At 72.8% G+C, this 109,205-nt stretch carries 108 protein-coding genes (2 of these 108 only partly in view); 58 read left to right on the forward strand and 50 right to left on the reverse strand.

From position 1 onward, the window contains the following. Positions 1–5,331: the 5' portion of an apolipoprotein A-IV repeat region-like domain-containing protein gene (locus ACX9MN_RS15370; protein ID WP_489724851.1), read on the reverse strand. 2,073 nt of this gene lie to the left of the window's left edge; 5,331 of the gene's 7,404 nt are visible here — the first part of the coding sequence; it begins with the start codon at positions 5,329–5,331; the stop codon falls past the left edge of the window. 288 nt (positions 5,332–5,619) lie between these two features. On the opposite strand from ACX9MN_RS15370, the gene ACX9MN_RS15375 reads away from it, so the two are divergent. Both ACX9MN_RS15375 and ACX9MN_RS15380 read left to right on the forward strand, forming a co-directional pair. Then, positions 5,620–5,940 (forward strand): Hpt domain-containing protein, encoded by a 321-nt coding sequence (locus ACX9MN_RS15375; protein WP_091680223.1) that lies wholly within the window; start codon positions 5,620–5,622, stop codon positions 5,938–5,940. Positions 5,941–6,073: 133 nt separating this feature from the next. Further along, positions 6,074–6,394 (forward strand): 2Fe-2S iron-sulfur cluster-binding protein, encoded by a 321-nt coding sequence (locus tag ACX9MN_RS15380; RefSeq protein WP_020092346.1) that lies wholly within the window; start codon positions 6,074–6,076, stop codon positions 6,392–6,394. Between the two features lie 169 nt (positions 6,395–6,563). On the opposite strand, the gene ACX9MN_RS15385 is transcribed toward ACX9MN_RS15380, so the two are convergent. Then, complete coding sequence (locus tag ACX9MN_RS15385; RefSeq protein WP_489724852.1) at positions 6,564–7,739, reverse strand: vWA domain-containing protein; 1,176 nt, start codon at positions 7,737–7,739, stop codon at positions 6,564–6,566. 335 nt (positions 7,740–8,074) lie between these two features. On the opposite strand from ACX9MN_RS15385, the gene ACX9MN_RS15390 reads away from it, so the two are divergent. Beyond that, on the forward strand, positions 8,075–8,482 hold the full coding sequence (locus ACX9MN_RS15390) for a hypothetical protein (protein WP_020092348.1): 408 nt from the start codon (positions 8,075–8,077) through the stop codon (positions 8,480–8,482). Positions 8,483–8,544: 62 nt separating this feature from the next. Here ACX9MN_RS15390 and ACX9MN_RS15395 read toward each other — a convergent pair whose 3' ends face one another. Continuing rightward, the gene (locus ACX9MN_RS15395; RefSeq protein ID WP_091680219.1) at positions 8,545–10,389 is read right to left on the reverse strand and encodes a cation:proton antiporter domain-containing protein; all 1,845 of its coding nucleotides are present in this window, start codon (positions 10,387–10,389) and stop codon (positions 8,545–8,547) included. A 310-nt stretch (positions 10,390–10,699) separates the two neighbouring features. Between ACX9MN_RS15395 and ACX9MN_RS15400 the strand changes: the two genes are divergently transcribed. The 7 genes from ACX9MN_RS15400 to ACX9MN_RS15430 all read left to right on the forward strand — a co-directional run bounded on the left by ACX9MN_RS15400 (position 10,700) and on the right by ACX9MN_RS15430 (position 17,849). Beyond that, the gene (locus ACX9MN_RS15400) at positions 10,700–11,959 is read left to right on the forward strand and encodes a hypothetical protein (RefSeq protein ID WP_020092350.1); all 1,260 of its coding nucleotides are present in this window, start codon (positions 10,700–10,702) and stop codon (positions 11,957–11,959) included. Further along, positions 11,956–12,597: a hypothetical protein gene (locus ACX9MN_RS15405; protein ID WP_020092351.1), complete on the forward strand. Its 642-nt coding sequence runs from the start codon at positions 11,956–11,958 to the stop codon at positions 12,595–12,597. Before ACX9MN_RS15400 ends, ACX9MN_RS15405 begins: the two co-directional genes overlap by 4 nt. Before the next feature lie 233 nt (positions 12,598–12,830). Continuing rightward, positions 12,831–13,682, forward strand: coding sequence for an AAA family ATPase (locus tag ACX9MN_RS15410; protein ID WP_091925922.1), 852 nt, complete (start codon positions 12,831–12,833; stop codon positions 13,680–13,682). 64 nt (positions 13,683–13,746) lie between these two features. After that, positions 13,747–14,697: a 3-hydroxyacyl-CoA dehydrogenase family protein gene (locus tag ACX9MN_RS15415; RefSeq protein ID WP_489724853.1), complete on the forward strand. Its 951-nt coding sequence runs from the start codon at positions 13,747–13,749 to the stop codon at positions 14,695–14,697. Beyond that, complete coding sequence (locus ACX9MN_RS15420) at positions 14,694–15,452, forward strand: SDR family NAD(P)-dependent oxidoreductase (protein WP_100251987.1); 759 nt, start codon at positions 14,694–14,696, stop codon at positions 15,450–15,452. The genes ACX9MN_RS15415 and ACX9MN_RS15420 overlap by 4 nt, the downstream gene beginning before the upstream one ends. An 18-nt stretch (positions 15,453–15,470) precedes the next feature. After that, positions 15,471–16,358: a beta-keto acid cleavage family enzyme gene (locus ACX9MN_RS15425; RefSeq protein WP_091977169.1), complete on the forward strand. Its 888-nt coding sequence runs from the start codon at positions 15,471–15,473 to the stop codon at positions 16,356–16,358. Positions 16,359–16,619: 261 nt separating this feature from the next. After that, complete coding sequence (locus ACX9MN_RS15430) at positions 16,620–17,849, forward strand: ABC transporter substrate-binding protein (RefSeq protein ID WP_489724854.1); 1,230 nt, start codon at positions 16,620–16,622, stop codon at positions 17,847–17,849. Between the two features lie 158 nt (positions 17,850–18,007). Here ACX9MN_RS15430 and ACX9MN_RS15435 read toward each other — a convergent pair whose 3' ends face one another. Further along, positions 18,008–18,898 (reverse strand): aldo/keto reductase family oxidoreductase, encoded by an 891-nt coding sequence (locus tag ACX9MN_RS15435; RefSeq protein WP_489724855.1) that lies wholly within the window; start codon positions 18,896–18,898, stop codon positions 18,008–18,010. 92 nt (positions 18,899–18,990) lie between these two features. On the opposite strand from ACX9MN_RS15435, the gene ACX9MN_RS15440 reads away from it, so the two are divergent. Further along, positions 18,991–19,911 (forward strand): LysR family transcriptional regulator, encoded by a 921-nt coding sequence (locus tag ACX9MN_RS15440; RefSeq protein ID WP_489724856.1) that lies wholly within the window; start codon positions 18,991–18,993, stop codon positions 19,909–19,911. Here the strand turns inward: ACX9MN_RS15440 and ACX9MN_RS15445 are convergent. The 3 genes from ACX9MN_RS15445 to ACX9MN_RS15455 form a co-directional block, all read right to left on the reverse strand. Continuing rightward, complete coding sequence (locus ACX9MN_RS15445) at positions 19,895–23,056, reverse strand: autotransporter domain-containing protein (RefSeq protein WP_489724857.1); 3,162 nt, start codon at positions 23,054–23,056, stop codon at positions 19,895–19,897. The two genes, ACX9MN_RS15440 and ACX9MN_RS15445, sit on opposite strands and share 17 nt — an antisense overlap. 412 nt (positions 23,057–23,468) lie before the next feature. Continuing rightward, entirely contained in the window at positions 23,469–25,235 is a 1,767-nt protein-coding gene (locus tag ACX9MN_RS15450; protein ID WP_489724858.1) for a methanol/ethanol family PQQ-dependent dehydrogenase, read from the reverse strand. A gap of 46 nt (positions 25,236–25,281) precedes the next feature. Beyond that, complete coding sequence (locus tag ACX9MN_RS15455) at positions 25,282–25,878, reverse strand: LOG family protein (RefSeq protein WP_489724859.1); 597 nt, start codon at positions 25,876–25,878, stop codon at positions 25,282–25,284. A 227-nt stretch (positions 25,879–26,105) separates the two neighbouring features. On the opposite strand from ACX9MN_RS15455, the gene ACX9MN_RS15460 reads away from it, so the two are divergent. Next, on the forward strand, positions 26,106–27,584 hold the full coding sequence (locus ACX9MN_RS15460) for a LysM peptidoglycan-binding domain-containing protein (RefSeq protein ID WP_489725230.1): 1,479 nt from the start codon (positions 26,106–26,108) through the stop codon (positions 27,582–27,584). Between the two features lie 10 nt (positions 27,585–27,594). Here ACX9MN_RS15460 and ACX9MN_RS15465 read toward each other — a convergent pair whose 3' ends face one another. Then, positions 27,595–28,929 carry an aminotransferase-like domain-containing protein gene (locus ACX9MN_RS15465; protein WP_482960619.1) on the reverse strand — a complete coding sequence of 445 codons (1,335 nt, stop codon included), beginning with the start codon at positions 28,927–28,929 and terminating at the stop codon, positions 27,595–27,597. Positions 28,930–29,033: 104 nt separating this feature from the next. Between ACX9MN_RS15465 and ACX9MN_RS15470 the strand changes: the two genes are divergently transcribed. From ACX9MN_RS15470 to ACX9MN_RS15480, 3 genes are all read left to right on the forward strand, one after another. Then, positions 29,034–29,228 (forward strand): DUF1127 domain-containing protein, encoded by a 195-nt coding sequence (locus ACX9MN_RS15470; protein ID WP_020092364.1) that lies wholly within the window; start codon positions 29,034–29,036, stop codon positions 29,226–29,228. Between the two features lie 87 nt (positions 29,229–29,315). Continuing rightward, complete coding sequence (locus ACX9MN_RS15475) at positions 29,316–31,238, forward strand: ABCB family ABC transporter ATP-binding protein/permease (protein WP_489724860.1); 1,923 nt, start codon at positions 29,316–29,318, stop codon at positions 31,236–31,238. Between the two features lie 72 nt (positions 31,239–31,310). Beyond that, positions 31,311–31,547, forward strand: coding sequence for a DUF6894 family protein (locus ACX9MN_RS15480; RefSeq protein WP_020092366.1), 237 nt, complete (start codon positions 31,311–31,313; stop codon positions 31,545–31,547). Between the two features lie 60 nt (positions 31,548–31,607). Here the strand turns inward: ACX9MN_RS15480 and ACX9MN_RS15485 are convergent, their stop codons facing one another. Next, positions 31,608–32,513, reverse strand: coding sequence for an NAD(P)-dependent oxidoreductase (locus ACX9MN_RS15485; protein WP_056532754.1), 906 nt, complete (start codon positions 32,511–32,513; stop codon positions 31,608–31,610). Between the two features lie 1,002 nt (positions 32,514–33,515). On the opposite strand from ACX9MN_RS15485, the gene thrS reads away from it, so the two are divergent. Both thrS and ACX9MN_RS15495 read left to right on the forward strand, forming a co-directional pair. Then, positions 33,516–35,543, forward strand: a complete 2,028-nt coding sequence (gene thrS / locus ACX9MN_RS15490) for a threonine--tRNA ligase (RefSeq protein WP_489724861.1) — start codon at positions 33,516–33,518, stop codon at positions 35,541–35,543. A gap of 279 nt (positions 35,544–35,822) precedes the next feature. Then, entirely contained in the window at positions 35,823–36,833 is a 1,011-nt protein-coding gene (locus tag ACX9MN_RS15495) for a sensor domain-containing diguanylate cyclase (protein WP_100251997.1), read from the forward strand. Between the two features lie 16 nt (positions 36,834–36,849). Here the strand turns inward: ACX9MN_RS15495 and ACX9MN_RS15500 are convergent, their stop codons facing one another. The 5 genes from ACX9MN_RS15500 to ACX9MN_RS15520 form a co-directional block, all read right to left on the reverse strand. Beyond that, a complete protein-coding gene (locus ACX9MN_RS15500) occupies positions 36,850–37,275 on the reverse strand; it encodes a hypothetical protein (RefSeq protein ID WP_100251998.1) in 426 nt (141 codons plus the stop codon). 39 nt (positions 37,276–37,314) lie between these two features. Beyond that, positions 37,315–37,548: a DUF6894 family protein gene (locus tag ACX9MN_RS15505; RefSeq protein WP_026605249.1), complete on the reverse strand. Its 234-nt coding sequence runs from the start codon at positions 37,546–37,548 to the stop codon at positions 37,315–37,317. Positions 37,549–37,689: 141 nt separating this feature from the next. Continuing rightward, the gene (locus ACX9MN_RS15510; protein ID WP_020095183.1) at positions 37,690–37,944 is read right to left on the reverse strand and encodes a hypothetical protein; all 255 of its coding nucleotides are present in this window, start codon (positions 37,942–37,944) and stop codon (positions 37,690–37,692) included. A gap of 52 nt (positions 37,945–37,996) precedes the next feature. Beyond that, positions 37,997–38,182: a hypothetical protein gene (locus ACX9MN_RS15515; RefSeq protein ID WP_012318898.1), complete on the reverse strand. Its 186-nt coding sequence runs from the start codon at positions 38,180–38,182 to the stop codon at positions 37,997–37,999. Positions 38,183–38,215: 33 nt separating this feature from the next. Continuing rightward, the gene (locus ACX9MN_RS15520; RefSeq protein ID WP_348273189.1) at positions 38,216–38,482 is read right to left on the reverse strand and encodes a hypothetical protein; all 267 of its coding nucleotides are present in this window, start codon (positions 38,480–38,482) and stop codon (positions 38,216–38,218) included. A 258-nt stretch (positions 38,483–38,740) separates the two neighbouring features. Here ACX9MN_RS15520 and ACX9MN_RS15525 point away from each other — a divergent pair, with 258 nt between their 5' ends. From ACX9MN_RS15525 to ACX9MN_RS15545, 5 genes are all read left to right on the forward strand, one after another. Beyond that, complete coding sequence (locus ACX9MN_RS15525) at positions 38,741–39,208, forward strand: Ros/MucR family transcriptional regulator (protein ID WP_020095185.1); 468 nt, start codon at positions 38,741–38,743, stop codon at positions 39,206–39,208. A gap of 223 nt (positions 39,209–39,431) precedes the next feature. After that, positions 39,432–39,707: a hypothetical protein gene (locus ACX9MN_RS15530; protein ID WP_026605251.1), complete on the forward strand. Its 276-nt coding sequence runs from the start codon at positions 39,432–39,434 to the stop codon at positions 39,705–39,707. 86 nt (positions 39,708–39,793) lie between these two features. After that, the gene (locus ACX9MN_RS15535) at positions 39,794–40,168 is read left to right on the forward strand and encodes a hypothetical protein (protein WP_132367544.1); all 375 of its coding nucleotides are present in this window, start codon (positions 39,794–39,796) and stop codon (positions 40,166–40,168) included. A 281-nt stretch (positions 40,169–40,449) separates the two neighbouring features. Next, on the forward strand, positions 40,450–40,632 hold the full coding sequence (locus ACX9MN_RS15540) for a hypothetical protein (protein WP_020095188.1): 183 nt from the start codon (positions 40,450–40,452) through the stop codon (positions 40,630–40,632). Positions 40,633–40,760: 128 nt separating this feature from the next. Continuing rightward, entirely contained in the window at positions 40,761–41,174 is a 414-nt protein-coding gene (locus tag ACX9MN_RS15545; protein ID WP_244540003.1) for a PilZ domain-containing protein, read from the forward strand. Positions 41,175–41,269: 95 nt separating this feature from the next. Here ACX9MN_RS15545 and ACX9MN_RS15550 read toward each other — a convergent pair whose 3' ends face one another. Then, on the reverse strand, positions 41,270–41,488 hold the full coding sequence (locus ACX9MN_RS15550; protein WP_210383195.1) for a hypothetical protein: 219 nt from the start codon (positions 41,486–41,488) through the stop codon (positions 41,270–41,272). Positions 41,489–41,585: 97 nt separating this feature from the next. Between ACX9MN_RS15550 and ACX9MN_RS15555 the strand changes: the two genes are divergently transcribed. The 3 genes from ACX9MN_RS15555 (at position 41,586) to ACX9MN_RS15565 (ending at position 42,411) form a co-directional block, all read left to right on the forward strand. Further along, positions 41,586–41,765 (forward strand): hypothetical protein, encoded by a 180-nt coding sequence (locus ACX9MN_RS15555; RefSeq protein WP_020095191.1) that lies wholly within the window; start codon positions 41,586–41,588, stop codon positions 41,763–41,765. Between the two features lie 99 nt (positions 41,766–41,864). Further along, complete coding sequence (locus ACX9MN_RS15560) at positions 41,865–42,086, forward strand: hypothetical protein (protein WP_489724862.1); 222 nt, start codon at positions 41,865–41,867, stop codon at positions 42,084–42,086. 82 nt (positions 42,087–42,168) lie between these two features. Next, positions 42,169–42,411, forward strand: coding sequence for a hypothetical protein (locus ACX9MN_RS15565; RefSeq protein ID WP_020095193.1), 243 nt, complete (start codon positions 42,169–42,171; stop codon positions 42,409–42,411). A gap of 51 nt (positions 42,412–42,462) precedes the next feature. On the opposite strand, the gene ACX9MN_RS15570 is transcribed toward ACX9MN_RS15565, so the two are convergent. Next, positions 42,463–42,714 (reverse strand): hypothetical protein, encoded by a 252-nt coding sequence (locus tag ACX9MN_RS15570; RefSeq protein ID WP_056523875.1) that lies wholly within the window; start codon positions 42,712–42,714, stop codon positions 42,463–42,465. A gap of 436 nt (positions 42,715–43,150) precedes the next feature. Between ACX9MN_RS15570 and ACX9MN_RS15575 the strand changes: the two genes are divergently transcribed. Next, positions 43,151–43,378 (forward strand): hypothetical protein, encoded by a 228-nt coding sequence (locus tag ACX9MN_RS15575; RefSeq protein ID WP_091925947.1) that lies wholly within the window; start codon positions 43,151–43,153, stop codon positions 43,376–43,378. A 28-nt stretch (positions 43,379–43,406) separates the two neighbouring features. On the opposite strand, the gene ACX9MN_RS15580 is transcribed toward ACX9MN_RS15575, so the two are convergent. The 3 genes from ACX9MN_RS15580 to ACX9MN_RS15590 form a co-directional block, all read right to left on the reverse strand. After that, complete coding sequence (locus ACX9MN_RS15580) at positions 43,407–43,763, reverse strand: hypothetical protein (protein WP_489724863.1); 357 nt, start codon at positions 43,761–43,763, stop codon at positions 43,407–43,409. 162 nt (positions 43,764–43,925) lie between these two features. Then, positions 43,926–44,174, reverse strand: coding sequence for a hypothetical protein (locus ACX9MN_RS15585; RefSeq protein WP_020095196.1), 249 nt, complete (start codon positions 44,172–44,174; stop codon positions 43,926–43,928). A gap of 79 nt (positions 44,175–44,253) precedes the next feature. Then, the gene (locus ACX9MN_RS15590) at positions 44,254–45,264 is read right to left on the reverse strand and encodes a hypothetical protein (RefSeq protein WP_489724864.1); all 1,011 of its coding nucleotides are present in this window, start codon (positions 45,262–45,264) and stop codon (positions 44,254–44,256) included. Positions 45,265–45,463: 199 nt separating this feature from the next. Here ACX9MN_RS15590 and ACX9MN_RS15595 point away from each other — a divergent pair, with 199 nt between their 5' ends. The 6 genes from ACX9MN_RS15595 to ACX9MN_RS15620 all read left to right on the forward strand — a co-directional run bounded on the left by ACX9MN_RS15595 (position 45,464) and on the right by ACX9MN_RS15620 (position 50,549). Then, complete coding sequence (locus ACX9MN_RS15595; protein ID WP_489724865.1) at positions 45,464–47,479, forward strand: OmpA family protein; 2,016 nt, start codon at positions 45,464–45,466, stop codon at positions 47,477–47,479. Positions 47,480–47,576: 97 nt separating this feature from the next. Continuing rightward, the gene (locus ACX9MN_RS15600; RefSeq protein WP_091682552.1) at positions 47,577–47,846 is read left to right on the forward strand and encodes a hypothetical protein; all 270 of its coding nucleotides are present in this window, start codon (positions 47,577–47,579) and stop codon (positions 47,844–47,846) included. An 84-nt stretch (positions 47,847–47,930) separates the two neighbouring features. Beyond that, entirely contained in the window at positions 47,931–48,131 is a 201-nt protein-coding gene (locus tag ACX9MN_RS15605; protein ID WP_020095200.1) for a hypothetical protein, read from the forward strand. 75 nt (positions 48,132–48,206) lie between these two features. Beyond that, positions 48,207–48,920 (forward strand): YidB family protein, encoded by a 714-nt coding sequence (locus ACX9MN_RS15610; protein WP_489724866.1) that lies wholly within the window; start codon positions 48,207–48,209, stop codon positions 48,918–48,920. A gap of 58 nt (positions 48,921–48,978) precedes the next feature. Beyond that, on the forward strand, positions 48,979–49,932 hold the full coding sequence (locus tag ACX9MN_RS15615; protein ID WP_489724867.1) for a hypothetical protein: 954 nt from the start codon (positions 48,979–48,981) through the stop codon (positions 49,930–49,932). Beyond that, positions 49,929–50,549: a pentapeptide repeat-containing protein gene (locus tag ACX9MN_RS15620; RefSeq protein ID WP_489724868.1), complete on the forward strand. Its 621-nt coding sequence runs from the start codon at positions 49,929–49,931 to the stop codon at positions 50,547–50,549. Before ACX9MN_RS15615 ends, ACX9MN_RS15620 begins: the two co-directional genes overlap by 4 nt. Here the strand turns inward: ACX9MN_RS15620 and fabF are convergent. The 4 genes from fabF to fabD form a co-directional block, all read right to left on the reverse strand. After that, positions 50,546–51,811: a beta-ketoacyl-ACP synthase II gene (gene fabF / locus ACX9MN_RS15625; RefSeq protein WP_489724869.1), complete on the reverse strand. Its 1,266-nt coding sequence runs from the start codon at positions 51,809–51,811 to the stop codon at positions 50,546–50,548. The two genes, ACX9MN_RS15620 and fabF, sit on opposite strands and share 4 nt — an antisense overlap. A 182-nt stretch (positions 51,812–51,993) precedes the next feature. Continuing rightward, positions 51,994–52,233 carry an acyl carrier protein gene (locus ACX9MN_RS15630; RefSeq protein ID WP_007559070.1) on the reverse strand — a complete coding sequence of 80 codons (240 nt, stop codon included), beginning with the start codon at positions 52,231–52,233 and terminating at the stop codon, positions 51,994–51,996. Between the two features lie 332 nt (positions 52,234–52,565). Beyond that, positions 52,566–53,303 carry a 3-oxoacyl-[acyl-carrier-protein] reductase gene (gene fabG / locus ACX9MN_RS15635; protein ID WP_056523896.1) on the reverse strand — a complete coding sequence of 246 codons (738 nt, stop codon included), beginning with the start codon at positions 53,301–53,303 and terminating at the stop codon, positions 52,566–52,568. A gap of 30 nt (positions 53,304–53,333) precedes the next feature. Then, positions 53,334–54,278 (reverse strand): ACP S-malonyltransferase, encoded by a 945-nt coding sequence (gene fabD, locus ACX9MN_RS15640; protein WP_489724870.1) that lies wholly within the window; start codon positions 54,276–54,278, stop codon positions 53,334–53,336. Positions 54,279–54,607: 329 nt separating this feature from the next. On the opposite strand from fabD, the gene rpoZ reads away from it, so the two are divergent. The 3 genes from rpoZ (at position 54,608) to ACX9MN_RS15655 (ending at position 58,500) form a co-directional block, all read left to right on the forward strand. Further along, positions 54,608–55,018: a DNA-directed RNA polymerase subunit omega gene (rpoZ, locus tag ACX9MN_RS15645; RefSeq protein WP_010685409.1), complete on the forward strand. Its 411-nt coding sequence runs from the start codon at positions 54,608–54,610 to the stop codon at positions 55,016–55,018. 205 nt (positions 55,019–55,223) lie between these two features. Then, positions 55,224–57,497, forward strand: a complete 2,274-nt coding sequence (locus ACX9MN_RS15650) for a RelA/SpoT family protein (RefSeq protein WP_091682570.1) — start codon at positions 55,224–55,226, stop codon at positions 57,495–57,497. Positions 57,498–57,858: 361 nt separating this feature from the next. Continuing rightward, positions 57,859–58,500: a LabA-like NYN domain-containing protein gene (locus tag ACX9MN_RS15655; protein ID WP_020095206.1), complete on the forward strand. Its 642-nt coding sequence runs from the start codon at positions 57,859–57,861 to the stop codon at positions 58,498–58,500. Positions 58,501–58,504: 4 nt separating this feature from the next. On the opposite strand, the gene ACX9MN_RS15660 is transcribed toward ACX9MN_RS15655, so the two are convergent. The 3 genes from ACX9MN_RS15660 to dapA all read right to left on the reverse strand — a co-directional run bounded on the left by ACX9MN_RS15660 (position 58,505) and on the right by dapA (position 60,685). After that, entirely contained in the window at positions 58,505–59,074 is a 570-nt protein-coding gene (locus tag ACX9MN_RS15660) for a peroxiredoxin (protein ID WP_020095207.1), read from the reverse strand. A gap of 222 nt (positions 59,075–59,296) precedes the next feature. Next, positions 59,297–59,770 carry an SsrA-binding protein SmpB gene (gene smpB / locus ACX9MN_RS15665; protein WP_020095208.1) on the reverse strand — a complete coding sequence of 158 codons (474 nt, stop codon included), beginning with the start codon at positions 59,768–59,770 and terminating at the stop codon, positions 59,297–59,299. A 15-nt stretch (positions 59,771–59,785) separates the two neighbouring features. Continuing rightward, entirely contained in the window at positions 59,786–60,685 is a 900-nt protein-coding gene (dapA, locus tag ACX9MN_RS15670; protein ID WP_331316547.1) for a 4-hydroxy-tetrahydrodipicolinate synthase, read from the reverse strand. A 200-nt stretch (positions 60,686–60,885) separates the two neighbouring features. On the opposite strand from dapA, the gene ACX9MN_RS15675 reads away from it, so the two are divergent. Beyond that, the gene (locus ACX9MN_RS15675; protein WP_489724871.1) at positions 60,886–63,234 is read left to right on the forward strand and encodes a transglycosylase SLT domain-containing protein; all 2,349 of its coding nucleotides are present in this window, start codon (positions 60,886–60,888) and stop codon (positions 63,232–63,234) included. Between the two features lie 197 nt (positions 63,235–63,431). Then, positions 63,432–64,418 (forward strand): catalase family peroxidase, encoded by a 987-nt coding sequence (locus ACX9MN_RS15680; protein ID WP_489724872.1) that lies wholly within the window; start codon positions 63,432–63,434, stop codon positions 64,416–64,418. 58 nt (positions 64,419–64,476) lie between these two features. On the opposite strand, the gene ACX9MN_RS15685 is transcribed toward ACX9MN_RS15680, so the two are convergent. Together ACX9MN_RS15685 and ACX9MN_RS15690 are read right to left on the reverse strand one after the other, a co-directional pair. Next, positions 64,477–64,728 carry a hypothetical protein gene (locus ACX9MN_RS15685; RefSeq protein ID WP_489724873.1) on the reverse strand — a complete coding sequence of 84 codons (252 nt, stop codon included), beginning with the start codon at positions 64,726–64,728 and terminating at the stop codon, positions 64,477–64,479. An 85-nt stretch (positions 64,729–64,813) separates the two neighbouring features. Beyond that, a complete protein-coding gene (locus ACX9MN_RS15690; RefSeq protein ID WP_489724874.1) occupies positions 64,814–65,392 on the reverse strand; it encodes a thermonuclease family protein in 579 nt (192 codons plus the stop codon). A 112-nt stretch (positions 65,393–65,504) separates the two neighbouring features. On the opposite strand from ACX9MN_RS15690, the gene ACX9MN_RS15695 reads away from it, so the two are divergent. Genes ACX9MN_RS15695 through ACX9MN_RS15705 form a run of 3 tightly spaced genes read left to right on the forward strand, consistent with a single transcriptional unit; the run spans position 65,505 to position 67,852 of the window. After that, on the forward strand, positions 65,505–65,819 hold the full coding sequence (locus ACX9MN_RS15695) for a PepSY domain-containing protein (protein ID WP_489724875.1): 315 nt from the start codon (positions 65,505–65,507) through the stop codon (positions 65,817–65,819). Between the two features lie 12 nt (positions 65,820–65,831). Next, positions 65,832–66,500 carry a response regulator transcription factor gene (locus tag ACX9MN_RS15700; protein ID WP_489724876.1) on the forward strand — a complete coding sequence of 223 codons (669 nt, stop codon included), beginning with the start codon at positions 65,832–65,834 and terminating at the stop codon, positions 66,498–66,500. Then, a complete protein-coding gene (locus tag ACX9MN_RS15705) occupies positions 66,497–67,852 on the forward strand; it encodes an ATP-binding protein (RefSeq protein WP_489724877.1) in 1,356 nt (451 codons plus the stop codon). The genes ACX9MN_RS15700 and ACX9MN_RS15705 overlap by 4 nt, the downstream gene beginning before the upstream one ends. A 196-nt stretch (positions 67,853–68,048) precedes the next feature. Here the strand turns inward: ACX9MN_RS15705 and cysC are convergent, their stop codons facing one another. The 7 genes from cysC to ACX9MN_RS15740 form a co-directional block, all read right to left on the reverse strand. Beyond that, positions 68,049–68,708, reverse strand: a complete 660-nt coding sequence (gene cysC, locus ACX9MN_RS15710) for an adenylyl-sulfate kinase (RefSeq protein ID WP_489725231.1) — start codon at positions 68,706–68,708, stop codon at positions 68,049–68,051. A 91-nt stretch (positions 68,709–68,799) separates the two neighbouring features. Beyond that, the gene (locus ACX9MN_RS15715) at positions 68,800–69,921 is read right to left on the reverse strand and encodes a hypothetical protein (RefSeq protein WP_165923119.1); all 1,122 of its coding nucleotides are present in this window, start codon (positions 69,919–69,921) and stop codon (positions 68,800–68,802) included. 551 nt (positions 69,922–70,472) lie between these two features. Beyond that, a complete protein-coding gene (gene metW / locus ACX9MN_RS15720; RefSeq protein WP_244527037.1) occupies positions 70,473–71,231 on the reverse strand; it encodes a methionine biosynthesis protein MetW in 759 nt (252 codons plus the stop codon). A 5-nt stretch (positions 71,232–71,236) separates the two neighbouring features. Then, the gene (gene metX / locus ACX9MN_RS15725) at positions 71,237–72,442 is read right to left on the reverse strand and encodes a homoserine O-acetyltransferase MetX (RefSeq protein WP_020095220.1); all 1,206 of its coding nucleotides are present in this window, start codon (positions 72,440–72,442) and stop codon (positions 71,237–71,239) included. 162 nt (positions 72,443–72,604) lie between these two features. Next, positions 72,605–72,784, reverse strand: coding sequence for a hypothetical protein (locus ACX9MN_RS15730; RefSeq protein ID WP_020095221.1), 180 nt, complete (start codon positions 72,782–72,784; stop codon positions 72,605–72,607). A 157-nt stretch (positions 72,785–72,941) separates the two neighbouring features. After that, entirely contained in the window at positions 72,942–73,109 is a 168-nt protein-coding gene (locus ACX9MN_RS15735) for a hypothetical protein (protein WP_020095222.1), read from the reverse strand. A gap of 170 nt (positions 73,110–73,279) precedes the next feature. Next, positions 73,280–73,573, reverse strand: coding sequence for a hypothetical protein (locus ACX9MN_RS15740; RefSeq protein WP_026605255.1), 294 nt, complete (start codon positions 73,571–73,573; stop codon positions 73,280–73,282). 191 nt (positions 73,574–73,764) lie between these two features. Here ACX9MN_RS15740 and ACX9MN_RS15745 point away from each other — a divergent pair, with 191 nt between their 5' ends. After that, complete coding sequence (locus ACX9MN_RS15745) at positions 73,765–74,880, forward strand: pyridoxal phosphate-dependent aminotransferase (RefSeq protein ID WP_091682520.1); 1,116 nt, start codon at positions 73,765–73,767, stop codon at positions 74,878–74,880. Beyond that, on the forward strand, positions 74,873–75,832 hold the full coding sequence (locus tag ACX9MN_RS15750; protein WP_042673722.1) for a prephenate/arogenate dehydrogenase family protein: 960 nt from the start codon (positions 74,873–74,875) through the stop codon (positions 75,830–75,832). The genes ACX9MN_RS15745 and ACX9MN_RS15750 overlap by 8 nt, the downstream gene beginning before the upstream one ends. A gap of 147 nt (positions 75,833–75,979) precedes the next feature. Here the strand turns inward: ACX9MN_RS15750 and msrA are convergent, their stop codons facing one another. Next, the gene (gene msrA, locus ACX9MN_RS15755; protein ID WP_489724878.1) at positions 75,980–76,708 is read right to left on the reverse strand and encodes a peptide-methionine (S)-S-oxide reductase MsrA; all 729 of its coding nucleotides are present in this window, start codon (positions 76,706–76,708) and stop codon (positions 75,980–75,982) included. A 142-nt stretch (positions 76,709–76,850) separates the two neighbouring features. On the opposite strand from msrA, the gene trpB reads away from it, so the two are divergent. Next, positions 76,851–78,092, forward strand: a complete 1,242-nt coding sequence (trpB, locus tag ACX9MN_RS15760; RefSeq protein ID WP_020095227.1) for a tryptophan synthase subunit beta — start codon at positions 76,851–76,853, stop codon at positions 78,090–78,092. A 63-nt stretch (positions 78,093–78,155) separates the two neighbouring features. Here the strand turns inward: trpB and ACX9MN_RS15765 are convergent, their stop codons facing one another. From ACX9MN_RS15765 to ACX9MN_RS15775, 3 genes are all read right to left on the reverse strand, one after another. Beyond that, positions 78,156–78,551: a type II toxin-antitoxin system VapC family toxin gene (locus ACX9MN_RS15765; protein ID WP_489724879.1), complete on the reverse strand. Its 396-nt coding sequence runs from the start codon at positions 78,549–78,551 to the stop codon at positions 78,156–78,158. 11 nt (positions 78,552–78,562) lie between these two features. Next, the gene (locus tag ACX9MN_RS15770) at positions 78,563–78,805 is read right to left on the reverse strand and encodes a type II toxin-antitoxin system VapB family antitoxin (RefSeq protein WP_020095229.1); all 243 of its coding nucleotides are present in this window, start codon (positions 78,803–78,805) and stop codon (positions 78,563–78,565) included. A gap of 117 nt (positions 78,806–78,922) precedes the next feature. Then, positions 78,923–79,234, reverse strand: coding sequence for a helix-hairpin-helix domain-containing protein (locus ACX9MN_RS15775; protein ID WP_489724880.1), 312 nt, complete (start codon positions 79,232–79,234; stop codon positions 78,923–78,925). Between the two features lie 410 nt (positions 79,235–79,644). Here ACX9MN_RS15775 and ACX9MN_RS15780 point away from each other — a divergent pair, with 410 nt between their 5' ends. Both ACX9MN_RS15780 and ACX9MN_RS15785 read left to right on the forward strand, forming a co-directional pair. Further along, positions 79,645–81,537, forward strand: coding sequence for an ABC transporter ATP-binding protein (locus ACX9MN_RS15780; RefSeq protein WP_489724881.1), 1,893 nt, complete (start codon positions 79,645–79,647; stop codon positions 81,535–81,537). A gap of 119 nt (positions 81,538–81,656) precedes the next feature. Further along, on the forward strand, positions 81,657–82,556 hold the full coding sequence (locus ACX9MN_RS15785; RefSeq protein WP_489724882.1) for a cell envelope integrity EipB family protein: 900 nt from the start codon (positions 81,657–81,659) through the stop codon (positions 82,554–82,556). A gap of 9 nt (positions 82,557–82,565) precedes the next feature. On the opposite strand, the gene ACX9MN_RS15790 is transcribed toward ACX9MN_RS15785, so the two are convergent. Continuing rightward, positions 82,566–82,868, reverse strand: a complete 303-nt coding sequence (locus ACX9MN_RS15790; RefSeq protein ID WP_307188484.1) for a DUF3572 domain-containing protein — start codon at positions 82,866–82,868, stop codon at positions 82,566–82,568. Between the two features lie 74 nt (positions 82,869–82,942). On the opposite strand from ACX9MN_RS15790, the gene ACX9MN_RS15795 reads away from it, so the two are divergent. The 5 genes from ACX9MN_RS15795 (at position 82,943) to ACX9MN_RS15815 (ending at position 88,025) form a co-directional block, all read left to right on the forward strand. Beyond that, complete coding sequence (locus tag ACX9MN_RS15795) at positions 82,943–83,314, forward strand: response regulator (RefSeq protein WP_007560977.1); 372 nt, start codon at positions 82,943–82,945, stop codon at positions 83,312–83,314. A gap of 170 nt (positions 83,315–83,484) precedes the next feature. Then, the gene (locus ACX9MN_RS15800) at positions 83,485–84,858 is read left to right on the forward strand and encodes a PleD family two-component system response regulator (protein ID WP_091682506.1); all 1,374 of its coding nucleotides are present in this window, start codon (positions 83,485–83,487) and stop codon (positions 84,856–84,858) included. A 130-nt stretch (positions 84,859–84,988) separates the two neighbouring features. Further along, the gene (locus tag ACX9MN_RS15805) at positions 84,989–86,197 is read left to right on the forward strand and encodes a DUF2252 family protein (protein WP_489724883.1); all 1,209 of its coding nucleotides are present in this window, start codon (positions 84,989–84,991) and stop codon (positions 86,195–86,197) included. Positions 86,198–86,334: 137 nt separating this feature from the next. After that, entirely contained in the window at positions 86,335–87,297 is a 963-nt protein-coding gene (locus ACX9MN_RS15810; protein WP_020095236.1) for an acetyl-CoA carboxylase carboxyltransferase subunit alpha, read from the forward strand. Next, positions 87,294–88,025 carry a DUF1796 family putative cysteine peptidase gene (locus ACX9MN_RS15815; RefSeq protein WP_489724884.1) on the forward strand — a complete coding sequence of 244 codons (732 nt, stop codon included), beginning with the start codon at positions 87,294–87,296 and terminating at the stop codon, positions 88,023–88,025. The genes ACX9MN_RS15810 and ACX9MN_RS15815 overlap by 4 nt, the downstream gene beginning before the upstream one ends. A gap of 57 nt (positions 88,026–88,082) precedes the next feature. Here ACX9MN_RS15815 and ACX9MN_RS15820 read toward each other — a convergent pair whose 3' ends face one another. After that, on the reverse strand, positions 88,083–88,334 hold the full coding sequence (locus ACX9MN_RS15820) for a CCDC90 family protein (RefSeq protein ID WP_020095238.1): 252 nt from the start codon (positions 88,332–88,334) through the stop codon (positions 88,083–88,085). Positions 88,335–88,775: 441 nt separating this feature from the next. Between ACX9MN_RS15820 and ACX9MN_RS15825 the strand changes: the two genes are divergently transcribed. Further along, positions 88,776–90,293: a L,D-transpeptidase family protein gene (locus ACX9MN_RS15825; protein WP_489724885.1), complete on the forward strand. Its 1,518-nt coding sequence runs from the start codon at positions 88,776–88,778 to the stop codon at positions 90,291–90,293. A 4-nt stretch (positions 90,294–90,297) separates the two neighbouring features. Here ACX9MN_RS15825 and ACX9MN_RS15830 read toward each other — a convergent pair whose 3' ends face one another. The 9 genes from ACX9MN_RS15830 to ACX9MN_RS15870 all read right to left on the reverse strand — a co-directional run bounded on the left by ACX9MN_RS15830 (position 90,298) and on the right by ACX9MN_RS15870 (position 99,268). Beyond that, positions 90,298–90,471, reverse strand: coding sequence for a YqaE/Pmp3 family membrane protein (locus ACX9MN_RS15830; protein WP_012318839.1), 174 nt, complete (start codon positions 90,469–90,471; stop codon positions 90,298–90,300). 124 nt (positions 90,472–90,595) lie between these two features. Continuing rightward, positions 90,596–92,212 (reverse strand): cytochrome c, encoded by a 1,617-nt coding sequence (locus tag ACX9MN_RS15835; protein ID WP_482961134.1) that lies wholly within the window; start codon positions 92,210–92,212, stop codon positions 90,596–90,598. Positions 92,213–92,233: 21 nt separating this feature from the next. Beyond that, the gene (locus tag ACX9MN_RS15840) at positions 92,234–92,617 is read right to left on the reverse strand and encodes a hypothetical protein (RefSeq protein ID WP_489724886.1); all 384 of its coding nucleotides are present in this window, start codon (positions 92,615–92,617) and stop codon (positions 92,234–92,236) included. Then, a complete protein-coding gene (locus ACX9MN_RS15845) occupies positions 92,617–93,114 on the reverse strand; it encodes a TspO/MBR family protein (protein ID WP_020095242.1) in 498 nt (165 codons plus the stop codon). Before ACX9MN_RS15845 ends, ACX9MN_RS15840 begins: the two co-directional genes overlap by 1 nt. Next, positions 93,111–94,337, reverse strand: coding sequence for a geranylgeranyl diphosphate reductase (locus ACX9MN_RS15850; protein WP_489724887.1), 1,227 nt, complete (start codon positions 94,335–94,337; stop codon positions 93,111–93,113). The genes ACX9MN_RS15845 and ACX9MN_RS15850 overlap by 4 nt, the downstream gene beginning before the upstream one ends. Positions 94,338–94,341: 4 nt before the next feature. Further along, the gene (locus ACX9MN_RS15855; RefSeq protein WP_091682497.1) at positions 94,342–95,673 is read right to left on the reverse strand and encodes a BCD family MFS transporter; all 1,332 of its coding nucleotides are present in this window, start codon (positions 95,671–95,673) and stop codon (positions 94,342–94,344) included. Then, on the reverse strand, positions 95,673–96,557 hold the full coding sequence (gene chlG, locus ACX9MN_RS15860) for a chlorophyll synthase ChlG (RefSeq protein WP_091682495.1): 885 nt from the start codon (positions 96,555–96,557) through the stop codon (positions 95,673–95,675). The genes ACX9MN_RS15855 and chlG overlap by 1 nt, the downstream gene beginning before the upstream one ends. A gap of 345 nt (positions 96,558–96,902) precedes the next feature. Beyond that, positions 96,903–98,348 (reverse strand): transcriptional regulator PpsR, encoded by a 1,446-nt coding sequence (gene ppsR / locus ACX9MN_RS15865; protein WP_020095246.1) that lies wholly within the window; start codon positions 98,346–98,348, stop codon positions 96,903–96,905. A 29-nt stretch (positions 98,349–98,377) separates the two neighbouring features. Beyond that, entirely contained in the window at positions 98,378–99,268 is an 891-nt protein-coding gene (locus ACX9MN_RS15870) for a cobalamin B12-binding domain-containing protein (protein WP_091925998.1), read from the reverse strand. Positions 99,269–99,585: 317 nt separating this feature from the next. On the opposite strand from ACX9MN_RS15870, the gene bchF reads away from it, so the two are divergent. The 7 genes in view from bchF to ACX9MN_RS15905 are tightly spaced (at most 16 nt apart) and all read left to right on the forward strand, a layout consistent with a single transcriptional unit that may run on beyond the window. Further along, positions 99,586–100,092: a 2-vinyl bacteriochlorophyllide hydratase gene (gene bchF, locus ACX9MN_RS15875; RefSeq protein WP_489724888.1), complete on the forward strand. Its 507-nt coding sequence runs from the start codon at positions 99,586–99,588 to the stop codon at positions 100,090–100,092. Then, positions 100,089–101,363, forward strand: coding sequence for a ferredoxin:protochlorophyllide reductase (ATP-dependent) subunit N (locus tag ACX9MN_RS15880; protein ID WP_489724889.1), 1,275 nt, complete (start codon positions 100,089–100,091; stop codon positions 101,361–101,363). Before bchF ends, ACX9MN_RS15880 begins: the two co-directional genes overlap by 4 nt. A 4-nt stretch (positions 101,364–101,367) precedes the next feature. Continuing rightward, positions 101,368–102,960: a ferredoxin:protochlorophyllide reductase (ATP-dependent) subunit B gene (gene bchB, locus ACX9MN_RS15885; protein WP_100252030.1), complete on the forward strand. Its 1,593-nt coding sequence runs from the start codon at positions 101,368–101,370 to the stop codon at positions 102,958–102,960. Next, on the forward strand, positions 102,935–106,639 hold the full coding sequence (locus ACX9MN_RS15890; RefSeq protein ID WP_489724890.1) for a magnesium chelatase subunit H: 3,705 nt from the start codon (positions 102,935–102,937) through the stop codon (positions 106,637–106,639). The genes bchB and ACX9MN_RS15890 overlap by 26 nt, the downstream gene beginning before the upstream one ends. Beyond that, positions 106,636–107,529, forward strand: a complete 894-nt coding sequence (gene bchL, locus ACX9MN_RS15895) for a ferredoxin:protochlorophyllide reductase (ATP-dependent) iron-sulfur ATP-binding protein (protein ID WP_091926007.1) — start codon at positions 106,636–106,638, stop codon at positions 107,527–107,529. The genes ACX9MN_RS15890 and bchL overlap by 4 nt, the downstream gene beginning before the upstream one ends. A gap of 16 nt (positions 107,530–107,545) precedes the next feature. Next, on the forward strand, positions 107,546–108,295 hold the full coding sequence (gene bchM / locus ACX9MN_RS15900) for a magnesium protoporphyrin IX methyltransferase (protein WP_020095253.1): 750 nt from the start codon (positions 107,546–107,548) through the stop codon (positions 108,293–108,295). Continuing rightward, positions 108,292–109,205, forward strand: partial view of a BCD family MFS transporter gene (locus ACX9MN_RS15905; RefSeq protein ID WP_020095254.1) — the 5' portion only. It continues 514 nt past the right edge of the window; only the first 914 of its 1,428 coding nucleotides appear in the window; the start codon lies at positions 108,292–108,294; its stop codon lies off the right edge, out of view. Before bchM ends, ACX9MN_RS15905 begins: the two co-directional genes overlap by 4 nt.

Consider the following 109,205-nt stretch of genomic DNA (forward strand, 5'->3'; position numbering starts at 1 on the left):
GCTGAGCGTCTCGGCCAGGGCCGCGTTGTGGGCCTCGACCTGCTCGGCATGGGCGCGGGCCCGCTCGTCGAGGGCGGCGACCAGGGACGCCGTGCGCTCGTCCATGAGGCCCGCGAAGGCCTCGTGGCGGTCGTCGAAGGCGGTGGCCAAGGTGTCGGCGCGCTGCGCCACCAGGGTCGCGAACAGCCGCATGCGGCTGTCGATGCGCTGCGTGAAGGCGTCGGCGCGGGCGTCGACGCCGCGGGCCAGGGCCTCGCTCTGCGCCTCGACGGCCTGCGCCAGGGCCGCGGTGCGGCCCTCGACCACGCCGTCCAGCTCCCGCAGCCGGGCATCGAAGGTCTCCACGAGGGCGCCGGTCCGCCCCTCGACGGCGCCGTCCAGGGCGCGCAGGCGGGCGTCGAAGGTCTCGACCAGGGCGCCGGTCCGGCCCTCGACGGCACCGTCGAGGGCGCGCAGGCGGGCGTCGAACACCTCCACCAGGGCGCCGGTCCGGCCCTCGGCGGCCGCTACCAGGGCTTGGCCGCGGTCCTCCAGCAGGCCCTCGATCGCGGCGCGCGCCTGCTCGAAGGTCGCCCGCAGGGTCTCGACGCGCGCGTCGACCCGCTCGGACACGTCGCGGCCGGTGCCCTCGACCAGGGCGCTGAGGCGGTTCTGCACCCGGTCGAACAGGGTCTGCAGCTCGCCCGTCCGCTCCTTGAGGGTCTCGGCGAGGCGGTTCTCGCGCTCCTCGAGCAGGCCGGCGATCGCCGGGTTCACGCCCTCGATCGTGGTCTGGAGCGCCTGGGTGCGGTGCTCGATGGTGCCGGCGATCTGGCGGCCGCGGGTGTCCACGAGGCGGTCGATCTCGCCCTGCGCCCGCTCGAACAGGCCCTGGAGGTCGGACAGGCGGGTGTCCAGCAGGTCCGCCATCTGGGCGGGCGCCGCGTCGAGGGTCGTGCGCAGACCCTCGGTCCGGGCCGCGATGGCGTCGGCGACCTCCTGGCCGCGCCCGTCCACGAGGTCGCGCAGGCCGGCCTGGGCCTCCTCGAACAGGGTGTGGAGGCGCTGCGTGCGGGCGTCGAGGGTGGCGGCGAGCTGGCGCTCGCGGGTCTCCACCAGCGCCGAGACGGCGGCGGGCGCCTCCTCCAGCACCGCGCGGAGGGACTGGATGCGGGCGTCGACCGCGGCGGCGAAGCGGCCGCCGCCGCCCTCGACCACGCCGTCGAGGGCCGACTGGGCCTCCTCGAACAGGGTGCGCAGGGCCTGGGCCCGGGCGGTGAGGGTGTCGGCGAGGCGGGTGCCGCGGCCGTCGACCAGGCTCTCGAGGTGGCCCAGCCGCTCGTCGAACAGGCTGCCGAGCTGGCGGGTGCGGTCGTCCAGGGCGCCGGTGGCGGAGCCGAACGCGCCCTCCAGGGCGGCGACCATCGCCTGCCCGCGGCCGTCCAGCGCCTCGTGGATCGGGCCCATCCGGCCGTCCAGGGTGGCGGCCAGTGTGCCGGCATGGTCGTCCAGCAGGACGCGGATCTGGTTGGTGCGGTCGTCCAGCAGGGTGTGGACCGAGCGGACGCCCTCGTCGAGGAGGCCGCTGATGTCGGCCGTGCGGCTCGACAGGGTGTGGCCCAGGCGGCCCTCGCCGGCATCGAGCATCCGCTCGGCGTCCGCGATGGTCTGCTGGAGCTTGGCGAGCACGCTCTCGCCGCGCTGGTCGATGAGCTCGGCCAGCGAGGTGCCGCCGCGGTCGAGCAGGCGGGCGAGCTCGGTGATCCGGCCGCCGATCGCCCCGAACACGGCGCGGCCCTTCTCGTCGAGCTCGCCCGACATGGCGGCGATGCGCTCGTCGATCAGGCGGCCGATGAGCTCGGCGCGCTCCGCGAAGGCCGCGTGCACGGCCTCGGTGCGGGCCGCCAGCGCCGCGTCGGCGTTCTCGGTACGCTCGTCCACCAGGCGGATCATCGAATCCGCGCGGTTCGCCAGCGCGGCCTCGAGGCCGCGGGTGGCCTCCTCGATGGTGCCGGTGAGGGCGCGGACGCGCTCGGCCATGGCGCCGTCGAGGCCGCCGGTCCGGTCGGCGATCATCGCCACGAGGTCGCGGGTCCGGCCGGCCAGCTCCTCGTCCACCGCCCGGGTGCGCGCCTCGATCAGGCGGATCGCCTCGAAGGCCTGCACGCCGAAGCTCTCGTCCACGAGGCGGGCGCGCTGGTCCAGGGTCTCGGCGATCGCCTGCAGGCGGCCGATGACGCCGGTGTCGAAATGGCCGGCGCTCTCCTCGATCCGCCGGGCGATCTCGCCCGTGTGGCGGGCGATGTCCTGGCCGAGCCCGGAGGTGCGGCCCTCCAGCATCTCCATCAGGCCGCGATGGCCCTCGGCCATGACGCGGGCCATCTCGTCGGTCCGGGCGCGCAACGCGTCGTCCACGGCGTTCGCGCGGCTGCCGAGGTGGTCGTCGATCTGGCCGACCAGCGCCGCCACGGCGGCCGCGATGGCGGCGGCCCGCTCGGCCGAGCGCGTCTCCAGGCCGCCGAGATGGGTCTCGATCAGGCTGCCGGCCTCGCGGGCCCGGGTGGCGATCGTCTCGGCGACGGCCTCGCCCTTGCCGGTGAGGAGGCGGTCCATCTCCTCCAGCCGGGCGCCGACGGTCTCGCCCAGCGCGGCGGTGTCGCGGTTGATCCGGTCGGCCAGGATGTCGCCGCGGGCGATGGTCTCCTGCAGGGCGGCGAGGCGGCTGCCCAGCGTCTCGTCGATCGCCCGGACCCGGCCGTCGGCGGTCTCGGCGAAGCTCGCGCCGGTCTGGCTGAGGGTGTCGGCGATGCGGGCGCCCTGGCTCGCCACGGCGAGCACGATGTCGCGGCCGGTGCCGCTGATCCGGGCCTGGGTCTCGTCGGCGTGGCCGGCGAGCAGCTCGGCGACGCTCCGGCCGTGCTCGCCGAAGGCCGCCTCCATCTCGCCGATCCGGGCGGCGAGGTCGGCCGAGATCGCGCGGGCGGCCTCGGCGAGGCTGCCGGTGGCGTCGCCGGTCCGGGCGGCGAGCTCGCGGTTGAGATCGTCCAGGGCGGCGCGGACCGCCGCGACGGCGTCCGTGCCGCGGGCGCCGAGCTCGGTGCCGGCCCGGTCGGCGGCGTCGCGGAACCGGGCGGTGAGGATCGCGGTCTCGGCCTCGACCGCGCCGGTGACCTCGCCGGAGGCGTTGCGCAGGGTGTCCAGGGCCGCGGCGAGCCGGGCGGCGGCGTCCCGCGTCTGCGTCTCGGCGGCCTGGCTCGCCTGATCGGCGGCGGCCCGCAGCGCGGCGGCCGCCTCCTCGGTCCGCGCCGACAGGGCGGCGGCGGAATCCGCGACCCGGCGCTCGAACACCCGCACGGCCTCGAGGGTCCGCGCCTCGACCGCGCCGGTGGCGTCCTCGGCCGTGCCGCGCAGGGCATCGGTGGCCGCCTCGGCCCCGCGCCGGAGCGCCGCGACCGCCTCGGCGGTGCGGCCGTCGATCTCGCCCGACAGGCCCTCGACGGTGCCCCGCAGCGACTGGACCGCGGAGGAGGCCCCCGTCTCGAAGCCCCGGCCCAGGGCCGCGAAGGCGGCCTCGAGGTTGGCCGCGACCGTCTCGGTCCGGTGCGCGATGCTGCCGCCGGCTTGCTCGGCCGCCGCCGCGACCCGGTGCTCCAGGTCCGCGGCCCGGACCGTCACGGTCTCGTCGAGGCGCGCCGCGATGCCGTCCATCCGCTCGGCGAGGGCGCCGCCGCGCTCCGACAGGGCCTCGGCGATCCGCTCGGCGGTGCCGACGAGGTCGTCGCGCACGGCGCCCGCGCGGGCCGCCAGGGTCTCGCCGGCGCCGCTGGCGGCGAGCGCCAGGGCGGCCTGGGCGTCGCGCCCGCGGCCCTCGATCGTCTCGGCGACCGACAGGCCGGCGCTCTCGATCTCGGCGCGCAGCGCGAGGCCGCGGCCGGCGATGTCCTGGGTCAGGGCCGAGCCGGTCTCGGCGAAGCGGGCGGTGATCTCGGCGCCCATGGCGCCGAAGCGCTCGGTCAGCTCCGAGCCGCGCGACAGGAAGGCGGATTCGAGCCCCGTCACGGAGCGCTCGAAGGTCTCGCGCACCGTGCCGGCCTGGCGCTCCAGCGCGTCGCTCACGCGGCTGCCGGTCTCCTCCAGGGTCCGGGTGAGGGCGCCGGCATTCTCCGACAGGCGCTCGGCCAGGGCGGTGCCGGCGGCCTGGAAGGCGCCGGTCGCCGTGCCGGCGCGGTCCTCGAAGCTGCGGGTCAGGGTCTCGCCGACCTCCTGGAAGCTGCCGCGCACCTCCTGGCTGGTGGCCGCCAGCGTGTCGATCAGGTCGCTGCCGCGGGCGGTCATCAGGTTGACCACCCGGTCGCCGGCCTCGCCCAGGGAGGCGGTGATCGCGGCGCCGCGGGTCTCCAGCGCGCCGGTCACGCGCTCGCCCGCGCCGGTCACCGCGGAGACGATCCGGTCGGAGGCGCCCTCCAGGTCCTGGCTCAGGCTCTGGTGCGACCCGGTGATGGCGCTGCGCACCCGCTCGGCGTTGGTGACGATCGCCTCGCGCTGGGCCACCAGCTCGTCCACGAGGGAGCGGATCCGGATCTCGTTGTCGGAATAGGCCCGCTCCAGGGTGGCGATCTCGCCGCGCACCAGGGTCTCCAGCTCGCCGGCCCGGGCGAGCGCCCGCTCGACGCCGTCGCCCACCGCCGCCACCTCGCGGCGCACGGTCTGCGACATGGTCAGGACCGCGTCGGTGGAGAAGCTCTCGGGCTCGGCCAGGCGCACCGCGACCTCGCCGACCGCGCGGGCGACGAGGCGCATCTCCTGGGCGCGCACCGCCAGCATGGCGGCGATCACGAACAGCACCACCGGGCCGAACAGGGCCGCGGCGCCGACGCTCGCCTGGAGGGCCGAGAGGCCCGACAGGACGGCGCGCAGGTCGCCGTCGGACTTCGACCACGCGATCAGCACCAGGGCGCCGATCCAGACGGCGCCGGCCGCGAGGGCGAGCAGGTAGGGCTTGGGCGAGGAGCGCACCCGCAGGGTCTGCTGCAGGATGCCGATGTTGCGCCGGTCGTCGTTGGCCACGAGCGAGCGGTCGGGGGGCAGGAGGCCGCCCTCGCGGCGGGGGCGGTCCAGGCCCGGCGGCGGCAGGTCGGAGGCGAGCGGCGGGTCGAGGTCGAGGCGCGGCGGCATGGTCCGGCCGGCGTCGAGACCGCCGTCGCGCAGCGGGTCGGCGTCACTGACATCGGGCAGGCGCGGCTCGGCGCGACCGTCGGTGCCGTTCGGCGTCAGGGCGTCGAGGTTCAGCGCCTGCTCGATCGCAGAGAGCGCGGCCTCGGCCGGGTCCTTCAGCTTCTTCTCGGTCGCCATACAACGCCTCGTTACACGGGTTCACCGGCGCCTGGAGAGGCTTGAGCCGGAGACGCAACGCCCCGTTTACCATTACAAGACTAAACTCGGGCAGCGACTGCCGATACCCGAGCCCTCGACCGGCCCCAGAAAAGGTTAACCGAATGGTTACCGGGCCCGTCGCTCGCCGCCTCCACCATCCTGCCGCAGGGGAAGGGTCGGGCGCGATCCCCACCCGGCGAATCAGGGGGTGAATTGTGTGGATCAGATCCGCAATCCCCGACGAATCCGGATGCCGGGAGCCCGAACATGCAGGCCATCGACCCCGCGGAACTCGAGGCCCAGACCGGCGGCGACGCCGACCTGGCCCGTGAGGTCCTGGAGCTGTTCGCCGGCCAGTGCCGGTCGATCCTGCCGCGCCTCGCCGACCCGGCCCTGCCGCGGGCGCAGCGCGCCGACCTCGCCCACACCCTGAAGGGCTCGGCCGCGGGCGTCGGGGCGATCCACGTGCGGGCGCTCGCGGACGCCGCGGAGACGCGCCTGCGCGCCGGCGCCGGGGCGGTGCCGGTCGACGACCTCGCGGCCGCGGTCGCGCGGGCGCTGGCGGAGATCGCGGAGGCGCGCGCCTGACGGTGTCGCCCAATGCGGCGATCGATCCGGGACCGGTGTCTAATGCCGCGCTTGCATTCCGCGTTTCCAGCCGCCAAGCAGGCACGCCGCCCGTCGGACAGATTGCGCTCGACGCGAGCCCGGAGCCCCCAGCATGCCCAAGATCACCTACGTCGACCACGCCGGGACGGAACGGACCGTCGAAGGCAGCGTCGGCGCGACCGTGATGGAGACGGCTATGCGCAACAACGTCCCGGGCATCGACGCGGAGTGCGGGGGCGCCTGCGCCTGCGCCACCTGCCACGTCTACGTGGCCGACGCCTGGATCGACACGGTCGGCAAGGCGCAGGACATGGAGCAGGACATGCTGGATTTCGCCAGCGACGTCCGCGAGAATTCCCGCCTCTCCTGCCAGATCAAGATCACGCCGGCGATGGACGGCCTCGTGGTGACGACGCCGTCCCAGCAGGGCTGAGACGGAAGCCGTCTCGGTCGCGCGATCCCCGCCCGTCCTCGCGAGCGCAGCGAAGCGACCCAGGGTGGCACGACATCCGCGTATGCGGCGCTGCTGGATCGCTTCGCTGCGCTCGCGAGGACGGCATCGCCTCCGGTCGCATCGCGCTGTGAGGCCGTAAAGGCACCTGTCATCGCACCAGCGCCCGCGCCGCCGCGTCGAGCCCCTCCAGCGTGAGGGGGAACATCCGGCCGGCGACCAGCCGCTGCATCATGCCGATCGACTGGGTGTAGCCCCAGTGCGTCTCGGGCACCGGGTTCAGCCACGCCGCCTTCGGGAAATGGTCGAGGAGCCGCTGCATCCAGGTGGCACCCGCCTCCTCGTTCCAGTGCTCCACGGAGCCGCCGGGCGTCGCGATCTCGTAGGGGCTCATCGAGGCGTCGCCCACGAAGACGAGCCGGTAGTCGCTGCAGTAGGTGCGGATCACGTCGAGGAGCGGCGTCTTGGCCTCGTGGCGCCGCCGGTTCTCGGTCCAGACCGCCTCGTAGGGGCAGTTGTGGAAGTAGTAGTGCGCGAGGTGCTTGAACTCCGAGCGCGCCGCCGAGAACAGCGCCTCCGCCTGCTCGATGTGCCAGTCCATCGAGCCTCCGACGTCCAGGAACAGCAGCACCTTCACGGCGTTGCGCCGCTCCGGCCGCAGCTTCACGTCGATGTAGCCCTGGCGGGCGCTCGCGCGGATCGTGCCGTCGAGGTCGAGCTCCTCCGCCGCGCCGGTCCGGGCGAAGCGGCGCAGGCGCCGCAGCGCCAGGCGCATGTTGCGCGCGCCGATCTCCCGGTCGTCGTCGAGGTCCTTGAACTCGCGCTTGTCCCAGACCTTCACCGCCCGGAAGTTGCGGTTCCCGTCCTGGCCGATGCGGATGCCCTCGGGATTGTAGCCGTAGGCGCCGAAGGGCGAGGTGCCGCCGGTCCCGATCCATTTCGAGCCGCCCTGGTGGCGCCCCTTCTGCTCGGCGAGGCGCTGCTTCAGGGTCTCGAACAGCTTGTCCCAGCCGAGCGCCTTCAGCTCCGCCCTCTCGGCCTCGGTCAGGTACTTCTCGGCGAGCTTCCTGAGCCATTCCTCCGGGATCGCGGCGGGCTCGACCGCCTCGCCCAGGGTCTCCAGCCCCTTGAACACCGTGCCGAACACCCGGTCGAACCGGTCGAGATGCGCCTCGTCCTTCACCAGCGCGGTGCGCGACAGGAAGTAGAACGCCTCGACGTCATGCTCCGCGAGGCCCCGGTCCAGGGCGCCGAGCAGGGTCAGGTACTCCTTCAGCGAGACGGGGACCTTGGCGTCCCGGAGGGCCGTGAAGAACTGCAGCAGCATGCCGGGAGAACGCGCCAGCCGGGCGTCCGGGTCAAGCCCGCGCGAATCGGTCGGCGCGCCGCCGAGCGTGGCAGGACTTTTCCGAAGGACTTCCGAGTCTTCGCCGATGGTCGACAAGATTCAGCCCCGTCGGCAGCGCCGATTCCGGCGCCCAAACGAGTCTCTCCGACCCGATGGGACTCATAACCTGGGCATAAGTCGTCGAATCTGTTGATATGTGACCGGACAAGCCTCGCCCAGTCACTCAATCGGTCATGGGAATCGCTCAACTCGGGACATCGAGTGTGTGCGGACGCGGCAGCGCGGCCGACACGGAGCTAGCGAGGAGACCTGCGATGGCGGTCATCCTGCGGAATCTGACGGAATTCAAGCGGTTTCTCGGGAAGCCGGGGGCGACGATTCAGCTGGTGCGCAACACCTTCATGGACCGTCAGCCGGAGGCGACACGAGACGCCTACCGCGACAAGGGCATGTACGCCCCGCGGGCGGTGCAGGCCCTGTCGCGCAAGGCCGCGGTGTTCACCCTGCGGGGCTATCCCGGGACGGTCTGGCTCTACTGGGACAAGGGCGCCCGCGGCTGGCGCTTCTCCGGCGACACCGTGACGGTCCCCCTGGTCACCGGCCTCGGGCCGGCGGACGAGCTGGTCTACCGGTGCAGCTTCGCCGACGGGTTCGAGCCGGCGCCGCGCAGCCGCGCGGCGCGGCGGGCCAAGCACGAGGACGCGCACCCGGTCCTGATCTGAGCGGGGCCCCCGGGACCTCCGCTCGGATCTCCCGCCTCAGGCCGCCCCCTCAGGCCGCCCCCTCAGGCCTCCTGGCCGGCCGCCTCCTGGCGCTCGGGCTCCCGCTTGACCGGGGCCTTGCCGAGTGCCTTCCCGACGGTCCGGCGGGCCCGGAAGATCGGCTTCGACTCGCCCTCGCGCTTCTTCAGCAGGGCGCGGTACTCGTCCCGCCGCTCGTGGATCGACGCGATCACCAGCCCCATCGGCACGCCGACATCGACCAGCACGGCCTCCGACAGCTGCAGCGAGGCCTCGATCGTCTCCGGCACCGCGTCGTCGACGCCGAGCTCGTAGAGTGAGGAGGCGTGGCGGGCGTCGCGGGCCCGGGCCACGATGGTCAGGTCCGGCCGCTCGGCGCGGGCCGCCGCCACCGCCGCCTCGACGGCGCGGGGATTGTCGAGGGTGACGACCAGCGCCCGGGCCGTGGCGATGTCGCAGCGGCGCAGCATCTCGGTGTTGCCGCTGTCGCCGAAATAGACCGGCGCCCCGGCGCGGCGCTGCTCGGCCACCCGCGCGGCGTCGGAATCGAGGGCGATGTACGGGATCTTGTGCCGCTCCAGCATCTCGCCGACCTGCCGGCCAACGCGGCCGAACCCCGCGACGATCACCCGGTTCCCCACGCGCTCCGGCACCGGCTCCGCCTTGGCGGTGGCCTGGGCGCTGGCGGTCGCCCGCAGCTTGAGCCGGCGGCCGACGGCGGCGAGCGCCGGGATCATGATCATCGTGACCGTGGTCACCACGAGGGCCGCCGCGCCGACCTCCTCCGGCACCAGGCCGGTGGCCATGGCGCCGCCGATCAGCACGTAGGCGAACTCGCCGCCCGGGCCGAGGAGGAGCGCCGTCTCCAGCGCCACCGGCCGGGGGATCTTCAGCACGGGGGCCGCCATCATCACCACGGCGGCCTTGATCAGGACCAGCGCCAGCGACAGGCCGATGATCGCCCCCGGCGTCGCCATCAGCTGCGCCGGGTCGAGGTTCATGCCCACCGAGACGAAGAACACGCCGAGCAGCAGGCCCTTGAACGGGTCGATCGTCGCCTCGATGGCCCGGCGGTACTCGGTCTCGGCCAGCAGCAGGCCGGCCACGAAGGCGCCGAGCGTCATCGACAGGCCGCTCGCCGCCGCGGTCAGCGCCGTGCCGACGATGACCAGCAGGCAGGCGGCCATGAACAGCTCGGTGGAGCGCGTGCGCGCCACGAGCTGGAACAGCGGGCGCAGGGCGAGGCGGCCCGCCACCACGATCAGGGCCAGCGCGACGGCGGCTTGGCCCAGCGCCAGGGCGAGGGCCCAGCCCTTGTCGCCGCCGTCGTCGCGGCCGAGCACCGCGATCGCGAACAGGGCCGGGGCCACCGCCAGGTCCTGGAACAGCAGCACCGCGAAGCTCGTGCGCCCGGTCGGCGCGTTCAGCCGCTTCTGCTCTGCGAGGACCGGCAGGACCACCGCGGTCGACGACAGCGCGAGGCCGATGCCGACGATCACCGCGCCGGTGAGCGGCACGTTGAGCCCGTAGAGGATCGCCCCGAGGATCAGCGCGGAGCAGCCCACCTGCAGGGAGCCGAGGCCGAAGACCAGCCGGCGCAGCACCCGCAGGCGCTCCCACGACAGCTCGATCCCGATCATGAACATCAGGAAGATCACGCCGAACTCGGCGAGGTGCGAGATCTCGGCCCGGTTGCCGATGGTGAAGAGGTGCACGGAGGGATAGGTGTCGGCCAGCCGGCCGAGGCCGAAGGGTCCGAGCAGGGCCCCGGCACCGATGAAGCCGAGCACCGGCGAGATCCGCAGGCGGTGGAACAGCGGCACCACGATGCCCGCTGTGACGAGAAACAGGATCGCTTCCTTGTAGGAGCCGGCGTGGACCTCTGGCATCGGCGGCGGATCGAACCTCGTCTCTCGGGGGTGGGGAGCGCCGCTCACGGCCGCGCGATCATGGGTCGGCGGCGCCCTCGGAGCAACCGGATTCGGCCCGCGACCGGTCCCGCGGACGTGCGTTCCGACACAAGCCGGATACAGGCGCGGGTGAGACATTTCGGTCACCGGCACGCGGGATGCGGACGGCATCCAAAGGAGGCATGCGGTGAAGGCGTGCAACGCGGCCCAAAATCGGCACAATGCGCGCATACACGCCTGAGTTAACCGGGGGTTAAGCTCGGCCGGGCTCGGCCCGGAACTGGACCGGATGGATGCGACGAGGCCGATGATCTCCATCAAATCGATATTTGCCGGTCCGGCAGCGCCCCCCAGCCGCGACCTCGAGCGCGAGAAGCGCGAGTGGAAGCTCGAGTCGGACCGCTGGCGGCACCAGCGCCACGTCGAGAAGGGCTACCGCATCAAGTGGGGCTACGTGGCGATCGCGTACCTCGTCGAGTTCATGGTGATCGGCGCCTCGCTCTGGGGCGCGTGGCTGTTCGCGGGCGTCTACAGCGACGGCGACTGGCACGCCTTCTACTTCATGCTGCTGGCGCCGCTGGTCTACGCCGCGGTGGAGCTGTGCCGCGTGCCGCTCGGCATCCTGGCCCGGACCCAGCGCTCCTACTTCGTGCGCGGCCTCGCCGTGCTGGGCATCATCTTCGCGGCGGGCGTGACCACCAAGTCGGTGTCGCAGCTCGGCGAGATGATGTTCCATCCCCGCCTGATGGAGGCGGCCCGGACCAAGACCGCCCTGAAGGACGCCCAGGCCGACCGCGCCACGATCGGCGACCGGATCAAGGCGGCCGACGAGCGCGTGGCGCAGTACACGGCCGAGCTCGACCAGATCGAGAAGCGCTCCGCCGACAACGCCCAGCAGCTCGCCGGCCTCCCGGCCCAGCGCTGCGAGCGGGTCTTCGGCACCAACAGCAAGGGCCGGAAGTACCAGAACCTGAAATGCGTGGCCGATCCCCGCGTCGCCGCCCTGTCGCAGGGCGTCGCCAAGGCGTCCGCCGACCGCGCCGGGATGATCAAGGACCTGGAGGAGGCCCGCAAGGCGCGCGCCGCCCTCGATCCGGGCGCCGCCGACCGGCGCGTGGCCGACGCCGAGCAGGGCTACCGGAACGCGGTCAACCGCTCGCAGCTCCACTCCTTCACCGCCATGGTCTACGGCGTCGACCCGATCGACGTGACCGAGAGCCAGGTCCACGCCTTCCTGCGGATCTTCGTGTTCCTGCCCGCGGTCTGCGCCGCCTTCGCGTCGACGATCCTGGCGCTCTGCGCGGTCTCGACCCGCCGGACCTTCATGGACGAGGACGATCTCGGCGCCGCCGTGAACCCGGAGGCGGCCCCCTACATGCTCGACGCGATCGCCGACGCCCTGCGCTCGCACCCCGAGCCGATCCTGCCGCGCGCCGCCAACGCGTCGGGCGCGGTGATCCCGATGAACCGGCCGGCCCAGGGCCAGCAGGCGCTGCCGAACCAGACCCATCCGGGCCCGACCCTCCCTGCCGCTGGAGCCGGCGCATGAACTACGTCGCGAGCGGGACCCCCGAGAACATCGCCCTCGCCCAGCAGGTGAATTCCCGCCTGCGGGCGGATTCGAGCTACGTCGCGGCCCGGGCCTTCCTGTTCCGGGCGCTGGGCTTCGGCGCCTTCGCGTGCCTCGCGGGCATCGGCGTCGGCGCGGCGGCCTACGGCTGGGCGACGCTGAACCAGTTCGACACCGCCGCCGAGAAGATCGCCGCCGCCATGCAGGCGGCGCTCTCGGACGTGACCCTGAAGACCAAGGGCGAGGTCACGCTCACCGACAACACCCTCAAGCTCGAGGGCCTGCCCAAGGCGCCGGCGACGCCGACGCCCACCAAGGCGCAGCTCGGCAACGACGCCGCCCCGGCCTCCAAGGCCGCGGTGAACACGACCTTCACGGTGTTCAAGCAGGTGCCCTACCTCGACGGGCAGATCGTGACCGGCTGGAACTTCAAGGACAGCGCCGAGCAGCCCTACCAGCAGTACTGCTACTTCTCCCGCCGCTCCAACGAGGCGAAGGGCCAGGTCGAGATCAAGATCGACCTCGCCATGGACGGCAAGACCCTGCCGCAGCCGCAGAAGTCGGACGTCAACCTCGAGATCCTCGCCCGGAACTGCGTCTGGCACGAGAAGGGCTGAGATCGCTCGCGGCGCCACCGTCCTTGCGAGCGAAGCGAAGCAATCCAGGGTAGCGCCACGCCTCCGGACGTCCCGCTGCTCTGGGTCACTTCGCTTCGCTCGTGATGACGGCGTGGACCGTTCGGAGGGCGCATCAGCCGGCACCGACTGGGACGGCCGGGAGGGCTCGGCGCTTGCGGCCCGGCGGCGCGGCGCGCTACCCCTTGGCCCGAGCCCCTCTCTCCGAGACCGCGATGCGCTTTTCCGGAACCGAGACCTACGTCGCGACCCCCGACCTCACCGCGGCGGTCAACGCCGCCGTAGTCCTGGAGCGGCCGCTCCTCGTGAAGGGCGAGCCCGGGACCGGCAAGACCGTGCTGGCCGAGGAGATCGCCAAGGGCTTGGGCGCGCCGCTGATCGTCTGGAACATCAAGTCGACCACCAAGGCGCAGCAGGGGCTCTACGAGTACGACGCGGTCTCGCGCCTGCGCGACTCCCAGCTCGGCGACCCCCGGGTCTCGGACATCTCCAACTACATCCGGCGCGGCAAGCTCTGGGAGGCGTTCACCGCGCCCGAGCGCCCGGTCCTGCTCATCGACGAGATCGACAAGGCCGATATCGAGTTCCCCAACGACCTGCTGACCGAACTCGACCGGATGGAGTTCCACGTCTACGAGACCGGCGAGACCGTGAAGGCCGTGCGCCGGCCGATCGTGATCATCACGTCGAACAACGAGAAGGAGCTGCCGGACGCGTTCCTGCGCCGCTGCTTCTTCCACTACATCAAGTTCCCCGATGCCGAGACGCTGCAGCGCATCGTCGACGTCCACTATCCGGGCATCAAGCACCGCCTCGTCGAGGAGGCCCTGCGGACCTTCCTGGCGATGCGCGAGGTCCCGGGCCTCAAGAAGAAGCCCTCGACCTCGGAGCTGCTCGACTGGCTGAAGCTCCTCGTCTCCGAGGACATCGCCCCCGAGACCCTGCGCGAGCAGGACGGCCGCAAGCTGATCCCGCCGCTGCACGGGGCGCTCCTGAAGAACGAGCAGGATGTCAGCCTGTTCGAGAAGCTGGCCTTCATGATGCGCCGGGACCAGCGCGGCGGCTGAGGCCGGACGGACGACCCGAGGATTCCCGCGAGAGGAGTCCGGGGCAGGGACAGGAGCGTGCGGCATGGGCGAGATCGCGATCGTCGGCGGCGGCGTGATGGGGCACGGCATCGCCCTGGTGCTGGCGCTCGCCGGCCACGGCGTGCGGATCACCGACACGCGGCCCGAGACCCGGGCGCGGATCCCCGGCCTGATGGAATCCGCCCTCGCGACCCTGCGGGAGGCCGGCGCCGCCCCGGAGGGCTGGGATGCCGCGCGGCTGGCCCGGGCCGTCCGGGTCGAGGCGGCGCTCGACGCGGCGGTCTCGGGCGCCGGCCTCGTGATCGAGGCGATCACCGAGAACCCGGAGGCCAAGCGCGCGCTCTTCTCCGAGCTGGACCGGCTCTGCCCGGCCGACGCGATCCTCGCCAGCAACACCAGCTACCTCGACGTCTTCCCGCTGCTCCCGGAAGCCCGGCAGGCGCGGGCGCTGATCCTGCACTGGTACACGCCGCCCTACATCGTTGACCTCGTCGACGTGGTGCCGGGGCCCGGCACGGACCCGGCGGTCGCCGTCGCCATGGCCGAGTTCGTGCGCGGCCTGGGCCAAGTCCCGATCATGCTGAAGCGGTTCATCCCCGGCTACGTCGCCAACCGCATCCAGCAGGCGATCAGCGCCGAGGTGTTCCGGCTCCTCGACGAGGACGTCGCCGCGCCGAAGGACATCGACGACGCGATCGTCCACGGGCTCGCCTTGCGCATCCCGATCCTCGGCCACCTCGCCAAGGCCGACTTCACCGGCCTGGAGTTGACGCAGCGGGCGCTGGCCAACGGCAGCTACGCGCCGCCGCCGCCCCGCACCCGCTCCGAGACCCTCGACGCCCTGTGCGCCGCCGGCCGGACCGGGGTGATGGCCGGCAAGGGCTACTTCGACTGGGGCGGGCGGCCGCCGGAAGAGCTGTTCCGCGAGCGCGACCGCAAGCTCCTGGCGCTCAAGGCGGCGATGGCCGGGATCGGCCGGATGGAGGGATCATGATCGGAGCGGACCTGTCCGGGCGGCGCGTCCTCGTCACCGGAGCCTCGTCGGGGATCGGGCTCGCGACCGTCGCGATCTTCGCCCGCAACGGCGCCACCGTGGCGCTGAACCACCTGCCGGACGATCCCCGCGGCCCCGAAGAGGCCGCCCGGCTCGCCGGCGCCGGATTCTCGGTGATCGCGCTGCCCGGCGACGTGTCGCGGGCGGGCGAGGCCGAGGCGATGGTTTCGGCCGGTATCGACCGGCTCGGTGGCCTCGACGTGCTCGTCAACAATGCCGGCACGTCGGGCACGACCACGCCCATCGCCTTCGAGGACCTCGACGCGATGACCGAGGATTTCTGGGCCACGATCCTGGCGACCAACCTGCTCGGGCCGTTCCGCTGCGCGAAGGCCGCGGCCGCGACCCTCAAGGCGAGCCGCGGCGCCATCGTCAACACCGCGTCGGTGGCCGGCCTCGGGCGGCGCGGCTCGTCGGTCGCCTACTCGGCGAGCAAGGCCGGACTGATCAACCTGACCCGGAGCCTCGCCCGGGCGCTGGCGCCGGACGTGCGCGTCAACGCGGTGGCGCCCGGCCTCGTCGCCACGCCCTGGACCGAGCCCTGGTCGGAGGAGCGCAAGGCCTCGACCGTGGGGCGCACCATGCTCGGCCGCATGGCCCGCCCGGAGGACATCGCCGAGACGATCTTCTTCCTGGGCGCGGGCGCGGCCTACATCACGGGCGAGACCATCACGGTCGACGGCGGAGCGATCTGACGCGCGGGGAGCACACACATGGCGAGCACCACCGTCATCACCTGCGCCCTCACGGGCTCCTTCGACACGCCGCGGAAGAACCCGGCCGTGCCGGTGAGCCCGGAGGCGATCGCCCGGTCAGCCCTCGAGGCCGCCGCCGCCGGGGCGGCCGTGGTCCACATCCACGTCCGCGACCCCGAGACGGCCGCGCCGAGCATGGAGCTCGCCCATTACCGCGAGGTGGTGGAGCGGATCCGCGAGAAGAACGACGCCGTGATCCTCAACCTGACCACGGGGGCGGGGGGCCGGTTCGTGCCGGGCGACCCCGACCCGTCGGTCGCCGGCCCGGGCACGACCTTCGTGGGACCGGAGGCCCGCACCCGGCATGTCGGCGCGCTGCGGCCGGAGATCTGCACCCTCGACATCGCCACGATGAATTTCGGCGAGCACCTGTTCCTCAACACCCCCGGCCACCTGCGGGCGATGGCGGGCCACATCCGCGACGCGGGCGTGAAGCCCGAGATCGAGGTGTTCGATCTCGGCCAGATCGAGCTGGCCCGGCACCTGATCGCCGAGGGGCATCTGGCGCGCCCGCCGCTGTTCCAGATCTGCCTCGGCATCCCCTGGGGGGCGCCCGCGACGCCGGAGGCCCTCGTGGCGATGCGCGCCCGGCTGCCGGAGGACGCGGTCTGGTCGGCCTTCGGCATCGGCCGGGAGGAGTTCCCGATCCTCGCGGTCGCCGCCGGAATGGGCGGCAACGTCCGCGTCGGGCTGGAGGACAACCTGTACCTGTCCCGGGGCACGCTCGCGCCGAGCAACGCCGCCCTGGTGGAGAAGGCCGTGAGCCTGCTGGCCCACATCGACCGGGAGCCGGCCACGCCCGATCAGGCGCGGGCGATTTTTGGATTGACGCCGCGGGGCGGTTGAGAGGCCGATCGCCGCCGCTCACCCGTCATCGCGCGCGCAGCGAAGCGACCCAGGGCAGCGCGACCTCGGCGAGCGTGGTGCTGCTGGATTGCTTCTCTCCGCTCGCAAAGACGGGGGCAGCACCTCGAAGGCTGCCCCTGACGGATCGCCGGCATCCTCACGCGCACCCGTTCCAGCCGCGGACCGCCACGGATACTCTGCCTTCGGAAACATTCCGAGCGGCGATCAACGCCGCCGGGTGGACACGACAGGGAGAGAGACATGACGCTCCGCCACCGCGCCGCGGCGCTGCTCGGGAGCTTGTGCGCGTTCGGCGCCGGCGCGGCGCTCGCGGCCGACCTCGTGCTGGTGAAGATCGGCGTGCTGAACGACCGCTCCGGCGTCTACTTCGACTCCACCGGCGAGGGCTCGGTGGTGGCCGCCCGCATGGCGGTCGAGGATTTCAAGCCGGAGGAACACGGGCTGAAGGTCGAGGTCGTCGCCGCCGACCACCAGAACAAGCCCGATGTCGGCGCCTCGATCACCCGGCAATGGTACGACCGCGACGGCGTCGACGCGGTGTTCGACGTGCCGACCTCCTCGGTGGCGCTCGCCATCGCGCAGATCACCAAGGAGAAGAACAAGGCGTTCATCAACTCGGGCGGCGGCACCGCCGACCTCACCGGCCCGGCCTGCACGCCCAACACCGTGCACTGGACCTACGACACCGCGGCGCTGGCCAACGGCACCGGCAAGGCCATCCTCAAGCGCGGCGGCAAGTCCTGGTACTTCATCACCGCCGACTACGCCTTCGGCCTCGCCCTGGAGCGCGACACCAAGGCGGTGGTGGAGAAGAACGGCGGCAAGGTCGTCGGCGGCGTGCGCACGCCGTTCCCGAACCCGGACTTCTCCTCGTTCCTGCTCCAGGCCCAGGCCTCGGGCGCGCAGGTGATCGGGCTCGCCGATGCCGGGCTCGACGCCGCCAACGCCATCAAGCAGGCGCACGAGTTCGGCATCCGCCAGGGCGGCCAGACGCTCGCCGCCCTGCTGATCGCCATCACCGACATCCACTCGCTGGGCCTGGACGTGGCGCAGGGCCTCGCCTTCACCGCCTCATTCTACTGGGACCTCAACGACGGCACCCGAGCCTTCGCGGAGCGGTTCGAGAAGCGCATGCCCGGCAAGAAGCCGACCTCGTACCAGGCGGGCGTCTACGCCAGCACGCTGCACTACCTGAAGGCGGTGGCGGCCCTGCACTCGGCCAAGGACGGCGCCGCCGTGGTCGCCAAGATGAAGGAGATGCCGACCGACGACCCGCTGTTCGGCAAGGGCACGATCCGGCCGGACGGGCGCAAGATCCACCCGATGTACCTGTTCGAGGCCAAGGCGCCGTCCGAGTCGAAGGGCGCGTGGGATCTCTACAAGGTGCTGGAGACGATCCCGGCCGAGCAGGCCTTCCGCCCGATGAGCGAGGGCGGCTGCCCGATGGTGGCCGGCATGACGGCGAAGTAGGCCTCGGGTCGCTCCTTTCCGCACCGCCCTCCTTGCGAGCGGAGCGAAGCGATCCAGACGGCGCGACGCCGACCGTCGTCGCGCTGCCCTGGGTCACGTCGCTGCGCTCGTGATGACGGTGAGGGAGACCGCAACCGAGGCGTCCGGACGGGAACCGTTCACGCCGCCCCGATCCGATCCAGCGCCGCCATCGCCTCATCCGGGAGCGCGAGCGTGGCCGCCGCGAGGTTCTCGCGGAGGTGGCCGAGGGACGACGTCCCCGGGATCAGCAGGATGTTGGGCGACCGGCGCAGCAGCCACGCCAGCGCCACCTGCATGGGCGTCGCGCCCAGCCCGGCCGCCACCGCCGACAGGGTGTCCGACTGCAGCGGGCTGAACCCGCCCAGGGGGAAGAACGGCACGTAGGCGATCCCGGCCGCCGCCAGATCGTCGACGAAGGCGTCGTCGCCCCGATGGGCGAGATTGTACTGGTTCTGCACGCAGACGATGTCGGTGATCCGCCGCCCGTCCGCGACCTGCCGGGGCGTCGCGTTGCTCAGGCCGATCCGGCGGATCAGCCCCTGGCGTTGGAGATCCGCCAGCACCGTCAGCGGCGCCTCGATCGAGCCTTCCGCGGGGCCGTGGACGTCGAACATCAGGCGCAGGTTGACCACGTCGAGGGCGTCGACGCCGAGGTTGCGCAGGTTGTCGTGGACCGCCCGGGTGAGGTCCGCGGCCGAGAAGGCCGGGTTCCACGAGGCGTCGGCCCCGCGCGTGGCGCCGACCTTGGTGACGATCACGAGCCCGTCCGGGTAGGGGTGCAGCGCCTCGCGGATGATCTGGTTGGTGACGTGCGGCCCGTAGAAGTCGCTCGTGTCGATGTGGTCGACCCCCGCCGCCACGGCCGCCCGCAGCACCGCGACCGCCGCCGCGCGGTCCTTCGGCGGTCCGAACACGCCGGGCCCGGCGAGCTGCATGGCCCCGTAGCCGAGCCGCTTCACTTTCCGACCACCGAGGGGGAAGGTCCCGGCCTGCGCGATGTCGGCGGTGATGGCGGTGATGGCGGTCATGACGGATCTCCTGTTGGCGCTCCGGATGTAGACGCCACGCTTTGCGCCGATAAGTCGTGACAATCGGCACGGGCCGTGCGGATTCTCGAACGATGACCCAGGATCTCACGGACCTCGCCGCCTTCGTGACCGTGGCGCGGGCCGGCGGTTTCCGCGAAGGCGCCCGCGCCGGCGGCGGCAGCGCGTCGCGCCTCAGCGAGGCGGTGCGCCGGCTGGAGGCGGGCTTGGGGGTGCGCCTCCTGAACCGCACCACCCGCAGCGTCGCGCCGACCGAGGCGGGGGCCCGCCTGCTGGAGCGGCTCGGGCCGGCCCTCGCCGAGGTGGAATCCGCCCTCGACGTGGTGAACGGGTTCCGCGACCGTCCCGCGGGCACGCTCCGGCTCAACGTGCCGCTGAGCGCTGCCCGGCTGGTGCTGCCGGCGCTCGTGCCGCCCTTCCTGGCGGCCTACCCGGAGATCCGCCTGGAAGTGGTGGTCGAGGACGGGTTCGTGGACGTGCTGGCGGCGGGCTGCGACGCCGGCATCCGCTACGACGAGCGGCTGGAGCAGGACATGATCGCCGTGCCGATCGGCCCGCGGCGGCAGCGCTTCGCCACCGCGGCGGCGCCCGCCTATCTCGAGAAGCGCGGCCGGCCGGAGCACCCGCGGGATCTCCTGGGCCATGCCTGCCTGCTCGGGCGCTTCCCCAGCGGCGCGCTGACGGCGCCGTGGGAGTTCGAGCGCGACGGCACCATCGTCCGGGTGGACCCGTCCGGCCCGCTGATCGTGCGGGTCGGCGCCAGCGACCTCGCGGTCGAGGCGGCGGTCGCCGGCACCGGGATCGTCCACCTGTTCGAGGACTGGCTGCGGCCGCATCTCGACAGCGGCGCCCTGGAGCCGGTGCTGGAGCCCTGGTGGCAGGTCTTCTCCGGCCCGTTCCTCTACTATCCCGGCCGGCGGCACCTGCCGGCGCCGCTGCGCGCCTTCGTGGACTTCGTCGGCGCGCAGGCGTCGCGCGCTAGAACCGCAGGGTGAAGCGGCCCGTCATGGCCTGATCCTGGGCGCGGGCTCCGGTCTGGCCCGTGTAGGCCACGCCCAGGCTCGCGTCCGGCGCCACCGCCAGGTCCAGGCCCACCTGCGCCACCAGCGCGTCCCGGGCGATCGGCACGCCCGCGCTCAGGAAGGCCGGGCCGCCCGCCCCGAAGGCCAGCAGAGCCGTCGGCACGACGTCGCCGAACGCGCGCCGGTAGCCGACGAGACCCCGCAGCGTCACCGGCAGGCCGAGACCCAGGTCCAGGCGCGCCTGCGCCCGCACGCCCACCGTCGCCGCGCCGAGGTCGTAGTCCCGCGCGAAGCTCGCCAGCGCCGCCGGGCCCCCGGCCTCCGCGAAGGCGCCGCGCCGGATGCCGACATAGGCCCCGCCCGCGAACGGCTCGACGAAGCGCGCCGCCGGCGTGCCCAGCGCGATCCTCCAGCCGATCTCGCCGAAGCCCTGCACCGTGGAGCCGCCGCCGTGCCCGCTCAGCGTGTCGGACAGGCCGTACAGCACCGCCCGGCGGGTGCGCGCGTCCGTGTCGGCGTAGAGCGCGCCGATCCGCAGCGACAGCGGGCCGAGCTCGTAGCCGCCGTACAGGCCGCCGAACCCGCTCCTGAGCGTCGCGCTCTCCGCCCGGCTCGCGCCGCCCGCCCGGCCGGCGCTGTCGAGGAAGGCCTCCGTGTAGCCCCCGGCCGCGCCGAAGCGCAGCCCGCTGGGGAGCCGCACGTCCGCGCCGGCCGCGAAGCCGGCGATCTGCCGGTCGAGGTCGAACGCGTTGCCGCCGCCATCGGCCGTGCCGAGGGCGCCGAAGCCCTGGCCCCAGAGCCCGAACACCTGCGGGTCGAGGGTGCGCACCGGCACGGTCGCCACCACCGCAGCCCGGCCGGGCAGGTCGGCCGCGTCGGCGGCCGGCAGGGCGCCGGCGTCGAGCCCGGCACCGGGATCGCCCCAGCGCAGCCGGTCGAGCACCGCCTCGCGCACGAAGAAGGCGGTCTCGTAGGCGGTGGACACGGTGCCGGCGTGGATGTCGCCGGCCAGCGCCCGGAAGCCGCTGCCGGCCTCGTTGGCCGTGAAGGCGACCGCCGCGTCGTAGAGCCGGCCGGCGCCGATCGCCTGGATCGCGTTGGCGGCGGCCGCGCCGTTGCGCGAGGTAGCGCTGGCGGCGAAGGGCACGTCGTTGCGGGTGAGCGTCAGGTCGACCGCGTCGGTCCGGTAGCGCAGGCCCGGGGTGAGGAAGGCGAGGTTCGCGGTCACGCCGGCGAACCGGCCGGAGACGCCGCCGGCGGCGGAGAGGATCGTGTAGGTGGTGCGCGGGTTGTAGGCGCCGGAGGCGGCGCGCACCTGGACGGTGCCGCCCGACAGGGTGGCGGTGCCGGTGGCGGCGATCCGGTCGGCCCGGCCGGCGGCGTCGGCCTCGACCCGGTAGGTCGACCCCGGCGCCAAGCCGACGTTGCCGGCGACCGTGAGCGTGCCGATGGAATTGCCCGGCGCCACCGTGGCGCCCGCGAGCGCGACGATCCCGCCCAGCGTGCCCGAGCCGCCGAGCTCGGCCCCCGGCAGCACCGACACGACCGAGTGGGCGAGGCCGCCGTTCACGACGAGCCGACCGGCCTGCACCGCGGTGGCGCCCGTCAGCGTGCTGAGCCCGGTGAGCGTGAGGGTGCCCGCCCCGGTCTTGGTGAGGGTCCCGGAGCCCGAGACGGCGTTGGCCAGCGTCCCGTCGGCCGATTGATCCACGACGAGCGCCGCGTCGTCGACGATGGCGCCCGTGCCGAAGGCGCCGGCATGGCCGACGAGCGTCCCGCCGCCGATCGTCGTACCGCCCGCGTAGGTGTTGGCGCCGGTCAGGACCAGCGTCCCGCTGCCGAGCTTCGCGAGGCCGCCCGCGCCGCCGATGTCGTTGCGCCAGACGTCGTAGGCCGAGAACCCGCCCCGGGCCGCGTCCATCGTGACGGTGACCGTGCCGTTGAAGGCGCCGTAGCCGTCGGCGGCGGCGAACAGGTTGATGCGGTCGTAGCCCAGCCCGTTGTCGAGGAAGCCGCCGGAGGGCAGCTCCGTGGTCGCGATCACGTCGCGGCGCTGCGCCGCCGTGAGGTAGGGAAAGCGGGTCGCGAGCAGCGCCTCGGCACCCGCCGGGACCACCGGCGGACGGTCCGTTGGCCCGACCGGTGGCAGGCCGTAGGTCAGGCGCGCCGTGTAGGCGGCCTTGTTGCGCGCGTAGTCGGAGAACCGGTCGGTGGCCGGATCCACGGGCGCGTGGGCGCACTGCTCCAGCGGGCCGCCGCAGGCCTGGCTCAGGTAGCTCTGCGCCTGCGCGAAGGCCTCGCCCAGCAGGGCCGCATTCGCCGGGTCGTTGAGCGCCCGGATGGCGAAGTAGGTCGCCAGCACGCGGCCGCCGATCACGTCGGTGGGCGAGTGCATGCCCGCCTCGATCCGGTTGTCGCCGAGCTCGCTCGCGCGGGTGAGCAGTTCCTGGAACCGCTGCGGGACCGCGTAGGCCAGGGCCAGGGCCGACAGGTAGGCGGCGTTGGTGTGGCCGCTCGGGAAGCCGCCATCCGTCGCGGGGGTCGGGCTCTTCTCCGGCCCAAGGGAGGGCGGCACGACGAGGCCGAGGCTCTGGCCGTTCAGGCTCTGCCGCCAGGGGCGCGGATAGCTGTAGGCGTCCTTGGCCGGGCCGGTGGAGGCGTTGGTCCGGAACGCGTTGACCAGCTGCACGACCTTCCCGAGGGGCGACGTCGTCACGCCGGCACCGGTCCCCTGGTCGACGTACTGCACGCGCGACGTGGTCGCGTCGAAGGCCGGGATCGTGGTGGTCGCCCCCGATCCCGCTAGATAGGCCTGGGTCAGCGGCCCGAGGCCGTCGATGACGCTGTAGCTCTGGTTGCGGCGGTCGTCGTAATAGGCGGCGATCTCCTGCGCGCCGGTCCGCTCCCGCGCCCGCTCGGCGACGATCTGGATGTTGCGCAGCAGGAGGGGCGCCCCGAGGACCGTGGGCAATCCGGTGTCGTAGGTCCGTCCGGGGATCCAGATCCGCCGGAAACCCGACAGGATGTCGACGCCGTTGCCGGCCGTCTGCGCCTGGGCGCCCGGACCGAGCAGCACGACCGCCAGCGCGGCGAGTGAGACCCCATATCCTCGTGTCATGACGCGCTCCCCGACACCGCCCCATCCGGCCGGTCGCGCGCCCCATACCCAAGATCATCGAAGGCAAATCGTCATAGTTCGTTCAAAATCGGACGCACTTTCGATTCGTATCCTCTGAGCAACACTCTGTGAGGCGGCTTATTTTTTATAGCTATATTTGAGAATTTGGAATTTTTACTTCTGAATTTGCCCGGCCAGCACTTCTGACCGGTCATCGATCGCCGTGAGCGGCGCGGCCGCATCTGGATAGGCCCGCCCGAGGCCGGCCACCGGCGCCGGTGACGGGGTCATGCGGGACAGGAGAGGCGGCGCGGGATGCGTCCAGCCAGACCCGGCGCGGGAGCGCCTCGGAAGGTCAGGGAGATGCCGTGCGAATCGCCCGGCGGCGCGTGTGGACGCCGCCGGGGGCGACTCACTGCGGCAGTTCGAACACCGTGAGCTGCCCGCCCGGCGCCGTGTACTGCGACAGGGCCGCGTAGCCCCCCACCGCCCCCGAACCGTCCGCGGGGTCGGTCAGCCCGGCCGCGAGGCCGATCCCGGCCCAGCCGCCGACCCCGGACAGCACCGCGACGTACTGCTTGCCGCCGTGCAGGTAGGTGGTGACGTTGCCGACGATCCCGGACGGGGTCTTGAACCGGTACAGCTCGTGCCCGTCCCGGGCGTCGACCGCCTTCAGGTAGCCCTCCAGCGTGCCGTAGAAGACCACGTTGCCCGCCGTGGCGAGCGCCCCCGACCAGACCGAGAACGGCTCCGGGATCGTCCAGGCGATCCGGCCCTTCGCGCCGTCCCAGGCGATGAACGCCCCGGTCCGGTCCGAGCCCTCGGGCGGGTGCAGGGTGAGCGTCGCGCCGACATAGGGCTGGCCGGGCGTGTAGGTGACCCGGAACGCCTCGTAATCCATGCACATGTGGTTGGTCGGCACGTAGAACAGCCGCGTCTTGGCCGAGTAGGCGGCCGGCTGCTGGTTCTTGGCACCGAGCGACCCGGGACAGATATTTTTGGTTGCTTCGTCCTCGTCGGCCTCGCCGGGGGCGTAGCGCTTGTCGACCACCGGCTTTCCGTGATCGGGCGCGGCGGGATCCACGCTGATCCGGCTGGCCCAGTTCACCGTGGGGTCGAACTTCTCCGCCACCAGCAGCGCGCCGGTGGCCCGGTCCAGCGTGTAGCCGAAGCCGTTGCGGTCGAAATGAGTCAGCACCTTCCGGCCGCGGCCGTCGATCACCTGCTCGGTGAGGATCATCTCGTTGACGCCGTCGTAGTCCCACTGGTCGTGGGGGGTCATCTGGTAGACCCAGCGGGCGATGCCCGTATCGGCGTCGCGGGCGATGATCGCCTGCGCCCACCGGTTGTCGCCCGGGCGCTGGTTCGGGTTCCAGGTCGAGGGATTGCCGGTGCCGTAATAGACGAGGTTCAGGTCCGGATCGTAGGAGAACCAGCCCCAGCTGCAGGCGCCGCCCGTCCGCCACTGGTCGCCCTCCCAGCTGTTGAGCGAGGAATCGCGGCCGACCGGGCGCCCGAGCTCGGTCGTCGTCTCCGGATCGACCAGCATGTCGGCGTCCGGCCCGGTGGCGTAGGCGCGCCAGAGCCGCCGGCCCGTCGCCTGGTCGTAGGCCGTGACGTGGCAGCGCGCCCCGTACTCGCCGCCCGCGAGCCCGACGATGAGCTTGCCGCGCACCGGCAGGACCGTGGCGGTGTTGGTCTCGCCCCGGCCCGGGTCGCCGTTCCTCACCGACCACAGCACCCGGCCGGTCTCGGGGTCGAGCGCCACCACGGTGGTGTCGGCCTGCTGGAGGAACAACCGCCCGTCCGCGTAGGCGAGCCCCCGGGAGACCGTGTCGCAGCACATCACGGCGATGACGCTCGCGTCCTGCCGCGGCGCGTAGCGCCACAGGATCCTCCCGCCCCGGTCGAGGTCGAGGGCGTAGACCACGTTGGGGAACGGCGTGTGCACGAACATCAGGTGTCCGACCACGATCGGCGCACCCTCGTGGCCGCGCAGGACGCCGGTGGAGAAGGTCCAGGCGACCTTCAGGCGCCCGACATTGCCGGCGTCGATCTGGTCGAGGGCCGAGTAGCGGGTGTTGGCGTAGTCCAGGGTCTGCAGGACCGGCGACGGGCCGGCCGCCGCCGCGGAGGCGAGGCCGGCGAGCGGCAGGGCCGCGAGCACTGAAGCACGCATCGACGCACGCATCCTCGTGATCCTCATCGCCGCGCGGCGCGCGCACCTACATGCGCTGCTGGACGATGCTCTCGGTCTGGGGGTCCGGCTCGTGGCCGGCCGCGCGGAGCATCGGCACCACCTCGGCCGCCTCGCGCGCGACGAGGTAGCTCAGGTCGAGGCCCTCGCGGATGAAGCCGTGGCCGCGCATGTGCTCGAACAGGGCCAGCAGCGGCGCCCAGAACTCCGCCACCGAGACCAGCACCACCGGCTTCCGGTGGCGCCCGAGCTGCGCCCAGGTCAGCTGCTCGACCAGCTCCTCCAGGGTGCCGATGCCGCCCGGCAGGGTCACGAACGCGTCCGAGCGCTCGAACATCAGGCGCTTGCGGGTGTGCATGTCGGAGACCACCACGGTCTCCTGAATGTCCGCCAGCATGTGCTCGCGCGCCTGGAGGAAGTCCGGGATGATGCCGGTGACGTGGCCGCCGGCGGCGAGCGCCGCCCGCGCGACCGTGCCCATCAGCCCGACGTCGCCGCCGCCGTAGACGAGGCCCATCCCGGCCTGCGCGACCGCGGTCCCGAGGGTCTCGGCGGCCTCGCGGAAGGCCGGGTCGCGGCCGAAGCCGGAGCCGCAATAGACACAGACTGTCCTCACCGGAGCCATCCGGCGTCCTCCTCGCGCGTCCGTTGCGAGCCGTCCAGATCGCGCCCCGCGCCCAGCACTCCACGTGCCAAACTGCTGAATTCGCGTGGGATTCACCCGCCTGGGCGGCAGGACGGCTTGGTGTGGGGACCATGTACGGTATTATGGGCGGCGCCGTCGACGGCTTTTCGCGCGGGCGGACGGCCGCCCGCCGGGCGGCGGCAGGATGAGGGGAGGCCTTCGTGGCGATGTCGAGACAGGTGCGGCGCAGTCTCGCCCTGGCGCTGGCCGGCCTTCTCGGCGGACTGGGACTCGTGCTGGCGCTGTTCGGCGGCGACTCCCTGCGGCGGCTCACCGGCCGCGGGGGTCCCGAGCCGTCGGCGCCGAGCGGCAGCCTGCGCAGCCTCGCCGATCCGGGCGCCCTGGCCGGCCGCGCCGACCCGACGATCGACTTCCGCGACGACAAGCCGGGCCGGGCGAGCCCGGCGCCGGGGGAGGGCCCCGTGGCGGCGCTCCCGCAAGACCCCCGCGCCGGCACCCCCGGGGCGCCGCAGGCCGGCACCGCCGGGGCGCAGCAGGCCGGTCCGGGCCAGGACGCGCGCCTGCCGGATGCGGCCGAGGCGCCGCGCTTCGACATCGTCCGCGTCGAGCCGAACGGCGACGCCGTGGTGGCCGGCCGCGGCGCGCCGGACGCCGCGATCGAGATGCTGGCCGACGGCAAGCCCGTGGCCCGGGCGAAGGCCGATTCCAACGGTCAGTTCGCGATCGTGCCGCCGGCCCTGCCGACGGGCGCCAGCACGCTCCGCCTGCGCATGACCGGCGCGGACGGGCGCGCGACCGAGTCGCAGCAGAGCGTCGCGGTGGACGTGGCCCCTGGCCGGGACCGCCAGCCCCTCGTGGCCCTGACCGCCCCGGACGCCGCGACCGTCGTGCTGTCGCAGCCGGGCGCGACGGCCGACGCGAAGGGCGGCGCCAGATCCTCCGGTCCGGCTTCCGAGCCGGGTACCCGGGACGCCGACGCGGCGCGGGCCGGCCGGCCGGCCGGGAGCGGGGAGACCCGCGAGACCGCGGCGTCCGGGGCGGGGCCGACCCGGATCGCCAGCGTGGACGTGCAGGGGAACGGCCGCCTGTTCGTGACGGCCACCGGCACGCCGGGGGCGCGGATCCAGCTCTACCTCAACGACACGATGATCGCCCCGGGCAGCATCGGGCCGGACGGCCGGGCGACCTTCACGATCGGGCGCGGGATCAAGCCCGGGCAGTACCAGGTGCGGATCGACCAGGTCGATCCGGCCACCGGCAAGGTCGCCAGCCGCGCCGCGGTCCCCCTGTCGGTGCCGGAGCCGACGCAGGTCGCCGCCCGGGAGACCGCCGAGTCCGGACCGTCGCCCGCCCAGAGCGGCGCGCGGGATCGCGCCGGCCCCGATCAGGCCGCGCGCGACGGTGCCGACCGGGACCGGCCGGCCGCGGCCTCGCCGCCGGCCGCCGTCTCGAACCCCCAGGTGGCCGACATGGCGGAGCCGGACCGGGTCGGCGCGGTGTTCGTGCCGGAGATCAGCACCGCCCGGATCACCCGCGGCGACAACCTCTGGCGGATCAGCCAGCGCACCTACGGCCGCGGCGAGCGCTACACGGTGATCTACGACGCCAACCAGAACCAGATCCGCGATCCGGACCTGATCTACCCGGGCCAGATCTTCGTGCTGCCCACCGACAAGCGCGGCTGAGCGGCGCCGCCTACTCCACCACCTGGTCGTCGCCCGCGAAGGCCAGCCGGCGCAGGCCGCGCAGCGCCCGGTCGAGTTCCTCCCGCGACGGCGAGGCCAGGGCGAGGCGCACCGCGTTCGGCGCGTGGCCGGGATGGACCGCGAAGGACGAGGCCGGCAGGAGGGCGATGCCCTGGCGCAGGGCCGCGGCCGCGTAGGCCTCGGCCCGCCACGTCTCGGGCAGTTCCAGCCAGAGGTGGTAGGCCTGCGGATCGCCGACGACCCGCAGGTCGGCGAGCGCGGCCCGGGCGAGGGCCTGCCGGGCCGCGGCGTCCCGGCGCTTGGCCTCGGCCAGCGCCGCCGCCGAGCCCCCCGCCATCCAGTGCATGCCGGCCGCGAGCGACAGGCCGAGCACCGTCCAGGCGCCCTGGCGGACGGAGGCGGCGAGCCGGTCGGTGAGGGCAGGCGGCGCGGCGATCAGGCCGACGGTCAGCGCCGGCATCACCCGCTTCGACAGGCTGTCCACGAAGATCACCCGGTCCGGCGCGAGGCCGGCGAGCGGCGGCGCCTCGGCGAGGAAGCTGTAGACCGCGTCCTCGATGGCGGTGAGCCCGGTCCGATCCAGCACCTCCGCCAGGGCGGCCCGGCGCGCCGGCCCCATCGTGGCGCCGAGGGGGTTGTGCAGGGTCGGCTGGAGATAGACGCCGCTCAGCGGGGTCGCGCGGTGGGCCTGGAGCAGCGCCTCGGGGCAGACGCCCTCCGCGTCCATGGCGAGCGGGATCAGCGTGATCCCGAGCCGCGCCGCGATGCCCTTCACCCCGGGATAGGTCAGGGGCTCGCAGCCGATCCGCTCGCCGGGCGCAGCCAGGGCCGCCAGGGCGGCGGCCAGCGCCTGCCGGCCGTTGCCGGTGAACAGGATGTCGGCGGGATCGGGGGCGTAGCCCGCCCGCGCCAGGAACCCGGCGGCGATCGCCTGCGCCGAGGGCGTGCCCGCGGGCCCGTACTGGGTGAAGCCGATCTGGCCGTCGTCGCGGGCGAGCGCCGCCAGGGTCTCGGCCAGGACCACCTCCTGCTCGGGCAGGCGCGAGTGGGTCCGCTGCAGGTCGAGGGCGGCCGGGGGCGGCTCCGGGCGGAGCAATCCGGCGCGCCCCGGCTCGCTGCGGACGTAGGTCCCGCGCCCGACCTCGCCGGTCACCAGCCCCCGGCGGGCCAGCTCGGCGTAGACCCGGCTCGCCGTCGAGACCGCGATGCCCCGCGCGTAGGCGAAGTCGCGCTGCGGCGGCAGCCGCGCGCCGGGGCGCAGCCGGCCCGCCGCGATGTCGGCCGCGATCGCGTCGGCGACGGTGCGGTAATCCGCGGGGCGCATAATTGCTCCGAGGTCAATGTTTCAATTGATCCGAGCTTTGTATCGGATCAATGCTCCGCCAGCAATCCCGGCCGGACTGCCTTCCCGCCACCGGATCGTCTGCGATGCAAGCCGTCACCCTGTCCTCCTCGCCCGCCGTCACCCGTCCGACCGCGCGCCCGTCCCTGCTCCGCACGTGGCTGCAGCGGATCCGCACCCGCCGCGCCCTGGCGGCGCTCCACCCCGACCAGGCCCGGGACGCCGGCCTCGAGCCCTGGGACCTGCGCGCCGAGGTCGCGAAGCCGTTCTGGCGAGCGTGAGGCGGGGGCCTGCACGCAGCGCGGGTGCTCCGGCGCGGCAGCGGGCCTATATGCGGGGCCAGGACATCCCGCCCCGCAGAACCCTTCATGACCGACAACACCGCGCCCGCGGCCGGGACGCCGATCCCGGCCGAGCGCCCCGGCCTGATCGCCACCTACCGGCGGCTCTGGCCGCATCTCTGGCCCCACGGCCGGCCCGACCTGCAGCGCCGGGTCTTCCTGGCCTTCGGCCTGCTGCTCGCCGCCAAGCTGGTGACCATGGTGACGCCGTTCACCTTCAAGTGGATCACCGACGCGCTGGTCGCGGCGGTCGGCGGCAAGGACGAGGCCGTGCCCACCGGCCTCCTCGCCGCGCCGATGCTGCTGATCGCCCTCTACGGCCTCTCGCGGATCGCCATGGCGGCGCTGACGCAGGTGCGCGACGGGCTGTTCGCCAAGGTGGCGATGCACGCGGTGCGGCGGCTGGCGCTCCAGACCTTCGAGCACATGCACCGCCTGTCCCTGCGCTTCCACCTGGAGCGCAAGACCGGCGGCCTGACCCGGGTGCTGGAGCGCGGCCGCGCCGGCATCGAGGAGCTGTCGCGCCTGATGGTGCTGACCCTGGTGCCGACCATCGTCGAGTTCGTGCTGGTGCTCGGCGTGCTGGCCTACGAGTTCAACTGGAACTACGCGCTGACCGCGTTCCTGACGGTCGCGGCCTACCTGGCCTTCACCTACAAGGCGACCGAGTGGCGGATCGCGATCCGCCGCCGGATGAACGCCTCCGACACCGACGCCAACACCAAGGCGGTCGACTCGCTGCTCAACTACGAGACGGTGAAGTATTTCGGCGCGGAAGCCCGGGAGGCCGGCCGCTACGACGAGTCGATGGCCAAGTACGAGAAGGCCTCGACGCAGACCTACGTGTCGCTGGCGGTGCTCAATGCCGGGCAGGCGGTGATCTTCACGCTCGGCATGACCGTGGTGATGTGGCTCGCGGCGCGCGACATCCTGGCCGGGCGCACCACGATCGGCGGCTTCGTGCTCGCCAACACCATGCTGGTGCAGCTCGCGATGCCGCTCAACTTCATGGGCATGATCTACCGCGAGATCAAACAGGCGCTGATCGACATCGACGACATGTTCCGCATCCTCGGGCAGAACCCCGAGATCGCCGACCGGCCAAGCGCCGCCCCGCTCGCGGTCGCGGGCGGCACGGTGCGGTTCGAGGACGTGCGCTTCGCCTACAATCCCGAGCGGCCGATCCTGCGCGGCGTCACCTTCGAGATCCCGGCGGGCCAGACCGTGGCGGTGGTGGGACCCTCGGGCGCCGGCAAGTCGACGCTCTCGCGCCTGCTGTTCCGGTTCTACGAGCCGCAAGGGGGCCGGATCAGCGTCGACGGGCAGGACATCGCCGCGGTGACGCAGGCCTCCCTCCGGGCGGCGATCGGCATGGTCCCGCAGGACACGGTGCTGTTCAACGACACGATCGGCTACAACATCCGCTACGGCCGGGCCGACGCCACCGACGCGGAGTTGCGGGAGGCGGCCCGCCTCGCCCAGATCGACCGCTTCGTCTCGGGGCTGCCGGAGGGCTACGACACCCCGGTGGGCGAGCGCGGCCTGAAGCTCTCGGGCGGCGAGAAGCAGCGGGTCGCCATCGCACGCACGATCCTCAAGGCGCCGCCGATCCTGGTCCTCGACGAGGCGACCTCGGCGCTCGACTCCTTCACGGAGGCCGAGATCCAGGCGGCGCTCGACCGGGTCAGCCGCGGCCGGACCACCCTGGTGATCGCCCACCGGCTGTCGACGGTGGTCAACGCCGACGCGATCCTGGTCCTCGACCACGGCCGCATCGTCGAGCGCGGCACCCACGCCGCGTTGCTGGAGGCCGGGGGCGTCTACGCGGCGCTCTGGGACCGCCAGCGGGAGGCCGACGCCGCCCTGGAGGTGCTCCAGCGCGCCGACGCGCCGGTGCTCCCGCCCCGGACGGGCCACGCCGCCGTGCCGGAGACCGAGGCCGCGGAGTGACGGAAAGGCCACACGCGGTCCGCGCAACGCGGCCGGGACGCAACCGGAGGCGGTAAGCGCGGTTCTGCGGTTATGCCGCACTTCTACCTGCACATCCGGGACGGTCAGTGGCTGGTCGAGGATCTCGACGGCGCCGACCTGCCCGACCTCGACGCCGCCCGCACCGAGGCCGAGCGCTCCGCCCGGGCGCTCTTGGAAATCCAGCGGGTCGACGGCGCGGTGCTGGCCGGGCAGGTCTTCGAGATCGCCGACGCGTCGGGGCAGGTCCTGGCGGTCGTGCCGCTGAGGGACGTGCTCGAGCTGCCGTAAGATCCAGGGCGCGGGCGGGTCGGTCGGGATCGACCGCCCGATGGCCGCTACGGCCGGCCCCTACGGCCGCGACCGCACACGGACCCCGAGCAGGTCCTCGAACGGCAGCACCATGGCGCCCTTGTCCCGGTCGCCGTGGCCCTGGCGCAGGGCGGTCTGGTAGGTGGCGGTGGCGGCCGCCGTGACCGGCATCGGGAAGCCGTTCTCCGCCGCGACCGCCGCGGCGGCGACGAGGTCCTTGTAGGCCGCCCCCATCGGGTAGCCCTCGTCGAACTGGCCCCGGAGGATCCGCGGCACGAAGTACTGCGCCGCGTAGCTCCGGCTCGTGCCCGTCGTGACCACCTGGGCGACCTGATCCGGGTCGAGCCCCATGGCGACGGCCATCGGCAGCACCTCGGCCAGCGCCGCGATGTTGATGTCGTAGAGCACGTTGTTGATCGTCTTGGTGAGCTGGCCGGACCCGGCCGGGCCCATGTGCAGGATTGTCGTGCCGATCCGCTCCAGCAGGGGGCGCACCCGCGCGACCGCCCCGGCCGCGCCGCCGCACATCACGGTGAGCGTCCCGGCCTCGGCGCCGGCCGGCGCGCCGGAGACGGGCGCGTCGACGAAGGCGCGCCCGGTCGCCGCCACGGCGCGGCCGACCGTGAGGGCCTTGGCGTGCGCGATGGTGCTGAGGTCGACCACGACCGCCCCCGGGGCGAGGCGCTCCGCCAGGGCGCCGTCCCCGAGGAGGGCCGCCTCGACGGCGTCGCCGTTCGGCAGGCACAGGAACAGCACGTCGGCGCCGGCGGCCTGCCCGGGATCGGTGGTGGCGACGAGGCCCGGCGCGGCGAGGCCGGCGAGGCGGGCCGGGTCGGTGTCGATCGCGACGAGCGTCTCGGCGTCGGAGCCCCGCTTGGCCGCGAGGTTGCGGGCGATGGGGTGCCCCATCGCGCCGAGGCCGAGGAGGGCGAGGCGCGCGGCCATGCGGGTGTCCCTGTTCCGAGTGTCCGGGCGCCCCCTGTCCGTGCGGGGGAGGCGCCGCGCCAGCATGTCGCCGGACGGGGCCGTCTTCCAGCCCCGGCCCTGGAATTGTGGCCGATGGCTTCTCGGCACCGACGTCCTTGCGAGCGGAGCGAAGCAATCCAGCAGCGCGACCTTGCCGATGTTGCGCCGCCCTGGGTCGCTTCGCTGCGCTCGCGATGACGGAGAAGCGTCGTCGACAGCGGCGCGCGGCTCGAATTACTTTGACAATGTTCCTATTTTGTGCTTCCTGACCGCACCTGTCCGCGGCGGCCCGGGAGCGATCCCGGGGCGTCCTTCGGGGGCCCGCCCGGTGGCTGACCGTGCGGGTCCGGGGACGGGGCGGCGCCCGCGTCGGTGGCTCTCAGCCGCCATCGCCCCGGGCGACGGACCGGTGCGGGGCGTGCCTCGGACGCGGGCGTGAGACCGGGCGGCACTGTGCCCGGCGGGGTGAGGAAATGCCCCCGCGCCGACCCGCCTCTGGGCCGACCCTGAGCGACCTGCGGACCCGCCCACTACGAGGCGGGGGACGGCTGGAAGGCCACGGCGCCGATGCGGGTTCCGGAGGTGCGGGCACGGCGTGCACGCACCTCGACCGAGACCGCTAACGGGGAGTCGCAGGACCGGGACGTCGGAGACGTCGCGACGAGACAGACGGCACCGGCCGGGGACCATGCCCGGTCGATGCCGCGGGGCGCCGCGGGGATCGGATCCCGCGCGTACTTGGCCGACACCTGGGTTCCCGCGGCGTCCCGCGTCCCTCGTGCTCGCCTCCCGGGCCATGCCCCCGGCGCCACACCGCGCGCGGGGACGATCACGCGCACCCGAACGTCGGACGAAGGGCAGGGATGCGTGAAGTTGCGCCGCACCGTTGTTCCCTCGCCCGAGAAATCGGTCTACACGGCCGCTCCCTCGAAACCGCTTACCTGCCCCGTATGCAGGACTGAGTCCGGAGACGCTCGTACCATGCCGATTCTCACCTTCCCCGACGGCAACACGCGGGAGATCGCCGCCGGCACGACCGGCCGGGCCGTGGTCGAGGGCATCGCCAAGTCGCTGGCCAAGCGCACCGTCGCCATGGCGCTCGACGGCACGGTCGCCGACCTCGACGACCCGATCGACCGCGATGCCCGCATCGAGTTCCTGGACCGCACCGACCCGCGCAGCCTGGAGCTGATCCGGCACGACTGCGCGCACGTACTCGCCGAGGCTGTGCAGGCGCTCTGGCCGGAGACGCAGGTCACGATCGGCCCGGTGATCGAGAACGGCTTCTACTACGACTTCCATCGCGAGATCCCGTTCACGCCCGAGGACTTCCCGAAGATCGAGGCGAAGATGCGCGAGATCATCGCGCGCGACGCGCCCTTCACGAAGGAAGTCTGGACGCGCGAGGACGTGCGGGCGCTGTTCGCCGGCAAGGGCGAGGGCTTCAAGGTCGAGCTGGTCGACGCGATCCCGCCGGGCGAGGACCTGAAGATCTACCGCCAGGGCGACTGGTTCGACCTCTGCCGCGGCCCGCACATGACCTCGACGGCCAAGGTCGGCACCGCCTTCAAGCTGATGAAGGTCGCAGGGGCCTACTGGCGCGGCGACTCGAACAACCCGATGCTGACCCGCATCTACGGAACGGCCTGGGCGAACCAGGCCGATCTCGACGATTACCTGCACCGGCTGGAGGAGGCCGAGCGCCGCGACCACCGACGGCTCGGCCGCGAGATGGACCTGTTCCACTTCCAGGAGGAGGGGCCGGGCGTCGTCTTCTGGCACGCCAAGGGCTGGACGATCTTCCAGGAGCTGATCGCCTACATGCGCCGGCGCCTGCGCGGCGACTACGCCGAGGTGAACGCCCCGCAGATCCTCGACAAGGCCCTGTGGGAGACCTCCGGCCACTGGGGCTGGTACCGGGAGAACATGTTCGCCGCGCAGTCCGCGGGCGAGGAGGCCGAGGACAAGCGCTGGTTCGCCCTCAAGCCGATGAACTGCCCGGGCCACGTGCAGATCTTCAAGCACGGCTTGAAATCCTACCGCGACCTGCCCCTGCGCATGGCCGAGTTCGGGATCGTCCACCGCTACGAGCCGTCCGGCGCCATGCACGGGCTGATGCGCGTGCGCGGCTTCACGCAGGACGACGCCCACGTCTTCTGCACCGAGGACCAGCTCGCCGACGAGTGCCTGAAGATCAACGACCTGATCCTCTCGACCTACGCGGATTTCGGCTTCGACCAGATCGTCGTGAAGCTCTCGACGCGGCCCGAGAAGCGCGTCGGCTCCGACGCCCTCTGGGACCACGCCGAGGACGTGATGACCCGCGTGCTGGCGCAGATCGAGGAGCAGTCGGCCGGCCGGATCAAGACGGCGGTCAACCCGGGGGAGGGCGCGTTTTACGGGCCCAAATTCGAGTACGTGCTGCGCGACGCCATCGGCCGCGACTGGCAATGCGGGACCACGCAGGTGGACTTCAACCTGCCCGAGCGGTTCGGCGCCTTCTACATCGACGCCGACGGCGCCCGGAAGCCGCCCGTGATGGTCCACCGGGCGATCTGCGGCTCGATGGAGCGCTTCACCGGCATCCTGATCGAGCACTTCGCCGGGCACTTCCCCCTGTGGCTGGCGCCGGTCCAGGTGGTGGTGGCGACGATCACCGGCGAGGCCGATCCCTACGCCCGTGACGTCATCCGCACCCTGGAGCGCGCCGGCCTGCGGGTCGAGGCGGATCTGCGCAACGAGAAGATCAACTACAAGGTCCGCGAGCACTCGCTGGCCAAGGTGCCGGTGCTGCTGGCGCTCGGTCGCCGCGAGGCGGAGGAGCGCACGGTCTCGATCCGGCGGCTCGGCAGCCAGCAGACCCGCACGCTGCCGCTGAGCGAGGCCGTGGCGGCCTTCGTGGAGGAGGCGACCGCGCCCGACATCCGCCGCGCCGAGGCCGTCGCCGCGACGGTCCCGACCAGCGACACGGTGCTCGACGGCCATCACGGCCCGCACGACGCGCCCTGACGCGCCGCCGATAGACGACGTCCCGGGGGGCGCGCGGCGCCCCCGGGACGTCGGCGCGGCCCGACGACCGCGCCGACGTGTCGACCGACAGAGTTCGCGCGTCGGGATCGCGGTCTCAACTTGCGGATGGTCAATCTCCGCGAAGATCGCTCAACGCGCACGACTTTCGTCAAGGTTGGCGAAAGGAATCCCATTCTATGAAGACCGGAGACTAATTTCCGAGCCGGCACGTTCCGGCGATCGCCCGACGACGCAGTCGGGCGTTTCGGGGGACCGGCCATGGCGGCGGAGGCGGGCAGGGCGGCGACGAGGCTGGCGCGGCGCCACCGGCAGGCGGCCTGCGCCCGGCGCCAGGACGGGCTCGGCCGCGGGCGCAAGCTCGGACCCGGCATCGTCCAGGCGCTGGACTCGCTGCCGCACGGCCTGTGCCTGTTCGATTCCGCCGACCGGCTGCTGTTCGTGAGCGACGGGTTCCGGCGCCTGTTCGGGCCGCCCGCGAACCGGATCCGGCCCGGCATGCATGCCCGGGCGGTGGGCGCGGCGAGCGCCGCGGGGGCGGTCCCGGCCGACCGGGATCCCTGCGGCCTCTGGGCGGCGCGGCGGCGGCTCCTCGCCCGGGGCGCGACCGACGCCGTGGTCCAGACGCTCGCGGACGGGCGCCAGGTCGCGATCACGCTGCACCCGCAGGCCGGCGGCGGCTGGACCGCCCTGTGGGAGGACGTGACCGAGCGCCGCCGGGCGGAGTCGCTCCTGCGCTACATGGCCCACCACGACCCGCTGACCGGCCTGCCGAACCGCCACCTGTTCGCGGCCCGGCTCGACCGGACCCTGGCCGACCTCGACGGCGCGCCCTGCGCGCTGCTGTGCCTCGACCTCGACGGCTTCAAGCCGGTGAACGACCGCCACGGGCACGCGGTGGGCGACGCGCTCCTGCGACACCTGGCCGAGCGCCTGCGGGCGGCGCTCGGCGCGGGGGATTGCGCCGCGCGGCTCGGGGGCGACGAGTTCACCATCCTGCTCGGCGACGCGGCGCCGGCGCCGGCCCTCGGCTTCGCCCTGCGCCTCCAGGCGCGCCTCGCCGAGCCGTACGATCTCGGGACCGGAACGCCGATCCGCATCGGCGCGGCGATCGGCGTGGCCTGCGCGCCCCTGCACGCCACCCGGCCTGAGGCCCTGGTGGAGCGGGCGGACGCGGCGATGTACGCGGCCAAGCGCCTCGGCCACCCCTACCTGTGGGACGACGCGCTGGATCTCGGGCCGGTCGGTCCGGGCGGCGCGGTTCCGGCCTGAGGCGGCCGGGACGGTCTCAGCGCGCCTTCTCGTGCTCCGCGAGGCCCACGGCCCTGTAATCGTAGGTCGGGAAGAACTCGGTCCGGTACGCGCCCCAGGCGGTGTCCTCCAGGACGCGGTTGACCTCGCGCAGGCGGGAGGCGGGCAGCCGCAGGACGATGATCTGCCCGATCCCCATGACGACGTTCCACGAGACGACCTCGATGCCCGGCGGCGGGAAGGCCTTGTAGAAGCCCTGCTTGGCGAGCTGCGCGTTCAGCTCCGCCAGCGGTCGGGACTGGTCGTGGCGCAGGAAGACCGTCAGCAGCACGGCGTTGTCGGCCGTCGCCGCGGCGGATCCCGTGGGCGGGGGCGGCGCGGTCTGCGCCCCTGCCGGTCCGGCGGCGACGAGCAGCAGGAGCGCCGCCGCGAGCGGGCCGGTCAGACCTGTTGAGCGTCGCATGCGATCTCCCGCTTTCCCGACCCGCGCGCGGCCGGGCCGTCAGCCGCCCTCGACATCGTAGGAGAGCCGCAGGCGCAGGCGGACCGCGCCCTGCTCGTCGCGCACGGCGAGCACGTAATCCTGCCGCTCCATCGGATCGGTCAAGCCCTGCGCGAGCCGCGTCAGGATGCGCACCGCCTGCGCCCGCGCCGCGGCGAGATCCGGAAGATCGAAGCCGTCGCGGTCGCGAACCAAGTTGGCGCCGTCGTGGAGGTCGATGAAATAGCGGGGCACGGATGCGAGCTCGGCGAGCGCCAGAGCTCGCAAGGATCTGTCTCCGCTGTTTCTACGTAGTTTCCGGAGGGCCGCAATCGGAGGTCGCCCGTGTCGCACCCCCAGACGCGGCCGGATGTAAGCCGGGACCCGCGGGCCGCATCAGCCCCCCAGCAGGCTCTCGGCGAAATCGTCCGGAACGGTCCCGAACTGGCCGAGGATCGTGACGCCCTCGAGTTCCCCGGTCTCGTCGTCGGCCACGACCCTGAGGGCCGCCGCGCCGGGCATGCGGGCGGCCAGCGCCTCCGCCTTCTTGAGGGCGCCGAACTCGCTCTGCGCGGGCTCCTGACGGGCCGGCCGCAGGCGATTCCGGTGCAGCTCGAACGGCTGCACGAGGTAGGTGGTCTTCAGGGCCATTCCGGCCTCCTCGGCGCGGCGCGCGGTGGCGAACGGACCGCGGCGCGGTCCGCTACAGGCTGCGGGTGGTCACCCCGAGGGCGAGCAGGGCGTAGGCGCCGATGAAGAACCATTGCCGGTGCGCCACGACGGTTTTTCCGACCATCGGGATGCGCGTGTAGAGGCTGGCGACGGCGAGGCCGATCAGCACGGCCGACACCAGGAACGTGAGCAGGCGCGGGGCGGAGAGCGTGGGCATGCCCCATGCTCCGCCGGTACGCTTACCGAACCGTTACCGGTCGAGCCCGGGCACGAGGGGGCGGTACGCCGTCAACGGGCCCTGCGTTCCGGGAAGCAGGCCGACCTCGGCGAGCCACAGGACCATGATCGCTCCGGCCAGGAGCGTCGCGAGCGAGGCCAGCCGCCCGGTCCACCGCCGCAGCACGAACATGGCGACCACGACGGCCAGCAGGGCGATGAGGAGGGCGAGCATCAGCATGGCCGCGCCATGCCACGACCGGGGCGCCGCGTCACCGCGGATGACGGCGGAACGGCCCATCGGCCGGCCCGGGCCGACTTCAAGTCCGCCAGATGCACGTTCTGGTCGTTCTGCAGAGCGGAAACTCTACCGCAGTCGATAGGCCGACTCGGACGGCGCTCGGAAATACTCCGCCGGAAATCGCCAGAAATGGCCGGCCGATCTCCGCGGCGGGCACCCCGATCATGCACCGGAAGCGGCCCGCCAACGGTTTTGTAACTTGCATTCAGTGCTCAAAAGTAGCAGATCCCGGGCGAGGGGCACACCAGGAATCTTACAGTGTCAGAAGAAACCACAGGGCCCAACTCCAACTTCATCGAGCTGGCGGGCGATATCGTCGCCGCCTACGTGTCGAACAATCCGGTGCCGGCCGCGGAGCTTCCGGCCCTGATCGCGCGCGTGCACGGCGCGATCAGCGGGCTCGTCACCGGGACTCTGACGGCGGAGATCGGGGCGGTTCCGCAGGCCGAGGTCGAGAAGCCGAGCGCGGCCCAGATCCGCAAGTCGGTCCGGCACGACGGGATCGTCAGCTTCATCGACGGCAAGACCTACAAGACGCTGAAGCGCCACCTGACCAGCCACGGCCTGGATCCGCGCAGCTACCGCGACCGCTACGGCCTGCCGGCGGACTATCCGATGGTCGCGCCGAGCTACGCCGAGCAGCGCTCCGCCCTCGCCAAGGCGATCGGCCTGGGCCAGCCCGGCGCCATGGCCGAGCGCGAGCGCAAGGGCCGCAAGGCCGCCTGAGGATGACGACCTCCGGGGGCGCCCCGCTCGGCGGGGCCCCCTCGTAACGAAGCGCCGCGGAGCCCGGCGCCTCGTGCCGCCGCGCGGCCCGGAGCCGCGCCGAGACCGTTGCATCGTCGCCACACACGTCCAGGACATCGCGGGACACGGACAAGCTGCCACACTCTGCACAAAGCTGATGCGCACGCCGGGGCCCGAGGATGCTACCGAAGGGATCGGCGAGATGAAGCGAGAGCAGACGATGACGAGTTCGGTCGTGCCGTTCCCGGCGCATATCGCGCCCGCGGTCGTGGACGAGGACACCGCGTCGATCATCGCCGTGCTGCAGGATCAGCTGGCCCTGGCCCGCGAGGGTCGCCTGCGCTCGGTGGCGGTCGTCTCCGTCTCGGCCGATGGCGAGGCGGTCGGCACGCAATGGTCGTGCAAGGGCTCCGATATCAGCAACCTGATCGGCAAGCTGACCGTCCTGACCCACGACCTGATGGCCGCCCGGAAGTGACCGGCCGGATCTGACGGGGCGGGCGCGGCCCGCCCGGTGCGGCGTTCCGGAGACGGCTCCGGCATCGGCCAGAAGGAATGCCCCGGATGACTCGCGCCCTGCTGTTCGCCGCCCTCCTGGGAACGGCGGTCGTGCCGGGCACCGCCCGGGCTGCCGAGGAGGCAGACGACACCAAGCGCGCGGAGACGATCCGGGGTCTCGTGCGGATCGTCGGCGCGCAGGCCGGCATCGTCCTGCACTGCCGCAAGCTCTACTCCATCGACGACACGGTGTCCGAGGGCCTGTCCCGCACGGTCCGCCGAGCCCTCGACGCCGGCCTCGGCCACCAGCGTGCCCGGAACGCCATCGCCGAGGAGGGCCGGCGGGTCGCGGACGAGATCGCCGCGGTCGGACCGGAGCAATGGTGCGCCGACCAGCGCGACCTGCTCAACACGGACGGCGTCCGCGTCTTCATCGACTGACCGCGCCGGATCCCGTCCCGGCGGGGCACTCCCCGCGGCCGGCCGGTCGATGCCCCTCGTGAAGGGCAGCCCTGGCCGCGCGCGACTTCAGTCCTGTGCGGATCAGATGAGAGCGTCATTCCGGCCGCTGTTCCGCAGTGCAGAACAGATGAACACCTTGTTCACCGCGCTCTCGTCTGTCATGTTTCGACGACGGACGAGACTGAACAGATCAAGCCGGTCGCACTCGTCCGTTTACAAGAGCCCTGAAGGGCCGCGAGACCGGCGCATAGGGAAACGCCATGTCTCGATCGATCCTGCTGGCCCTCGCTCTCGTCGTCTGCGGGGCCGCCGTGACGCTGTTCGCCTTCCTGCGCGCGCCCCAGTCGAGGGAGTTCGCCGGGTGGGATGCGGCCTTCATGGGCGGCATCGGGGCCGTCGCGCTGGGTTTTCTCACCACCCTCGTCGAGGTCGTGACCGAGTAGGTCGATCCTGAGGCCGGTCACACGCGCCGAGCGGTCCGACCGAGGCCGTCTCCGTCCCTGCGGATCCGTCGCCCCGGTCGCTCCGCGGGCGTCGGTGCTCCGCGCATCCGGCCTCCGGCCGAGCGCGCATGAAGAGCGCAGAATTCACAGGGACGGCAGCTTCCCGACAATTCGAGGCATTTCGCAAACCGCCCTTGAACCCGGGTGACCGATCCTGTCGGGCAGAGGTTCTCGAGGCGGTGATGTTCGAACGACGCAGCGCTCCACGCACGCTTCTCAACGAGACCGGCAGCATTTCGGTCGACGAGCATCGAAGCTTGCCGTGCATCGTCTACGACCGGTCGGCCGGCGGCGTGCGGGTCGCGCTCCCGGATGCCGAGATCGTTCCGGACAGCTTCATCCTCAGCATCGATGCGAGCAGCGAGATCCTCGTCTGCCGCGCCATCTGGCGCAAGGCGGAGGAGATCGGCGCCACGACCGACATCCCCGAGACGGCGCGGTCGGGCCGCGCGAACCTCTGGCGCGAACTCGAGGCGACCTGACAGGCGCCTGCCTCGGGTCGACCGGCGCTCGGCGCGGCCAGAGTGTCGTCGGCAGGGTCGGGGGCGGCGGGGCTCCCGGCGCGCGCCGACGCGCGTCACTCCCAGTCGATGTTGAGCGAGCGCTCGAAGGCGGCCGCGGAGAGTTCCTTGCCCTTCGGATCGGCGACCGTGATCTCGCGGAAGCCGCGCCGGGCCAGCTCCCAGGTCTTCTCCATCGCCTGCTCGTCCGTCCCGCAGGCGAACGTCATGACGCGCCCGGACGGATCAATCCCCTTGACGGTGAACACACCACTCTCCCTGCTCGCACCTCCCATATAGAGCCGCGATCCGCGTCGCGCCTCCCGCCATCGTGACGGAGCCCCGGGACCCGCACACGCCCCGTCGCGTTGGATGCAGGCAGGGAGAGACCGCATGACGCGCGAGACCGCAGACCCGACGAGCCGCGGACCGGACGCGCGCGAGGCGGACGAGCCTCCGGCGGAGCGCGTCAAGGCGGCGCCGGCCACGATCCCGACCGAGGATCCCGAGGTCGGCCTCGCGCAGAAGGGCAGCGGGGAAGAGGCGATCGTCCGGCGCGAGACGGAGATCTGACCGGTCGCGCCGACGCGCGGGCGATCCCTGGACGCCGGTCCATGTGCGATGCACAAACGGGCCGGCCGCACCCGGATGGCGGCCGACAGGAGACCACGCATGACACAGTGCATGGCACAGTCGTCGGGCCACGAGGTCCCGACCCAGATCCGCGACGTCGCCGGGACCGGTCTCGCGCAGGCCCGGACGGCCTTCGGAAGCGTCGTCGGAGCGGCGCGCCGCGCCTCCGACAGGGTCCGCACGAAAGTGGTGCGAGGGCAGGATGCGGCCCGGGAAGCGGCGGCCGCGGCTCGCGACGCTGCCGGGGCGGCGTCGCACTGAGCGGGAGAGCCGAGCGGCCTCTGGGCGGGTGGCCGGCGGCCCTTCGCGGCGCTGCCGGCCGTGTTCGGACGCGGAGTTGGAGATGATGTACGGGGAGGTTGGTCGCCTGGCGGATGAGAGCCTGCGGCTGGGCCTGAGACAGGCCGAGAACGCCGTCCTGCTCGCGATGGCGGCGCAGTATGCGTGGGCGGATCTGTGGTTCGAGGGGTACCGCGCGGCGGGGACCGCCCTCAGCACCGCGCGGGATCAGCGGGCGCGGACGCGGCGCCTGATCCGTCGCGGCGTGGAACCGTCGGTGGCCGCGCAGGAATTGCACATCGTCTGAGCGTCGGCCGGAGACGGAGCCGCCCGGGGCGCTCCGTCTCCGGCAGCCGGCTCAGCGGCTCGCCTCGACGGCGGCCTGGACGATCGGCCGGCCGAGGGACGAGACCGTCCGATTGACGGTCGCCGGCGCGGCGACGGGCTGGGGCGTGGTGGTCAGATCGTGGATCGCGCGGATCTGCTGGGCGGGCCGGGCCTGATCGCGATAGAGCGGCGGCGTCAGGTGCAGGCGGTCGTCGGCGGCGGCGAGGCCCGTGAAGGCCGCCGAGGTGAGCGCGGCCGACGCGAGGATGAGGATCGTGCGCATGGTGCGTCTCCGGTTCGATCGCGGTGTCGACCGCGGGATGCGATCGACCAGCGCATGAGACCACGGATTTGTGCGTCGCGGCATGCGTTTTTCGCATTGCACCATATCGCCAGGACGGCACGGTACTGCAGTGTTTCCCGAGAATTCTCAGCCGTGAATTCAGGCACCGATCCCGCGCGCCATGCATTCGATGCAAATGAACTAAACTTCCACCGGCACGTTCTCAAATCAAACTTGAGGAGCGGGTGATTTGTTTTTCGCGCGCGCCCCCGAACCGATCGAAACCGCCGGGCGAGCGCGCGCGTTGCTGGCATCGCGGCCCGTGGCGCGAATCGGAGACCGCGGCGCCAGATCCGCGTCACACGGGCACGCACACAGGCACGGTAGAACGCCCACATCCCGCCGAAGCACCCTGCGAAGCACCACGAGAGCGCCGATGACGCCCTCCGACCTCGACAGACGAGCCGAACTGACCATCTGGCCCAAGGGCACACCGGCCCGCGCCGCGGAGGGGCGGCCGTTCGCGACCCTGCGCGAGGCCCTCGCCGTCGCGATCGCAGCGATGGAATCCGGCGAGGCCCAACCCTGGATCATCACCGAGGCCGGCGACATCCTCTCGCCGCGCTGGATCCAGGCGAATTCCCGAGCGCGGGCGCCGCACTAGCCGGCGCCCGCACCAGGGGCGGATCGGATCAGCAGCCGATGCAGATGTCGCGGACCACGTGCTGGTGACGCTGGCCGGTGCGCTGGTTCGGGAGTTGCCCGTCGATCGACGAGAGCCCGCTGCCCAGGCCCCGGAACCGGCGCTCGACCGCCGGAACGGAGGCCGCCCTGACCGGAGCGGGCGGCTCCGCGGCCGCGGCGGGAGTCGGTGCCGCCGTCGGAGTGGGCGCGGGCGCCCCGTTGGCCATGCCGGGATCGGGCAGGGTCAGGGCCATACCCGGCACCGGCGGGACCTGCGCGAACTCGCCCGCGCGCCCCGGCAGGGGCGCGACGACCAGAAGCGCGACGGCCGGGACCGCGACGACGCGCCGGTTCAGCGGATGCATCACACTCTCCTGCCTCGGGAGCCGGCACGCCACGGACCCCGTGCCTCTGGGCCATCGCCGGATCGGCGCCCGCTCCGATGACGGATCGGGGCCGGCCCCGGTTGTGCGCGGCGGAGCGGGGCGCCGCCACTCATCCATTCGGCGGAGCGTGCGCCGGGCGGCTCAGTAGGCCCGACCGTAGAAGGGCTGCGAGACCGGGCGATAGCGGTCGCTCACCGGCCACGTATAGGGCTGCTCCTTGCCGGTGCGCAGGTCCGAGCGGAATTTCGGCTCGTTGAAGCCGATCCCGTGCAGGCCGGCCGTGCCCTTGGCGCCGTGGGCCTTCGGCCCGGCATCGCGCGCCAGGGCAGCGCCCGAGACGCCGATCACGAGAGCGGCCGCGAGCGAGACGCGGCCCAGCATGACGTTCATCTCTGTCTCCTGTCCCGGCCGAGGTGCCGGCACAGAAGGAACGGCAGCGGTTCGGCGCGGTTCCGGCCCCTGAGGCCGCTCAGAACCCCTGGCCGAGGCAGGCTTCGGCGAAGGGCCCGCCGCAGAGGTCGCCGGTCCGGACCGGCGCGGCCGCCGCGCCGCCGATGCCGGCACCGCCGATCGCCCCGCCGCCGGTCGGCAGGGTGCGGGCCGCCTGGGCGGGATCGTCCGCGGGCAACCCGGGCGTCCCGGGGATCCCGGCGCCGCCCGTGCCGGCGCCGCCCGTCCCGGAAATCGTCGCGGCCGTGGCCCCGCTCGCGGCCGTTCCGGTCCCGAGCCCGAACAGTCCGAACTGCCCGAACAGACCGCCGGGGGACAGGGTGGCGCCCGTCGCGCCGATGCCCGACGCGGCCACGCCGCTGCCGAGACCGGCCGACGCGACGCCGGACGAGCCGGTCGCGAGCGAGGAGCCGAGGCTTCCTGCAGCGTTGAGGCCCGTGCCGACACCTACTCCAACGCCTGCGCCGGCACCTGCGCCGACACCTGCGCCGAGGCCGGCTCCCGAGAGCCCGGTGCCCAGGCCGGGGGACAGGCCCGACCCGCCCCCGAGACCGCCCGTTCCGAGGGTTGGTGTCAGGAGGCTCCCCGCGGTCGAGCCCAGGCCCGTGCGGGACGCGCCGCTGAGGCCGCTGCGGGCACCGGTGGCGCCGATCGTCCCGCCGGTCCCGAGGGTCGTGCCGGTGACGCCGGCACCGCCGGTCGCGGTGGATCCCAGGCCGCCGAGCTGGCCCGCCCCGCCCGAACCGGCGGTCGTGGCGCCGAGCGTCGTCCCGGCCGAGAGGCCGCCCGACGCGCCGATGCGGCCGCCGCCACCGCCGCCGCCCCCGCCGAAGCTCAGCTGGCCGGCATTCACGAGGCCGCCGGTCTGCGCCGAGACGGTCGGGAACGGCCCGGTGGTGGAACTGCCGCCGAGGCTCAGCTGGCCCGGATTGGCGACAGGGGTGATCGGCTCAAGCGATGCCGACAGGCTCTGGGCCCCGGCCGGGACGGCGATCGCCGGCAGCAAGGCGGCGGCGAGGATGGATCGCATGGCACGCTCCTCAGCGGGGACGGGGTCTGGCTCGGAAACCGGAGGGCGTCCGGCCGGTTCCGGCGGCGCGGGGACGCGGCGCGGCGCTGGCCCGTGGGAGAAAGGAGGCCGCCGGCCTTCATGCTGCCGGAAAGACGGTGTGCTCTCGGCACCGGATCCGCCTGCCCCCACGTCCCGACCCGCGCCCGAACCTGCGACCGTGCCGTTGCCCGAAACTCTCGCCCAAGGCCTGCGCGGCGCCGGCTGGCTCGCCGGCCTCCCGGCCCTCGCGCTGATCTGGGCGAGCGCGACCCTCTACGCCGCCCCGCGGATCGCCGACGGCCTCGCGGCGGAGCGCGCGGCGATCGCCGCCGGCACGGCCACCGCCACCGGCGAGCCGTGGCTGCGCCTGGAGGCCGTCGGGCGCGACCTCGTGGCCGCCGGCGAGGCGCCGGACGTCGCCGAGCGCGCCACCGTGCTGTCCCGCCTCGCGGCCCTCGACGGCCCGCGCCGCATCGTCTCCGAACTCGGCATCGTGGAGACCGCCGCGCCCTTCCAGTGGGCGGCGATCCGCACGGGTCAGAACCGGATCGCCCTCGAAGGCAGCCGCCCGGTGGAGATCGGCCGGCGGGCCCTGGAGACGCGGATCGCCGGCGCCCTCGATCCCGGCACCGGCCTCGACGACACCGCCCGGGCCGCCCGGGGCGCGCCGCCGGATTTCGCCGGCGCGGCCGCGTTCCTGGCGGCCCGGCTCTCCGGCCTCGCCAAAGGCGGGCGGGCGGCGCTCAGCGACACCGTGCTCAGCCTGTCGGGCGAGGCCCTCGACGTGCCGGCCTACGAGGCCCTGCGGGCCGCCCTGTCGGACCCGCCGGAGGGGTTCAGCGTCGGGCGGGTCGAGATCCTGCCCCCGAAGGTGGCCGCGTACCGGTTCGCCGTGGAGAAATCGGGCCGGGGCATCGTCCTCGACGGCTTCGCCCCCTCGGCGGCCGACCGCGAGGCCGCCCTGCGCGCCGCCACCGAGGCCGCCGCGGGCGGCACCGTGGAGGACCGGCTCCTGGCCGCCCGGGGGCTCGACCCGGCGATCGACCCGAAGAGTCTCATCGCCTTCGCGTTCAAGCTCGCCGAGCTGATCCAGTCCGGGCAGGTCGTGTTCCGGGACGGGGCGGTCTCGGTGACCGGCGACGCCATCGACGGACAGGCGCTCCCCGACGCCGAGGCGCTGATGCGCGACGGCCGGCCCGCCGGCGTGGCGGCCGGGCGGGTGGCGCTCACGGCGCGGCCGCTCTCGCCCTACCGGGTGGCGATCCGCCGGACCGCCGACGCCGTGACCCTCACCGGCCACCTGCCGGACGCCGCGACCCGGGAGCGGGTACTGGCCGCCCTGCGCCCGCGCCTGTTCCGGGAGCCGGTCATCGACCGCACCCGCCTCGCCGACGGCGCCCCGCCGGATCTCGGGGACGCGCTGGCCGCCGCCGCCCCACTGGTGACGAACCTCGCGGACGGGACCGTCGCGGTCTCGGACCGCGCCGTGACGCTCACCGGCGAGAGCCTCTACCGGGAGGGCGCCGCGCGCACCCCCGACCGGCTCGCCGAGGCGCTGCCCCCGGGCTGGACCGGGCAGGCCAGCGTCACGGCCCGGGACGCGGCGGAGCGGCGCGACCCCGCCACCTGCCGCGCCGACTTCACCGCCGCCCTGGCGGGGGCGGACCTGCACTTCCCCGCGGGCGGCGCCGTGCTCACGCCCGCCTTCTACCCGACCCTCGACGCGCTGGCCGCCCTGGCGAAGACCTGCCCGTCACTGCGCGTCGCGGTCTCCGGCCCCGCCGACCCGGCGAAGCCGCCCGCAACCCCGGCCACCGGACCGGCAGCGGGGGAGGGCGCGACCGCCGAGCCGACCCGGGTCGCCGACGCCGCCAAGCCGGCCACACCCGCGCCGCCGGCCCCAGCACCCAAGGAAGCCGCGACGCACGCGGCCAAAATCGCGGCCAAGGACGCGGCCAAGGACGCGACGAAGGATCGGAGCAAGGCGGGCGCGGCCAGGAAGGAGCCGGCCGGGCCCGGCAAGGCGGCGGCGAAGAAGCCCGCCGAGGCCCCCGACGAGCCGCCGGTCGACCTGCCGCGCCTGCGCGCCCAGGCGGTGGTGGAGTACCTTCTCCAGGCCGGAGCCCGGCCGGAGCAGGTCACGGCCGGGCCGGACGGGCCGGCCGGTCCCGTCGTCTTCGCGCTGCTGCCGTGAGGGACGTCCGCTCCGCCGCGCGCCCGCAAGCCGGGCCGCGCCCAGCCGCGCGCCCGGCCGCGCGCCACCATCGCGCCCGCAGGGAGGCCGGACGGCCGTGACGCTGCTGCTCGCCGGATTCTGGCCCGGGCTCGCCGGGGCGGCCGCGCTCGGCCTCGTGGTCGGCGCGCTGGTCGGCTGGCCGGACCGCCTCGCCGCCTCGCTGGGGCTCTGCGTGGTCGCGGGGCTCGTGGCCGCGGCGGCGATCGCCGGGTTCGTGCCGGGCCTGCCCGGCCTGTGGCTCGACGGCGCGGCCCTGATGCTCCCGGCCTACTGCGCGGCCTGCCTGCTCGGGGCGCTGGGACGCCGCCTCGCCGGTCGGACCTGACGGCGCGGGAACCTCTCCGCCCCCCGACGGCGTTTTTCCGGCAGAAGGGCCCCGAGGGCCCGCCCCGAACCCGGAGAGGCCGCGATGCCCAGGACCGTCGATCGTCCCCATCCCGCGCGACGCCGCGCCGTTCGCCTGCCGCGCCCCCGCGCCGGCGCCGCCGCCACCGGCCTGTTCCTGGCCGGACTGATCCTCTCGGCCGCGACGGTGCCGCTGGTCGAGCCCGCCGACGCCACGACCGGTGGCGGCACCGCGCAGGCGGCGCTCGCGACGCCGGCCCGCTGAGCGAGGCAACCCGCGCCCGCCCCGGAATGTTGTTCGCCCGGGCCCGTCCGGCCCGGGCCTAGGGGGGAGACGCGCATGGGACTGCTCGAATCGGCGATCGGCGGCGTGCTCGGTCAGGTGTTCGGCGGGCAGAAGCAGGGGTCCGGGGGCATGTCGCCCCTGGTCAAGGCACTCCTGATGCTCCTGCTGGCCAAGGGCGCCAGCGGCGGCTTCGGCGACATCTTCGGCCGCGGGCGCCAGGGCGAGCCCGGCCCCGAGGCCGACCGCTCCGGCGGCGCCGGACCCTACGGGCGCGATCCCGGCCAGCACCCCGCCGATGCCGGCGGGCGCCGTCCTCCGGAAGAGGGCGGCGATATCGGCGGCTGGGACCAGTACGGCGGCCGCCGCGACGGCGGCCCGGGCGGGCCGTCGGACCCGTCCCTGCCGCCCGGCGACTTCTCGGACCTCTCCGGCATGCTCGACGGCCCCGGCGACGCCCCGCCGCCGAGCCGCGCCGCCCCGGACGGGCAGGGGGATCTCGGCGGCCTCGACGGGCTGGTCGACCGGTTCCGCCAGGGCGGCCTCGGCGACGTGATGGAGTCCTGGATCGGCCACGGCACCAACCGCCCGGTGGCCCCGGACCAGCTCGCCCGGGCGCTCGGCCCCGACACGGTGGACACCCTCCAGCAGCAGACCGGGCTGGACCGCGAGACGCTGCTGTCGCAGCTCGCCCAGGCGCTGCCGGAGGTGGTGCATGCGCTCACCCCGCAGGGGCGGGTGCCGGGGGAAGCGGAGAGAATGGGGTGGTAGACAGCCACCTAACGTATACTTATCTTAGAAGAAGCTGCGGTTCTGTTTTGAGGCTTCTGTGCAGAGCCAACCCCCAGATCGTAATAATCCCGCCAATCCTCTGATGAAAGTAGCTGCGCTTGATGTAGAAAAGAATTTTCCGTCGGAACCCCATCTTGACGAAATGGCGATTTCAGCAACTCTGAACTTTAAGAAGAGTTCAGATATGAGAGGGCGTGCAAAAACCTTCGATGGCCAAGACGTTACGGTAAGTTTTAGTTTGGCGCTTAAACGTGCCAGTCTCGAATTTAAATTTAGCTGCGAGAAATTTGCGGACAATCGCCGCATTGTTGATATCAAAAACGTAGCATTTAAGTCGCCCCTTGTAAGCGTCGGAAGCTTTTCCCAAACCATAAATAGGGCCTCTGGCAGAGATATCTCTGCGGGGGTCGATATGGGCGGTCATTCTGGAGCGCAGATAGGCGGGCCAGAAGCGGACCTTAGCCTTTCCGCGAAGGCATCCGCATCATTCAATAGAAAAACTTCTCGAGACACTACATATCAAATCAGTTTTGAATGCTCCAATATCAAAGCAACTAGCGCGGGCAACACGATTCACTGGGAGATATTTCCGAGAAACACCTCCAGCGTATCAAATTCTTCGGATGGCGCCAGTTTCCTGGAAGGTGAGGTTTTTTCAGATCAAGGCAGCAACGCAGTAAGTTGTGCTTGTTTTGTTAAAAAGCGGGACAATGTTATTGAAGAAGCTATTACGATCAATGCTTCTATATCGACATCTATAAAAGATCTTATTATTGATGATGTCGAATTTCATGATGATCTCGGTAACAAGTTAGACGCTGGAGAGATCGCAAGAGACGCCCAACTGGCCATCGGAGACTTGGCTAAAGCGATACTTAACAAGGCCGAACTCAAGAAAACTTTGCTGAAGTCAGTAATTAAAAAACATCTTGTTTCTCAAGGAATGCATACAGACGGCGCGTTAATCGAAATATGCAGAGCAAATTCGTGACCAATACCAGCAAGGATTACGACTGGGGGCAGGCGATATATGATTTGTTTGATTGCGAATCTGACAATATCGCAGATCTCGTACTGTCAGCAAAATTGGATCCAATCAATGGCGATCTAGCAGACGTCGATTTTAGTGGAATTGATTTGTCGAGTTTTGACCTATCGAAGTGGGATCTTCGGAACGCTAATTTTTTTGGCTCTAAATTGACAAAGACTAATTTGACAGGAGCAATCCTTGATCCGGAAGCTCTACTTACGGCTAGCGATTGGCAGAACGCAATATTATCGGATGTAGATAGAAAAGCTGTGGAGACTGCTGAATTTCTGATCTCGTCAATCTACGAATTAGACCTATCCTCGCGGGTCTATAATATACTAATCTCATCAAATATAAAAAACATAAGGACACTGATTAGCAAAACGACAGGGGATCTTCTCGAAATAAATGGCTTCGGTCGGCAATCCCTAAGGGAGGTAAAAACCTCTCTGGCGAAATACAACCTTCACCTTACTGCCGAAACTACGATGGGCCGAGCATTGAGAGTAAATCTCTATAGCGACGCAATACAAACTCGGTTTCGTTTCGTAAGCCAAAACACAAAGCAGTCGGCCTAGATAGGCACTCGCCGCATCACCAACGACGCGTTCGTCCCGCCGAACCCGAAGGAGTTCGACAGCACCACGTCGACCTGCTTCCGCTTCGCCTCGAATGGCACCAGATCGATCTTGGTCTGGACGGAGGGGTTGTCGAGGTTGAGCGTCGGCGGGATGACGTTGTCGCGCAGGACGAGGATGGAGAAGATCGCCTCGACCGAGCCGGCGGCGCCCAGCAGGTGGCCGACCGAGCTCTTGGTGGACGACATGGTCGCGTTCGCGGCGGCGTCGCCCAGGAGGCGCTCCACCGCCTTAAGCTCCAGCTCGTCGCCCATGGGCGTCGAGGTGCCGTGGGCGTTGATGTAGCCGATCTCCGACGGCGCGATCCCGGCGCGCTTCACCGCGGCGGTCATGCAGCGGAAGGCGCCGTCGCCGTCCGGAGAGGGAGAGGTGATGTGGTAGGCGTCGCCCGAGAGGCCGTAGCCCACCACCTCGGCGTAGATCTTCGCGCCGCGGGCCTTGGCGTGCTCGTACTCCTCCAGCACCACGATGCCGGCGCCCTCGCCCATGAGGAAGCCGTCGCGGTCGCGGTCGTAGGGGCGCGACGCCTTCTCGGGCGTGTCGTTGAAGCCCGTGGTCAGCGCCCGGCAGGCGGAGAAGCCCGCGATCGACAGGCGGTTCACCGGCGACTCGGCGCCGCCCGCCACCATCACGTCGGCGTCGCCGAGCGCGATCAGGCGGCTCGCGTCGCCGATGGCGTGGGCGCCCGTGGAGCAGGCCGTCACCACGGCGTTGTTCGGCCCCTTGAGGCCGTGGGCGATCGAGACCTGGCCGGAGGCGAGGTTGATGATCCGGCCCGGGATGAAGAACGGCGAGATCCGGCGCGGGCCCTTCTCGTGCAGGGTCACGGAGGCGTCGTAGATGCCGCCGATGCCGCCGATGCCGGAGCCGATCAGCACGCCGGTGGCGCACTGGTCCTCGTGGCTCTTCGGCGCCCAGCCGGCATCCTTCAGCGCCTCGTCGGCCGCCGCCATCGCGTAGACGATGAACGGGTCGACCTTGCGCTGCTCCTTCACCTCCATCACGAGGTCGGGGTTGAAGGTGCCGTCGGTGCCGTCGCCGAACGGGACCTGCGCGGCGATCCGGCAGGGCAGGTCGGCGGATTCGAAGCCGCGGATCGGGCCGGCGCCGCTGTCGCCCGCGATCAGCCGGCTCCAGGTGTGCTCCACCCCGCTGCCCAGCGGCGTGACCATCCCCAGACCCGTGACCACCACCCGCCGCATGTGCCCTGTCCCGTCTTGAGGCGCCGTCCCGCCGGCACCGCCGCGGTCGCGCATCGTCCTAACTCGCTCGGAGGCAGAATCGGTCCCCGCGGGCCCCGTCACGACTCCGAGCCTTGAAACGCATAACGGCGCGGGGGCTGTTTCGCCTCACCCGCGCCGCGTCAAACCCGGTCCCCGGCGCCTCAGGCGGCGGAGTTCTTCTCCAGGAACTTCACGGCGTCGCCGACCGTCTGGATGGTCTCGGCAGCGTCGTCCGGGATCTCGACGTTGAATTCCTCCTCGAAGGCCATGACCAGCTCGACGGTGTCGAGGCTGTCGGCACCGAGGTCGTCGATGAAGTTGGCGCTCTCGACCACCTTCTCGGGCTCGACGCCCAGGTGCTCGACGACGATCTTCTTCACGCGCTCAGCGATATCGCTCATCGGTCTTCCGTCCTCGTCCTTCTGGTCTGTCAGTCTTCTCGGGGTGGTGCCGTGGCCGCGTCGCGCCCCTGCGGGCTTGTTGTGACGGGCCGGTGTCCGATCGCGCGTGCTTCTGAGGTGAACCGGCGCGTGAGCCGGGACGCCCCCGCCGGAGGGCCTTGGACTGAAAACCCGCTGAACCGTCAACCCCCTGTACGGCTGCGGGGCGTGGTAGCACAGGGTTCCAGCCCTGGCGAGGGCCCGTTCAGAAAGCCTTCATGGGTGTGGCACTTGCGTGTCGGCGGGGGTGATTCGCGCGCCGTTCCCGCCGGTCGGGAACCGGTATACGCGCCCTAGTACATGGCCATCCCGCCATTCACGTGCAGCGTGTGGCCGGTGACGTAGCCCGCCTCCGCGGAGGCGAGGTAGAGGCAGGCCGCCGCGACCTCCGACCCCTCGCCGAGCCGCCCGGCGGGCACGCGGGCGAGGATGCCCTCGCGCTGCTTCTCGTTGAGGGCATCGGTCATGGGCGAGCTGATGAAGCCCGGAGCGATGCAGTTGACGGTGATTCCCCGCGAGGCGACCTCGGCGGCGAGCGCCTTGGTCATGCCCACGAGGCCGGCCTTGGCGGCGGCGTAGTTGCCCTGGCCGGGATTGCCGGTGCTGCCGACCACCGAGCCGATGTTGACGATCCGCCCGGAGCGGCGGCGCATCATGCCCTTCACGGCGGCCCGCGACAGGCGGAAGGCGGCGGTGAGGTTGACGGCGATCACCTGCTCCCACTCCTCGTCCTTCATCCGCATGAAGAGGTTGTCGCGGGTGATGCCGGCATTGTTCACGAGGATGTCGAGCGGGCCGATCGCGGCCTCGGCGGCCGGGACGAGGCCCTCGACCGAGTCCTTGTCGGACAGGTCGGCCGCGACGGGGCTGGCGCGCTCGCCGAGTTCGGCGGCGAGCGCCTCCAGGGCCGCGGGCCGCGTGCCCGAGAGCGCCACGGCGGCGCCCTGCGCGTGCAGGGCCCGGGCGATCGCCTGGCCGAGGCCGCCGGTCGCGCCGGTGACGAGGGCCTTGCGGCCGGTGAGATCGAACATGCGGGACTCCGTCGGATCAGAGCGCGCGGGTCAGAGCGCGAAGGCGGCGACGTCGGCGGGGGTGCCGATTGCGGCGGCGCTCGCCTGGGGGGCGACGCGCTTGACGAGGCCGGTCAGCACCTTCCCGGCGCCGAGCTCGTAGAACCGGTCGACGCCGGAGGCCGCCATGGCGGCGACGCTCTCGCGCCAGCGCACGGTGCCGGTGACCTGCTCGACCAGGGCCGCGCGGATCGCCTCCGGATCGGTGACCGGGGCGGCCGCGACGTTGGCGTAGAGGGTGACGCGCGGGGCCGCCAGCGCGACCTCGGCGAGCGCCCGGGCCATGGCCTCGGCGGCCGGGGCCATCAGGCGGCAGTGGAACGGCGCCGAGACGTTGAGCATCACGGCGCGCTTGATCCCGCGGCCGGTGGCGATGCCGACGGCGCGCTCCACGGCCGCGCGGTCGCCGGAGAGCACCACCTGGCCGCCGCCGTTGTCGTTGGCGACGTCGCAGACCGCGCCGTCGCCGGCCTCGTCGGCCGCCGCCTCGGCGACGGACCGGGCGGCCTCGAGATCGGTGCCGATCAGCGCCGCCATGGCGCCGGCGCCCGGCGCGACGGCCGCCTGCATGGCCTCGCCGCGCAGGCGCAGCAGCCTGGCGGCGTCCGCGACGGTGAGGCTGCCGGCGGCCGCGAGCGCGGCGTACTCGCCGAGCGAGTGGCCGGCCACGCAGGCGACGTCGCGCGCGAGGTCGAGGCCGCGCTCGGCCTCCAGCACGCGCAGCACCGCGAGGCTCGCCGCCATCAGGGCCGGCTGGGCGTTGGTCGTGAGGGTCAGCGCCTCGACCGGCCCCTCGAACATGAGCCGCGACAGGTTCTGGCCCAGGGCGGCGTCGACCTCGTCGAGCACGGCCCGGGCCTGCAGGAAGGCCTCGGCGAGGTCCCGCGCCATGCCGACCGCCTGGCTGCCCTGGCCCGGAAAGATGAGTGCGCGCATGTTGCGTCCTGGTCGCCGGCGCCGCGCGGCGCGCGAACGCCGCCCGTGTCGGCCGAAACTCTGGAATGGCGCGCGCACTCGCACCCGCGGCGCTGGGTGTCAACAATGCGCCGCACCATGATGCCGCAGCGACGCGGTCCTCCGGCCCCTCGGCGTTCGGCCCCTCAGCGTCCGGCCCGACCGGACCGGCACGCCCGCCGGACGCGCGCCGGGTTCGCGCCGGACGCGCGCTCTGCGCAACCCGCTGTGCTTGTTGCACAACGGCATCCGGTGTAGAGTGGCGCCATACCCGACATCACCCGTCGCTCAAGCCCAAGGAGCCGCCCCGCATGGCGCGCGTCACCGTCGAAGACTGCATCGAGAAGGTCGAGAACCGCTTCGAGCTGGTGCTGCTGGCGAGCCACCGGGCCCGCCTCCTGGCCGCCGGCGCCCCGCTGACCATCGACCGCGACCGCGACAAGAACCCGGTCGTGGCCCTGCGCGAGATCGGCGACGAGACCATCACGGCCGACGACCTCAAGGAGCAGCTGATCCACTCGATGCAGAAGTACGTCGAGGTGGACGAGCCCGAGGCCGAGACCGTGCCGCTGCTGTCGAGCTCGCCGGCCGCCGCCGCGGTGGCGCCGCAATCCTCCAGCGACGACGCGGCGGTCCAGTTCGACCGCATGAGCGAGGAGGACCTGCTGCGCGGCCTCGAGAACCTCGCCCCGCCGGTCGAGACCGACGACGAGGGCGAGTGAGCCTGGACACGTGGGCCTGGATGGGCGCGACCTGACAGAGACCGGACCCGGCGGAGACGCCGGGTTCTCTCGTTCCGTGGCCGGCCCGCCGGCATCCGGCGCGGCCCCGCCGCCGGGGGCTGGCGCCGTCCCGGCGGTTGCGGAACAATCGCGCGTGATCCAGACCCCGCGCACGACCCCGGACGCGCCGGCCCCGTCCCGGCGGATGATGCGCCAGTACGAGCTCGTCGAGCGGGTCAAGCGCTACAACCCGGCCGCCGACGAGGCGCTGCTCAACCGCGCCTACGTGTACGCCATGCAGGCGCACGGCACGCAGAAGCGCGCCTCGGGCGACCCGTTCTTCGCCCACCCCCTCGAGGTGGCGGCGATCCTCACGGACCTCCACCTCGACGACGCCACCATCGTGGCCGCGGTGCTGCACGACACCGTCGAGGACACCGAGGCGACGCTCGAGGAGATCCGCCGGCTGTTCGGGCCGGAGATCGGCGCCCTGGTCGACGGCCTGACCAAGCTCAAGCGCCTCGACCTCGTCTCCAAGCAGGCCGCGCAGGGCGAGAACTTCCGCAAGCTGCTGCTCGCGGTCGCGGCGGATGTCCGGGTGCTGCTGGTCAAGCTCGCCGACCGCCTGCACAACATGCGCACCCTCCAGCACATGCGCGACGACAAGCGTCGCCGCATCGCGCAGGAGACCCTGGACATCTACGCGCCGCTCGCCGGCCGCATGGGCATGCAGGAGCTGCGCGAGGAGCTGGAGGACCTGGCCTTCCGCAACCTGGAGCCGGAGGTCTACGCCACCATCACCCAGCGCCTGACGCGGCTCTCCGCCAAGTCCGAGACCGTCGTCGAGACCATCGCGCAGGTGCTCACCGAGAAGCTCGGCGCGCAGGGGATCACCGCCGAGGTCAGCGGCCGGCAGAAGCGCCCGTTCTCGATCTGGTCGAAGATGGAGCGCAAGTCCGTCGCCTTCGAGCAGCTCTCCGACATCTTCGGCTTCCGCGTAGTCGTCGACACCGTGCAGGATTGCTACGCGGCGCTCGGCATCGTCCACACCAGCTGGCCGATGGTTCCAGGCCGATACAAGGACTACGTCTCGACCCCGAAGCAGAACGATTACCGCTCGATCCACACCACGGTGATCGGGCCGAAGAGCCAGCGCGTCGAGCTGCAGATCCGCACCCGCGCCATGGACGACATCGCCGAGTACGGCATCGCCGCGCATGCCCACTACAAGGAGATCGGCACCGAGCTGGTGAAGGACCCGGCCCGCGCCGAGGGCAGCGTGCATCCGCGGCTCGCCGCGGAGAGCGGCGCCTACCAGTGGCTGCGCCGGACCATCGAGCTCCTCGCCGAGGGCGACAGCCCCGAGGAGTTCCTGGAGCACACCAAGCTGGAGCTGTTCCAGGACCAAGTGTTCTGCTTCACCCCGAAGGGCCGGCTGATCGCCCTTCCGCGCGGCGCGACGCCGATCGACTTCGCCTACGCGGTCCACACCGACGTCGGCAACACCGCGGTGGGCGCCAAGATCAACGGCCGGATGGCGCCGCTGCTGCACGAACTCGCCAACGGCGACGAGGTCGAGATCAGCCGCTCCGACGGGGCCTCACCCCCGGCGGCCTGGGAATCCCTCGTGGTGACCGGCAAGGCCCGCGCGGCGATCCGGCGGGCGACCCGCACCGCCGTGCGGCGGCAATATGCCGGCCTCGGACGGCAGATCCTGGACCGGGCCTTCGAGCGCGCCGCCAAGACCTTCTCGGAGGACAAGCTCCGGGGCGCCCTGCCGCGGCTCGCCCGCGCGACGACCGAGGACGTGTTCGCCGCCGTGGGGCGGGGCGAGATGTTCTCGGGCGACGTCGTCCGCGCCGTCTATCCCGACCACCGCGACGAGCGCCGGCCCTCCGCCGCGCAGGGCGCCGCCAGCGGCGCCGGCCGGCTCGTGCGCTCCTCCGACCAGACCATGCGGCTGACCTTCCCGGGCGCCGAGGGCGGCAAGGAAGGCGGCAAGGAGGGGGAGGACGCGGATCGCAGCGACGCCATCCCGATCCGCGGCCTCGCGGGCGACCTGCCGGTCACCTTCGCGCCGAACGGCGGCGCGGTCCCGGGCGACCGGATCGTCGGCATCCTGACCCCCGGCGTCGGCGTGACCGTCTACCCGATCCAGTCGGCGGCACTCGCGGCCTTCGACAACGAGCCGGAGCGCTGGCTCGACGTCCGCTGGGACACGGAGGCGCTCGGCGGCGAGCGCTTCCCCGCCCGGCTGGCGCTCAAGTCGATCAACGAGCCCGGGGTGTTCGCCCAGATCGCCCAGGTGATCGCCGACCACGACGGCAACATCGACAACATCTCGATGAAGCGGCGAACCCAGGACTTCACCGACATCACCATCGACCTGTCGGTCTGGGATCTCCAGCATCTCAACGCGATCATCGCCGAACTGCGCGGCAAGCGCCCGGTCAACAGCGTCGAGCGCGTGAACGGCTGAGGTCGAGGGGCGGGGCACGCGGCGCATCTGAGGTTTACAGGATCAACTTACGTAAACCACCATTTTCACGACGAAGCCCTGTCGTGGTCAATTAATCCGCCCCGAGAGTTCAGTTTTTCACGACCGCACAATCCCGTGCTCTGCTTGACACGGACCCGTTTGAAACGAATGGTCCGGCGGACGGGGCGTCGGTGGCGCGGGTCATCGACCGCGCCGGTCCACCCCGGTTTGCAGAGCGCGGCGGCCGCGATCGCGGCGCACCGTCCCGGCCACGCGCCCCGGCCTTTCGCCCCGGGCGAACCCTGACCGATTGTTCAGACGATTTCCTGTCACCCACGATTTTTCGGGACCTGACCTGTTCATGCCAGTCACCCAGCGCAGCGCCATCTTCATCGACGGCGCCAACCTCTACGCCACCACAAAGGCCCTCGGTTTCGACATCGACTACAAGAAGCTGCTCAAGGAATTTCAGTCGCGGGAGAACCTCCTGCGGGCATTCTACTACACGGCCATGATCGAGGATCAGGAATACTCCTCGATCCGGCCGCTGATCGACTGGCTCGACTACAACGGCTACCGCGTCGTGACCAAGCCCGTGAAGGAGTTCACGGACTCGATGGGGCGGCGGAAGTACAAGGGCAACATGGACATCGAGCTGGCGATCGACGCCCTCGAGCTCAGCCCGCACATCGACCACATGATCCTGTTCTCCGGCGACGGCGATTTCCGCTCGCTCGTCGAGGCGATGCAGCGGCGCGGCGTGAAGGTAACGGTGATCTCCACGATCCAGACCCAGCCGGCGATGATCTCCGACGAGCTGCGGCGGCAGGCCGACGAGTTCGTCGACCTCGCGAGCCTCGCGGGCCGGATCGGGCGCGAGCCCGGCGAGCGCCCGGCGCGGGCCTCCGGCGAGGCGCCGACCCGCTACCGCGGGGAGGGAAGGGCCAATCCGGGCCTGGAGAACCGCTACGGCATCCGCCAGCCGGAGGCCGAGGAGGAGTAGCGCCTCAGGCGCTGCCCCCGTCGAGCCAGTCGAGGACCTGCCGGGCGCTCCGGTCCGGCGGGAAGACCGGATAGAACAGCTCGCTCACGACGCCGTCGTCGATCACCAGGGTGAGGCGGCGCAGCAGCACCTGGCCGCCGGCCTCGAAGGTGGGCAGGCGCGCCGCCATCGCGAAGGCCCGGTGCGGATCGGCCAGCAGCGGGAAGGGCAGGCGCAGGCGCTCGGCCGCCTCCCGCTGGTAGGCGCTCGTCTGGGTCGAGAGGCCGAAGACCTGGGCGACGCCCCGGGCCGTCAGCGCGGCGTGGTGATCGCGGAAATCGCAGGCCTGCGGCGTGCAGCCCCGGGCGCCGGGAATGGCGTCCCAGTCGGGCGTCAGGCCCGGCTGGCCCGGCTCGCCGGTGCGCGGGTAGGCGTAGGCCACGGTGCGGCCCGGCAGCCGCGCCAGCGAGACCGTGCGGCCGTTGGTGGCGGTGAGCGCCACGTCGGGCAGGCGCATCCCGCGCAGGTGATCGGCCGCGCCGTCGTCGACGGGGACCGGCAGGTCGTCGGGCAGGGTATCGTGGGTGGAGGGCATGGGTCGCTCCGCAGGATCGCAGGCTCGGGACGCCGCACCGGCTAATCCGGGATCTTGTGACATCGCGCGGTCAGCGCAAGGCGAGCGCATCACGGCCTGCGCGCCCCCCCCCTGTCGGAACGATCGTCTTTGCGAGCGGAGCGAAGCAATCCAGCGGCACCACGCCCGCGGACGTCGCGCTGCCCTGGGTCGCTTCGCTGCGCTCGCGATGACGGCCCGGCCTCAGCCCCGGTCGCGCAGCAGCCGCGCCCGGTCGCGCTGCCAGTCGCGCTCCTTGACCGCCTCGCGCTTGTCGTGGGCCTGCTTGCCCTTGCCGAGGCCCAGCTCGACCTTCGCCCGCCCCTTGTCGTTGAAGTAGATCTTCAGCGGCACCACCGTGTAGCCCTGGCGCTGGGTGGCGCCGATCAGCTTGTTGATCTGGCGGCGGTGCAGCAGCAGGCGGCGCGGGCGCTTGGTGTCGTGGTTGAAGCGGTTCGCCTCCAGGTATTCCGGGATGTAGGCGTTGAACAGCATCAGGTCGTTGCCGGAGGGTCCGGCATAGGCCTCGCCGATCGTCGCCTTGCCGCCGCGCAGGGATTTCACCTCGGTGCCGGTCAGCGCGATGCCGGCCTCGAGCGTGTCCTCGATCGTGTAGTGATAGCGCGCGGCGCGGTTGTCGGCGACGATGCGCCGACTGGGCTCCGGTTTCGGGGCCATGATGCGTGACTTCCCTCAGTCGACCAGCAGGCCGGCGTGGCGCAGGGCGTCGTCGACGATGCGCTTGGTGGGCTCGGTCACCGGCACCAGCGGCAGGCGCAGCTCGTCGGTCATGTGGCCGAGCCGCGACAGCGCGTACTTCACCGGCGCCGGGTTGGCCTCGGCGAACAGGCCGGTCTGCAGGGGGAACAGCCTGTCCTGGAGGGTCAGCGCCCTGGCGTAGTCGCCCGCGAGCGTCGCCTCCTGGAGGTCGGCGCAGAGGCGCGGGGCGACGTTCGCCACCACCGAGATGCAGCCGTGGCCGCCGTGGGCGTTGTAGCCGAGCGCCGTCGCATCTTCGCCCGAAAGCTGGATGAAGCTCGCGCCCATGGCCTGACGCTGCTGGCTGACGCGATCGATCTTGGCGGTCGCGTCCTTCACGCCGGCGATGTTCTTCAGCTCGAAGAGCCGGGCCATCGTCTCGACGCTCATGTCGATGACGGAGCGCGGCGGGATGTTGTAGATGATGATCGGAATGCCGACCGCGTCGTTGACGGCCTTGAAGTGGGCGTAGAGGCCCGCCTGCGTCGGCTTGTTGTAGTACGGCGTCACCACGAGGACGGCGTCGGCGCCCGCGCGCTCGGCGTGCTGCGCCCGCTCGACTGCCTCGGCGGTGGAGTTGGAGCCCGCGCCCGCCACGACCGGCACGCGCCCGCCCGCCTCGTCGATGCAGGCCTCGACCACCCGGTCGTGCTCGGAATGGGTCAGGGTCGGGCTCTCGCCGGTGGTGCCGGTGGGCACGAGGCCGTGGCTGCCCTGCTCGATCTGCCAGCGCACGAACTTCCGAAAGGCGGCCTCGTCGAAGGCCCCGTCGCGGAAGGGCGTCACAAGCGCGGTGAGCGAGCCCCGCAGGCGGCTCCCGGTCATCTCGGTCATCTCAGGCGTCCCAAAGGGTCCCAGCTGGGATTTCGGCGGTCTCGGCGCCGCGCGTGGTCCGCATCGTACGGGCACGGACCGGCAGACATAGGCGGTCGCGTCACGGCGCGCAAACAGATCGTGGGGACGGTTAACGCGATCTTAATGGTCACGGCCCGATCCTCGACCTTTCCCGCTCCGGTGATCAGTAGGGGGGAATCGTGATCCGACCCGCGGCCTCGCATCCGGCCCCGAAGCGCACGTCCCTCACCGCCGCCGCGCTTGTCGCCACCGTCGGCGTGGCGCTCGCCGGCCCGGCCGGCCAAGCCGGCCAAGCCGGCATCGACGCGCCCACGACGCCGCCGGCCACGCAGCCCGCGCCGCCGGCGAGCGACGCCGCCCTCTCCACCGCCCAGGTCCGAGGCGCGCAGGCCGTGAAGGCCAGCGACCCTGTCGCGGCCGACGCCCTGAAGCTCGACCCGGTCCACGCCTCGAGCGGCGACGACAAGGGCGAGGAGCCCGCCCGGACGCTGCCGGCCGCGGCCTCGGCCTACGCCTCCGCGGACCCCGACGCCCCGGTGGCCTTCCCGCTGCCGGACGCCGCGGTCACCCCGGCGGCCCCGGTGCCCGAGGTGCCGGATCCCGCGCGCCCGAAGATCTCCGGCGACACCGACCCGACGCTGCTGCGCGGCGCCATCGACCTCTACCGCAAGGGCCGGGTCGCCGACGGCGACCGGATGCGCGACGGCTTCACCGACCCGGCCGCGAAGGCGCTTCTCGAGTGGGTGGCGATCCGCGCGGGCGCCGGGATCGGCTTCAACCGCACCGTGGCCTTCGTCCGGGCCAATCCGGACTGGCCGGCCGGTCCGCTGCTGCGCCGCCGGGCCGAGGGGGCGCTGCTCTCCGAGAAGAAGGCGCCCGCGACGGTCCGGGCCTACTTCGCCACGGCGAAGCCGGTGAGCGCGCCGGGCAAGTTCGCCTTGGCGCTGGCCCTGCGCGCCGACGGCTGCGACGCCGACGCCGCCGAGATGGTCCGAGACCTCTGGCGCACCGAGAGCTTCGGGCGGAGCCTGGAAGCGAAGGTGCTCGACGCCTTCCCGGACGCGCTGACCCGGGTCGACCACCGCTACCGGATGGAGCGGGCGCTCCTGAAGGACGACTGGGAGAGCGCCGGCCGGGCCGCCGGCTACGCGGGCGGCGCCTATGCCAGCCTCGTGCGCGCCCGCCGGGCCGTAGAGGACAAGTCCTCCGGCGCCGCTTCCGCGCTCGCCGCGGTGCCGCCGTCGCTGCGCGGGGACGCGTCCTACATCTTCTCCCGGGCGCAGTATCTCCGCCGGGCCGACAAGGCCGAAGCCGCCGCCGCCGTGCTCGCGACGGCGCCGAGCAACCCGGACGTGCTGGTCGACGGCGACGAGTGGTGGATCGAGCGCCGGATCGTGGCGCGCAAGCTCCTCGACCTCGGCGATGCCAAGACCGCCTACGCGGTGGCGAGCCAGCCGGCGGCGCGCTCGCCCGAGAAGCGCATCGAGGCCGAGTTCCACGCCGGCTGGATCGCGCTCCGCTTCGCCGGCGATCCCGCCGCCGCCGCGCAGCATTTCGCCCGGGTGGCGGCGATCGCCGAGAGCCCGATCTCGGTGGCGCGGGCCGCCTACTGGCAGGGACGGGCGGCCGAGGCGCTCGGCCAGTCGGAGGAGGCGAAGCGCTTCTACGAGCGCGCCGCCCTGCAGCCGATCGCCTATTACGGCCAGGTGGCCCGGGCCCGGCTCGGCCAGACCAGCCTGCCCCTGCGGGCGCCGGCCGACCTCGAGGGCGCGGAGCGCCAGGCCTTCGACGGGCGGCTCTCCATCCGCGCCCTGCGCCTGCTCGGCGAGGCCGGGATCAAGGAGCTGGCCCTGCCGCTCTACATCGACGCCGCCCGGGACCTCTCGGACCCGCGCGAGCTCCAGGCGCTCGGCGACCTCGCCACCGACATGAAGGACGCCCGCGCCCTGGTGGCGATCGGCAAGCTCGCGGTCCAGCGCGGCCTGCCGCTCGACGCCCACGCCTACCCGACGATCGGCATTCCCACCTACGAGACCTTCACGGCGGTCCCGCAGGTCGAGCGGGCCATGGTCTACGCCATCGCCCGCCAGGAGAGCCAGTTCGACCCGCGCGCCCAGTCGGGCGTCGGCGCCAGGGGGCTGATGCAGATGATGCCGGCCACCGCCCAGCGCACCGCCCGCCGGGTCTCGACCGCCTTCGACGTCGACCGCCTGACCAGCGACCCCGCCTACTGCGCGAGGCTCGGCCAAGCCCATCTCGGCGAGCTGATGGAGGATTGGCGCGGCTCCTACGTGCTCGCCTTCGCCTCCTACAACGCGGGCGGCGGCAACGTGAAGAAGTGGATCGACGCCTACGGCGACCCGCGCAAGGGCGACGTCGACGTGATCGACTGGGTGGAGCGCATCCCCTTCACGGAGACGCGCAACTACGTGCAGCGGGTCATGGAGAACCTGCAGGTCTACCGCTCGCGGCTCGACAGCCGCAGCGCCCTGCTGATCGAGGGCGACCTCCACCGCGGCGCGCGGTAGCGGGCTCCTCACCGTCTTTGCGAGCGGAGCGAAGCAGAGACGAAGTTCTCGATCTGCGGCCTGCCGCCGCGACGTAACCCACACCCCAGCTCCGCCGCGGCATAGCTTTTGGTTGTGCCCTCGCTGCCTCGCTCCCTAGAAGATGGGCCGGTCCGCATTGACCGGCTCCCGAGAGCCCGCGCTGCCGAGAGGTTTCCATGCTGCGTTCGAGATCGGGTTTCGCCCTCCTGCTGAGCACCGCGCTCGCGGCCGCCGCCCCGGCCCTGGCCCAGGAGGCCTCCACCGCCGAGCAGACGATCGACGTGATGAACACGCTGTTCGGCAAGCATCCGGGGGCGCGGGCCAACCACGCCAAGGGCGTGGTCGCCGAGGGCAGCTTCACCCCGTCGCCCGAGGCGGCGAAGATCAGCAAGGCCTCCCTGTTCCAGGGGCCGGCGGTGCCGGTGACGATCCGGTTCTCGGACGCCACCGGCGTCCCGACCATCCCGGACGGCGCGGCCGACGCCAACCCGCACGGCCTCGCTCTCAAGTTCAAGCTGAGCGACGGCTCCGAGATGGACGTCGTCACGAACTCGCTGAAGTACTTCCCGGTAGCCACGGGCGAGGAGTTCCGCGACCTCCTGAAGGCCGCCGCCGAGAGCGGCCCGAAGGCGGCCCATCCGACCGCGCTGGAGCGCTTCGCCGCCGCCCACCCGGCCGCCGCCACCGCGGGCGGGACCGCCAGGACCCCGTCGAGCCTCGCCCGGCAGACCTATAACGGCGTCAACGCCTTCATCCTGGTGGACGCGGCCGGCAAGCGGCAGCCGTTCCGGTTCCGCTTCGTGCCGGTGGAGGGCGAGGAGATCCTCCCGCCCGAAGAGGCTGCCAAGCGCGACCCGAACTTCCTGATGGCCGAGATCGGCCCGCGGGTCGCCAAGACTCCGGCGAGGTTCCGGATGCTGGCCCAGCTCGCCGAGCCGGGTGACCCGACCAACGACGCCACCAAGCCCTGGCCAGACGACCGGAAGACGGTCGATCTCGGCACCGTGACGGTGAGCAAGGTCGTGCCCGACAGCGCCGAGGCCGTGAAGGCGCTGCTGTTCATGCCGAACAACCTGACCGACGGGATCGAGGTCTCGGACGACCCGCTGATCGACGCCCGCGTCCAGGCCTACGCGGTCTCGTTCAGCCGCCGCTCGCAGTAGCGCGGTCCGGCCGGGCGGGATCTCCGGTTCGCGCCCTCATCCCGAGGTCCGGAGCGGATCAGCGGCCCGTCCCGGCCTTCGGGGCGGAGGGCGGCTTCGCGCCGCCCGGCTGCCCCTTGCTCTCGACCGGGCCCGTGCGGGCGCCGTCCCGGGTGGCGCCGGTGCCGCTGAGGCCGCCCGCGCCCATGCTGGTCGTGGGCGCGCCGGCATCCTTGCGTCCCTCGGCCTTGCCCTGGCCCTCGGCGTCAGCGGCCCCCGCCGCGCAGGTGAGCAGGGCGGCGAGCAGCGTCGTACGGGTCAGGATCCTCATGGGGCCTCCGCGGGTCCACCGCCGCCCGGGCGGGCTCTCCGGTCCAACCGGGCGCGCCCGGGAGCGTTCCCGTGAGGACGGGGCGTCACCCGGCGACGCGCAGGCCCGCGGCGGCGCGGCGGCCCCGCCGCTCGGCGGGATCCTGGAACACCCCCGACCACAGGCCGAGGCGGCGCCCCCAGGCCCGGTCCGCCGCGGGCGCGTAGTCCGGCGCGAGGTCCCGGTCGGGCAGGGCGAGGCCCTGCGCCACCATCCAGGCCCCGAGATCCGCCTCGCCGACCCGGCAGAGCGCCGCGCCCGCCTCGCCCCGCGGCTCGCAGGTGACGGCCGCCCCGCCGATCCGGTCGGCGAGCGCCCGGGCGGCGTCGCGGCCGCACGGGTAGGGCCGGTCCCGGGCGTCCGCGCAGGTCGCGTCGGCCTCCGGCGCGGCGATCCCGAACAGGCTGACCTGCCGCGCGCCGACGCGCAGCGTGCCGCCGTCGATCACCTGGGCGGGGCCGCGCAGGATCTCGCCGGCCCGGGCGGGGCCGTGCCAGCCGAGGCCGCCCGCCAGGAGCGCGGCGAGGAGCGGCAGGCGCGAGCGGCCGCCCCTGTCGTCCGGGCAGAGGAGGGTGCCGGCGAGGCCGGCCGCGCAGGCGAGGAGGATACCGACGTAGAGCGACATGGTCTCAGGTCTCCGGAAGGGCTATGGCGGCCCTTGTGCCGAAGCCCCGCCCCGCGACCCTGACGCCGGCTGTCAGCCTCCCGTCAGGCGGCGCGGCCTAGCCTGCGCCCGCATGAGCCCGTTCCCGCCCCGCCGCCTCGTTCTCGCCCTCGGCCTGCTGGCCGCCCTCGCGAGCGGGCCCCTGCACGCCTCCGAGGATGCCGACCGGGCCCGCCGGGCGCTGGAGAGCGGCGAGATCCGCCCCCTCGACGCGGTGCTGGCGGCGGCCCGGGCGGCGGTGCCGGGGGACGTCGTGTCGGTCGACCTCAAGCGCGATGACGGGCACTGGCTGTACAAGCTGCGCATCCTCGGGCCCGACGGGAAGCGCCGGACCGTGAAGGTCGATGCCGGCACGCTGAAGATCCTGGACGAGGACGACGATGATTGAGGAGGCCGGCCCGTGCGCGTCCTGATCGTCGAGGACGAGCCGCGCATCGCGGCGGACATCCGGCAGGGGCTGGAGAGGGCCGGCTACGTCGCCGACGTGGTGGCGGACGGCGAGGCGGCGTGGTTCCGCGCCGAGACCGAGACGTACGACGCCATGGTGCTGGATCTCGGCCTGCCGCGGCTCGACGGGCTCGGCGTGCTGCGCCGCCTGCGCGCCGCCGACATCGCCCTGCCGGTCCTGATCCTCACCGCCCGCGACGGCTGGCGCGAGCGCGTCGAGGGCATCGACGCCGGCGCCGACGACTACCTCGCCAAGCCGTTCCGGATGGAGGAGCTGGTCGCGCGGCTGCGGGCGATCCTGCGGCGCACCGCCGGCCACGCCGCGCCGGTGCTGCGCGCCGGCACGGTCGAGCTCGACACCCGCACCCGCGCGGTCAGCGTCGACGGCAGGCCCACGGAGCTGACCGCCCTGGAATACCGGCTGCTGGCCTTCCTGCTGCACCGGCCGGGGCAGGTCGTGCCGGCGGGCGAGCTGCTCGACCACCTCCACGGCCTCGGGACCGAGCGCGAGGCCAACGCCCTGGAGGCGCTCCTGACGCGCCTGCGCCGCAAGATCGGGCCGGGGGTGATCGAGACACGCCGCGGCCAGGGCTACCTGATCACCGGACCGGACGGGCCGTGAGGCGCGACTCCCTCCGCCTGCGGCTCGGCCTCGCGGCGGCCGCGCTGATCGCGCTGGCGCTGGTGCTCGCCGGGATCGGCCTCACGGTGATCCTCGACCGGGTGCTCGACGCCCGCACCGTCGCGGATCTGGACCGGACCGCCAAGCTCATCGCCGGCCGGGTGGGCCTCGCGCCGGACGGGACGCCGACCCTGTCCCGGGACCTGCCGGACCCGCGCTTCGCCACGCCCTACGGCGGCCTGTACTGGCAGGTCGAGGCGGGATCGCGCGCGCTGCGCTCGCGCTCCCTCTGGGACAGGAGCCTCGACCTGGGACCGGCCGGGGCGGCCGCGCAGGCCCCCGCCACCCTCGACACGACCGGGCCCGACGGCGGCCGGCTCATCGCGGTGGTGCGGCCGCTGCAGATCGGCGCGCCGGGCGCCGAGACCGCGCTGCGGGTCGCGGTGGCGGAGGACCGGCGCGGCCTCGCGGCGAGCCGGACCACGTTCCTGCGCCTGCTCGTCCCGGCGCTCGTCGCCCTGTTCGTCGTCCTGACCCTGGCGATGGGCCTGTTCGTGCACCGGGCGCTCGGCCCGTTCCGGGTGCTGCAGGCGGAGCTCCTGGCGGTCCATGCCGGGCGGCGGGCGCGGCTTCCGGAGCAGTTCCCCGACGAGGTCCGGCCGCTGGTCACCGATCTCAACCGGCTGCTCGACGCGCAGGAGCGCGCCCTGGTCCGCGCCCGCGACGCCGCCGCCGACATGGCCCACGGCCTCAAGACGCCGCTGGCGGTGCTGGACGCGCTGGCGCGCCGGACCGGGCCGGCCGACCCGGCGCTGGCGGCCGAGATCGCCGAGCAGGCGCGGGCCATGGGCGGGCAGGTGGAGCGGGCGCTGGCCCGGGCGCGGGTCGCGGCCGCGGGCGACCTGCGACGGCGGTCCTGCCCGGTCGCCCCGGTGGCGGAGCGCCTCGTCGCGACCCTGCGGCGGCTGCCGGAGGGCGGGTCCCTCGACTGGGCCGTGGCGGTGCCCGGGACCCTCGCCTATCCGGGCGAGGAGGGCGAGCTGATGGAGGTGCTGGGCAACCTCCTCGACAATGCCCGGAAGTGGGCGCACCGGCGGGTCCGGATCACCGGGACGGAAGCCGGGACGGACGCCAGCCAGCCGGGTCTCGCCGTCGAGGATGACGGCCCCGGCATGAGCGCCGCGGCCATCGCGGGGATCGGGCGCGGCCAGCGCTGGGACGAGAGCCGGCCGGGCACCGGCTTCGGCATCGCCATCGCCCGCGACGTCGCCGAGGCCGCCGGCGCCCGGCTCGATTTCGGCCGCTCGGCGCTGGGCGGCCTGCGGGCGGAGCTGCGCTGGCCGGGCGGGTAGGGCGAGCCAGGCGCCTCCCAATTCGCGCCCTCATCCTGAGGTGCCGGCTGAGGTGCCGGAGCGAAGCGCAGGCCTCGAAGGCGGGCTCCAGGGATCGCGCGGCCGGCTGGAACCCTCCTTCGAGCCCCGCTTCGCGGTCACCTCAGGATGAGGGGATGGCTGGGAGGACCCGGTGTGCGCGTCGGGAACCACACGCTCACCGCCCCGGCTTCGCACCCGCGCCAGCCCGGCTCAGCCGCATCAGCCGCGCGCTCAGGGCGCGGGCGCAGGCCGCGGTGCCGCGGCCCTCGGTGGCGATCGTCAGGTCCGGCCTCTCCGGCGCCTCGTAGGGCGCCGAGATGCCGGTGAAGCCCGGGATGCGGCCGGCGCGGGCCAGCCGGTAGAGTCCCTTCGGGTCCCGGGCCTCGCACAGGCCCAGCGGCGTGTCGACGAACACCTCCAGGAACGGGATGTCGCCGGCGATCCGGCGCGCCAGCGCCCGGTCGGCCCGGTAGGGCGAGATCAGCGAGACGATCACCACCGTCCCTGCCTCGGCCATCAGCCGCGCCACCTCGGCGGTGCGCCGGACGTTCTCGGCGCGGTCCTCCGGCGAGAAGGCGAGGTCGGCGTTGAGCCCGTGGCGCAGGTTGTCGCCGTCGAGGACCGCGCTGTGCCGGCCGCCCGCGACCAGGGTCCGGTCGGCCTCCGCCGCCAGCGTCGACTTCCCCGCCCCCGACAGGCCGGTCAGCCACGCGATCACCGGCACCTGGCCGAGGCGCGCCCAGCGCGCCTCCCGCGCCTGGAGGGGGTGCCAGGTCACGGGGCCCGGAGGGAGGCCGGCCGGAACCGTATGCGGGATCTTCTGCACGACGCACATATCCACCGCCTGGTCCACCGCCTGGTCACACGCCTGGGGCGGCGTCCGCGGGGGCGGCCGCCGGTTCTCGGACATCGACACGCGCGGGCCCCTACGGCACGCGCCAGACCGGGTAGCCGACGGCCTCGCCGAGGCGCTCCCGGCACTCCTCCAGGATATGGGCCGTCCGCCGCCGCCACGCGGGCGGGGACCGGAAGGCGGCCCGCGCCGCCGCCGCCCGCACCAGCGCCTCGACCGCGGCCTCCGTCTCGGGCGCGACCGGCCCGGCGGCGAGCTCGTTCGGCGGGGCGGCGGGCGCGGCCGCGATCACCGCGTCCCAGCTCTGCCCCCAGCAGGCGGCGGCGAAGCGCGCGTTCCCGGCCGCGTAGCGCGCCGCGACGCGGGCCAGCCCCTCCGGGGCGTCGCCGCGGAACCGCTCCGCGTCGAGCCCCCGCGCCCAGGCCCAGTCGTCGAGGACGTGGCCGAGCAGCCGGCGATGCCCGGTCACCTGACGGTGCACGCCGAGCCGGTACAGGCGGCGCGACGCCTCGACCGCGACCGGCCCGGAACTCCGGTTGGTGCGGTAGGCGAGGTCGGCCGGGCCGAGGAGCGGCGCGAGGCGCTCGCCCAGCCCGAGCCCGTCGACCAGCCGCGCCAGCAGCGGCGCGTCGGACCGCCGGTCGCGGTACGGCAGGGCGGTGACGCGCCCCGCGGCGGCGCGGCGCCAGGGCTCGAGCCGGTCCGCGTAGTCGTAGCGCCGGGACCCGCCCTCGGAACGCAGGAAGCCGCGGAACGTGCGGCCCTCGGCGACGACCTGCGCCCGCAGGGCGTAGGCCGAGGCCAGCTGCTCGGCCTGCGGCTTGACCACGAGCGCCGCCTCCAGGGCGAAGCCGCGGCGCGCGAACAGGTCGGACAGGATCTCGGGAACGCGCCAGAACGGGCGCTGGACGGAGAAGTCCTCGTAGGAGAGCAGGACCGTGTCGGCCGGCGTGGCGGCCAGGATCGCGTCGAGCCGCGCGAGGGCCTCCCGGCGCTCCGCGGCGCCGCGGCGCCGGTCCAGCGCCTGGCCGAGCCGGTAGTGGTTGACGTCGTCGCTGCCGGGGGCGCCCGGCGGGGCGAGGTTCGGGTAGCAGATCCCGGCCGCGGCGAGGCGGGGGCGCAGGCGGGCCAGCACCTCCTGGAACGCGGTGGAGCCGGTTCGGGGCATCCCGATGTGAACGATCGCGCGGCGCACGTGTCCTGTCGACCCTGCTGGAATTCGCGGTTGCGGCAAGTCTTCCGCGCAGCCGGGCACAGTCCACGACCCCTCGTGGACCCGCACGTCTCGGGATGAACGCCGGACGAATCCGTAATCACGGTCCGATCACGGGAACGCGACCAGAAATAGCCAAGCTCCGTTTCTGCTCTATTTCAGACGGATTGCGGAATCGCCGGGCCGGGGCGCCGCGGGTGCGCCCGGGAGAGACAGCGCCGCGCGGCGACCCTCGAGCGCCGGACAACAGCGGCGCGATGCCGGGGCCGCTTCCGATCGTGTTGCAACGGTTGGGAAGGACGACGACCCCGGTCGAGACATCCGCGCCCCGCCCCCTCTCCCGTGCGGGAGAGGGTTGGGGTGAGGGACAAGACGCTTCGAGGTCGAGCGAGCCATCACGGCGCGACGGGGGTGTGCCTCGTCCGGACGGAGCTGATCCCTCACCCTGTCCCTCTCCCGCACGGGAGAGGGGACCCGCGCCTCGTCCGGCACGGGCTCGACGCGCCACCGCCTCGCCTTGCTCGGGAGCGGCGCTAGGGCCCGGCATCCTCGCGCCGGAGCAGGAACACGCCCTGCGCGCCGAACAGGTTCCAGACCCACCAGGGCATGGAGAACCGCATCGGCCGGCCGCGGGCGTCCAGCGCCGTGGCGTGCTCGATCCGCGCGCCGATCAGGCGGCAGAGACCGACGAAGTCGCGGATCGTGCAGTGGTGGATGTTGGGCGTCTCCCACCACGCGTCCGGCATGATCTCGGTGACCGGCATCCGCCCGCGGAAGGCCAGCTCGGAGCGCACCCGCCAGTGCCCGAAATTCGGGAACGAGATGATCACCTGCCGGCCGATGCGCAGCAGGTGCTCCAGCACCACCCGGGGATTGCGGGTCGCCTGGATGGTCTGGGACAGGACCACGACGTCGAAGGCGCCGTCCGGGTAGTTGGCGAGGTCGGTGTCGGCGTCGCCCTGGATCACCGACAGGCCCCGGGCGAGGCAGGCGTTCACGCCCTCGCGGGACAGCTCGATCCCGCGCCCGTCGATGCCGCGGCGGTCGCGCAGCAGCGCCAGCAGCGAGCCGTCGCCGCAGCCGATGTCGAGCACCCGGGCGCCGGCCGGGACGAGGCCGAGCACGACGAGGTGGTCGACGCGGGCGCCGCCGCCCTCGGCCGCGTGGGGCAGGGCGTCCGCGCCCTCCCAGGGGGCGCCGTGGCGGACCTTGCCCGAGGCGATCTTACCCAAAGAGATCTTGCCCAGGGGCAGCTTGCCGAAGGTCATCTTGCCGGGCCCGCCGCTCGCCATCCGCGTCACAGCCCGCGCGCCCGGGCGGCCGCGTCGATGAAGCCGCGGGCCGCGGAGAACATGGCCGGCTCGTCGAGCAGGAAGGCGTCGTGGCCCTTGTCGCTCTCGACCTCCACGAAGGCCACCGGCGCCGCGGCGGCGTTGAGCGCGTGGACGATCGCCCGGGAGTCGCGGGTCGGGAACAGCCAGTCCGAGGTGAACGAGATCACGCAGAAGCGGGTCTTGGTGCCCCGGAAGGCGTTGGCGAGCACGCCGCCGTGGTCCTCGGCGAGGTCGAAATAGTCCATCGCCCGGGTCAGGTAGAGGTAGGCGTTGGCGTCGAACCGCTCGACGAAGCTCAGGCCCTGGTGGCGCAGGTAGCTCTCGATCTGGAAATCGGCGTTGAACGAGAAGGTCGGCGCCGTGCCGCCCTGGAAGCGCCGGCCGAACTTCCGGTGCAGCGCCGGCTCGGACAGGTAGGTGATGTGCGCGCCCATCCGGGCGACGCCGAGCCCCTTGGCGGGCCGGGTGCCCGCCTCGAGGTAGCGCCCGTCCGCCCAGGCGGGGTCGGCCATGATCGCCTGCCGGCCGACCTCGTGGAAGGCGATGTTCTGCGCCGAGTGGCGGGCGCCGGTGGCGATCGGCATCGCGGCGAAGACGCGCTCGGGATAGAGCGCCGCCCATTGCAGCACCTGCATCCCGCCCATCGAGCCGCCGATGCACAGGAACAGGTCCCGGATGCCGAGATGCTCCAGCAGCATTGCCTGGGCCCGGACCATGTCGCGGATCGTCACCAGCGGGAAGTTCAGCCCGTAGGGCCGCCCCGTCGCCGGGTCGATCGAGGCCGGGCCGGTGGAGCCCATGCACGAGCCGATGACGTTCGAGCAGACGACGAAGTAGCGGTCCGTGTCGATCGGCTTGCCGGGGCCGACCAGCGTCTCCCACCAGCCGGGCTTGCCGGTCACCGGGTGGGTGTGGGCGAAGTACTGGTCGCCGGTGAGCGCGTGGCAGATCAGGACCGCGTTCGAGCGCGCGGCGTTGAGCGTGCCGGCGGTCTGGTAGGCGATCTGGAAGGGCGCGAGCTCGACGCCCGCGTCGGTGAGCAGGGGCGTGTCGGCGGCGAAGCGCGCCACCGGGCTCCGCGGGTCGAGCGCCTGCGAGCGCTCGGACGCGCGCCGCGCCGGCTCGTCGATCGGGTCCGGCCTCAGGGCCGTGTCCGTTTGGGTGTCCATGGCGGGTCTTGACGACCGTGTATCGGTTCGGATCCGAACCGGGAGAGCACGGGATCGCCTGACGCGCCGCACTCGCCCGACGCGGCCAGCCCCGCCGAGGTAATGCGCGGGGGGCCGAGCGTCAACGCGGGCGGGCCGGTCGGTCAGGCCCGGTCGGGTCGCTCACGCGATCGGGGCGGCCATCACGGCGAGCCCCAGGGCGGGCAGGCCGAGCGCGAGGGCGGCCCGGGCATCCAGACGGTCCGCGCGGACGCCCGCCCGCCAGTGCCGGCTCGCCGCGCTCTCGATCAGCATGCCGGCGAGCACGAGACCGCAGCCGATCAGGGCCTGCATCGAAACCATGGGAACCTCGCCCGGACAGCCGCGCGACCGGGGGCGCCGCGCGTCTCGGCGCGCCCCCGGTTGCCGCTGAGAAAGTCCGTCCGGTGTCTGACGGTTCCTCGCCGACGCCTCAGCCGACGCCTCAGCCGGCGCCTCAGCCGGCGCCTCAGCCGGCGCTTCAGCGCATGGCGGCCGCGCAGGCCGCGAAGACCAGGGCGGCGCCGGCGGCCGTGATGCAGCCGTTGGCCCAGGGCGCCGCCTCGGCGCGCCGCAAGCGGCAATCCGCGGCGACCGAAACGAGGATCCCGATCAGGAAGAGGCTGCAGGGGATCAGGTCACCGGGCATCGTCGATCCATCCAGGGGTTGCAGGTCGGGGCACGCCCGACGCGCCCCTGTTCTCCCGGTTCAACAGGCCGAAACGTGGCGAGTGCCCCGCGGCATTTGCGCGTCGCCGATTTGCCGCGGCGCCCCGGATGGATCGCGCTGGTTGAAGTCCGCCGATGAAGTCCCGCCGATCAGGTCCTGGCCGAGGCCGGCCGGGTGTCGAAATCCTCCGGGCCCAGATCGAGGAGGTCGTTGGGGGTCTCGGTCCGGTCGTAGGCCTGGCTCGCCGCGGCCTCGATCACCGGCTGATTGCGGGCGAACAGCTCCAGGGGGGCGAGGTCGGCGCCGCCGAACTGCTGGCGCAGCACGGGAACCGGGACCTCGACCGCGATCACCCGCTGGCCGTTCGTCATGGCGAAGCGGATCAGCGAGTCGTCGGCGGGGAGGATGTGGGCGCCGCCGTCCAGGTAGCGTTCGAGGGGCATGCGGGGATCCTTCGTGGTGGGCGCCTGTCGGCGGAGCGCCGGCATACAGGCACGACTCCGTGGGGCCGGACAAGTCGCCCCGGCCGGGTCGGGCCGCCACCTCCGGAGTCGGCCCCGGGTTCACCGGCCGAGGAAATGCTGTAGACGGGCGCGGAACCGACCGAACCCCGCGCATCCCGAGTCGCACCGCAATGTCCGCCCCCCGACCCGCCCGTCCGGAACCGCGTCCCGGCGTCCTGGCGATCGACACCTACGTGCCCGGCAAGAGCGGGCGGCCCGGGGGCGGCAAGGTCTACAAGCTGTCCTCCAACGAGACGCCCCTCGGCCCGAGCCCCGCGGCGCTGGCCGCCCTCCACGCGGCGACCGCCAAGCTCGAGACCTACCCGGACGGGCGCGCCACGGTGCTGCGCACCGCCATCGCCCGGCGCTACGGGCTCGATCCCGAGCGGATCGTCTGCGGCGCGGGCTCGGACGAGCTCCTGTCGCTGCTGGCCTACGCGTATGGCGGGCCGGGCACCGAGGGGATCTACTCGGAGCACGGATTCCTCGTCTACCGGATCGCCATCCTGGCCTCGGGCGGCGAGCCCGTGGTCGCGCCCGAGCGCGACCTCACCGTCGACGTCGACGCGATCCTGGCCCGGGTCACCGACCGGACCCGGATCGTCTACGTCACGAACCCCAACAACCCGACCGGCACCTACCTGCCGTTCGACGAGATCCGCCGGCTCCACGCCGGCCTGCCGCCGCACGTGCTGCTGGTGATCGACGGCGCCTACGCCGAGTACGTCCGCGCGAACGACTACTCGGCCGGGCTCGAGCTGGCCCTCGAGGCCGAGAACGTCGTGATGACCCGCACCTTCTCGAAGATCCACGGCCTCGCCTCCGTGCGGATCGGCTGGATGGTCGCGCCGGCGCACGTGGCGGACGCGGTCAACCGGATCCGGGGCCCGTTCAACGTCTCGGGCCCGGCGATCGCCGCGGGCTCGGCCGCCATCGCCGACGAGGCGCACATGGCCGCCGCCGCCGCCCACAATGCCGAGTGGCTGCCGAAGCTCACCGAGGGCGCCCGCGCGCTCGGCCTGGAGGTCACGCCGAGCGTCGCGAACTTCCTGCTGATCCACTTCCCCGACGCGCCGGGCCGCTCGGCGGAGGACGCGGACGCGTTCCTGACCGAGCGCGGCCTCATCACCCGGCGGGTCACCGCCTACGGCCTGCCCAACGCCCTGCGGGTGACGGTCGCCGGGGCCGAGGCGAACGAAGCCTTCCTGGCCGCGCTCGGCGACTTCGTGCGGGGCCGGCATGGCTGAGACGTCCGTGGCCGGGGCGCCCGGGACCGAGGCGCCCGCTATCGGCCGCCTCGCCATCGTCGGCCTCGGGCTGATCGGCTCCTCGATCGCCCGGGCGGCGCGCCGCTACGGCCTCGCCCGGACCATCGTGGCGGTGGACCGCGACGCGGCCGTGCGCGCCCGGGTGCGCGAGCTCGGCATCGCCGACGTCGTCACGGGCGACCCGGCGGAGGGCGCCGCCGGCACCGACCTCGTCATCCTGTGCGTGCCGGTGGGCGCGATCGGGGCGGCGGCGGCCGAGATGGCGCCGCATCTCAAGCCCGGCGCGATCGTGTCGGATGTCGGCTCGGTGAAGGGCGCCGTGGTGGCGGCGGTCCGGCCGCACCTGCCCGAGGGCGTCGCGCTGGTCCCCGGACACCCGATCGCCGGGACCGAGTTCTCGGGGCCGGACGCGGGCTTCGCGACCCTGTTCCAGGGCCGCTGGTGCATCCTGACCCCGCCCGAGGGCACCGATCCGGCGGCGATCGAGACCGTCCGCGCCCTGTGGGCGGGGATGGGCGCCGACGTCGAGACGATGAGCGCCGAGCACCACGACCACGTGCTCGCCATCACCAGCCACCTGCCGCACCTGATCGCCTACAACATCGTGGGCACCGCGGCCGACCTCGAGGCGGCGACGCAGTCCGAGGTGATCAAGTTCTCGGCGAGCGGGTTCCGCGACTTCACCCGCATCGCGGCGTCGGACCCGACCATGTGGCGGGACATCTTCCTCAACAACCGCGAGGCGGTGCTGGAGATGCTCGGCCGGTTCAACGAGGACCTGTCGGCGCTCGCCAAGGCGGTGCGCTGGGGCGACGGCGACGCGCTCCACGCGATGTTCACCCGCACCCGGGCGATCCGGCGCAGCATCGTGGCGCAGGGCCAGGAGACCGCGGCACCGGATTTCGGCCGGCCGCGTCCGCCGGAGGAATAGGGAAGGCGGCGGACCGACCCTCACACGGACTGGGTCCCTCAGCGCCGTCTTTGCGAGCGCAGCGAAGCAATCCAGGGGGGCTCTACGCTGTGGGGGATGTCGCGCTGCCCTGGGTCGCTTCGCTGCGCTCGCGATGACGGGGAGCGCTCACGCCGGCGGGCGGTTGACCAGCACCGGCTGCGCGGCCGTCCGCTCCGGGAACAGCTGCTTCAGGGCCTCGAGCTTCGGCGCGTCGTTGGCGGCGATGTACGGGTGGCCGGGGTGCAGGGCCATGAAGTCCTGGTGGTAGCCTTCCGCCGGGTAGAACGCGGCGCCCGGCTCGATCCGGGTGGCGACCGGCCGCGCGTAGGCCTGGGCCGCGTCGAGCTGGGCGATGTAGGCCCCGGCCACCCGCGCCTGGTCGGCGTCCTGCGGGAACAGGGCCGAGCGGTACTGGCGCCCGGCATCGGGTCCCTGGCGATCCACCTGGGTCGGGTCGAGGGCCACCGAGAAGAAGATCCGCAGCAGCTCGTCGTAGCGGATGACCGACGGGTCGTAGGTGACCGACACGGCCTCGGCGTGGCCGGTCCCGCCGCCGCTCACGGTGCGGTAATCGGCCTCCGCGCGGGTGCCGCCGGCGTAGCCCGACACCGCGCCGCTCACCCCGCGCACGTGCTGGAACACCCCCTGCACGCCCCAGAAGCAGCCGCCGGCGAAGACGGCCACGCGCGGCCCCGGCGGCTCGGCGGAGCGGGTCACGGCCTCCGGCAGGCGCCGGGGCGCCTCCTCGGCGAAGGCCGGGAGCCGGGGGAGCAGGACGGCAGCCGCGAGGCCGAGCCCGAGACTCGCCCCGAGGACCGGGCGGGAGAGGGAGCGAAACGTGTCGCGAAGAGCCATGGTCAACCTCCTGCCGGATGCTGACAGCCCGTTCGCGCCGGCGCCCGATCCGGTTACGCGCGCGGCTGGCCGCATTGCGGTGACGGCGACATGGGTCTAGGCACCCGGCAACAGATCGACACGCGCGCGCAGGATCCGTCCCGTGACCATCGCCCCCGAGCCCAACTCCTTCCGCACCGGCCCCGACGAGCGCGGCCGCTTCGGCATCTTCGGCGGCCGCTTCGTCGCCGAGACGCTGATGCCGCTGATCCTCGAGCTGGAGGCGGCCTACGACGCGGCCAAGCAGGACCCGACCTTCCAGGCCGAGATGGAGAGCTACGGCACCCATTATATCGGCCGGCCGAGCCCGCTCTACTACGCCGAGCGCCTCACCGAGCACCTGCGCGCCAAGGCGCCGGCGGGGCAGGGCGCCAAGGTCTATTTCAAGCGCGAGGAGCTGAACCATACCGGCTCCCACAAGGTGAACAACGTGCTGGGCCAGATCCTGCTGGCCCGCCGCATGGGCAAGCCGCGGATCATCGCCGAGACCGGCGCCGGCCAGCACGGCGTCGCCACCGCGACGCTCTGCGCGCGCTTCGGCCTCAAGTGCGTCGTCTACATGGGCGCGGTCGACGTCGCCCGGCAGGCGCCCAACGTCTTCCGCATGAAGATGCTCGGCGCCGAGGTGATCCCGGTGGAATCCGGCACCAAGACCCTCAAGGACGCCATGAACGAGGCGCTGCGCGACTGGGTCACCAACGTCGCCGACACGTTCTACTGCATCGGCACGGTGGCGGGCCCGCACCCGTACCCGGCCATGGTCCGCGACTTCCAGTCGGTGATCGGCCGCGAGACCCGCGAGCAGATGATCGCCCAGGAAGGCCGGATCCCGGATTCCCTCGTCGCCTGCATCGGCGGCGGCTCGAACGCCATGGGGCTGTTCCACCCGTTCCTGGACGACCGCGAGGTCGAGATCTTCGGCGTCGAGGCCGCGGGCCACGGCGTCCAGTCGGGCCTGCACGCGGCCTCCCTCACCGGCGGCAAGCCGGGCGTGCTGCACGGCAACCGCACCTACCTGCTGATGGACGGGGACGGCCAGATCGCCGACGCGCACTCGATCTCGGCGGGCCTCGACTATCCGGGCATCGGCCCCGAGCACGCGTGGCTGCACGAGATGGGCCGGGTCACCTACCTGTCGGCGACCGATTCCGAGACGCTGGAGGCGTTCAAGCTCTGCTCGATGCTGGAGGGGATCATCCCCGCCCTGGAGCCGGCCCACGCCCTGTCCAAGATCCTGGAGCTCGCGCCGCAGCGCCCGGCCGAGCACCTCATGGTGCTCAACATGTCGGGCCGCGGCGACAAGGACATCCCGCAGGTGGCCGAGATCTTCGGCACGAAGATCTGAGGGCGCGCGGCGGCGGTCCTCCGCCCGCCGCGCCCCGCCTGTCCCGCGCGCGGACCGTCGGCCTCAGGCGGTCTCGATGTCCGTGAGCGGGAAGTCGTTGCCCTTGTAGAGCAGCGGGATGCCGTGGGCGCGGGCACAGGCGTAGGCGAAGCAGTCGCCGAAGTTCAGGCCGGCCGGGTGCCGGCCCTTGCCGAAGCGGTCGTAGGCGTCCAGCGCGCCCGCTTCGGCCTCCGGCGGGACGGCCAGGATCTCGATGCCGGCGAGGTCGAGATAGGCGTGCACCGCCTCGCGGGCGGCCGGGACCGGGAGATCGAGGTGGCGCGCCACGGCCACGCCGGTTTCCCAGACCGCCAGGGGCGACGTCACGCGGCGCAGCGCCCGCTGAAGCCGGGCCGCCAGGGCGGCCGCATCCGTCTCGTCGGTGAGGATCGCCGTGAGGGCCGACGCATCCACGAACATCGGGTCCCGCCTCAGGTGCGCTCGTACAGACCGTCGATGAACGCCGCGTCGGCGGGCTTCCGGTCCGGACCGGCACGCTCGTGCAGGGCACGGACGAAGTCGGCCGTCCGCTCGACGAGATCGGGCCGGTTCGTCTGGCGGGCGATCTCGTTCTGAAGCGCGCGGCGCACCGCGTCGGTCTTGCTCGTGCCCAGCAACGCCATGAGCTGGGCCGCGAGGGCGTCGACCTGCGGATCCTTGACGTAGAGCGGCATGCGCGGACCCCTGGGATATCCCGCACAGCGCTAATTTATATCCTCGGACGCCGCAAGACGGAGCGGGCCGGAGCGGGGCGCGGGGCCGCGGCCGCTCACCGCACGGTCACCGCACAGTCACCGCACGGTCACCTGATCCTTGATCTTCTCGTAGACCGACCGGCTGAGCACGCGCTTCGACAGCAGCTGCTCCACCGACGTGTAGGGCCGCTTGGCGACGATCGCCCGGCCGATGGCGCCGCCGCCGCGCAGGCGATTGAGATCCGCCACCGAGGCGGTGTTGAGATCGAGGATGGCCAGGGCACGGGGACCGGCGCTGTCCTCCGCCCGGTCGACCTCGGCCTGACCGGCCGCCTCCTGCGCCGACGGATCGGGCTGCGCCTCCCGCGGGGGCGGCTCGGCGGGGAAGGCCGTCGCGCCGGAGGGCATCTGCGTCGGCGCCGGAGCGCCGCCGGACGGGGCGGGGGCAGGCTCGACCGCCGCCGCGGGCGGGGCGGACGGAGCGGGCGGGGCGGGCGGCGCCGCAGGAGCCGCAGGGGCCGCAGGGGCCGCAGGAGGCGGCTCGACGCGCCGGACCGTCGCCGAGGGCTGGGGGGCCGCCGGTGTTTCCGGAGCGGACGCGGGCGGAATCGCCGGTCCGGGTGCGGGGCTCGGCAGCAGGGCCTGCACCACCGCCGCGAGGATGCCGGCAATGATGAGGAGAACCGAAACTCTGAGGATTGCAGGACCGCTGAGCACGCACCACTCGACGAGGATTAAAACTATATGCATCTACAGTTAATGATATCCTTGCACGTCGTCCAATCCACGCCCGAAACCCGGCGGGTCATCCCCAGGGTATGAGCGGGCCCGTACCGCGGCCGGGGGCGGGACTGCGTCGGCGGCTGGGTGAGCGACTCGGCAAGCGCCTGGGCGAGCGCGTCGGCGCCCTGCGCTACCTGCCGACCCTGTTCCGGGAGATCGCCGCCGCGAGCCCGCGCCTGCTGGCGGCGAGCCTGTCGCTGCGCCTCGTGGCGGCCTGCCTGCCGGTCCTGACCCTCTACCTCGCCAAGCTCATCCTCGACGGGATCGTGGCCGAGCACGCCCGGCCGGCGCCGGAGGCGGGGCTCGCTTCGTGGCTCGCCGATCCCGGCCGGGCGCGGCTCGCCGGCCTCGTCGCCGCCGAGTTCGGCCTCGCCCTGCTCTCGGACCTGACCGGCCGGCTCTCGAGCCTCGTCGAGACCCTGATCGGCGACCTCTACGCCAACGCGGCCTCCCTGCGGCTGATGGCGCACGCCGCCGAGCTCGACCTCGCCCAGTTCGAGGACAGCGCCCAGCAGGACCGGCTGGAGCGGGCCCGCCGGCAGGTCAGCGGCCGCACCGGCCTCATCGGCACGGTGTTCGGCCAGTTGCAGGGCCTCCTGACCCTCGCGACCCTGGCGGTCGGGGTCGCGGCCTTCACGCCCTGGCTCGTGGTGCTGATCGCCGCCGCCCTGGTCCCGGCGGTGCTCAACGAGTGGCACTTCACCAAGGCCGGCTACCGCCTCGCCTGGATCCGCAGCCCCGAGCGGCGGCGGATCGACTACCTGCGCTACCTCGGCGCCAGCGTCGAGACCGCCAAGGAGATCAAGCTCTTCGGCCTCGCGGGCTACCTCACCGGGCTCTACGCCGCGGTGGCGGGGCGGCTGCTCGCCGAGAACCGCGGCCTCGCGGTCGCCCGGGCCGGCTGGGGCTTCGCCTTCGCGAGCCTCGGGACGCTCGCCTACTACGCCGCCTACGCGGTGATCATCTGGCGGACGGTGGCGGGCGCCTTCTCGGTGGGCGACCTCGCCTTCCTGGCCGGCGCGTTCCAGCGGCTGCGCGGCGGCCTGGAGGGGCTGCTCCTCGGGCTGACCCAGATCACCGGCCAGGCGCAGTACCTCGAGGATTTCTACGCCTTCTTCGCGATCCGGCCGCAGATCCGCTCGCCCGCGCGGCCCGCGCCGGTGCCGAGCCCGATCCGCTCCGGGCTGGTCTTCGAGGGGATCGGCTACCGCTACCCGGGCAAGCAGGCCTGGGCGCTGCGCGACCTCTCCTTCGCCGTCCGGGCCGGGGAGACGGTGGCGCTGGTCGGCGGCAACGGCGCCGGCAAGACCACGATCGTCAAGCTGATGACCCGGCTGTACGACCCGCACGAGGGCCGCGTGCTCCTCGACGGCGTGCCGCTGGCCGCCTACGACCTCGACGACCTGCGGGCGCGGATCGGGGCGATCTTCCAGGACTTCGTCCGCTTCGACCTCACCGCCGGGGAGAACGTCGCGGTCGGCCGGATCGCGGCCGCCGACGACGCGGACCGCATCGCGGCCGCGGCGGCCCGCGGGCTCGCGGCCCCGGTGATCGAGCGCCTGCCCGGGGGCTACGCCCAGCCGCTGGGCAAGCGCTTCGCCGGCGGCCTCGACCTCTCCGGGGGCGAGTGGCAGAAGGTCGCGCTGTCCCGGGCCTACATGCGCGAGGCCGAGATCCTGATCCTGGACGAGCCGACCGCCGCCCTTGACGCCCGGGCCGAGCACGACGTCTTCGCCCGGTTCCGGGAACTGTCGGCCGGGCGGACGGCGGTGCTGATCTCGCACCGCTTCTCCACCGTGCGCATGGCCGACCGCATCCTCGTCCTGGAGGGCGGCCGGGTGCTGGAGGAGGGCAGCCACGCCGCCCTCATGGCGCGGGGCGGCCGCTACGCCGAGCTGTTCGCCCTCCAGGCCGAGGGCTACCGGTAGGGCGGACGCGGGCGGATCGGTGCGCCGTCCGGCGCGGGTACCCGGCGGTTCGGGGGCGGCCCAAGCATTGCCCGATTCCCTGAGCCTGCTATCTGCGGCGGACCGAACCGGGGTTGTCCATGCGCCTGCGCCTCTTCCCACTGCTGACGGCCGGTCTTCTCGTCTGCGCCGGGCCCGCCCGCGCGGCCCCGCCCGCCGCGCCCGAACCGGAGGCCAAGCCGCCAGCGCCCGGAATCGTGCTCGCCAACCACCGCGCGGTCTACGACCTGTCGCTGGCCGAGGGCGGCGGCACCCGCTCGGTGGAGAGCGCCCGCGGGCGCATCGTCATCGACTTCCGGGGCGACGCCTGCCGCGGCTACACGATGCAGACCCGCCAGGTGACGGAGCTGTCCTCCGGCGAGACCGGCGCGCGCCTGTCCGACATGCGCAGCACCACCTTCGAGGGCGGGCAGGGGCGCGAGTTCCGGTTCAAGACGACGACGCTCACCAACAACAAGCCCGCCGCCCCCGTGGACGGGACCGCCTCCGAGCTGGGCGACGCCCTGACGGTGAAGCTGAAGGGCGGCCCCAAGCCGTTCACCGTGGAGGGGCCGGTCCTGTTCCCGAGCGAGCACATGCGCCGCCTGATCGAGGCGGCGCGAGCCGGCCAGTCGACCCTCGCGGTCAAGGTCTTCGACGGCTCGGACGACGGCCGGAAGGTCTACGACACCTTCGCGGTGATCGGCCACGCCGCGACCGGCCCGGCCCCGGCCTCCGGCTCGACCCGCGACAAGCCCCTGCGCGACGGGTCGCTGGCCACCATGCCGCGCTGGCCGGTCCGCCTCAGCTACTACACCGAGGGCGCCGGGGAGCGGACGCCGATCTACACCCTCGGCTTCGACCTCTACGAGAACGGCGTCAGCGGCGCGCTCAAGCTCGATTACGGCGACTTCGCCATCCTGGGCGACATGACCGCCCTCGACATCGACGCCAAGGCGGGGCAGGCCGACAGGGAGGCGGGCAAGGGCTGCACGCCCTGAGGCCCCGCCTCACGCCCACGCGTCGTCCGGCCGCGGCGAGAGCGCCTGCCAGGCCGCGGCGATCCGCTCCGGCTTGATCCCGAGGCCGTTCGCGCAGGCGACGAGCACGTTCTCGTCGCCCATGACATGGTCGAGGACGCCGACCAGGAAGGCCGGCTCCCGGGCGCTCGCGCGAAGCGTGTCGGGGCTCAGGCCGCTCGCCGCCAGGAAGGGCAGGAGACGGTCGTCGTCCCCAGCGATCCACAACAGAACGTCCAGGGCGAGCCGTTCGGCCGACTCATGCCCTTGAAGAGGTTTGCCATTCATCAACATGTGAACGCTACAAAGGTGACGGAGGGGCTTCACGGCCCGCTAATCATGATCGGCGCGCACCGGGACAACGGATCATGAAGAAGACGGTGCTGATCGTCGAGGACAACGAGTTGAACATGAAGCTGTTCAACGATCTCCTGGAGGCGAACGGCTACGCGACGCTCAAGACCGCCCACGGCATCGAGGCGATCGAGCTGGCGCGCGCCCATCACCCCGACCTGATCCTCATGGACATCCAGCTCCCCGAGGTCTCCGGCCTCGAGGTGACGAAGTGGCTCAAGGAGGACGACGACCTCAAGAGCATCCCGGTGATCGCCATCACGGCTTTCGCCATGAAGGGCGACGAGGAGCGGATCCGCGAGGGCGGCTGCGAGGCCTACCTGTCGAAGCCGATCTCGGTCGCGAAGTTTTTGGCAACGGTTCGGGCCTATCTTGAACCGCGTTGACGCCGGCGAGGCGTGCCGTTGAACCGGACCCCCGGCCGCGCCGGGCCGGGTGACCGGTTCAACCGTCCGTCCCGTCGTGTCCGCCCCGGCCCCGGCGGCCGACCGGCGGCGCGCCCCCACGGCACACGGCGCCCGGTCCGGGCCGCTCACCCGCGCCCGCACGAGGAACCATGTCGGCCCGTGTCCTGATCGTCGACGATCTGTTCCCGAACGTCAGGCTTCTGGAGACGAAGCTCGGCCTGGAATATTTCGACACGCTCGCGGCCATGAACGGCCGGGACGCGATCGCGATCTGCGAGAAGGGCCTCTGCGACCTCGTCCTGCTCGACGTGATGATGCCCGGCATGGACGGGTTCGAGGTCTGCCGGCACCTCAAGAACAACCCGCTCACGGCCCACATCCCGGTGGTGATGGTCACGGCCCTCGACCAGCCCGCGGACCGCCTGCGCGGCCTCGACGCCGGGGCCGACGACTTCCTGACCAAGCCGGTGGACGACACCGCTCTGTTCACCCGGGTGCGCAGCCTCGTGCGGCTCAAGGCCGTGACGGACGAGCTGCGACAGCGCGCGCTCGCCTCCCGGGAGTTCGGGATCGGCGATCCCCTGGCGCTCGCCACCGCCGAGACCGGCCTCGACGCCCGGATCCTGCTGATCGAGGACCGGCCCGGCTCGGCCGAGCGCCTCGCCGGGGCCCTGCGCCAGCACCACGTGGTCACGGTCGAGCCCGACCCGCAGGAGGCCCTGCGCCTCGCCGCCGAGGAGTCCTTCGACCTCGCCCTCGTGAGCCTCGACCTCACCGGCTTCGACGGCCTGCGCCTGTGCAGCCAGCTCCGGTCCCTCGACCGGACCCGGGCGATGCCGCTGATCATGCTCGCCGAGGAGTACGACCGCGCCCGGGTGGTCCGCGGCCTCGATTTCGGCGTGCACGACTTCCTGATGCGGCCGGTCGACCGCAACGAGCTGATGGCCCGGGTCCGCACCCAGGTGAAGCGCAAGCGCTTCACCGACGCGCTCCGGGGGGCGATGCAGGCCTCCCTGCAGATGGCCGTGACCGACGCGCTCACCGGCCTGCACAACCGGCGCTACCTCGACAGCCACCTCGGCACCCTGTTCGGCGACGAGGCCGCCCGCCGGGCGAGCCTCGCCGCGCTGATCCTCGACATCGACCACTTCAAGGGGATCAACGACAGCTTCGGCCACGAGGCCGGCGACGAGGTGCTGCGCGGCTTCGCCGAGCGGGTCCGCCAGCACACGCGGCCGATCGACATCGTGGCGCGCTACGGCGGCGAGGAGGTGGTGGTGATCCTGCCGGAGGCAGGCCTCGTCGAGGCGCAGGGCATCGCCGAGCGCATCCGCGAGCGCGTCGAGGCGGTGCCGTTCACCGTGCAGGGGGCGACCCGGACCGTGTCGGTGACGGTCTCGATCGGCGTCGCCGTGCGCCGCGGCGAGGATCTCGGCCCCGCCGACATGCTCCGCCGGGCCGACCTCGCCCTCTACCGGGCCAAGGCGGCGGGCCGGAACCGGGTCGAGTCGCAGGCGGCCTGACCGGCGGCCTGACAGGCGTCCCCGCGTCAATCCGCGCGCCCGCGCGCGCGGATGAAAAGGCCGGCCTCGCCGTGTTATCGGATTCGGCCGGCCCGTCGAGGCCGGCGGAGCGGCGCGCGGGACCGAACCCATGGACATGCAGGTACCGGCACGATCCGGCCGCGACGCGAGCGTGCTGAACCACCGCCGCCTGTGCAAGATCGCGTCCTCGCCGCACGCCTACGTCCGCGGCAGCACGGCGCGGTTCTACGAGCTGCTCGCCGGGATGCCGGCCGGCACCCTGCCCGAGGGGCCGCCCGTCTGGATCTGCGGCGACGCGCATCTCGGCAATCTCGGCGCGCTCGCCGGCCCGGACGGCGGGATCGACATCCAGATCCGCGACCTCGACCAGACCGTGGTGGCGAACCCGGCCTTCGACCTCGTCCGGCTCGCGCTCTCCCTGGTCACCGCGGCGCTCAACGCGACCCTGCCGGGCATCGTCACCGCCCGGATGATGGACGCCATGGCGGACGGCTACGCCGACGGGATCGCCGATCCCGAGGGGGCCGAGCGGGGCGTCGACCCGTCCGAGATCGTCGTCACGACGAAGCGGCGGGCGCTCGGCCGGCGCTGGCGCCACCTCTCGCGCGAGCGCCTGAAGGGCAAGGCCGCCCGGCTCCCGCGGGGCAGCCGGTTCTTCGACCTCGACGCCGACGAGCAGGACGCGCTGACGGCGCTGATCCGCGACCCGGAGATCCGCCGCCTCGTCCTGGCGCTCGGCAGCGCGGCCGACGACGCCGAAATCCGGCTGCTCGACGCCGCCTACTGGATCAAGGGCTGCAGCTCCCTCGGGCGCCTGCGCTACGCCGCCCTGGTGGAGGTGCTGGGCGGCGACCGCCCGAACCTCGCCCTCCTCGACGTCAAGGAGGCGGTGCCGCACCTCGCGCCGGCCGCCGCCGGGATCGCGGTGCCGCCCGACCACGCCGAACGCGTCGTCGCGGGGGCGCGGGCGCTGTCGCCCAACCTCGGCGACCGGATGGTCGCCGGCCACATCGGCGGCACGCCCGTCACGGTCCGCGAGCTGCTGCCGCAGGATCTCAAGATCGACGCCGAGCAGTTCTCCCGCGGCGAGGCGGTCCGCGTCTCCCGGCACCTCGCCGCCATCCTGGGCCGCGCCCACGGCCGCCAGATGGGCGCGGCCGACCGCCGGGCCTGGATCGACGCCGTGCGGGCGCCGGGCCCGGGCCCCGACGCTCCCGGCTGGCTCTGGTCGGTGGTCACCGACCTGATGGGCGCGCACCAGCGCGGCTACCTGGAGCATTGCCGCCGGATCGCCCGGGAGGCGCTGGACGCGGCCTGACGCGGCCTGACGCGGCCCGGACCGACCCGGACCCGGGGCGCTTCCGCCACGCCGCCGGTTGACACCATCCCCGCCATCGCCAACACCTCCCGCCCGCCGCCTCTCGCGCGGCGGACCCCGGGAAGACCTGTGATACGATGGCGGTGACGCGCACCTACCTCGACTTCGAGAAGCCGGTGGCCGAGCTGGAGGCCAAGCTCGAGGAGCTGCGCGCCGTGAGCGCGCGCGACGGCGCGGTCTCCATCGCCGAGGAGGTCGGCCGGCTCGAGGCCAAGGCCGGCCAGGCGCTCGCCGAGATCTACGCGAATCTGACCCCCTGGCAGAAGACCCAGGTGGCCCGCCACCCGCAGCGGCCGCACTTCGTGGACTACCGCGACGGGCTCATCACCGAGTTCACCCCGCTGGCCGGCGACCGCAGCTTCGGCGAGGACGAGGCGATCCTGGGCGGGTTCGGCCGGTTCCGCGGCCGGCCGGTCCTGGTGCTCGGCCAGGAGAAGGGCGCCACGACCGAGGCGCGGCTGCGCCACAATTTCGGGATGGCCCGGCCCGAGGGCTACCGCAAGGCGGTCCGGCTCATGGAGACCGCCGACCGGTTCGGTCTGCCGGTCCTCGCCTTCGTGGACACCGCCGGCGCCTATCCGGGCATCGAGGCGGAGGAGCGCGGCCAGGCCGAGGCCATCGCCCGCTCGACCGAGGCCTGCCTCGCGCTCGGCGTGCCCAACGTCGCCGTGGTGATCGGGGAGGGCGGCTCGGGCGGCGCGATCGCGCTCGCCACCGCCAACCGGGTGCTGATGCTGGAGCACGCGATCTACGGGGTGATCTCGCCGGAGGGCGCCGCCTCGATCCTGTGGCGCGACCAGGGCCGCGCGTCGGACGCCGCGACCGCCATGAAGATCACCGCCCAGGACCTGCTGCGGCTCGGCGTCATCGACGCGATCATCCCGGAGGCCACCGGCGGGGCGCACCGCGACCGCGAGGCGGCGATCCGGGCCGCGGGCGACGCCATCGCCGACGCCCTCGCGCAGTTCGACGGCCTCTCGCCCGTCGAGGTCCGCGACCGGCGCGCCGAGAAGTTCCTGGCGATCGGCCGGACCCTGTGAGCGAGCCCGGGGCGACGGGGGGCCTGTTCGGCGCGCTCGGCCGGCTGCTCGGCCGGCGCGACGCGCGGGAGCCGGGCCGGCACAACCACGCCTCCCTGGGCTGCAATTGCCAGATGGCGCACGTCCTCAAGACGCTCGACCTGCGCCAGTGGTCGGGGCCCCTCGACTGGATCTTCTCCATGCCCGGCATGGCCCGGGACTGCCTCGCCGACGACTTCGCCGCGCTCGTCGACCGGGGCCAGCTGGAGAGCATCCCGGAGGCCGAGCGGCGCGGCCCCGGCATCTGGCGGGGGCGCCACCGCCTCTACCGGGAGCGGCACGGCCTCGAGTGCGTGTTCAACCACCACGACCCGGCGACGAGCGAGGCGGACTACGCCTTCCTCACCGAGGGCGTGCGCCGGCTGCGCCGGGCCCTCGACACGCAGGGCACCGACAACCGCCTCTGGATGATGACCCATCTGCACACGCCCCGCGACGTGGTCGAGGCGATCGACGACCTGCTCGGGCAGCGCGCCAGCCGCAACCACCTGACCTTCGTGCAGCTCGAGACCGGGCACCCGCGCATGGCGGTGGTCGAGGCGCTCGACCTCCGGCCCACCCTGCGCTGGCTCACCGTGCAGACGCCCTCGGAGCCGGTCGGCCTGCGGCTCGCCGACCCGGCCGACGACGCGGCGCTGGTGGCGATCATCCGCGCCGAGGCGGCGCGGCGGCCGGACCTGTTCGCCTGAGCGGGCGCCCGGGGGCGACGTTGCGGGGCGGCGGCCGGTCGGCTCCCGGGGCGGCCGTCAATGCGCGGCGCGCGACAGGGCAACGATCGCGCCGACGATGACGATCGTCTGGAAGCCGATCGAGCCGATCACCCATTTCATGATGTCGAACTTCGCTTCGGCCAGATCGGTCTTGGTGACGAGGTTCGTCAGATCGGAATCCCGACTCTCGCGGATCGCCGCGGTGATCGCCTCGGCCTGATCCTCGGACAGGCCGGTCGCCCGCAGGCGACGGACGAGGGCGTGCGTGTCGAGCGAGAGGGCCGTCATGGGCGACGTTCGCGTGTTCGAGCCGTCCGGGTCGATCGGCCGGATCCGGATGGCAGCCTCCGCGAACGTGGCGCCTTCATCCCGCCGAGGCAAGCAGCTCAAAGTTGGGCGCCCGGCGCGGTCGCACGCGTCCGCTCCGCCAGGGAGTCCACCGGTCCGCGCACCGGGCCGGCAGGCCGGACCGCGGGCGGGACCGCGCACGAGCACAGCATGGATCGCCGCGCGGCCCTGCGGCTCCAACGGCGCCGTCCCGCGACCCCGACGCGGCGCGCTGTGGATAGCGCGCATCCGCCGGCTCTCCACACCGGAGAACAATCCAGTGTTGCAGCCGGGTCCTTGCGGTAAGGAAGGCGCAAGCTTAACGAGCCTATTGGGTTGGGGAGTGGCACCCGACGCGGCCAGCAAGGCCCGCGGGCGCGCGTAAGACGATCGAGGTTCCCCATGACGGCGCGTCTCGCGACCGCGCGACTGCTGGCGGCGGCGTCCCTGCTGGCCCTGTCGCTCGCCGCCTGCCAGGACGGTTCCGGGATCAACGGCCCGAGCGCGCGCAGCCTCGCGCCGATCGCCCCCCAGACCGTCGCGTTGATGCAGTCCAAGGGGATGCAGCCCTCCGACCCGATCCTGATCCGCACCTTCAAGAAGGAGGCGGAGATGGAGATCTGGAAGCGGGGAAGCGACGGCCGCTACGCCCTCCTGAAGACCTACCCGATCTGCCGCTGGTCCGGCCAGCTCGGGCCGAAGACCCGCGAGGGCGACCGGCAGGCGCCCGAGGGCTTCTACACGATCACCCCGGGCCTGATGAACCCGAACTCGTCGTACTACCTCTCGTTCGACACGGGCTTCCCGAACGCCGTCGACCGGGCCAACGGGCGCACCGGCAAGTACCTGATGGTGCACGGCACCTGCTCGTCGGCGGGCTGCTTCGCCATGACCGACGCCACCATCGCGGAGATCTACGCCGTCGCCCGCGACGCGTTCATCGGCGGCCAGCGCAGCTTCCAGTTCCAATCCTACCCGTTCCGGATGACGGCCGAGAACATGGCCAAGTTCCGCAACGACCCGAACATCGCCTTCTGGCAGAACCTCAAGGAGGGGTCCGACTATTTCGAGGCCCTGCACGAGGAGCCGAAGATCGGCCAGTGCGGGACCAAGTACGTGTTCGGCGGGGCCGACGCGGCCGCCGGCTCGTGCAAGCCCCGTGTCGACCCGCTGGTCGCGGAGAAGAGCGCGCGCGACACGCACGCGGTCGCCGACCTCGTCGCCAAGGGCACGCCGGCGGTGCGGGTCGTCTACCAGGACGGCGGCCAGAACCCGGTCTTCCGCCCGCAGAACGCCAGCGCCTTCGCGAGCCTCGGCGGCACCGAGACGGTCCTGCCCTACGACGCCAAGGAGTACGGCCGTCACAATCTCGGCGACGTGAGCCGACCCGAGACCCTGGCGGCCGGCCCGCAGGAGATCGAGCTCGCGCCGAAGGGCCAGCCCACGATGCTGGCCGGCGCCGAGCCAGCGGCCGCGACCCGCGCCGCGAAGGCCGGCGGCAAGGGGCACGGGCGGGAGCCAGCGGCGCCCACGACGCCCACGACGCTCATGGCGAACCGCGCCGATCCCGGCGCGCAGGTCGAGACCACGGCGGCCCTGCCCGACAAGCCCGCCCGCATCGCGGTGGCGGACGCGGACGGCGATCCGAGCAGCTACCAGAAGCTGTTCGGCCAGCTCTTCGCCAAGGACAAGCCGGCCCCGGCGGCGCCCGCGGCCCCGGCGGTCGCCGCCGCGGTCGTGCCCGCGGCGGCGCCGGAGCCGGCGAAGGTCGCCCACGCCGCCGAGACGGTCGCGCCGAAGGCCGCCAGGGCCCACGCGGTGAAGACCGCGAAGGTCGAGGGCAAGGGTGAGTCGAAGGCCGACGCGAAGGCGGAGAAGCCCGCCCTCCGGAAGGGCGAGCCCGAGGGCCGGAAGCCCTGACGGCTCAGACCAGCGGCCGGTCGCGGTTCATCAGCCACAGGGCGTGGACCGTGCCGGGCAGCCAGCCCAGGATCCACAGCAGGATGTTCAGCAGGAACTGAAGGCCGAAGCCCGTGGTGACGAGCACGGCGATCGGCGGGAAGAAGATCGCGAGCAGGATGCGGACGAGGCTGGACACGGGGACTCCGGGCGTGAGGTCGGCACGTCCCGGCTCCAACGAAACACGGTTTTATCCGTTCCGCCCGAACTGACCCTGAACCGGCCCCGAAGACCCCGGCAGGCCGGGGCCGCGGGGCGGCGCCTCAGTTCTTCGCCGGCGGCGTGGTGGCGGAGGGGACGTTGGCGGCCTGCTTCTCCGGGTGCTTCACCTGGCTGTAGGCGACGTTCGCGAAGGTGCCGATCACCGCGGGCCAGCTCGGGTTGCCGTATTGCGGGTCGTCGCGGCCGACCTTGCAGAAGGCCGTGGTCAGGCCGTTGACGATGTCGTCGTCGGTGACCCCGGTCGGCTCCGCCTTCACCTGCTGCACCAGCCGGGCGAGGGTCGGGACGAAGTCCTGCTGCTTCAGGCCCTTCAGGCTCGCCTGCAGCCCGATCTTGTCGAAGGCGGCCTTCAGCTTGTCCTGCTCGATCTCCGCGCAGGGCGCCGTGCCGGCCAGCATGGTCTTGGTGGCGGCGCGCGCCTCCGAGGCCTTCTCGCCGGTCACGACCGGCGCCTTGTTGCCCCAGGAATTGCGGATGTAGTCGGTGACGTTCCTCACCTCGACGTCGGTCATCTGCTGGCCGATCGCCACCATCGGGGCGAGCCCGCTCTGGGCGCCGAGCCCGCCGTAGATCACCCGCAGCACCGTCTCGGGGCCCTCGGACTGGACCGAGGTGTTGCCGGCGAGCGCCGGGACCGCGCCCTCGATGCCCTTGCCGTCGGGCTGGTGGCAGGAGGAGCAGTAGGTCAGGTAGGTGGAGGCGCCGGGCGCGTCGGGCGTGTCGAAGGCCGTGAGGTCCTTCGGCTTGTAGGTCTGCTTGGCCGGCACGGTGCGCAGGTACGCCACCATGGCCTTCAGGTCCTCCTCCTTCACCTTGGAGAGGGATTCCATGATGGTCTGGCGCATCGGCCCGGCGGCGACGCCCGGCCGGTCGCCCGGGGCGGTGCCGGTCTTGAGGTAGGTCACCACCTGCTCGTCGGTCCAGGCGCCGATGCCCTGGTGGCCGTCCGGGGTGATGTTGGGGGCGTACCAGCCGTCGATCACGCCGCCGCCGAACCGGCCCGCGAAGCTCGAGTTGCCGACGAGCTTGTTCTCGTTGTGGCACATGGCGCAGTGGCCGAGCCCCTCCACGAGGTAGCCGCCGCGGTTCACCTCGGCGCTGGCCTTCGGGTCGGGCTTGAAGCGCTCCTCGGTGAAGAAGGCCGTCCGCCACGTCACCAGCGCCGTGCGGACGCTGAACGGGAACGGGATCTGGCTCTCCTTCCGCTTCTCGTTCACGGCCGGGACCGACTGGAGATAGGCCCAGATCGCCTTGGTGTCCTCGTCGGTGACCTTGGTGAACCACGCGAACGGGAAGGCCGGGTACAGGTAGCCGACGTTCTTGCTGTAGCCGTGCCGGAACGCCTGGTCGAAGTCGGCGTAGCTCCAGTTGCCGAGGCCCGTCTCCTTGTCGGGGGTGAGGTTGGGGGTCATGATCACGCCGAAGGGCATGTTCAGCGCGTAGTTGCCGGCGAGGTACTTGCCGCCCGGCGCCGTGTGGCAGGCCGCGCAGTCGCCCATCGTCACGAGGTACTTGCCGCGCTCGATCTGGTCGGCCGAGCCGTCCTGCGCCAGCGCCGGCGCGGCCAGGAGCAGGCCCGCGAGGAAGGGGGCGGCCCGCATCGGGGCCAGCCGCGTCGGGGCCGCGCGGCCGGAGGAGAGGGCTCTCGTGCGCTGCATGCCGCGTCTCCCATCCCGATTTTAGAGCTGTTTGAAACTTGTGACGCGCGTGAACGCGGCCGTCGCGGACGTTGTTCCGGCCGGCGCCGCGCTGCGGCGTTGTGCCGTGGCCGCCCGGACCCGCAGGCCGAGGTCGGCGAGATGGGCGAGTAGCCCGGCGAGCATCCACCCGGCGACCGCGACCCAGCCGGCCCCCACGAGCGCCGCCCGCAGGGCCAGCATCAGGGCGGCGCCGGAGGCGAGGTTGGCCAGCAGGGACGGCAGCGGCGGGCCGCCCCGGCGGGCGAGCCACGCGAGGGCGAGCGCCTCCAGGGCGACGAGCAGCAGGATCCCGTCGACGATCCGGCCCGACGCGAAGGCGGGGCCGAGGACCGGGCCGAGGACCGGGTCGAGGAGCGCCCCCATCAGGCGGGCTCCGCGAACGGCCCGTTGAGGCGGACGATCCGCAGGTTCAGGCAGGCGGCGACGCTGACCCAGGCGAGGTAGGGCAGGTTCATGAGCCCCGCCGCGCCCGAGACCCGGCCGGTCACCAGCACCAGCACGGCGATGGACAGCCACAGGACCGCGACCTCGGCCAGCGCCCAGTCGGGCCGGCGGAACCGGAAGAACAGCACGCTCCAGGCGATGTTGAGCACCCCGTTCACCGCGTAGGCGGCCAGCAGGACGCCCCGGGCGACGGGGTCGGCGTCGCCGTTCCAGGCCAGCACGCCGGCCGTGGTGGTGAGCGCGAAGATCACCGCCCAGACCGGGCCGAAGGCCCAGTCCGGCGGCTTCCAGGCCGGGACCCGCAGGCGCCGGTACCACGTGTCCGTCGTGGTCGCGAGGCCGCCGGCCACGGCCACCAGCACGGCGGCGACCGCCGCCACCGCGGGCGGTCCCAGATCGGCGGCGGCGAGGCTCACGGCGAGACCCAGCGGAACAGGTGCGCGAGGTCCTTGAAGAAGATCCGCGCGTGGGCGGCCGGCTTCGCGCGGACCAGCTCCTTGTTCATGTAGCTGTCCCAGGTGAGCTGCTGGACGTCCTTGTCCCGGCAGATCGAGACGAAGCGCTCGCGCAGGCCGTCGCTGCGGTACCAGACCCACTGCATCATCCCGAGGATCCAGAACACGCGGCCGTGCAGCTTCATGAACCGTCTCCGCGCGCCCGCGAGGGCGCGCGCGTCCCCGGTCCGCAGGAAGGCGGCCGCGGCCTCGGCCGACAGCCGGCCGCCGAGCATCGCGTAGTAGATCCCCTCGCCGGAGGCCGGCGCGACGACGCCCGCGGCGTCGCCCGCGAGCAGCACGTCCCGGCCGTTGTCCCAGCGCTTCAGGGGCTTCAGCGGCAGCGGCGCCCCCTCGCGGCGGACGGTCTCGGCGTGGTCGAGGCCGGTGGCGGCGCGCAGGGCCCGGATCGAGGAGCGCAGCGAGAACCCCTTCCGCGCGCTGCCGGTGCCGATGCTCAGCGTGTCCCCGTGGGGGAAGATCCAGCTGTAGAAGTCCGGCGAGTGGCGGCCCTGGTAGTAGACGTCGCAGCGGGTGGCGTCGACAGACCCGGCCCCGGGGGCGCCGGCCTCCGGGACCCGCAGGATCTCGTGATAGGCGAAGACCTGCCGCATCCTGGCGTGGCCCGGCACCTCCGCGCGGCCGACCGGCGAGCAGGCGCCGTCGGCGCCGAGGACGAGGCGGGCCCGGACGGCGTGGCGGGCGAGGCCGGCCCCCGCGCCGGTGGTGAAGTGGACCAGCGGCGGCCCGTCGTCGGGCCGGGTGATCCGGTCGTAGGCCGCCGCGCGCAGGTCGGCGCCGGCCGCCGCGGCCCGCTCGCGCAGCCACGGGTCGAAGTGCTCGCGGTCGACCATGCCGACGAAGCCCTCGCCCACCGGCATGTCGACGGCCTTGCCGCTCGGCGCCACCATCCGGGCGGACCGGATCTTCGCCACCAGGAGCGCGTCCGGGATCGCGAAGTCCCGGATCAGCCGGGGCGGGATCGCGCCGCCGCAGGGCTTGATCCGGCCGGGCTTGTCGAGGAGCAGCACCGCGTGGCCGGCCCGGGCGAGGTCGGTCGCCGCCGTGGCGCCGGCCGGCCCGCCGCCGACCACGACGACGTCGTAGCTGTCGCGGCCGGGGCCGCCATCGTCCAACCGGGCCATGGCCTCACCTCGCGCTGAAGGCAGGATCGAGCGGCACCGTGTCGGGTGCCGGAGCGGGTTCGAGCCGCGCCGCCAGGACGACCGCGACGAGGAACAGCAGCCCTTCCGCGGCGAAGACCGCCGCGTAGGCCTGGACGGGTTCGGCGGTGACCAGCCGGACGGCGTCGACCGCCACGGCCCCGAGGAAGCCGCCGGCCCCGAAGGCCACGCCCTGCGCGGCGCCCCAGACGCCCATGCGGGTGCCGCGCTCCCGCGCGTCGCCGCGGCCGGCGAGCGCCATCATCGAGCCGATGGCGGCGACCGCGTAGGCGCCGTTGGCCACCCCGAGGGCGAAGACCGTCGCGCGCAGGGGGAAGTCCGATCCCGCCGCCGCGCCGCTCGCCAGGGCGAAGAGGGCGGCGGCCGAGCCGGCGCAGCCGATCCCGATCCAGAGCCGCAGGGAGGCGAGGACGGTGCCGCGGGCGAGGAGCGTCACCGCCGCCACCAGCAGCATGCCGGCGAGCACGCCGCCGTGCTGGAGGCCGGCGAGCTTGGTGGTGGCGCCGGGGCTCATCGCGAAGACGAGGCCGGCATAGGGCTCCAGGATCAGCTCCTGGGCGCTGTAGGCCAGCATCGACACGAAGACGAAGATCGTGAAGGTCCGGCTCACGGGGTCGGCCAGCACGTGGGCCAGCACGGTGAAGAACGGGCGGCGCGCCTCCGCGGGCTCGGGCGCCCGGACCGGCAGGCGGCGCTCGACGCCGGCGACCGCGAGCGCCGCCACGCAGAAGGCGACGAGCGAGACCGTGCCCGACACCGCCACGAGGCGCGGGCCGGAGAACGGGTCGAGGAAGTGCCCGGCGAGCGGCGCCGTGACGGCGAAGCCGACGATCATCATCACCCAGACGACGGTGGCGGCCGCGCCCCGCCGGGCCGGCGCGACGCCGCCCGAGAGCAGGACGAGGAGCGAGGTCCCGGCCGCGCCGACGCCCATGCCGACGCACAGGAACGAGAGGGCGGCGAGCGCCAGCCCCAGGGCGAGGCTCTCGGCCGCCAGCGCGGTGCCGCAGGCGGCGCCGAAGCCGCCGAGGCAGAGGGCCGCCATGCCGCCGACGATCCAGGGGGTGCGCCGGCCGCTGCGGTCGGAGCCGTAGCCCCAGCGCGGGCGCAGGACCTGCACGGCGTAGTGCAGGGCGACCAGCAGGCCCGGCACGAGGGCGGGCAGCGCCAATTCCACCACCATGACCCGGTTGAGGGTGGCGGTCATCAGCACGACAACGCTGCCCAGCGCGGTCTGGACGAGGCCGAGGCGGACGATCTGGGGCCAGCCGAGGCCCGTGCCGGGGTCCGGTGCCATCACGCCCCTCCCACCAGCGGGCGCAGCGCGAAGGCCGAGACCAGCATGCCGAGGACGTAGAGGGTGGTGCCGGTGCCGTTGTACCAGATCGCCCGCTCCCGGGGATTCTCGAGGAACCGGGCCATCAGGGCGAACTGCCCGGCGAGCAGCGCGGCGACGAGGCCGGCGTGCCAGTAGCGCTCCCAGCCGACGAGGAGCGCGATCACCGCCACCTGCGGCAGGGCCATGACCAGGCAGGCGAAGCGCGCGGCGCGCTCGGAGCCCATCTGCACCGGCAGCGACAGCAGCCCCATCCGGCGGTCGCCCTCCACGGACTTGAAGTCGTTGAGGGTCATGATGCCGTGGGCCCCGGCCGCGTAGAGCAGCGCCACCAGGAGCACCCGCCGGTCGGGCAGGGCGGCGGCCATGACGGCGGCGCCGGTGAACCAGGGCAGCCCCTCGTAGCAGAGCGCCACCGCGGCGTTGCCCCACCAGCCGTTCCGCTTCAGCCGCACCGGCGGCGCCGAATAGATCCAGGCCAGGACCAGCCCGAACAGCGCGGCCCCGAGGATCCAGGGCCCGAGCGCGGCGGCCACCGCCAGCGACAGCGCCGTCCAGGCAAGCGCGAGGTAGAGCCCCCAGCGGCCCGGGATCCGCCCGGAGGGGATCGGCCGGTTCGGCTCGTTGATCGCGTCGACGTGGCGGTCGAACCAGTCGTTGGCGGCCTGGCTAGTGGCGCAGACCAGCGGGCCGGCCAGCAGGATGCCGGCGGCGATCACCGGCCACTGGCCGCTGGCCGGCTGGCCCGAGGAGATCACCCCGCAGGCGAAGGCCCACATCGGCGCGAACCACGTGAGCGGCTTCAGCAGCTCGATGACTGCGCTCGGGGCGGGCGTAGCGGTCATGACGGGAGGCTACCGGCGCCCGGCGGGGTGTCAAGCCAGATTTACACCGCGCGCCAGCATGTGCGCGACGTTTGTCGAATAAATACAGCGGCGGACCAGAAATACATTATCCGGAACACCGAAAAACCGTGCCGGCGGGACCGCCCGCGCGGGCGCTTTCCGGCGCCCCGGGCGCTCCCGGCGACCCCCGTCCGCGAGGACGATTCTGGGATCTTCGAGGCCTTCGGTGCCGAGATCCGAGGGGGCCCGGCGGGCCCCGCCGCGCGCACCTTCGGGGGATGGGAAAGGATGGAACGGAATTGGATGGGACGGGTCCCGCCGCGCCCGGAGGCCGCGCCCGGATCCTCAGATGTCCTCGACCGGGCCGTCCAGGTCGCCGACGCCGTAGCGCCGCATCTTGGCGTAGAGGCCCTGCCGGCTCAGGCCGAGCATCTCGGCCGCCGAGGCCCGGTTGTCCCGGGTGATCCGCAGGGCCGCCTCGATGCAGAGCTTCTCGATCAGGTCGGTCGTCTCGCGCACCAGGGTCTTCATCGAGACCCGGCCGACCAGCTCGGTCATCTGCTCCACCGAGCGGGGCACCTCCCGCCCGACCCCGGGGCGCCCTTCGGCGATCCGCCGCGGGCCCGACCGGATGGCGAAGCCCAGGCAGGGGCGGGCGCCGGCCACCGACACGGCGGCGACCTCCACGTCCTCCATGCCGCCGTAGGCGCCGCGGACGACGGTGGCGAAGCGGCGCACGGCGCCGTGGTCGACGAGGGTCGCGAACAGCGCCTGCGCCTCGGTCTCGTCGCGGCCGAGCCAGTGGTCGAGGGTGCGCCCGCGGGCCTGGCCCACCGTGGCGAGCTGCGCCAGCTCCAGGAAGGCGGCGTTGGCCATGAGGATCCGCCGCGCCGAATCGGTGACCACGAAGCCCTCCGGCATCGCCTCGATCACCGCGGCGGTGGGCGCCTCCTGGTCGGGCCCGGGCGCCGCCGTCGCCGGGTCGGCGACCAGCTGCAGCAGCGCGCTCGCGCCGCCCTCGCCCCGGAACAGCGAGGCCGAGACCGTGACCTCCCCGCGCCCGTGCTGCAGCGCCGCCCGGATCTCGCCCGCCTGCCCGGTCGCCCGCAGGGCGGCGAACTGCGCCTCCAGGGCCCGGGTGCTGGCGGGGTCGAACAGCTCGACGGCGTCCTGCCCGGCGATGCGCTTGGCCGGGCGCCCGAGGAGGCGCGCCGCGGCCGGGTTGGCCTCGGCCACCCGGCGCGTGCCGGCATCGACCACCAGCACCGGCTCGCCGGAGATCTGGAACAGGAGCCGGTAGCGGGTCTCGGCGGCGCGGAGCCGGTCGTAGTCCCGCTCCAGGGCCTGCTGGGTCTCCACCAGCCGGCGCTGCAGGGCGGCCACCGCCCGCATGTCGCGCCCGAGCACGAGGATCGGGCCGCCCTCCGAGGGCCGGATCGACGCGTAGCGGATCGGCAGGTCGGCGCCGTCGGGCGAGGGGTGGTTCACCTGGCGCCAGCGGGTGATGCCGTCGGCCCCGGCGTCCCGCAGCAGGGCGTCGACCTTCGGGCGGCTCTCCACCGTGACGGTGTCGATCCAGCGCCGGCCCAGCCAGCCCGCCACGGTCTCGGCCGCGAGGTCGGCGCCGACCGTGGCGTCCCGAATCACCCCGTCCGCGTCGATCACCAGGGAGAGGTCCGCGGACGCCGCGACGATGCGCCCGACCGCCTCACCCTGGAGGAGGCCGGCCACCTGCTGCAGGGCCGCGGGCGGCGACTGCGGGGAGGGGCGGGGCTGAGGGGTCACGGTCACCGCAATGTGAAAGTCGGTTTGAGGCCCTTTCAGCAGGCCAGTGCCTGTCTGTCCAGCAAAGCTTCGGCTGCGGCGGGCGCGAGGCACGCGTCCGACGCGCAGGCATCCGCCCCGACGATCCCCGCCTCGCCGCCGTGGCGCGCGAAGAAGGGGCCGCCGACCAGCACCCGGACGTCCCGGTTGCGCGAATCGCGGCGCACCTCCGCCACCGTCGCCGTCAGGACCGGCAGCAGGACGTCGCAGGAGAGCGACAGGCCGACCACGTCGAACCAGTCGGACCGGAGCAGGTCCAGGGGGTCGACCCCCGGCCCGGGCACCGCGGTGGTCACGTCCCAGCCGGCCTCCCGGAAGAAGCTCGCGACCAGCGACAGGCCGAAGACGTGGGTCTCGCCCGGGCAGGGCAGCAGCAGGACGCTGCGCCCGTTGGCCGGGACCGATTCGCTCTCCAGCTCGGCGCAGAGGCGGCGGCTCACGGTGTGGAGCCGCCCGAGGGCCTCGGTCACCGCCAGGAAGTCGCAGGCATCCTCCTCCCAGAGGGCGCCGAGGTGCCGGGCGGCCGGGGCGAGCAGGTCGAGGAGCAGGCGCGGGAGCGGCAGGCCGCCGTCGCGCAGGGCGTCCACGCGGGCGTCGAGGTCGACCGGGCCGGAGGCCAGGAGCAGGGCGCTGAAGTCGGCGATCTCCCGCGCGCTCGGCGCCCGGTCCGCCGGGACGGCGCGGCCGGCGGGCCGGTGGGCGAGCATCAGGCGGGGCAGGATCTCCGCCTCGACGACCTTGGCGAGCGCGTCGGGCACGGGCCGGTGCAGGTCGGGCCAGCCGAGGGCCGCGTCGCGGAACACGGGGAGCCCGTCGCTCACGGGGCTGCAGCCGGCCGCGGACGGACCGTGATCCAGACGGCCACCGAAATGCCTCCAGTTTCCCATCGGCATCCTCCCTGAGACGGCCCCGTCCCGGAAGGGCCGGCGGATCCGCTCGCGCGTTCGGTGTGGCGTTGCTCGCCCGTCTATTCTTCGTGTCCGTCAGTTCCTGAGTCTGACAAGCCGAACGGCAGCAATCTCTGCCGCCACGGCCGACGATACGCTTCCTGACGATCTTGGCAATGATCTTATTCGAAGAAAAAATATCCCTGCCACTGTCATGTCGTGAAAGCGTCAAGCGCACTTGACACTTCCCGGACCCCCGCCCTAGCCTCTGTCAACGACGGAGCCTGAGGCGCCGCCGACGACCAGGGAGCGGATGCATGGGTCCCGAGGACCGGCCGGCACGACCGCTCTACACGCCCGCCGAACGGCGCCGGCGCGATTCGTCGCTCTGGACCGTGGTCCAGGGAGTACTGGCGCCCCTCCAGTTCGCGATCTTCTTGGTGAGCCTCGTCCTGGTGCTGCGCGCCCTGGCCACCGACGACGGCCTGCGCGCGGCCGAGATCTCGGTCGTCGTGAAGACCCTGGCCCTCTACGCGATCATGGTCACCGGCTCGATCTGGGAGAAGGTCGTGTTCGGGCGGTGGCTCTTCGCGCCTGCCTTCTTCTGGGAGGACGTGGTCAGCATGCTGGTGCTGGCTCTCCACACCGCCTACCTCGCGGCCCTCGCCACGGGCGCGCTCAGGGGTCAGGCGCTGCTGCTCCTCGCGCTGGCGGCCTACGCGACCTACGTGATCAACGCGGCCCAGTTCCTCCTGAAGCTCCGGGCCGCGCGCATGGAGAGTGCCGGAAGTCACGCGCCGCGCCTCGCGGAGGCGCTGCCGTGAACGCTCCCTTGGTTCATCAGCCACCCTGCGGCGGCATCGAGCTCCGCCAGGAGCTGGGTCAGCGGGCCGTGTTCTGCGGGCTGACCGGCATCGTCTGGCTGCACCGGAAGATCCAGGATGCCTTCTTCCTGGTGGTCGGCTCGCGCACCTGCGCGCACCTGATCCAGTCCGCCGCCGGCGTGATGATCTTCGCCGAGCCGCGCTTCGCCACGGCGATCATCGACGAGCGCGACCTCGCCGGCCTCGCCGACGCCAACGAGGAGCTCGACCGGGTGGTGACCCGGCTGATCGAGCGCCGGCCGGACATCAAGCTCCTGTTCCTCGTGGGCTCATGCCCGTCGGAAGTGATCAAGCTCGACCTGTCCCGGGCGGCCCAGCGCCTGTCGGGACGGCTCGCCCCCGTACGGGTGCTGAACTACTCGGGTTCCGGCATCGAGACGACCTTCACGCAAGGGGAGGATGCCTGCCTCGCCGCCCTCGTGCCCGACCTGCCCCGCGAGGCCGAGACGGCGGTCCCTTCGCTCCTCGTGGTCGGGGCGCTGGCCGACGTGGTGGAGGATCAGTTTCTCCGGCTCTTCGCCGCGATGGGGATCGCGGATGTCCGGTTCCTGCCCGCCCGCCGGGCGAACGCGATGCCGGCTGTTGGGCGCAACACCTGCTATCTGCTGGCCCAGCCCTTCCTGACCGACACGGCCCGGGCCCTCGACGAGCGCGGCGCCCGCCGGCTGCCCGCGCCGTTCCCTCTGGGCGCCGAAGGCACCACCGGCTGGCTTCGAGCAGCCGCCGAGGCGTTTGGCATCTCCGAGGCCGCCTTCGAACAGGCCACGGAAGCGGGCCGCGCCCGCGCCGAGACCGCGCTCGCCCCCCACCGCGAGAGGCTCGGCGGCAAGCGCGTGTTCTTCTTCCCCGATTCGCAGCTGGAGGTTCCGCTCGCCCGCTTCCTCGCCCGGGAACTCGGCGCGGACCTCGTGGAGGTCGGGACGCCGTACCTGCACCGGGGGCATCTCGCCGCCGAGATCGAGCTGCTGCCCGCGGGCACGCGGGTGACGGAGGGCCAGAGCCTCGACGACCAGATGGACCGCTGCCGGGCGGAACGGCCGGATCTGACGATCTGCGGCCTCGGCCTCGCCAATCCGCTGGAGGCGGAGGGGCTGTCGACCAAGTGGTCGATCGAGCTGCTGTTCACGCCCGTGCAGGGCTACGAGCAGGCCGGCGACCTCGCGGAGCTGTTCGTGCGCCCGCTCCGCCGCCGCGCCCTGCTGGAGGTGTAGCGCCATGCAGCTCACGCTCTGGACCTACGAGGGACCTCCTCACATCGGCGCGATGCGCGTCGCCACGGCGATGTCCGGGCTGCACTACGTGCTGCACGCGCCGCAGGGCGACACCTACGCCGACCTGCTGTTCACGATGATCGAGCGGCGGGACGCCCGCCCGCCCGTCACCTACACGACCTTCCGCGCCCAGGATCTCGGCCGCGACACCGCCGAGCTGTTCAAGCAGGCGGTCTCGGCCGCCCACGCGCGGTTTCAGCCCCAGGCGATGATCGTCGGCGCCTCCTGCACCGCCGAGCTGATTCAGGACGATCCGGGCGGCCTCGCCAAGGCCCTCGACCTGCCGATCCCGGTGATCCCGCTGGAATTGCCCGCCTACCAGAAGAAGGAGAACTGGGGCGCGTCGGAGACCTTCTACCGCCTCGTCCGGGCGCTCGCCGGTCCGCCCGCCCCGCATCCGGCGCGGGAACCCGGGCAGCGTCCGCTCTGCAACATCCTGGGACCGACGGCGCTGGGCTTCCGCCACCGGGACGACCTGATCGAGATCCGCCGGCTGCTCGATTCGCTCGGCATCGCCGTGAATGTCGTGGCGCCGCTGGGGGCCACGCCAGCCGATCTCGGCCGGCTCCGGGAGGCCGATTTCAACGTCGTGCTCTACCCCGAGACCGCCCGGTCGGCCGCGGACTACCTGAAGAAGAGTTTCGGGCAGCCGTTCACGCAGACCGTCCCGATCGGCGTCGGCGGCACCCGCCGGTTCGTCGAGGAGGTTGCGAGCCTCGCCGGGATCGACCCGGCACCGGTGCTCGACGGCCCCGGCTCGCGGCTGCCCTGGTACTCCCGCTCGGTCGATTCGACGTATCTCACGGCCAAGCGCGTCTTCGTGTTCGGCGACGCGACCCACGCCATCGGTATCGCCCGGGTCGCCGCCAAGGAACTCGGCTTCACCGTCGTGGGACTGGGCACCTACGGCCGCGAATTCGCCCGCGAGGTTCGCGCCGAGGCGGCCGAGCACGGCATCGAGGCGCTGATCACCGACGATTACCTCGACGTCGAGGCGGCGATCCGCGCGGCCGCGCCGGAACTGGTGCTCGGTACCCAGATGGAGCGCCACGTCGCGAAGCGGCTCGGCATCCCCTGCGCGGTGATCTCCGCGCCGGTGCACGTCCAGGACTTCCCGGCCCGCTACGCCCCGCAGATGGGGTTCGAGGGCGCCAACGTCCTGTTCGACACCCTGGTCCATCCGCTGATGATGGGCCTCGAAGAGCACCTCCTCGGCATGTTCCGGGAGGATCCCGAATTCCACGACGGCGTCGGCCCCTCGCATCTCGGCGGCAAGTCCTACGGGACTCCGGCGGACGGGGCGTTCGAGGCCGCGGAACGGGCGCCGGCCGACACCCCTCCGACGCCGGCGCCCGTTCCGATTCTTCTGGACCGGGCCGCAGCGTGGTCGCCCGAGGCCGAGAAGGAACTCAAGAAGATCCCGTTCTTCGTGCGGGGCAAGGCGCGCACCAACACCGAGACCTTCGCCCGGGAGCGGCATCTGCCGCTCATCACCGTCGAGACCCTCTACGATGCCAAAGCGCATTTCGGTCGATAGGCCGCCGATCCGCATCGTCATCGTCACGCTCGACAATCACTTGGCGAGCGCGGTGGAACGGGCGCGCCTGCGCCTCCGGACCGAGATGCCCGGGCTGGTTCTGGGCTTCCACGCGGCGGCCGAATGGGACAACGACCCCGCGACCCTGGAGGCCTGCCGGGCCGACATCGCGCAGGCCGACATCGTGCTCTCGGCCATGCTGTTCATGGACGAGCACGTGCGGGCGATCCTGCCGGCGCTGGCGGCGCGGCGCGACGCCTGCGACGCGATGGTCGGCTGCCTCTCGGCCGGCGAGGTGGTGAAGACCACGAAGCTCGGCCGCTTCGACATGAGCGGCACCAAGCGCAGCGCCCTCGACTTCCTCAAGAAGCTGCGCGGCAAGCCGGGCCAGCAGGGCAATGCCGGACGGCAGATGGCCCTGGTGCGCAAGCTGCCGAAGATCCTGCGCTTCATCCCGGGCTCGGCCCAGGACGTGCGCGCCTATTTCCTGACCCTGCAATACTGGCTCGCGGGCTCGGACGAGAACGTCGCCGCGCTGGTGCGCTTCCTCGTGCACCGCTACGCGGCCGGCGAGCGGGCCGCCTGGCGTGACGGCCCGGCGGCGCCCGCACCCCTCGACTACCCCGAGACTGGCCTCTACCACCCGCGGCTGCCCGGCCGGATCGGCGCCGACCCGTCGCGGCTGCCCCGCCTCGCGGGCGCGAAGGGCCGCGTCGGCCTCTTGGTGATGCGCAGCTACGTGCTCGCCGGCAACACCGCCCATTACGACGGGGTGATCGCCGCCCTTGAGGCGCAGGGCCTCGACGTCGTGCCGGCCTTCGCCAGCGGCCTCGACAACCGCCCAGCGGTGGATTCCTTCTTCATGAAGGACGGGCGCACCTGCATCGACGCGCTGGTCTCGCTCACCGGCTTCTCCCTGGTCGGCGGCCCCGCCTACAACGACGCCGCCGCCGCCGAGTCGATGCTGGCCCGCCTCGACGTGCCCTACCTCGCCGCCCAGGCACTGGAATTTCAGACCCTGGAGCAGTGGGAGGCGGGCGACCGCGGCCTGTCGCCGGTCGAGGCGACCATGATGGTCGCGATCCCCGAACTCGACGGCGCCACCGCCCCGATGGTGTTCGGCGGACGGTCCTCCGCTTCCGGCAGCGACAACGCCCGGGACATGCGGGTCCATCCCGAGCGGGCGGCCCGCCTCGCCGAGCGGGTCGCACGTCTGGTCTCTCTCCGCCGGACCGCGAGGGCCGAGCGGAAGCTCGCCGTGGTTCTGTTCAACTTCCCGCCCAATGCCGGCGCCACCGGCACGGCGGCGTTCCTGTCGGTCTACGCCTCGCTGCTCAACACCCTGAAGGGCTTGGCGGCGGACGGCTACACGGTCGAGATCCCGGAAGACGTCGATGCCCTGCGCGCGGCGATCTTGGAGGGCAATACCAAACGCTACGGCACCCAGGCCAACGTCCACGCCCGCATCCCGGCCGAGGATCACCTGCGCCGCGAGCCCTACCTCGCCGAGATCGAGGCCCAGTGGGGCCCGGCGCCCGGCCGCCACCAGACCAACGGCGCCGAGATCTTTGTCCTCGGCGCGCAGTTCGGCAACGTCTTCGTCGGGGTCCAGCCGGCCTTCGGCTACGAGGGCGATCCGATGCGGCTGCTGTTCGAGCGCGGCTTCGCGCCGACCCACGCGTTCTCGGCCTTCTACCGCTACCTGCGCGAGGATTTTTCTGCCGACGCCGTGCTGCATTTCGGCACCCACGGCGCCCTCGAATTCATGCCCGGCAAGCAGACTGGCCTGTCCGAATCCTGCTGGCCGGAGCGGCTGATCGGGGCGCTGCCCAACGTCTACCTCTACGCGGCCAACAACCCCTCGGAAGGGACGCTCGCCAAGCGCCGCTCGGCCGCGACGCTGGTGAGCTACCTCACCCCGAGCCTCGCGGCTGCCGGGCTCTACCGTGGGCTGATCGACCTGAAGAGCTCGATCGAGCGCTGGCGCGGCCTCGGCCCCGAGGCGGCGGGCGAGCGCGAGACCCTTGCCCGCCTGATCCAGGATCAGGGCGCGGCGGTCGACCTCGTGGCGGCCGATCCGGGCTGGAGCGGCGATCTGGAGGCGCGGGTCTCCGGCCTCTGGACCGCGCTGCAGGAGCTGGAGCAGACCCTGATCCCGCACGGGTTGCACGTGGTCGGGCAGGGTACGCCGGAAGAGGAGCGGGTCGATCTGCTCCTGGCGCTCGCCGAGTCGGCGCACGGCGTGAAGCCGGAGCGGGCCGGGATCGAGGCCCTGGTGGCCGGGCAGGGGATCGAGGCGGCGCTCAAGGCTTCCGGCCTCTCCGCCGACGAGACCAACCGCGAGACACTCAAGAACCTCGCCGAGACCGACCTGCTGCTGTCCCGCGACCATGAAGTTCCGGCGCTGCTGCGGGCGCTCGACGGCCGCTTCGTGCCGCCGGTGGCGGGCGGCGACATCCTGCGCAACCCGGCCGTGCTGCCGACCGGCCGCAACCTCCACGGCTTCGACCCCTACCGCCTGCCCTCGGCCTTCGCGGTGGCGGACGGCGCCCGGCAGGTCGCCCGGATCCTCGAGCGCTTCGCCGCCGACGGAAAGCCCTGCCCGGAGAGCGTCGCGCTAGTCCTGTGGGGCACCGACAACCTCAAGAGCGAGGGCGGCCCGATCGCCCAGGCGCTCGCGCTGATCGGCGCGGCACCCCGCTTCGACGGCTACGGCCGCTTGAGCGGCGCCGAGTTGATCCCGCTGGAGACCCTCGGCCGCCCGCGGATCGACGCGGTGGTCACCCTGTCCGGCATCTTCCGCGATCTCCTGCCCCTGCAGACGAAGCTCCTGGCAGAAGCCTCGTACCTCGCCGCCACCGCCGACGAGCCCCTGGAGCAGAACTACGTCCGCAAGCACGCCCTCGCCATCCAGGCCGAGCAGGGCTGCGACCTGGAGACGGCGGCGCTCCGGGTCTTCTCCAACGCCGAGGGCGCCTACGGGGCCAACGTCAACCACCTCGTCGATTCGGGGAACTGGGACGACGACGCGGAACTGTGCGAGACCTTCTCGCGCCGCAAGAGTTTTGCGTATGGCCGCACCGGCCGCCCGGCGCCGCAGCGCGCCCTGATGCAGGCGGTGCTGGCCTCCGTCGACATGGCCTACCAGAACCTCGACTCGGTCGAGGTCGGCGTCACCTCCGTCGATCATTACTTCGACGGGCTCGGCGGCATGGGCCGGGCGGTGGCCCGGGCCAAGGGCGAGTCGGTGCCGATCTACATCAGCGACCAGACCCGCGGGGAGGGGCGCGTCCGCTCCCTGGAGGAGCAGGTGGCGCTGGAGACGCGCACCCGGATGCTCAACCCGAAATGGTACGAGGGCCTGCTCGGCCACGGCTACGAGGGCGTCCGCCAGATCGAGACGCATCTCACCAACACGGTCGGCTGGTCGGCCACCGCCAACGCGGTCCAGCCCTGGATCTACGAGCGGATCACCGAGACCTACGTCCTCGACAAGGACATGCGCGAGCGCATGGCCGCCTTGAACCCCACCGCCTCCGCCAAGGTCGCCCAAAGGCTGATCGAGGCGCACCGCCGCGGCTTCTGGACCCCCGACGCAGAGATGCGCGACGCCCTCGACCGGGCCGAGGAGGAGCTGGAGGACCGCCTGGAAGGCGTCACCGCAGGAGTGGCCGCATGAACATCGCGATCCGCAATCCCGTCGTCGCCCGGAAGGAGGAGGGGAGCCTTCAGGTCGCCCTCGACCCCGACCTGAAGATCGAGACCGCCAAGGTCTTCGCGGTCTACGGCAAGGGCGGGATCGGCAAGTCGACCACCTCGTCGAACCTGTCGGTGGCCTTCTCGAAGCTCGGCAAGCGGGTGCTGCAGATCGGCTGCGACCCGAAGCACGACTCGACCTTCACGCTGACCAAGCGCCTCGCCCCCACGGTGATCGACGCCCTGGAGGCGGTGAACTTCCACTCGGAGGAGCTGCGGGTCGAGGATTTCGTGGTCGAGGGCTACAACGGCGTCATGTGCGTCGAGGCCGGCGGCCCGCCCGCCGGCACCGGCTGCGGCGGCTACGTGGTCGGCCAGACCGTGAAGCTCCTCAAGGAGCACCACCTCCTGGAGGACACCGACGTCGTCGTCTTCGACGTGCTGGGCGACGTGGTCTGCGGCGGCTTCGCCTCGCCGCTCCAGCACGCCGACCGGGCACTGATCGTCACCGCCAACGACTTCGACTCGATCTTCGCGATGAACCGGATCGTCGCGGCAATCCACGCCAAGTCGAAGAACTACGGCGTGCGGCTCGGCGGCGTCATCGCCAACCGCTCGGCCAAGACCGACGAGATCGACCGGTTCAACGACGCGGTCGGCCTGAAGCGCCTCGCCCACTTCCCCGACCTCGACGTGGTCCGGCGCTCGCGGCTCAAGAAGTCGACCCTGTTCGAGATGGAGTCCTCGCCCGAGCTCGACGCCGTGACCGCCGAGTACATGCGGCTCGCCGAGACGCTCTGGGCCGGGGGCGAGCCCTGCGAGGCGATCCCCATGAAGGACCGCGACCTGTTCGAGTTCCTCGGTTTCGATTGAGTCTGGAGTTCGACCGATGGCCAGCGCCAGCTACGACGCCCGCCGGGGCGAGCTGACCACCTACTTCGACCGCACCGCGGTCGAGGCGTGGTCGCGCCTGACCTCGGACGCCCCGGTGAGCCGGATCCGCGCCACCGTGCGGGCCGGGCGCGACGCCATGCGGGCGACGCTGCTCTCCTGGCTGCCGGCCGACATGACGGGCTCACGCCTGCTCGATGCCGGCTGCGGCACCGGCGCGCTCAGCGTCGAGGCGGCGCGGCGGGGCGCCGAGGTGGTGGCGATCGACGTCTCGCCGACGCTGATCGGGCTGGCGCAGGAGCGGCTGCCGGCGATCGCGGGCGCGGGGCGCATCGACTTCCGGGTGGGCGACATGCTCGATCCGGCACTCGGCCGGTTCGACCACGTCGTGGCGATGGATTCGCTGATCCACTACCGCGCCGCCGACATCGCCCGGGCGCTGGCGGTGCTGGGCGCGCGCACGGACGGCTCGGTGCTGTTCACCGTAGCGCCGCGCACGGCGCTCCTGACGGTGATGCACGCGGCCGGAAAGTTCTTCCCGCGCGGCGATCGCTCGCCCGCCATCGTGCCGGTGACCGAGGGCGGGCTGCGGCGGCGGATCGCCTCGGAAAGGGCCCTCGACGGCTTCGCCTGGGCGCGGTCGCACCGGATCAACAGCGGATTCTACCTGTCGAACGCGGTGGCGCTGACGCGCGCCCTGCCTCACCGCGCGGATGGTCGGCCAATGACACCCGGGGCGCGACCATGACCCCCGCCCGCAAGCTCACCGAGGCCCTGATGCGCCTCGGCCCGGCGCTGCTTCCCTTCGCGGACGCCGCCACCGCCGAGCTGCCGCTGGGACGGCTGCTCCGCCTCGCCCTGTTCCAGGTCACCGTCGGCATGGCCGCGGTGCTGCTGATCGGCACCCTCAACCGGGTGATGATCGTCGAGCTCGGCGTTCCGGCCTGGATCGTCGCGATGATGCTGGCGCTGCCGCTGGTCTTCGCGCCCCTGCGGGCGCTGGTCGGCTTCCGCTCGGACACCCACCGCTCGGTGCTGGGCTGGCGGCGCGTCCCCTACATCTGGTTCGGCACGCTGCTCCAGTTCGGCGGCCTCGCGATCATGCCGTTCGCCCTGCTGATCCTGTCGGGCGACACGACCGGGCCGCTCTGGGTCGGCAACCTCGCGGCGGCGCTCGCCTTCCTGCTGGTCGGCGCGGGCCTGCACACGACCCAGACCGTCGGGCTGGCGCTCGCCACCGACCTCGCCCCGGCGCACGCGCGCCCGAAGGTGGTGGCGCTGCTCTGCGCGGCGCTCCTGTTCGGCATGATGGCGAGCGCGGTGCTGTTCGGCCTGTTCCTCGCCCATTTCTCACCCGTCCGGCTGATCCAGGTGATCCAGGGCGCGGCGCTGGTCACGATCATCCTCAACGGGTTCGCCCTCTGGAAGCAGGAGCCCCGCGATCCGAACCGGACGCGGACGGCACCGCAGCGCGACTTCCGGTCCTCCTGGCAGGCCTATGCGGGGCAGGGCACCGCCCGGCGACGCCTCGTGGCGATCGGCCTCGGCACGGCGGGCTTCTCGATGCAGGACATCCTGCTCGAACCCTACGGCGGTCAGATCCTGCACCTCTCGGTGGCGGCCACCACGGCGCTGACCGCGCTGCTGGCCGCCGGAGG

The sequence above is a fragment of the Methylobacterium sp. 1A genome, from assembly GCF_058072805.1.

Bases quoted from the DNA above. Each gene is read 5' to 3' on its own strand.
- bchL (WP_091926007.1), top strand. From the start codon at position 106,636: ATGAACATCGCGATCCGCAATCCCGTCGTCGCCCGGAAGGAGGAGGGG.
- ACX9MN_RS15890 (WP_489724890.1), top strand. From the start codon at position 102,935: ATGCCAAAGCGCATTTCGGTCGATAGGCCGCCGATCCGCATCGTCATC.
- ACX9MN_RS15575 (WP_091925947.1), top strand. From the start codon at position 43,151: ATGACGCCCTCCGACCTCGACAGACGAGCCGAACTGACCATCTGGCCC.
- ACX9MN_RS15530 (WP_026605251.1), top strand. From the start codon at position 39,432: ATGAAGCGAGAGCAGACGATGACGAGTTCGGTCGTGCCGTTCCCGGCG.
- ACX9MN_RS15805 (WP_489724883.1), top strand. From the start codon at position 84,989: ATGGACATGCAGGTACCGGCACGATCCGGCCGCGACGCGAGCGTGCTG.
- ACX9MN_RS15570 (WP_056523875.1), bottom strand. From the start codon at position 42,714: ATGCGCACGATCCTCATCCTCGCGTCGGCCGCGCTCACCTCGGCGGCC.
- ACX9MN_RS15395 (WP_091680219.1), bottom strand. From the start codon at position 10,389: ATGCCAGAGGTCCACGCCGGCTCCTACAAGGAAGCGATCCTGTTTCTC.
- ACX9MN_RS15385 (WP_489724852.1), bottom strand. From the start codon at position 7,739: ATGCTGCTGCAGTTCTTCACGGCCCTCCGGGACGCCAAGGTCCCCGTC.
- metW (WP_244527037.1), bottom strand. From the start codon at position 71,231: ATGGCGAGCGGCGGGCCCGGCAAGATGACCTTCGGCAAGCTGCCCCTG.
- ACX9MN_RS15680 (WP_489724872.1), top strand. From the start codon at position 63,432: ATGCTGCGTTCGAGATCGGGTTTCGCCCTCCTGCTGAGCACCGCGCTC.
- ACX9MN_RS15440 (WP_489724856.1), top strand. From the start codon at position 18,991: ATGACCCAGGATCTCACGGACCTCGCCGCCTTCGTGACCGTGGCGCGG.
- ACX9MN_RS15870 (WP_091925998.1), bottom strand. From the start codon at position 99,268: ATGGGAAACTGGAGGCATTTCGGTGGCCGTCTGGATCACGGTCCGTCC.
- ACX9MN_RS15685 (WP_489724873.1), bottom strand. From the start codon at position 64,728: ATGAGGATCCTGACCCGTACGACGCTGCTCGCCGCCCTGCTCACCTGC.
- msrA (WP_489724878.1), bottom strand. From the start codon at position 76,708: ATGGCTCTTCGCGACACGTTTCGCTCCCTCTCCCGCCCGGTCCTCGGG.
- ACX9MN_RS15580 (WP_489724863.1), bottom strand. From the start codon at position 43,763: ATGCATCCGCTGAACCGGCGCGTCGTCGCGGTCCCGGCCGTCGCGCTT.
- ACX9MN_RS15610 (WP_489724866.1), top strand. From the start codon at position 48,207: ATGGGACTGCTCGAATCGGCGATCGGCGGCGTGCTCGGTCAGGTGTTC.
- ACX9MN_RS15410 (WP_091925922.1), top strand. From the start codon at position 12,831: ATGCGCTTTTCCGGAACCGAGACCTACGTCGCGACCCCCGACCTCACC.
- ACX9MN_RS15835 (WP_482961134.1), bottom strand. From the start codon at position 92,212: ATGCAGCGCACGAGAGCCCTCTCCTCCGGCCGCGCGGCCCCGACGCGG.
- ACX9MN_RS15545 (WP_244540003.1), top strand. From the start codon at position 40,761: ATGAAGAGCGCAGAATTCACAGGGACGGCAGCTTCCCGACAATTCGAG.
- bchB (WP_100252030.1), top strand. From the start codon at position 101,368: ATGCAGCTCACGCTCTGGACCTACGAGGGACCTCCTCACATCGGCGCG.
- ACX9MN_RS15585 (WP_020095196.1), bottom strand. From the start codon at position 44,174: ATGAACGTCATGCTGGGCCGCGTCTCGCTCGCGGCCGCTCTCGTGATC.
- ACX9MN_RS15535 (WP_132367544.1), top strand. From the start codon at position 39,794: ATGACTCGCGCCCTGCTGTTCGCCGCCCTCCTGGGAACGGCGGTCGTG.
- ACX9MN_RS15510 (WP_020095183.1), bottom strand. From the start codon at position 37,944: ATGGCCCTGAAGACCACCTACCTCGTGCAGCCGTTCGAGCTGCACCGG.
- ACX9MN_RS15630 (WP_007559070.1), bottom strand. From the start codon at position 52,233: ATGAGCGATATCGCTGAGCGCGTGAAGAAGATCGTCGTCGAGCACCTG.
- ACX9MN_RS15565 (WP_020095193.1), top strand. From the start codon at position 42,169: ATGATGTACGGGGAGGTTGGTCGCCTGGCGGATGAGAGCCTGCGGCTG.
- ACX9MN_RS15840 (WP_489724886.1), bottom strand. From the start codon at position 92,617: ATGGGGGCGCTCCTCGACCCGGTCCTCGGCCCGGTCCTCGGCCCCGCC.
- bchF (WP_489724888.1), top strand. From the start codon at position 99,586: ATGGGTCCCGAGGACCGGCCGGCACGACCGCTCTACACGCCCGCCGAA.
- ACX9MN_RS15430 (WP_489724854.1), top strand. From the start codon at position 16,620: ATGACGCTCCGCCACCGCGCCGCGGCGCTGCTCGGGAGCTTGTGCGCG.
- fabD (WP_489724870.1), bottom strand. From the start codon at position 54,278: ATGCGCGCACTCATCTTTCCGGGCCAGGGCAGCCAGGCGGTCGGCATG.
- ACX9MN_RS15495 (WP_100251997.1), top strand. From the start codon at position 35,823: ATGGCGGCGGAGGCGGGCAGGGCGGCGACGAGGCTGGCGCGGCGCCAC.
- ACX9MN_RS15800 (WP_091682506.1), top strand. From the start codon at position 83,485: ATGTCGGCCCGTGTCCTGATCGTCGACGATCTGTTCCCGAACGTCAGG.
- ACX9MN_RS15825 (WP_489724885.1), top strand. From the start codon at position 88,776: ATGACGGCGCGTCTCGCGACCGCGCGACTGCTGGCGGCGGCGTCCCTG.
- ACX9MN_RS15740 (WP_026605255.1), bottom strand. From the start codon at position 73,573: ATGCCCCTCGAACGCTACCTGGACGGCGGCGCCCACATCCTCCCCGCC.
- chlG (WP_091682495.1), bottom strand. From the start codon at position 96,557: ATGACCGCTACGCCCGCCCCGAGCGCAGTCATCGAGCTGCTGAAGCCG.
- ACX9MN_RS15765 (WP_489724879.1), bottom strand. From the start codon at position 78,551: ATGTTCGTGGATGCGTCGGCCCTCACGGCGATCCTCACCGACGAGACG.
- ACX9MN_RS15775 (WP_489724880.1), bottom strand. From the start codon at position 79,234: ATGCCCTCCGGCGCGACGGCCTTCCCCGCCGAGCCGCCCCCGCGGGAG.
- ACX9MN_RS15795 (WP_007560977.1), top strand. From the start codon at position 82,943: ATGAAGAAGACGGTGCTGATCGTCGAGGACAACGAGTTGAACATGAAG.
- ACX9MN_RS15780 (WP_489724881.1), top strand. From the start codon at position 79,645: ATGAGCGGGCCCGTACCGCGGCCGGGGGCGGGACTGCGTCGGCGGCTG.
- ACX9MN_RS15695 (WP_489724875.1), top strand. From the start codon at position 65,505: ATGAGCCCGTTCCCGCCCCGCCGCCTCGTTCTCGCCCTCGGCCTGCTG.
- ACX9MN_RS15770 (WP_020095229.1), bottom strand. From the start codon at position 78,805: ATGCCGCTCTACGTCAAGGATCCGCAGGTCGACGCCCTCGCGGCCCAG.
- ACX9MN_RS15790 (WP_307188484.1), bottom strand. From the start codon at position 82,868: ATGTTGATGAATGGCAAACCTCTTCAAGGGCATGAGTCGGCCGAACGG.
- ACX9MN_RS15460 (WP_489725230.1), top strand. From the start codon at position 26,106: ATGTCGAGACAGGTGCGGCGCAGTCTCGCCCTGGCGCTGGCCGGCCTT.
- metX (WP_020095220.1), bottom strand. From the start codon at position 72,442: ATGGACACCCAAACGGACACGGCCCTGAGGCCGGACCCGATCGACGAG.
- cysC (WP_489725231.1), bottom strand. From the start codon at position 68,708: ATGTGCGTCGTGCAGAAGATCCCGCATACGGTTCCGGCCGGCCTCCCT.
- ACX9MN_RS15380 (WP_020092346.1), top strand. From the start codon at position 6,074: ATGCCCAAGATCACCTACGTCGACCACGCCGGGACGGAACGGACCGTC.
- ACX9MN_RS15820 (WP_020095238.1), bottom strand. From the start codon at position 88,334: ATGACGGCCCTCTCGCTCGACACGCACGCCCTCGTCCGTCGCCTGCGG.
- ACX9MN_RS15520 (WP_348273189.1), bottom strand. From the start codon at position 38,482: ATGGGCCGTTCCGCCGTCATCCGCGGTGACGCGGCGCCCCGGTCGTGG.
- ACX9MN_RS15810 (WP_020095236.1), top strand. From the start codon at position 86,335: ATGGCGGTGACGCGCACCTACCTCGACTTCGAGAAGCCGGTGGCCGAG.
- ACX9MN_RS15500 (WP_100251998.1), bottom strand. From the start codon at position 37,275: ATGCGACGCTCAACAGGTCTGACCGGCCCGCTCGCGGCGGCGCTCCTG.
- ACX9MN_RS15750 (WP_042673722.1), top strand. From the start codon at position 74,873: ATGGCTGAGACGTCCGTGGCCGGGGCGCCCGGGACCGAGGCGCCCGCT.
- ACX9MN_RS15470 (WP_020092364.1), top strand. From the start codon at position 29,034: ATGCAAGCCGTCACCCTGTCCTCCTCGCCCGCCGTCACCCGTCCGACC.
- fabG (WP_056523896.1), bottom strand. From the start codon at position 53,303: ATGTTCGATCTCACCGGCCGCAAGGCCCTCGTCACCGGCGCGACCGGC.
- ACX9MN_RS15730 (WP_020095221.1), bottom strand. From the start codon at position 72,784: ATGGTTTCGATGCAGGCCCTGATCGGCTGCGGTCTCGTGCTCGCCGGC.
- ACX9MN_RS15475 (WP_489724860.1), top strand. From the start codon at position 29,316: ATGACCGACAACACCGCGCCCGCGGCCGGGACGCCGATCCCGGCCGAG.
- fabF (WP_489724869.1), bottom strand. From the start codon at position 51,811: ATGCGGCGGGTGGTGGTCACGGGTCTGGGGATGGTCACGCCGCTGGGC.
- ACX9MN_RS15390 (WP_020092348.1), top strand. From the start codon at position 8,075: ATGGCGGTCATCCTGCGGAATCTGACGGAATTCAAGCGGTTTCTCGGG.
- ACX9MN_RS15555 (WP_020095191.1), top strand. From the start codon at position 41,586: ATGACGCGCGAGACCGCAGACCCGACGAGCCGCGGACCGGACGCGCGC.
- ACX9MN_RS15650 (WP_091682570.1), top strand. From the start codon at position 55,224: ATGATGCGCCAGTACGAGCTCGTCGAGCGGGTCAAGCGCTACAACCCG.
- ACX9MN_RS15400 (WP_020092350.1), top strand. From the start codon at position 10,700: ATGGATGCGACGAGGCCGATGATCTCCATCAAATCGATATTTGCCGGT.
- thrS (WP_489724861.1), top strand. From the start codon at position 33,516: ATGCCGATTCTCACCTTCCCCGACGGCAACACGCGGGAGATCGCCGCC.
- rpoZ (WP_010685409.1), top strand. From the start codon at position 54,608: ATGGCGCGCGTCACCGTCGAAGACTGCATCGAGAAGGTCGAGAACCGC.
- ACX9MN_RS15855 (WP_091682497.1), bottom strand. From the start codon at position 95,673: ATGGCACCGGACCCCGGCACGGGCCTCGGCTGGCCCCAGATCGTCCGC.
- ACX9MN_RS15550 (WP_210383195.1), bottom strand. From the start codon at position 41,488: ATGGGAGGTGCGAGCAGGGAGAGTGGTGTGTTCACCGTCAAGGGGATT.
- ACX9MN_RS15785 (WP_489724882.1), top strand. From the start codon at position 81,657: ATGCGCCTGCGCCTCTTCCCACTGCTGACGGCCGGTCTTCTCGTCTGC.
- smpB (WP_020095208.1), bottom strand. From the start codon at position 59,770: ATGGCCCCGAAACCGGAGCCCAGTCGGCGCATCGTCGCCGACAACCGC.
- ACX9MN_RS15655 (WP_020095206.1), top strand. From the start codon at position 57,859: ATGCCAGTCACCCAGCGCAGCGCCATCTTCATCGACGGCGCCAACCTC.
- ACX9MN_RS15660 (WP_020095207.1), bottom strand. From the start codon at position 59,074: ATGCCCTCCACCCACGATACCCTGCCCGACGACCTGCCGGTCCCCGTC.
- bchM (WP_020095253.1), top strand. From the start codon at position 107,546: ATGGCCAGCGCCAGCTACGACGCCCGCCGGGGCGAGCTGACCACCTAC.
- ACX9MN_RS15415 (WP_489724853.1), top strand. From the start codon at position 13,747: ATGGGCGAGATCGCGATCGTCGGCGGCGGCGTGATGGGGCACGGCATC.
- ACX9MN_RS15465 (WP_482960619.1), bottom strand. From the start codon at position 28,929: ATGCGCCCCGCGGATTACCGCACCGTCGCCGACGCGATCGCGGCCGAC.
- ACX9MN_RS15405 (WP_020092351.1), top strand. From the start codon at position 11,956: ATGAACTACGTCGCGAGCGGGACCCCCGAGAACATCGCCCTCGCCCAG.
- ACX9MN_RS15735 (WP_020095222.1), bottom strand. From the start codon at position 73,109: ATGCCCGGTGACCTGATCCCCTGCAGCCTCTTCCTGATCGGGATCCTC.
- ACX9MN_RS15480 (WP_020092366.1), top strand. From the start codon at position 31,311: ATGCCGCACTTCTACCTGCACATCCGGGACGGTCAGTGGCTGGTCGAG.
- ACX9MN_RS15375 (WP_091680223.1), top strand. From the start codon at position 5,620: ATGCAGGCCATCGACCCCGCGGAACTCGAGGCCCAGACCGGCGGCGAC.
- ACX9MN_RS15515 (WP_012318898.1), bottom strand. From the start codon at position 38,182: ATGCCCACGCTCTCCGCCCCGCGCCTGCTCACGTTCCTGGTGTCGGCC.
- ACX9MN_RS15485 (WP_056532754.1), bottom strand. From the start codon at position 32,513: ATGGCCGCGCGCCTCGCCCTCCTCGGCCTCGGCGCGATGGGGCACCCC.
- ACX9MN_RS15745 (WP_091682520.1), top strand. From the start codon at position 73,765: ATGTCCGCCCCCCGACCCGCCCGTCCGGAACCGCGTCCCGGCGTCCTG.
- ACX9MN_RS15560 (WP_489724862.1), top strand. From the start codon at position 41,865: ATGACACAGTGCATGGCACAGTCGTCGGGCCACGAGGTCCCGACCCAG.
- ACX9MN_RS15455 (WP_489724859.1), bottom strand. From the start codon at position 25,878: ATGGCTCCGGTGAGGACAGTCTGTGTCTATTGCGGCTCCGGCTTCGGC.
- ACX9MN_RS15420 (WP_100251987.1), top strand. From the start codon at position 14,694: ATGATCGGAGCGGACCTGTCCGGGCGGCGCGTCCTCGTCACCGGAGCC.
- ACX9MN_RS15590 (WP_489724864.1), bottom strand. From the start codon at position 45,264: ATGCGATCCATCCTCGCCGCCGCCTTGCTGCCGGCGATCGCCGTCCCG.
- ACX9MN_RS15690 (WP_489724874.1), bottom strand. From the start codon at position 65,392: ATGTCGCTCTACGTCGGTATCCTCCTCGCCTGCGCGGCCGGCCTCGCC.
- ACX9MN_RS15850 (WP_489724887.1), bottom strand. From the start codon at position 94,337: ATGGCCCGGTTGGACGATGGCGGCCCCGGCCGCGACAGCTACGACGTC.
- ACX9MN_RS15445 (WP_489724857.1), bottom strand. From the start codon at position 23,056: ATGACACGAGGATATGGGGTCTCACTCGCCGCGCTGGCGGTCGTGCTG.
- ACX9MN_RS15450 (WP_489724858.1), bottom strand. From the start codon at position 25,235: ATGCGTGCTTCAGTGCTCGCGGCCCTGCCGCTCGCCGGCCTCGCCTCC.
- ACX9MN_RS15540 (WP_020095188.1), top strand. From the start codon at position 40,450: ATGTCTCGATCGATCCTGCTGGCCCTCGCTCTCGTCGTCTGCGGGGCC.
- ACX9MN_RS15435 (WP_489724855.1), bottom strand. From the start codon at position 18,898: ATGACCGCCATCACCGCCATCACCGCCGACATCGCGCAGGCCGGGACC.
- dapA (WP_331316547.1), bottom strand. From the start codon at position 60,685: ATGACCGAGATGACCGGGAGCCGCCTGCGGGGCTCGCTCACCGCGCTT.
- ACX9MN_RS15605 (WP_020095200.1), top strand. From the start codon at position 47,931: ATGCCCAGGACCGTCGATCGTCCCCATCCCGCGCGACGCCGCGCCGTT.
- ACX9MN_RS15425 (WP_091977169.1), top strand. From the start codon at position 15,471: ATGGCGAGCACCACCGTCATCACCTGCGCCCTCACGGGCTCCTTCGAC.